The organism is Bartonella sp. 220B (genome assembly GCF_026930205.1).
In the GTDB taxonomy this organism is placed as follows: Bacteria; Pseudomonadota; Alphaproteobacteria; order Rhizobiales; family Rhizobiaceae; genus Bartonella.
The window spans coordinates 115,343-230,685 of sequence record NZ_JANHOI010000002.1; the positions used below are offsets into that span (position 1 = coordinate 115,343).

At 37.6% G+C, this 115,343-nt stretch carries 94 protein-coding genes, 1 tRNA gene and 2 pseudogenes (2 of these 97 running past the window's edge); 54 read left to right on the plus strand and 43 right to left on the minus strand.

All coding sequences use genetic code 11. The features are described from left to right. The 6 genes from NPX99_RS02160 to NPX99_RS02185 form a co-directional block, all read left to right on the plus strand. A protein-coding gene (locus tag NPX99_RS02160; RefSeq protein ID WP_269030123.1) for an outer membrane protein crosses the window boundary here: on the plus strand, positions 1-548 show its 3' portion. Its footprint begins 283 nt before the window's first position; only the last 548 of its 831 coding nucleotides appear in the window; its start codon lies off the left edge, out of view; the stop codon is at positions 546-548. A 347-nt stretch (positions 549-895) separates the two neighbouring features. Continuing rightward, the gene (locus tag NPX99_RS02165) at positions 896-1,747 is read left to right on the plus strand and encodes an outer membrane protein (RefSeq protein ID WP_269030124.1); all 852 of its coding nucleotides are present in this window, start codon (positions 896-898) and stop codon (positions 1,745-1,747) included. Between the two features lie 338 nt (positions 1,748-2,085). Further along, a complete protein-coding gene (locus NPX99_RS02170) occupies positions 2,086-2,922 on the plus strand; it encodes an outer membrane protein (protein ID WP_269030125.1) in 837 nt (278 codons plus the stop codon). A 157-nt stretch (positions 2,923-3,079) separates the two neighbouring features. Beyond that, complete coding sequence (locus tag NPX99_RS02175; protein WP_269030126.1) at positions 3,080-4,726, plus strand: outer membrane protein; 1,647 nt, start codon at positions 3,080-3,082, stop codon at positions 4,724-4,726. Between the two features lie 252 nt (positions 4,727-4,978). Continuing rightward, positions 4,979-7,894, plus strand: coding sequence for an isoleucine--tRNA ligase (gene ileS, locus NPX99_RS02180; protein ID WP_269030127.1), 2,916 nt, complete (start codon positions 4,979-4,981; stop codon positions 7,892-7,894). Between the two features lie 198 nt (positions 7,895-8,092). Further along, positions 8,093-8,626, plus strand: coding sequence for a hypothetical protein (locus NPX99_RS02185; protein WP_269030128.1), 534 nt, complete (start codon positions 8,093-8,095; stop codon positions 8,624-8,626). A 113-nt stretch (positions 8,627-8,739) separates the two neighbouring features. On the opposite strand, the gene NPX99_RS02190 is transcribed toward NPX99_RS02185, so the two are convergent. After that, complete coding sequence (locus NPX99_RS02190) at positions 8,740-9,186, minus strand: nucleoside deaminase (RefSeq protein WP_269030129.1); 447 nt, start codon at positions 9,184-9,186, stop codon at positions 8,740-8,742. Positions 9,187-9,448: 262 nt separating this feature from the next. On the opposite strand from NPX99_RS02190, the gene NPX99_RS02195 reads away from it, so the two are divergent. From NPX99_RS02195 to NPX99_RS02215, 5 genes are all read left to right on the plus strand, one after another. Next, positions 9,449-10,855 carry a pseudouridine synthase gene (locus tag NPX99_RS02195; protein ID WP_269030131.1) on the plus strand — a complete coding sequence of 469 codons (1,407 nt, stop codon included), beginning with the start codon at positions 9,449-9,451 and terminating at the stop codon, positions 10,853-10,855. Continuing rightward, positions 10,836-11,393, plus strand: coding sequence for a 16S rRNA (guanine(966)-N(2))-methyltransferase RsmD (rsmD, locus tag NPX99_RS02200; RefSeq protein ID WP_269030133.1), 558 nt, complete (start codon positions 10,836-10,838; stop codon positions 11,391-11,393). Before NPX99_RS02195 ends, rsmD begins: the two co-directional genes overlap by 20 nt. A 592-nt stretch (positions 11,394-11,985) precedes the next feature. Continuing rightward, positions 11,986-12,489, plus strand: coding sequence for a hypothetical protein (locus tag NPX99_RS02205; RefSeq protein ID WP_269030134.1), 504 nt, complete (start codon positions 11,986-11,988; stop codon positions 12,487-12,489). 43 nt (positions 12,490-12,532) lie between these two features. Then, positions 12,533-12,829: a hypothetical protein gene (locus NPX99_RS02210; RefSeq protein ID WP_269030272.1), complete on the plus strand. Its 297-nt coding sequence runs from the start codon at positions 12,533-12,535 to the stop codon at positions 12,827-12,829. Then, positions 12,826-13,791, plus strand: a complete 966-nt coding sequence (locus tag NPX99_RS02215; protein WP_269030135.1) for a transketolase family protein — start codon at positions 12,826-12,828, stop codon at positions 13,789-13,791. Before NPX99_RS02210 ends, NPX99_RS02215 begins: the two co-directional genes overlap by 4 nt. Positions 13,792-13,957: 166 nt before the next feature. Here the strand turns inward: NPX99_RS02215 and lldD are convergent, their stop codons facing one another. Further along, entirely contained in the window at positions 13,958-15,109 is a 1,152-nt protein-coding gene (gene lldD / locus NPX99_RS02220; RefSeq protein ID WP_269030136.1) for an FMN-dependent L-lactate dehydrogenase LldD, read from the minus strand. A 645-nt stretch (positions 15,110-15,754) separates the two neighbouring features. Further along, the gene (locus NPX99_RS02225; RefSeq protein WP_269030137.1) at positions 15,755-16,843 is read right to left on the minus strand and encodes a 2'-deoxycytidine 5'-triphosphate deaminase; all 1,089 of its coding nucleotides are present in this window, start codon (positions 16,841-16,843) and stop codon (positions 15,755-15,757) included. A 302-nt stretch (positions 16,844-17,145) separates the two neighbouring features. Between NPX99_RS02225 and mutL the strand changes: the two genes are divergently transcribed. Both mutL and NPX99_RS02235 read left to right on the plus strand, forming a co-directional pair. Then, on the plus strand, positions 17,146-18,987 hold the full coding sequence (mutL, locus tag NPX99_RS02230) for a DNA mismatch repair endonuclease MutL (protein ID WP_269030138.1): 1,842 nt from the start codon (positions 17,146-17,148) through the stop codon (positions 18,985-18,987). Positions 18,988-19,103: 116 nt separating this feature from the next. After that, positions 19,104-19,340 carry a DUF2093 domain-containing protein gene (locus tag NPX99_RS02235; RefSeq protein ID WP_269030139.1) on the plus strand — a complete coding sequence of 79 codons (237 nt, stop codon included), beginning with the start codon at positions 19,104-19,106 and terminating at the stop codon, positions 19,338-19,340. A 44-nt stretch (positions 19,341-19,384) separates the two neighbouring features. Here NPX99_RS02235 and lpxK read toward each other — a convergent pair whose 3' ends face one another. The 7 genes from lpxK to NPX99_RS02270 form a co-directional block, all read right to left on the minus strand. After that, entirely contained in the window at positions 19,385-20,404 is a 1,020-nt protein-coding gene (lpxK, locus tag NPX99_RS02240; protein WP_269030140.1) for a tetraacyldisaccharide 4'-kinase, read from the minus strand. Then, positions 20,394-21,716, minus strand: a complete 1,323-nt coding sequence (gene waaA / locus NPX99_RS02245; RefSeq protein WP_269030142.1) for a lipid IV(A) 3-deoxy-D-manno-octulosonic acid transferase — start codon at positions 21,714-21,716, stop codon at positions 20,394-20,396. The genes lpxK and waaA overlap by 11 nt, the downstream gene beginning before the upstream one ends. An 801-nt stretch (positions 21,717-22,517) precedes the next feature. Continuing rightward, positions 22,518-22,760: a DUF4170 domain-containing protein gene (locus NPX99_RS02250; protein WP_269030143.1), complete on the minus strand. Its 243-nt coding sequence runs from the start codon at positions 22,758-22,760 to the stop codon at positions 22,518-22,520. A gap of 45 nt (positions 22,761-22,805) precedes the next feature. Further along, on the minus strand, positions 22,806-23,609 hold the full coding sequence (locus NPX99_RS02255; RefSeq protein WP_269030144.1) for a 3'(2'),5'-bisphosphate nucleotidase CysQ: 804 nt from the start codon (positions 23,607-23,609) through the stop codon (positions 22,806-22,808). Further along, positions 23,596-24,927 carry a TldD/PmbA family protein gene (locus NPX99_RS02260; RefSeq protein ID WP_269030145.1) on the minus strand — a complete coding sequence of 444 codons (1,332 nt, stop codon included), beginning with the start codon at positions 24,925-24,927 and terminating at the stop codon, positions 23,596-23,598. Before NPX99_RS02260 ends, NPX99_RS02255 begins: the two co-directional genes overlap by 14 nt. Before the next feature lie 432 nt (positions 24,928-25,359). Then, a complete protein-coding gene (locus NPX99_RS02265) occupies positions 25,360-25,809 on the minus strand; it encodes a hypothetical protein (RefSeq protein WP_269030146.1) in 450 nt (149 codons plus the stop codon). A 240-nt stretch (positions 25,810-26,049) separates the two neighbouring features. Further along, complete coding sequence (locus tag NPX99_RS02270; RefSeq protein WP_269030147.1) at positions 26,050-26,499, minus strand: EVE domain-containing protein; 450 nt, start codon at positions 26,497-26,499, stop codon at positions 26,050-26,052. A 536-nt stretch (positions 26,500-27,035) separates the two neighbouring features. Here NPX99_RS02270 and NPX99_RS02275 point away from each other — a divergent pair. The 3 genes from NPX99_RS02275 (at position 27,036) to NPX99_RS02285 (ending at position 31,720) form a co-directional block, all read left to right on the plus strand. Further along, entirely contained in the window at positions 27,036-27,767 is a 732-nt protein-coding gene (locus NPX99_RS02275) for an alpha/beta fold hydrolase (RefSeq protein WP_269030148.1), read from the plus strand. After that, positions 27,764-29,938 (plus strand): isocitrate/isopropylmalate dehydrogenase family protein, encoded by a 2,175-nt coding sequence (locus NPX99_RS02280; protein ID WP_269030149.1) that lies wholly within the window; start codon positions 27,764-27,766, stop codon positions 29,936-29,938. The genes NPX99_RS02275 and NPX99_RS02280 overlap by 4 nt, the downstream gene beginning before the upstream one ends. A gap of 828 nt (positions 29,939-30,766) precedes the next feature. After that, positions 30,767-31,720: an N-acetylmuramoyl-L-alanine amidase gene (locus NPX99_RS02285; protein WP_269030273.1), complete on the plus strand. Its 954-nt coding sequence runs from the start codon at positions 30,767-30,769 to the stop codon at positions 31,718-31,720. Between the two features lie 942 nt (positions 31,721-32,662). Here the strand turns inward: NPX99_RS02285 and NPX99_RS02290 are convergent. Further along, complete coding sequence (locus tag NPX99_RS02290; protein WP_269030150.1) at positions 32,663-33,865, minus strand: porin; 1,203 nt, start codon at positions 33,863-33,865, stop codon at positions 32,663-32,665. 303 nt (positions 33,866-34,168) lie between these two features. Here NPX99_RS02290 and NPX99_RS02295 point away from each other — a divergent pair. Then, a tRNA-Ser gene (locus NPX99_RS02295) sits at positions 34,169-34,259 on the plus strand. A gap of 585 nt (positions 34,260-34,844) precedes the next feature. On the opposite strand, the gene NPX99_RS02300 is transcribed toward NPX99_RS02295, so the two are convergent. The 3 genes and pseudogenes from NPX99_RS02300 to NPX99_RS02310 form a co-directional block, all read right to left on the minus strand. Continuing rightward, positions 34,845-39,275, minus strand: a complete 4,431-nt coding sequence (locus NPX99_RS02300; RefSeq protein ID WP_329957925.1) for an autotransporter outer membrane beta-barrel domain-containing protein — start codon at positions 39,273-39,275, stop codon at positions 34,845-34,847. Between the two features lie 569 nt (positions 39,276-39,844). Continuing rightward, complete coding sequence (locus tag NPX99_RS02305) at positions 39,845-40,120, minus strand: DUF3987 domain-containing protein (protein WP_329957926.1); 276 nt, start codon at positions 40,118-40,120, stop codon at positions 39,845-39,847. Positions 40,121-40,614: 494 nt separating this feature from the next. Then, positions 40,615-40,890 (minus strand): annotated as a pseudogene (locus NPX99_RS02310) (Arm DNA-binding domain-containing protein); the annotation flags it as partial. 171 nt (positions 40,891-41,061) lie between these two features. On the opposite strand from NPX99_RS02310, the gene NPX99_RS02315 reads away from it, so the two are divergent. After that, positions 41,062-41,184: a hypothetical protein gene (locus NPX99_RS02315; protein WP_269030151.1), complete on the plus strand. Its 123-nt coding sequence runs from the start codon at positions 41,062-41,064 to the stop codon at positions 41,182-41,184. Between the two features lie 372 nt (positions 41,185-41,556). Here NPX99_RS02315 and NPX99_RS02320 read toward each other — a convergent pair whose 3' ends face one another. The 3 genes from NPX99_RS02320 to relB form a co-directional block, all read right to left on the minus strand. Beyond that, complete coding sequence (locus NPX99_RS02320) at positions 41,557-41,883, minus strand: helix-turn-helix domain-containing protein (protein WP_269030152.1); 327 nt, start codon at positions 41,881-41,883, stop codon at positions 41,557-41,559. 386 nt (positions 41,884-42,269) lie between these two features. Then, positions 42,270-42,464: a type II toxin-antitoxin system RelE/ParE family toxin gene (locus tag NPX99_RS02325; protein WP_269030275.1), complete on the minus strand. Its 195-nt coding sequence runs from the start codon at positions 42,462-42,464 to the stop codon at positions 42,270-42,272. Between the two features lie 56 nt (positions 42,465-42,520). Next, the gene (gene relB / locus NPX99_RS08755) at positions 42,521-42,745 is read right to left on the minus strand and encodes a type II toxin-antitoxin system RelB family antitoxin (protein WP_442864047.1); all 225 of its coding nucleotides are present in this window, start codon (positions 42,743-42,745) and stop codon (positions 42,521-42,523) included. Between the two features lie 139 nt (positions 42,746-42,884). On the opposite strand from relB, the gene NPX99_RS02330 reads away from it, so the two are divergent. Further along, positions 42,885-43,418 (plus strand): recombinase family protein, encoded by a 534-nt coding sequence (locus tag NPX99_RS02330; protein ID WP_269030153.1) that lies wholly within the window; start codon positions 42,885-42,887, stop codon positions 43,416-43,418. Between the two features lie 61 nt (positions 43,419-43,479). Further along, positions 43,480-43,783, plus strand: a pseudogene (locus NPX99_RS02335) (hypothetical protein). Positions 43,784-44,145: 362 nt separating this feature from the next. On the opposite strand, the gene NPX99_RS02340 reads toward NPX99_RS02335, so the two are convergent. From NPX99_RS02340 to NPX99_RS02350, 3 genes are read right to left on the minus strand one after another with little or no spacing between them, the layout of a single operon-like run. Further along, on the minus strand, positions 44,146-44,685 hold the full coding sequence (locus NPX99_RS02340; protein WP_269030154.1) for a DUF1254 domain-containing protein: 540 nt from the start codon (positions 44,683-44,685) through the stop codon (positions 44,146-44,148). Next, a complete protein-coding gene (locus NPX99_RS02345) occupies positions 44,678-45,274 on the minus strand; it encodes a DUF1214 domain-containing protein (RefSeq protein ID WP_269030155.1) in 597 nt (198 codons plus the stop codon). Before NPX99_RS02345 ends, NPX99_RS02340 begins: the two co-directional genes overlap by 8 nt. A 17-nt stretch (positions 45,275-45,291) precedes the next feature. Continuing rightward, positions 45,292-47,442 (minus strand): transglycosylase domain-containing protein, encoded by a 2,151-nt coding sequence (locus tag NPX99_RS02350; RefSeq protein ID WP_269030156.1) that lies wholly within the window; start codon positions 47,440-47,442, stop codon positions 45,292-45,294. A gap of 354 nt (positions 47,443-47,796) precedes the next feature. Here NPX99_RS02350 and NPX99_RS02355 point away from each other — a divergent pair, with 354 nt between their 5' ends. The 13 genes from NPX99_RS02355 (at position 47,797) to NPX99_RS02415 (ending at position 64,163) form a co-directional block, all read left to right on the plus strand. Continuing rightward, positions 47,797-48,033, plus strand: a complete 237-nt coding sequence (locus NPX99_RS02355) for a hypothetical protein (protein ID WP_269030157.1) — start codon at positions 47,797-47,799, stop codon at positions 48,031-48,033. 18 nt (positions 48,034-48,051) lie between these two features. Beyond that, positions 48,052-48,720: a response regulator transcription factor gene (locus tag NPX99_RS02360; protein WP_269030277.1), complete on the plus strand. Its 669-nt coding sequence runs from the start codon at positions 48,052-48,054 to the stop codon at positions 48,718-48,720. Continuing rightward, positions 48,717-50,150, plus strand: a complete 1,434-nt coding sequence (locus NPX99_RS02365; protein WP_269030158.1) for an ATP-binding protein — start codon at positions 48,717-48,719, stop codon at positions 50,148-50,150. The genes NPX99_RS02360 and NPX99_RS02365 overlap by 4 nt, the downstream gene beginning before the upstream one ends. 504 nt (positions 50,151-50,654) lie before the next feature. Next, positions 50,655-51,155: a tetratricopeptide repeat protein gene (locus tag NPX99_RS02370; protein WP_269030159.1), complete on the plus strand. Its 501-nt coding sequence runs from the start codon at positions 50,655-50,657 to the stop codon at positions 51,153-51,155. A 332-nt stretch (positions 51,156-51,487) separates the two neighbouring features. Next, positions 51,488-51,967 carry a cytochrome c maturation protein CcmE gene (gene ccmE / locus NPX99_RS02375; RefSeq protein WP_269030160.1) on the plus strand — a complete coding sequence of 160 codons (480 nt, stop codon included), beginning with the start codon at positions 51,488-51,490 and terminating at the stop codon, positions 51,965-51,967. A 7-nt stretch (positions 51,968-51,974) separates the two neighbouring features. Then, positions 51,975-53,954: a heme lyase CcmF/NrfE family subunit gene (locus NPX99_RS02380; protein WP_269030161.1), complete on the plus strand. Its 1,980-nt coding sequence runs from the start codon at positions 51,975-51,977 to the stop codon at positions 53,952-53,954. 1 nt (position 53,955) lies between these two features. Beyond that, entirely contained in the window at positions 53,956-54,366 is a 411-nt protein-coding gene (locus NPX99_RS02385; RefSeq protein ID WP_269030162.1) for a cytochrome c-type biogenesis protein, read from the plus strand. Positions 54,367-54,606: 240 nt separating this feature from the next. Next, positions 54,607-56,118, plus strand: a complete 1,512-nt coding sequence (locus NPX99_RS02390; RefSeq protein WP_269030163.1) for a Do family serine endopeptidase — start codon at positions 54,607-54,609, stop codon at positions 56,116-56,118. Positions 56,119-56,198: 80 nt separating this feature from the next. After that, complete coding sequence (locus NPX99_RS02395; protein WP_269030164.1) at positions 56,199-56,885, plus strand: response regulator transcription factor; 687 nt, start codon at positions 56,199-56,201, stop codon at positions 56,883-56,885. Continuing rightward, entirely contained in the window at positions 56,882-58,264 is a 1,383-nt protein-coding gene (locus tag NPX99_RS02400; protein WP_269030165.1) for a sensor histidine kinase, read from the plus strand. The genes NPX99_RS02395 and NPX99_RS02400 overlap by 4 nt, the downstream gene beginning before the upstream one ends. Before the next feature lie 97 nt (positions 58,265-58,361). After that, on the plus strand, positions 58,362-61,286 hold the full coding sequence (locus tag NPX99_RS02405; protein ID WP_269030166.1) for a bifunctional [glutamine synthetase] adenylyltransferase/[glutamine synthetase]-adenylyl-L-tyrosine phosphorylase: 2,925 nt from the start codon (positions 58,362-58,364) through the stop codon (positions 61,284-61,286). Between the two features lie 1,092 nt (positions 61,287-62,378). Further along, the gene (locus tag NPX99_RS02410) at positions 62,379-63,194 is read left to right on the plus strand and encodes an outer membrane protein (RefSeq protein WP_269030167.1); all 816 of its coding nucleotides are present in this window, start codon (positions 62,379-62,381) and stop codon (positions 63,192-63,194) included. 435 nt (positions 63,195-63,629) lie between these two features. Beyond that, positions 63,630-64,163, plus strand: a complete 534-nt coding sequence (locus NPX99_RS02415) for a methylated-DNA--[protein]-cysteine S-methyltransferase (protein WP_269030168.1) — start codon at positions 63,630-63,632, stop codon at positions 64,161-64,163. Here NPX99_RS02415 and NPX99_RS02420 read toward each other — a convergent pair. The 9 genes from NPX99_RS02420 to thiC all read right to left on the minus strand — a co-directional run bounded on the left by NPX99_RS02420 (position 64,150) and on the right by thiC (position 75,706). After that, entirely contained in the window at positions 64,150-66,471 is a 2,322-nt protein-coding gene (locus NPX99_RS02420) for a sensor histidine kinase (RefSeq protein ID WP_269030169.1), read from the minus strand. The genes NPX99_RS02415 and NPX99_RS02420 overlap by 14 nt on opposite strands. 285 nt (positions 66,472-66,756) lie before the next feature. Beyond that, positions 66,757-69,384, minus strand: coding sequence for an aminopeptidase N (gene pepN / locus NPX99_RS02425; protein ID WP_269030170.1), 2,628 nt, complete (start codon positions 69,382-69,384; stop codon positions 66,757-66,759). A gap of 78 nt (positions 69,385-69,462) precedes the next feature. Next, the gene (locus NPX99_RS02430) at positions 69,463-70,290 is read right to left on the minus strand and encodes a uracil-DNA glycosylase (RefSeq protein ID WP_269030171.1); all 828 of its coding nucleotides are present in this window, start codon (positions 70,288-70,290) and stop codon (positions 69,463-69,465) included. A gap of 303 nt (positions 70,291-70,593) precedes the next feature. Continuing rightward, entirely contained in the window at positions 70,594-71,352 is a 759-nt protein-coding gene (locus NPX99_RS02435) for a hydroxymethylpyrimidine/phosphomethylpyrimidine kinase (RefSeq protein ID WP_269030172.1), read from the minus strand. Next, positions 71,343-71,948 carry a thiamine phosphate synthase gene (locus NPX99_RS02440; RefSeq protein WP_269030173.1) on the minus strand — a complete coding sequence of 202 codons (606 nt, stop codon included), beginning with the start codon at positions 71,946-71,948 and terminating at the stop codon, positions 71,343-71,345. The genes NPX99_RS02435 and NPX99_RS02440 overlap by 10 nt, the downstream gene beginning before the upstream one ends. Beyond that, positions 71,945-72,718, minus strand: coding sequence for a thiazole synthase (locus NPX99_RS02445; RefSeq protein WP_269030174.1), 774 nt, complete (start codon positions 72,716-72,718; stop codon positions 71,945-71,947). Before NPX99_RS02445 ends, NPX99_RS02440 begins: the two co-directional genes overlap by 4 nt. A gap of 4 nt (positions 72,719-72,722) precedes the next feature. Beyond that, positions 72,723-72,920, minus strand: a complete 198-nt coding sequence (gene thiS, locus NPX99_RS02450) for a sulfur carrier protein ThiS (RefSeq protein WP_269030175.1) — start codon at positions 72,918-72,920, stop codon at positions 72,723-72,725. 3 nt (positions 72,921-72,923) lie between these two features. Next, entirely contained in the window at positions 72,924-73,874 is a 951-nt protein-coding gene (locus tag NPX99_RS02455) for an FAD-dependent oxidoreductase (RefSeq protein ID WP_269030176.1), read from the minus strand. Next, complete coding sequence (thiC, locus tag NPX99_RS02460) at positions 73,871-75,706, minus strand: phosphomethylpyrimidine synthase ThiC (RefSeq protein WP_269030177.1); 1,836 nt, start codon at positions 75,704-75,706, stop codon at positions 73,871-73,873. Before thiC ends, NPX99_RS02455 begins: the two co-directional genes overlap by 4 nt. Positions 75,707-77,418: 1,712 nt before the next feature. On the opposite strand from thiC, the gene NPX99_RS02465 reads away from it, so the two are divergent. After that, positions 77,419-78,399 carry a phage tail protein gene (locus NPX99_RS02465; protein ID WP_269030178.1) on the plus strand — a complete coding sequence of 327 codons (981 nt, stop codon included), beginning with the start codon at positions 77,419-77,421 and terminating at the stop codon, positions 78,397-78,399. A gap of 887 nt (positions 78,400-79,286) precedes the next feature. Here NPX99_RS02465 and NPX99_RS02470 read toward each other — a convergent pair. The 5 genes from NPX99_RS02470 to NPX99_RS02490 all read right to left on the minus strand — a co-directional run bounded on the left by NPX99_RS02470 (position 79,287) and on the right by NPX99_RS02490 (position 85,599). Next, positions 79,287-80,081 (minus strand): heme ABC transporter ATP-binding protein, encoded by a 795-nt coding sequence (locus NPX99_RS02470; RefSeq protein ID WP_269030179.1) that lies wholly within the window; start codon positions 80,079-80,081, stop codon positions 79,287-79,289. After that, the gene (locus NPX99_RS02475; RefSeq protein ID WP_269030180.1) at positions 80,078-81,175 is read right to left on the minus strand and encodes a FecCD family ABC transporter permease; all 1,098 of its coding nucleotides are present in this window, start codon (positions 81,173-81,175) and stop codon (positions 80,078-80,080) included. Before NPX99_RS02475 ends, NPX99_RS02470 begins: the two co-directional genes overlap by 4 nt. Positions 81,176-81,180: 5 nt before the next feature. Further along, the gene (locus NPX99_RS02480) at positions 81,181-82,083 is read right to left on the minus strand and encodes a heme/hemin ABC transporter substrate-binding protein (RefSeq protein ID WP_269030181.1); all 903 of its coding nucleotides are present in this window, start codon (positions 82,081-82,083) and stop codon (positions 81,181-81,183) included. 17 nt (positions 82,084-82,100) lie between these two features. Continuing rightward, positions 82,101-83,147: a hemin-degrading factor gene (locus tag NPX99_RS02485; protein WP_269030182.1), complete on the minus strand. Its 1,047-nt coding sequence runs from the start codon at positions 83,145-83,147 to the stop codon at positions 82,101-82,103. A gap of 271 nt (positions 83,148-83,418) precedes the next feature. Further along, positions 83,419-85,599 (minus strand): TonB-dependent hemoglobin/transferrin/lactoferrin family receptor, encoded by a 2,181-nt coding sequence (locus NPX99_RS02490; protein WP_269030183.1) that lies wholly within the window; start codon positions 85,597-85,599, stop codon positions 83,419-83,421. 237 nt (positions 85,600-85,836) lie between these two features. Between NPX99_RS02490 and NPX99_RS02495 the strand changes: the two genes are divergently transcribed. Next, positions 85,837-86,619, plus strand: a complete 783-nt coding sequence (locus NPX99_RS02495) for an energy transducer TonB family protein (protein WP_269030184.1) — start codon at positions 85,837-85,839, stop codon at positions 86,617-86,619. Positions 86,620-86,723: 104 nt separating this feature from the next. Here the strand turns inward: NPX99_RS02495 and NPX99_RS02500 are convergent, their stop codons facing one another. Next, entirely contained in the window at positions 86,724-88,838 is a 2,115-nt protein-coding gene (locus NPX99_RS02500) for a lytic transglycosylase domain-containing protein (protein WP_269030185.1), read from the minus strand. Positions 88,839-89,089: 251 nt separating this feature from the next. Between NPX99_RS02500 and dapA the strand changes: the two genes are divergently transcribed. Next, on the plus strand, positions 89,090-89,974 hold the full coding sequence (gene dapA, locus NPX99_RS02505) for a 4-hydroxy-tetrahydrodipicolinate synthase (RefSeq protein ID WP_269030186.1): 885 nt from the start codon (positions 89,090-89,092) through the stop codon (positions 89,972-89,974). A 15-nt stretch (positions 89,975-89,989) separates the two neighbouring features. Then, complete coding sequence (gene smpB, locus NPX99_RS02510) at positions 89,990-90,466, plus strand: SsrA-binding protein SmpB (RefSeq protein ID WP_269030187.1); 477 nt, start codon at positions 89,990-89,992, stop codon at positions 90,464-90,466. A gap of 41 nt (positions 90,467-90,507) precedes the next feature. Here smpB and NPX99_RS02515 read toward each other — a convergent pair whose 3' ends face one another. Continuing rightward, a complete protein-coding gene (locus NPX99_RS02515) occupies positions 90,508-91,176 on the minus strand; it encodes a uracil-DNA glycosylase (RefSeq protein ID WP_269030188.1) in 669 nt (222 codons plus the stop codon). Between the two features lie 567 nt (positions 91,177-91,743). On the opposite strand from NPX99_RS02515, the gene rpoZ reads away from it, so the two are divergent. The 11 genes from rpoZ to panB all read left to right on the plus strand — a co-directional run bounded on the left by rpoZ (position 91,744) and on the right by panB (position 101,112). Further along, the gene (gene rpoZ, locus NPX99_RS02520; protein WP_269030189.1) at positions 91,744-92,142 is read left to right on the plus strand and encodes a DNA-directed RNA polymerase subunit omega; all 399 of its coding nucleotides are present in this window, start codon (positions 91,744-91,746) and stop codon (positions 92,140-92,142) included. 129 nt (positions 92,143-92,271) lie between these two features. Further along, complete coding sequence (locus NPX99_RS02525) at positions 92,272-94,497, plus strand: RelA/SpoT family protein (protein ID WP_269030190.1); 2,226 nt, start codon at positions 92,272-92,274, stop codon at positions 94,495-94,497. A 16-nt stretch (positions 94,498-94,513) separates the two neighbouring features. Continuing rightward, positions 94,514-95,092 (plus strand): orotate phosphoribosyltransferase, encoded by a 579-nt coding sequence (pyrE, locus tag NPX99_RS02530; protein ID WP_269030279.1) that lies wholly within the window; start codon positions 94,514-94,516, stop codon positions 95,090-95,092. A 90-nt stretch (positions 95,093-95,182) separates the two neighbouring features. Next, positions 95,183-95,785 (plus strand): DUF2062 domain-containing protein, encoded by a 603-nt coding sequence (locus NPX99_RS02535; protein WP_269030191.1) that lies wholly within the window; start codon positions 95,183-95,185, stop codon positions 95,783-95,785. Continuing rightward, a complete protein-coding gene (gene acpS, locus NPX99_RS02540; RefSeq protein ID WP_269030192.1) occupies positions 95,782-96,183 on the plus strand; it encodes a holo-ACP synthase in 402 nt (133 codons plus the stop codon). The genes NPX99_RS02535 and acpS overlap by 4 nt, the downstream gene beginning before the upstream one ends. 83 nt (positions 96,184-96,266) lie before the next feature. After that, positions 96,267-97,079, plus strand: coding sequence for a signal peptidase I (lepB, locus tag NPX99_RS02545; RefSeq protein ID WP_269030193.1), 813 nt, complete (start codon positions 96,267-96,269; stop codon positions 97,077-97,079). Further along, a complete protein-coding gene (gene rnc / locus NPX99_RS02550) occupies positions 97,060-97,767 on the plus strand; it encodes a ribonuclease III (RefSeq protein WP_269030194.1) in 708 nt (235 codons plus the stop codon). The genes lepB and rnc overlap by 20 nt, the downstream gene beginning before the upstream one ends. Continuing rightward, the gene (gene era / locus NPX99_RS02555) at positions 97,760-98,665 is read left to right on the plus strand and encodes a GTPase Era (RefSeq protein ID WP_269030195.1); all 906 of its coding nucleotides are present in this window, start codon (positions 97,760-97,762) and stop codon (positions 98,663-98,665) included. The genes rnc and era overlap by 8 nt, the downstream gene beginning before the upstream one ends. Position 98,666: 1 nt before the next feature. After that, the gene (gene recO, locus NPX99_RS02560; RefSeq protein WP_269030196.1) at positions 98,667-99,413 is read left to right on the plus strand and encodes a DNA repair protein RecO; all 747 of its coding nucleotides are present in this window, start codon (positions 98,667-98,669) and stop codon (positions 99,411-99,413) included. 27 nt (positions 99,414-99,440) lie between these two features. Further along, on the plus strand, positions 99,441-100,286 hold the full coding sequence (gene panC, locus NPX99_RS02565; protein ID WP_269030197.1) for a pantoate--beta-alanine ligase: 846 nt from the start codon (positions 99,441-99,443) through the stop codon (positions 100,284-100,286). A gap of 10 nt (positions 100,287-100,296) precedes the next feature. After that, positions 100,297-101,112 carry a 3-methyl-2-oxobutanoate hydroxymethyltransferase gene (gene panB, locus NPX99_RS02570; RefSeq protein WP_269030198.1) on the plus strand — a complete coding sequence of 272 codons (816 nt, stop codon included), beginning with the start codon at positions 100,297-100,299 and terminating at the stop codon, positions 101,110-101,112. Positions 101,113-101,425: 313 nt separating this feature from the next. Here panB and NPX99_RS02575 read toward each other — a convergent pair whose 3' ends face one another. Both NPX99_RS02575 and ygfZ read right to left on the minus strand, forming a co-directional pair. Next, on the minus strand, positions 101,426-102,046 hold the full coding sequence (locus tag NPX99_RS02575; protein ID WP_269030199.1) for an HD family hydrolase: 621 nt from the start codon (positions 102,044-102,046) through the stop codon (positions 101,426-101,428). 3 nt (positions 102,047-102,049) lie between these two features. Continuing rightward, complete coding sequence (gene ygfZ, locus NPX99_RS02580; protein ID WP_269030200.1) at positions 102,050-102,913, minus strand: CAF17-like 4Fe-4S cluster assembly/insertion protein YgfZ; 864 nt, start codon at positions 102,911-102,913, stop codon at positions 102,050-102,052. 67 nt (positions 102,914-102,980) lie between these two features. Here ygfZ and NPX99_RS02585 point away from each other — a divergent pair, with 67 nt between their 5' ends. Next, positions 102,981-104,309 carry a dihydroorotase gene (locus NPX99_RS02585; RefSeq protein WP_269030201.1) on the plus strand — a complete coding sequence of 443 codons (1,329 nt, stop codon included), beginning with the start codon at positions 102,981-102,983 and terminating at the stop codon, positions 104,307-104,309. Between the two features lie 176 nt (positions 104,310-104,485). Here the strand turns inward: NPX99_RS02585 and NPX99_RS02590 are convergent, their stop codons facing one another. Further along, positions 104,486-104,884: a TIGR02301 family protein gene (locus tag NPX99_RS02590; RefSeq protein WP_269030202.1), complete on the minus strand. Its 399-nt coding sequence runs from the start codon at positions 104,882-104,884 to the stop codon at positions 104,486-104,488. Between the two features lie 517 nt (positions 104,885-105,401). Here NPX99_RS02590 and cysS point away from each other — a divergent pair. From cysS to pssA, 5 genes are all read left to right on the plus strand, one after another. Beyond that, a complete protein-coding gene (cysS, locus tag NPX99_RS02595) occupies positions 105,402-106,910 on the plus strand; it encodes a cysteine--tRNA ligase (protein ID WP_269030203.1) in 1,509 nt (502 codons plus the stop codon). 42 nt (positions 106,911-106,952) lie between these two features. Further along, the gene (locus NPX99_RS02600; RefSeq protein ID WP_269030204.1) at positions 106,953-107,624 is read left to right on the plus strand and encodes a DUF421 domain-containing protein; all 672 of its coding nucleotides are present in this window, start codon (positions 106,953-106,955) and stop codon (positions 107,622-107,624) included. A 116-nt stretch (positions 107,625-107,740) separates the two neighbouring features. Further along, positions 107,741-109,624: an ABCB family ABC transporter ATP-binding protein/permease gene (locus NPX99_RS02605; RefSeq protein WP_269030205.1), complete on the plus strand. Its 1,884-nt coding sequence runs from the start codon at positions 107,741-107,743 to the stop codon at positions 109,622-109,624. A 118-nt stretch (positions 109,625-109,742) separates the two neighbouring features. Further along, on the plus strand, positions 109,743-110,441 hold the full coding sequence (locus NPX99_RS02610; protein WP_269030206.1) for a phosphatidylserine decarboxylase: 699 nt from the start codon (positions 109,743-109,745) through the stop codon (positions 110,439-110,441). An 8-nt stretch (positions 110,442-110,449) separates the two neighbouring features. Then, positions 110,450-111,289, plus strand: a complete 840-nt coding sequence (gene pssA / locus NPX99_RS02615) for a CDP-diacylglycerol--serine O-phosphatidyltransferase (RefSeq protein WP_269030207.1) — start codon at positions 110,450-110,452, stop codon at positions 111,287-111,289. Between the two features lie 78 nt (positions 111,290-111,367). On the opposite strand, the gene NPX99_RS02620 is transcribed toward pssA, so the two are convergent. From NPX99_RS02620 to radA, 4 genes are all read right to left on the minus strand, one after another. Then, positions 111,368-112,117, minus strand: a complete 750-nt coding sequence (locus NPX99_RS02620) for an SDR family NAD(P)-dependent oxidoreductase (RefSeq protein WP_269030280.1) — start codon at positions 112,115-112,117, stop codon at positions 111,368-111,370. 2 nt (positions 112,118-112,119) lie between these two features. Further along, on the minus strand, positions 112,120-113,610 hold the full coding sequence (purF, locus tag NPX99_RS02625; RefSeq protein WP_269030281.1) for an amidophosphoribosyltransferase: 1,491 nt from the start codon (positions 113,608-113,610) through the stop codon (positions 112,120-112,122). Between the two features lie 104 nt (positions 113,611-113,714). Continuing rightward, complete coding sequence (locus NPX99_RS02630) at positions 113,715-114,269, minus strand: CvpA family protein (RefSeq protein WP_269030208.1); 555 nt, start codon at positions 114,267-114,269, stop codon at positions 113,715-113,717. Positions 114,270-114,408: 139 nt separating this feature from the next. Continuing rightward, on the minus strand, positions 114,409-115,343 hold the 3' portion of the coding sequence (gene radA / locus NPX99_RS02635; protein ID WP_269030209.1) for a DNA repair protein RadA. Its footprint extends 442 nt past the window's final position; 935 of the gene's 1,377 nt are visible here — the last part of the coding sequence; the start codon falls outside the window, past its right edge — the gene reads right to left on this strand; its stop codon occupies positions 114,409-114,411.

A 115,343-nucleotide genomic window follows, 5' to 3' on the forward strand; every position in this document is an offset into this window, starting at 1 on the left:
TTGATATCGGCAATGGCCTTATTTTAGGTGTTGATACAGATATCATGTGGTCTGACAAAAGTGATACCAAAACGGGGGGAATATACGATATTGCTCGAAATCATGTGAATTATGTTACTAAGATGGTGAGGGACGCTGGTATTAAGATTAATGAAGAAATCCAAGCTGGTGATAAACGCTCTAGCAGTTTCACTTTTAAGAAGAAGTGGACTGGTGCTACGCGGGTACGGATTGGTTTTGCTGCCGAACGCATTATGCCTTATATTGCTGGTGGTATTGCTTATACGCAGCTTCAAGATATTACATCGATATCAATAACCAGTAAGGATTCAGGCAAAGTCATAGCTTCTGGTAACTTGTTTGATGAAACAAAGACATTTGTTGGTTACACTCTTGGTGCAGGTGTTGATTTGGCAATGAGCAATAATGTCATTGTCCGCGCTGAATATCGTTACTCGGATTTTGGTAAAAAGAAATACTCAAACGATAAATATGAAACTTCTTACAAAACCAATGATTTTCGCGTTGGTGTAGCTTACAAATTTTAATATATTTGTAAATAAATCATTCAGAAGTTCTGTCTTTGGCGGAGCTTCTGTTGTTTTATGGCTATATTGTTACACGATTCAATATTATTACACATGATTATTACACATGTGCAATAATGTTGCTTATTGATTGTGGTAAAGAGAAATTTTCAAAGGGTAAAGATGAAAGCTCTTATAACATCAATAATTTCTGTATATGTGATTGAAAAATTTTAGTGCACACCTAGTTTATTAAGCAGCTCTCTCTTTGAATAGAGACTCCATTCTGTATGGCTGTACCATTTTTACCTACAGATATTTTAGCGTGATTGCGCAGCATTGCACTATATGAATTAGGAGCGAAATTTATGCATATAAAATATTTAATGATGACCCCTGTTATTGCTTTGATTTCAGCATCTGCGGCACAAGCTGCTGATATTGTAGTTCCACGTGAAGTTACATCTCATCGGGGAACATCTATTGTGTCTCCTTCTGCATTTTCTTGGACAGGGTTTTATCTGGGTGGTCAAGTTGGGCATTTTTCAAGTAAAGTTGAAATAACGGATTCTGGTAAGAAAAATGAGTTTTTTAGTAAAGATCAGACTCCTAAACCTTCAGGTTTCATGGGGGGCATTTATGCTGGTTCCAATATAGATCTTGGAAATAGCCTCATACTCGGGGTTGAAACAGATGCAGTTTGGGCTGATAAAGGAGATACAAAAACACTTTTTACAAAAGAGCTTGATGGTGATAGCATTGAGGATTTTAACATGGCGTTTACAGATGCTGGCATTAAGTTGGGTGACGCTGAAAAATTTGTAAAAGGCGATACAGGATCATATGACTTTACTTATAAGGAAAAATGGTCTGGTGCCACGCGGGCACGGATTGGCCTTGCAGCTGCGAATTGCATTATGCCTTATATAGCTGGTGGTATTGCTTATGCACAAATGCAAGGTATTTCTACGGTTACTGGAACAAAAAAAACGATAGATAATAATCCAAGTAAAACAGTTACCGGTACTATCGGTGATAAAACAAAAATGATGGTTGGCTTTACCCTTGGGGGAGGGGTTGATTTTGCAATGACCGAGAATGTTTTGTTGCGTGCTGAGTATCGTTATTCAGATTTTGGTAAAAAGAAATTCAAAGATGATGACGCTGAATTTAATTATAAGACCAACGATTTTCGCGTTGGTGTCGCTTATAAATTTTAGCTCATTTATAAGGCAAATTATTCAGAAGTTTTATTTTTTCTGAGTTTTAGTTATTTTCTGTGGCAATAGTGCCACAGAAAGCATATTATTGCATATTTGGAAAGTCGCTAACTGTTGATTTTTGTAAAAAGGAATGTGTAGACAATAAGTTTAAATTTATCAGTAATATCAATAAGTTACAATTTTTTATAACTTGAAAGCTTTTTTATAAACGAAATTGCTAGGAGGTCTTATTTTTGAATAGGGACTTTATTTCTATAACAGTGTCATTTTTACTACAGATTTTCTTTATCTAGTCCTATAAGATATGCTTCATAAATAAATTAGGAGCAAAATTTATGAATATAAAATCTTTAATAACGACTTCCGTTATCGCTTTGGTTTCAGCTTCTGCTGCACAGGCTGCTGATGTTGTCATTCCTCATGAAACTGCACCAGTTGTTACTGCCCCTGCATTTTCTTGGACAGGTTTCTATATTGGTGCCCAGATTGGTGGTTTTTCAAGTAAAGTTGAAATAACAAATCCGAAGACAGACAATAAAATTTTCGATAAAAAAGACACACCGAATCCTTCTGGTTTCATGGGAGGTATTTATGCCGGTTCTAACTTTGATCTTGGAAATAACGTCATTTTAGGTGTTGAAACCGATGCAGTTTGGGCTGACCGAGATGATACAAAACCAGTTTCTTCAGAAGTAATTGGAGAAGCTAACCTTGCTGATTTTAAGGCTACTCTTACAAAGGCTAATGCCAAAGTGGCTTCAGGAAAAGAGATTGCTAAGATCACAAAAGACGACAAGCGTACATATAGTCATGCTTTAAAGGAAAAGTGGTCTGGTGCTACGCGGGTACGGATTGGTTTTGCAGCTGCTGATCACATTATGCCTTATGTTGCCGGTGGTATTGCTTATGCGCAGTTGGAAGCTACCGATTCGGTTAAGGCAACGGAAGCGGCTGGTGGTGCAGAGATTGCTACTGCTAAATTGTTTGATAAAACAAAAACATTTGTTGGTTATACTATTGGTGGTGGCGTTGATTTCGCTATGACTGACAATGTTTTGTTACGTGCAGAATACCGTTATTCAGATTTCGGTAAAAAGTCCTTCGTGAAGGATAGTAACAAAATTAACTATAAAACCAATGATTTCCGTGTTGGTGTAGCTTACAAGTTTTAATTGAGCGCAAAGCTTAAGCTATTAATACAAAATTAATTACCTAAAGGCCCTGTCAAAGACAGGGCTTTTATTTTTTTGTGAATGTGACATTTTTGCTACAGATATTTCAAAATAGATACACTATATATACACCGTTTTGGATATTTGGAGATATTTTATGAATACGAAACGTTTAATAACGGCATCTATTTTTGCTTTGATTTCGGCTTCTGTAGCGCAAGCTGCTGATGTGATGGTTCCTCATCAGTCAACAAAAGCTTCTTCGTCAGCTTTTGTTGCTCCTACTTTTACATGGACTGGTTTTTACTTGGGTGGACAAGTTGATGGTTTTTCAAGTAAAGCGGATATGAGTATTGTTGGTAAGCACGAAACCACACCACTAAGTAAAGATTTATCCCCTAAGCTTTCAGGTTTTGAAGGCGGGATTTATGGGGGGGCTAATATTGATCTTGGTGACAACTTTGTTTTTGGTATCGATACGGATTTAATTTGGTCTGGACAAAAGCACACAAAGACTATCACTTTAGGTGCATCTGACAATGCTGAAGTAAATAATTTAGTAGCAAGATCTAGAAGAACCGCACGGTCTCTAACAGGAAACGGAGGGGGTGTAGCAGGAGTACCAGGAGGAGTACCAGGAGGAGTACCAGGAGGAGTACCAGGAGGAGTACCAGGAGCAGGAGTACCAGGAGGCACAGGAGTCTCAGGAGCAGCACAAAAAAGCACGTCGTCAGCATCAGGTAGTACAGCAGCGTTTTCTCAACTAGAGTTAACACAAGAACCGCAAGCGTTTGTTGGAGGGCGGCTAGTACCAACAAACGATACAGTACAACTTCAAGGTACAACACAATTACAAGTGCCAGCACCGCAGACAGAAGCTCTGCAGGCAGATTCAGCAAAAGTAACTCCAAAACAAACGGCAACTTCAGAGGGTTCAGTGGGTAGAACAGCAGCCTTATCAGCAGAAGCGACACCAGAAAAGCCGGCAACAGTGAAACCAGCAGATTCAGCTGCAACAATATCAGGGAGAGCAGAGGATTTAGTATCAGCAAAACCAGTGATATCAGAAGGACCAAAAGGAAGGCTATTATTGGCGAGGTCAGGATCAGAGGAAACAATACAGTCGTCCACATCGGTGTCAGCGAAACCAGCAGCTCTGCAGGCAGTTTCAGCATCGGATAATGGGGCAAGCAGAGTTGCTCATGGTCATTCTCATGGTGTACAGAATAGTGGTGGAGATCGTCCTCATGCACACAGTAGATCTCACGGTGCTGGTGCTAATCCACATGTTTCTCATCCGCATGGTGCAAACAACACGGCTGGACGTGATACACAAATTACACACGCTTCGGATAAAAAGGCTGACAGTGTATATGGTGTAGAGCAGATGAGAAAAGTGGTCTCTGAACTTGGTTTGGAAAGAGACAGGGAAGTTGAAACTTTAAGTCATACTTTAAAACAGAATTGGTCTGGTGCAACACGGGTACGTATCGGTTTTGCTGCTGATCGCTTTATGCCTTATGTCGCAGGTGGTATTGCTTATGCACAGCTTCAAGACACTGTATCAATATCATTTAAGAAAGAGGATGGAGGCGTCATTTCTTCTAAGAACTTAACCGATGAAACAAAGACGATGATTGGTTATACTCTTGGTGGTGGAATTGACTTTGCAATTCTGGACAATGTTATTGTGCGTGCAGAGTATCGTTACTCAGATTTTGGTAAAAAGAAATTTGCCAAGGAAAAGTTTGAAATAAATTACAAAACCAATGACTTTCGTGTGGGTGTCGCTTATAAATTCTAATTTGTTGTAAAAATAAATTTTCAAGAGGCCCCACTGATAGTGGGGCCCTTGTCTTTTTAAGAAGAGTATTTTGGGGTTTTCTTTCTTGATTGTTTCATGGTAAAGCCTGAGAGCGTAATGATATATCTTCTTGATCACTGCTTAATACGAAAGGTTAGCTCGGCTTTCCCTATAGATCAAAAAACCAGAGTTGCAGGGTTCAGGGAAGTTATGCAAAAATGAATTCGTAAAAGTGGACAGGGATATTTCACAATGACTGTGAAAAATGAAACAATAGATTATTCGAAAACTCTTTATTTACCGCAAACCAATTTTCCTATGCGTGCAGGGTTGCCGCAAAAAGAGCTTGAATTGATAGAGCGGTGGGAAAATATGGGGCTTTATACGCAATTGCGTCAACAAGCGAAAGACCGTTCACTTTACATTCTTCATGATGGTCCGCCTTATGCAAATGGACATATTCATATTGGTCATGCTTTAAACAAAGTTTTAAAGGATGTGATTGTTCGTTCGTTCCAAATGCGCGGTTTTAATGCAAATTATGTTCCTGGTTGGGATTGCCATGGGCTTCCCATTGAATGGAAGATTGAAGAGAAATATCGTGCACAAGGAAAAAATAAGGATGAAGTACCCCTTAATGAATTTCGTCAAGAATGCCGTGAATTTGCACAACATTGGATAACTGTTCAAGCTGAAGAGTTTAAACGCCTCGGCGTTATTGGAGATTTTAAGACGCCCTATACCACAATGGCTTTTCATGCAGAAGCATGCATTGCCAGAGAGTTGATGAAATTTGCTCTGTCAGATCAGATTTATCGTGGCTCAAAGCCTGTGTTGTGGTCTGTTGTAGAGCGTACGGCTTTAGCCGAGGCAGAGATTGAATATCACAATCATGAGTCAGAGGTTATTTGGGTTAAGTTTCCTGTTCTTAAAACAGATTCTCATGATTTATATGGGGCTTATGTCGTGATTTGGACGACGACTCCTTGGACCATTCCAGGTAACCGTGCGGTGAGTTATTCGTCGCAGATTTCTTATGGTGTTTATGAAGTTGAAAGTGCGGAAAATGATTTCGGTCCTCAATATGGAGAAAAACTCCTTTTTGCTGATGTGTTGGCTATGAGCTGTGCAGAAAAAGCAAAACTTATTTTGAAGCGTTTACGCAGTGTTTCAGCGGATGAACTTAAAACACTTGTTCTTTCTCATCCACTTAAAGGTTTAGCTGGAGGATATCATTATCAGATTCCACTGCTTGATGGTTCGCACGTAACAGAGAGCGCTGGTACAGGTTTTGTTCATACAGCGCCAAGCCATGGGCGTGAAGATTTTGAAATTTGGAATGCTTATAAGCCTTTATTGGAAAAGGCGGGTATTGATTCGTCTATACCATTTCCTGTTGATGATGCTGGTTTTTATACGAAGGATGTGCCTGGTTTGGGTCCGGATCGCGAAGGGGGACCCGCACGCGTTATTGATGATAATGGAAAAATGGGAGATGCCAATAGAGAGGTTATTAATGCTCTCATTAAAGCGGATCGGTTGTTTGCACGTGGTCGTTTAAAGCATTCTTACCCTCATAGTTGGCGTTCAAAAAAACCAGTTATTTTTCGTAATACGCCACAATGGTTTATTTCAATGGATAAAGATCTTGGAGATGGATCAACTTTACGTAGCCGTGCTCTAGAAGCTGTTTCGATGACGCGTTTTGTTCCTTCTTCTGGTCAAAACCGTTTAGCTTCTATGATAGCAGATCGTCCGGATTGGGTTCTTTCACGCCAGCGCTCTTGGGGTGTTCCTATTTGTATTTTTGCTAATGAAGAGGGTGTCATTCTGAAAGATGAGTGCGTAAATGAGCGTATTTTACAGGCTTTTGAAGCGGAAGGAGCAGATGCGTGGTTTTCTGAGGGGGCGCGTGAGCGTTTTTTAGGGGCTCGTGCCCATGAGCCTTGGGTTCAGGTTTATGATATTCTTGATGTTTGGTTTGATTCTGGAGCAAGTCATAGTTTTGTGCTAGAAGATCGGGCTGATTTGAAATGGCCTGCCGATGTTTATTTTGAAGGATCGGATCAACATCGTGGATGGTTTCAGTCTTCTCTTTTGGAAAGCTGTGGTACGCGTACCTGCTCTCCTTATAAGACGGTGATTACACACGGTTTTACTTTGGATGAGAATGGCAGGAAAATGTCTAAATCCTTAGGTAATACAGTTGTTCCACAAGAGATCATTAAAACATCTGGTGCGGATATTTTTCGTCTTTGGGTTATGACAACGGATTATTGGGAAGATCAACGTTTAGGAAAAACAATTCTGCAAACAAATGTGGATTCATATCGTAAATTACGCAATGCAATTCGTTGGATGCTTGGGACATTGGCGCATGATGAAGGAGAAGAAATACCTTATTGTCAACTACCGGATCTTGAAAAATTTATATTGCATCGACTTTTTGAACTCGATCAATTGATTAATCGCGCTTATGATGAATTTGATTTCAAAAAGATTATGCGTACATTGTTAGATTTTTCAATTACTGAATTATCAGCATTTTATTTTGATATCCGTAAAGATTCTCTTTATTGCGATGCTCCTTCATCACCAAAACGTAAAGCTTCTTTGCAGGTTGTGCGTGAAGTTTTTAAGCGCATAGTAACATGGCTTGCTCCTATGTTGCCTTTTACGATGGAAGAGGCTTGGTTGGAGTATTATCCACAAAGTCAATCGGTGCATTTGGAACAATTTTGCCCTGTGCGAGAGGAATGGCAGAACGGATCTTTGGCTGAACGTTGGAAAAAAGTTAAACAGGTTCGTAAGGTTGTGACGGGTGCTTTAGAGCTTGAACGTGCTAATAAGCGTATTGGATCATCTTTAGAAGCCGCTCCTATTGTTTTTATTTCTAATCCCGCTTTACTAGAGGCGTTAGAGAACTTGGATATGGCGGAAATTTGCATCACCAGTGCTTTAACAATTAGTCAGGATGTAGCGCCTGCGGATGCTTTTACTCTGAGTGATGTTGAAGGTATTGGTGTATATCCAGAGAAGGCATTGGGAAAAAAATGTGCTAGGTCTTGGCGTTATACACAAGATGTTGGCAGTGATCCAGATTATCCTGATGTATCTGCTCGTGATGCGGCGGCGCTGCGAGAATTAAAAGTGCTTGGCAAGATTTAATATTTTGAGACCAAGAGATAGGAATGCGAGGTTATAAAGAGCACTATTACGATTTAAATTCTGTCATTGATGCATATAGTCTTTTATGGTAAGGGTGAGACCCGTTATTTTTCGCGAGGGGGTGGTATGTGTAGATCAGATCTCCAGTAAATCGCGAGAAGATCGATGAATCATATACTTAGGGAAATGGGATAAGCAGTGAAAAAACGTGAAGTGGGAATATTGCCGATAAGCATTTTAGGCATGTGCTTTATTTTAACGGGGTGTGGTCTATCTGCTCCTACCTATGGTACAGATAAGCCGGTTTCATTACAGTTTTTTGAAGATGTTGCTAACCTTGCTTCACTAACACCGAAAAATGACAACAGTCAGCTTGTTATGAAGCCTCATCCAAAACTTGTCATACCTGAACCCGGTTCGCGCAGATTTTTACCATTGCCACAGCAGGATAGTTCTTCTAAGAGAACAGCAGCATTGAAGCAATCCCGTGGTGGAAGTAGGCGGACTATTTTTTCTCAAAAAACATCATCAGTTAATGAGCATACTAGCACTGCCAGTTCAGAAAGTGTTTCACAGTTGAATGCTAAACAACGGCAGGAATATTTACGTCGTCAAAGAGCACAAGTTGGAAGCCCGAAATATCGTCGGTATCTCACTGAGCCACCTTTAAGTTATCGTCAGCCGGCAAAGATTGCACCTGCTAGTCGATCAGAGGGAAAGACGAAGCATTAAAAAAGCGTAAGAAAAGAGGTGCTCAAAAAGCAGACTCGGATGAAAAGAACAGCTATGACCAGAGAGTTCTGATATTTTTAGAGATGCGCTGCTATTAAGATGATGCATTGTTTTTAACACCGTTTTTGTGCGAAGAAGTCTTTAAGCAGTTGAGAGGCTTCTTTTTCCTTGAAACCAGAATAGATCTCAGGTTTATGGTGACAGGTTGGTTGCTGATAAAAGCGTGGTCCGTGTTCAATCGCGCCTCCTTTGGGGTCGCTTGTTGCGTAATAGAGACGCCGTATCCGTGCAAATGAAATGGCTGCAGCACACATAGCACAAGGTTCGAGCGTTACATATAAGTCACAATCAGGAAGTCTTTCGCTTTGGAGTCTTTCACAAGCCATACGGATTACGCGCATTTCCGCGTGTCCTGTAGGATCATATGGAGCTTTTATGGAGTTACCAGCACGTGCAATGATCGTTTCCCCGCGTGTGATAATGGCACCTACAGGAACCTCATCCTTTTTTTTCGCTTCTTGCGCTTCTAAGAGAGCTATTTCCATCGGTGTCAAAGTCATCGTATTCTTTCGGCAGAAGTATAGGAAACCAAAAAGATTTTTCCATAAAGAAGACTGTTGTAAAATGAATGCACTATGATCCTTTGAAAGGGGACCTTATTTTTTTAAGGTTTAAAACAAACTTGCAAGTAAACAAGTGTATTATTATTGCTAAAGGATAGCAAATGATAAATGATTATGTTACTTCCCCTTTTGAGATAAGAGCTATAGTGCAGATAGGCGGTTTTTTGAACGTGCCGAAAGAGATTGGTGTAAAGAACAAATGAAGGAAAACGGTGAGAGTGAACGGATTGCCAAAAGATTAGCGCGTGCAGGGGTTGCTTCACGTCGTGACGCAGAAATGATGATTTTTGCAGGCCGTATTGTTGTGAATGGTAAAGTTGTGACAACGCCTGCTTTTAATGTGACTCGCTCTGATATTATTAAAGTTGATGGTAAACCTTTGTCTCCTATAGAAAGAACGCGATTATGGCTTTATCATAAACCAGCGGGTCTTGTTACCACGCACCGTGATCCTGAAGGTAGACCAACAGTCTTTAGTAATTTACCGAAAGGAATGCCTCGTGTTCTTTCTGTAGGGAGGCTTGATATTAATACGGAAGGGCTTTTGTTGTTAACCAATGACGGTGGTTTAGCACGTATATTAGAGCTTCCTGTAACAGGATGGGTGCGTAAATATCGGGTTCGCGCTTATGGAAAAGTAAAACAGAGTGCACTTGATAATCTGAAAAATGGTATTGCGATTGATGGTATTTTTTATGGTTCGATTGAGGCATCGATTGAACGTGAACAAGGAACAAATCTATGGATTTCTGTAGCTTTGCGTGAAGGAAAAAATCGTGAAATAAAAAATGTTCTTGGTGCATTAGGATTATCAGTTAATCGTTTAATTCGTATTTCTTATGGTCCATTTCAACTCTCTGATTTGGAAGAGGGAGCTGTTCGTGAAATAAAAGGACGGACGTTGCGTGAGCAATTGGGTGAGCGTTTAATTATGCAAGCTAATGCAGATTTTGACTCTCCTATTCTGAAGCCTTTTTCAAATTCTGCGGTTGTTGCAGAAAGACAAAGTGATAAAAATTTTGCTATCACCAAGGGGAGTTGGATTTTTTCGAGTGGAAGGGATGTGCAACACAGACAGCGAGGTGGTTCTGCTAAGCATAGTCAATCACGATTGGGTACAACAACTGATGAGAAATTGATTCATAAGGATAAGAATGAGGAAAGAAAAACAGGGCGTATTTTGCCTCGTTCGCGCCATTCTAATGTTTGGATGGCGCCTGGTGCACGTCCGCACAGTGTGCGTAAGAGAGCTTCCTATAGTGAGGATAGCTCTCATGATTATAAAAGTAATTTGGTTGGCAAAAAATCTTTTCATAAAGGTAAGGAAAAGTCATCAGAAGTTCAGTTTCGGGAAGAACGAGACACTCGTTTTGATCAAAGACAGAGTAAAAAATCTTTCGGTAAGACGCGTTTTAGTGACAAGAAGGAGCGTTTTTTAAAGAAAAAAGAAGAAAAGGTTATGAAGGGTAATAATGATGAGCCTTCTTTTAAGAGCAAACGAAGGACTAAATCATTTGAGAGTGCCATGAAAAAATCTAAGGCATATAGCAGTGATGCGAAGACACCAAAAAAATTTGGAGGACCATGTGCGGGTCGTCGGCGGTAGATTTGCTGGGCGTGTTTTATTTGCTCCTGTAGGACAGTCGATTCGTCCAACCAGTGATCGTACGCGCGAAAGCCTTTTCAATATTCTTGCTAATCGAGAAGAACAATTTTGGACTAATAAACGCATTCTTGACCTTTTTGCGGGGACAGGTGCTTTAGGCATAGAGGCTCTATCGCGTGGTGCAAAAGCTGCAGTTTTTGTTGAAAATTCAGTTGAAGGGCGTGGACTGCTGCAAAAGAATATTGAAGCTTTCGACTTACAGTCTATAGGGCGTATTTTGCGTCGTGATGCAACAAAATTGGGCAATATTGGGACAATGCTTCCATTTGATGTTATTTGTGCAGATCCTCCCTATGGTCGTTGTTTAGGTGAGCGTGCTTTTGTGGAAGCTCTGAGGGGAGGGTGGGCAAAAGCTGATACACTCTTTGTACTTGAAGAAAAGAAAGATGCAATTATTCATTTACCTGATACATTTTATCTGGATGATGAGCGTTTTTATGGGGAAACAGCAATACGGTTTTATAAACTACGCCCATAACTTCAGGTTTGAGAAAGTTCTTGTTCCTATCCGATAGATGAGAGAGAGTATTTTATAGACCTTTTTTCATAGTATTTTTTATAAAGAAGTTACTTCATTCATGAAGAGTCGGTTTAAAAATCAATCAAAGATAGAGAGATTGTATACATCTATTTTTCATCATCAACGTATAATTTTTTATTTTTAATATGATACATCTCAATATATGGTAATTTGAGAGCTCTTCTCATAGTTATTACAATGCGTTCATTTTAGCTAGGCAATATAAGCAGTATATAAAAAGTATCATTGTCCTTGCAATGTTGCTGTACACTTACAAAACTCTTGCAAACATTATAAAAATGCCTCGCGTAAAACTGATTTTTCAGTATCTTTTTATCATGTTTTGTAGAAAACTATTGACGGACTCTATACAAAATATTTTTTAAAATAAATTGGCCATTTTTATATCCTTGATATACTCTCTGTACAATTTTATCAGACACAGCATTTTTACTATGAAGATTATTTTATCCATTAAAAATAAAAGATAAGTAATGTATAAAATTACGATTTGAGAGTATTTCTTTAACAAATCTTCTAGGGGGGAAGTATGGCTTATGCGACCAACAAAGCAGATATCTGCGATGCAATTTACGCTCTGCGTTTGCGTCTTAAAACACTTGATCTCATTAGAAAAGCAAAGTCCGGACACACAGCTAGTAGTCTTTCATGCATTGATTTTATTTATATCTTATACAGATATATTCTGCAAATAAATTCAACCCGTATCCACGATCCCAATCGCGATCGATATATTCAAAGTAAGGGACATGCGGTTGAGGCGTTGTATATTATCTTATCAGAAATGGGGTATTTTGATCCTCAACTGCTCGAGACTTATCTAAAATTTGGTTCTCATTTTATTGGCTATGTAAGCAAAAAAATTCCAGGTATCGAACAAAGTACAGGTTCTCTTGGTCATGGTTTGTCTCTTGGGGCTGGTGTGGCTCTTTCTGGACTGCTTAATTCTCAATCCTACCGTGTTTTTGTGCTTCTTGGTGATGGCGAAATGACAGAGGGATCCGTAGGCTGTACTCTTTGCAGCACACTATAAACTCAGCAATCTTATCGCGGTTATTGATAGAAATAGGCTACAAATTACTGATATGACTGATGTTTTAATGAAAACGGAGCTCTTAGCAGATAAATTTATAAGTTTTGGGTGGCATGTTATGGAAATGGATGGTCACGATATAACACAATTGAAGAAATCGTTAGGATCACTTTCATCGCATAAGGAAAAACCAACAGCAATACTGATGAACACTATAAAGGGAAGTGGAATTTCCATTATGGAAAACGACATACTCTGGCACCATAAAGTTCCAACAGATGAGGAATATAATATTGCGGTTAATGAAATTCAGAGTAAAATTCAATTAATGGGAGAATGAACGTGGGTGTTCCTCATCAAAAAACGCAGACTGCTGTGAAATTTTCAAACCTCGAGATTGTGAATAAAACGCTTATAAATATAGCGCGATTTGATAAAGATATTATTGTTTTAACAGCTGATACACGCATGTCTGGAAAAATTGATCAATTCGCAAAGCTCTATCCAGAACGTATTGTAGAAGTTGGTATTGCTGAACAAAATTTGGTAGGCGTTGCTGCGGGACTTGCCTCATGTGGAAAGAAGCCATTTATTGTTTCACAAGCTTGTTTTTTGACAACGCGTGCACTTGAACAAATAAAGGTAGATGTTGCTTATTGCGAAAACCCTGTTCGATTGATTGGGATTAGTGCTGGGATTAGCTATGGACCACTCGGAGCAACACATCATGCCATTTCCGATTTTGCTTCGCTTCGCGCTATTCCTAACATACGCATTATTGCTCCTGCTGATAATAAAGAAACAGAAGCAGCTATACTCTCTACCCTAAATGACCCTCTGCCTGTTTATATACGTTTAGGCAAGCGTGCAGTGGAAAATATTCATGATGATGTTTCAAAAATCGATATTCGTAAAGTTTCTGTTATTAAAAAGGGCAAAGATATCCTCTTGCTTGCCACTGGAGAGACTGTTCAGATTTGTCTCGATGCTGCTGAAGAACTCCAAAAGTATGAAATTATACCAACAGTTGTCAGTATACCAACAATTCGGCCTTTAGATGATGTCTCTGTACGAGAACTATGCAAACTTCACAGATCTGTTCTCGTCTGTGAAGAGCATAGTATAAATGGAGGGTTTGGAGATGCAATTGCGAGATTACTTATAGAACAGGGCATTCCATGCAAATTTACATCGTTAGGAATACCGGATGAGCCGATCTGTAATGGAAGCCAATTGGATATTTTAGCACATTATGGGATCAGCCAAGGTAATATAATGAAAACGATATTAGCAATGCAATAATAGACAAAAATCCTAAATTATATCTCAATATACACGCTCGTTAAAAAAGAATGTCAATCATTCAGAATGAGAAAAGAAAACAGGATAAACAGGCGTAAGAAACCATACTTTTCCTGCTTTTAATGAAAAAATGCTCTTTTGCTAAAGAGAGGACAATACAGTTTTCTCAGTGTTCAAAAGCGTCTATATTTACTAAGCTTTCACCTGTAATGTCTTTAATCGTTTGTGCACCGGTCAATGTCATCGCTACGCGCATTTCATTTGCAAAAAGATCAAGCAGATGAGCAACACCTTTCTCACCTGCTGCTGCAAGTGCATAAACAAAAGCACGACCAATCATAACGGCATCCGCACCTTGCGCTATCATACGTACAACATCAAGGCCAGAACGAACACCAGAATCCACTAAAATAGTCAAATCACCTTTTACGGCTTTTGCAATTGTTGGTAATGCGCGTACAGTTGATAAGACACCATCAAGTTGGCGTCCTCCATGATTGGAAACAACAATACCATCAGCACCAAATTGTACGGCTTCTCGTGCATCTTCTGGATCAAGAATACCTTTCAAAATCATTTTTCCCTTCCAAAAATCCCGAATCCATTGCAGATCACGCCAACCAATTGATGGGTCAAAATTTGCACCAAGCCAACCAACATAATCGTCTAATGCAATCTTCTTTTTCAAATAGGTAGAAACATTTCCAAGATCATGGGGGCGCCCCATAACACCAACATTCCAAGCCCAATAAGGATGGGTAAAAGCTTGTAAAATACGGCGCAATCCAGCATAAGGTCCAGACATTCCCGAATGTGCATCGCGATAACGTGCACCAGGAACAGGCATATCGACAGTAAACACCAAGGTTTGCACACCAGATGTCCAAGCTCGCTCTAATACATCACGCATAAATCCACGGTCTTTAAGAACATAAAGTTGAAACCAAAATGCACTTCCAACGGCCCTCTGAACTTCTTCAATGGGGCAAACTGAAACTGAGGATAGGGTAAAGGGAATACCTTTTGTAACGGCTGCACGTGCTGCTTGTACCTCACCACGGCGTGCATACATGCCCGTTAATCCAACGGGTGCAAGTATAATCGGTAAATGAAGTGTTTGATCAAAAAGTTTAGTTGAAAGATCAACTTTACCAATCTGCTTTAGAATCCTTTGACGGAGTGCAAGTTCTTGAAGATCGGTACAGTTACGTCGTAGCGTTTCCTCAGCATAAGCGCCACCATCAATATAGTGAAAAAGAAAAGGAGGAAGTCGACGTTTTGCTGCTTTACGGTAATCAAATATTGAAGAAATAATCATAATAGTGCCATTGGTTTTTGAATGAAAAGTGAAAACACTCTAAAATGAATAAAGACTCATCTACACGCCTCTTATTTAAAGGTTTTCTCAAATCATTTTATTCAGTAGAGGCAGGCTATAAAGATTGCAACTCAAAAAATACATTTATAAAAATGATATTTCTTTTATCCGGATTTATAAAAACTTCTTAGTGTTTATCTTTGAGCAATTTTATACATTCATACCTTGTGAATAGAGCTCTTTAAAATTGAGATGCTCTCCAATGTTCCGTTAAAAAATCTTTTTCTATCAAGCAATTTTCTGGTCATAATTATAGAGAAAAGAAGTAACTTAAACAAAAGCATCAAGATATTGTCTAAATGAGAAATCAGATACTAAAGAAAGTGACTAACAATGCTAAATGAGAAAAATTTTCATTTTTTTAATAATATTATAGAATGATAGGTTTCTTCTATAATGACAGCAAAAAACAGTGAATATCTTCATTTAAATTTCCAAAAAGAGAGTGTGTGGTAGCAACTATTTTGCATAGTTATTGTGTAAAATATACAAACAAAGAGTGATCCCCATCTATGAAAGATCAAAATATTCTTTCGATGAGATAGATTTTCTGTATAGAGTATACCAAAGTCTGTATTTTTTAAATCATTTAAAATGTTTAGATAATTTTAATCCCTGTGCCTGGTAATGTGATCCAGTATCCTGCCCATAAAGTGCTAACGGTCGATGAAGCATATGTTCATACACTAAGCGACCAATAATTTGTCCATGCTCTAAGATAAATGGGACTTCATGGCTCCGCACTTCCAAAACCGCTTTTGCTCCTTTTCCACCTATTTCCATATGCCCAAATCCTGGGTCAAAAAAGCCTGCATAATGCACCCTAAATTCACCAACTAAAGGATCAAAGGGTGTCATTTCAGCAGCATAAAGTGGAGGAACATGGACAGTTTCTCGTGAAACCAAAATATAAAATTCATCAGGATCAAGAATCAGTTCTCTTTGACCACGATCAAAGAGAGGTTCCCAAAAATCTAGAATATCTGCAACAGCACGTTTATCGATATCAATAACACTTGTGTGGCGTTTACCGCGATAGCCCACAAGTCCATTTTTGTCCCCCTTCAAATTAATGGAAAGCCCAATACCACCAGCACTAATATTAGGTAAATCATCTGATATTAGCGTTTCATCTCTATGTAAAGCATGGAGTTCACTTTCATTTAAAGAGCTGTATCCTTTGCGAAACCGAAGTTGTGATAAACGTGATCCGGTTCGTACTAAAATGGGGAATGTACGGGGACTAATTTCAAGATAAAGTGGACCATGATAACCATCACGGATTTTATCGAATTCTTGTGCATTATCTGTAATCACACGGGTAAAAATGTCTAATCGTCCAGTAGAACTTTTAGGATTAGCAACGGCCGATAAAGTTTCTGGCAAAGCCAAGCTTTCTAAAAGAGGAACAATGTAAACACAACCTGTTTCTAACACTGCTCCGTCTTGCAAAGCAAATTCGTGCAACTTTAATTGTTTGAGTTTATCTAAAACTTTTACATTGGCTCCTGGCATAAAGGAAGCACGTATACGATAGGCTTTGTTGCCTAAACGAAGATCAAGACTTGCAGGTTGTATTTGGGTTTTATCAAATGGACACAGAGCTTTGAGAATTTCATTATCAATCAAAGCTTGTATATCATTGTCTGCCAAAATACCGCTTACACGCGTCATATATTATGCCTTCCATTCCTACATTATCTCTTTTTGGCTCAGATAATTGATTGGCACAAGCTATTTTAAGACGATAAAATTATTCCCCTCAGGTTTTGCCAATCAATTTGTTGCTACAATTCATACAAGAATACTACAAGCAATAAAACAATATTTGATACAATATTTTTTGAAAGTAAATTAAGAGTTGTTTTGTGCATAATATCTCTTACAAACTCTCATTCTTGAATGTTGTACAAATAATGCTATCATAACGCAGAGTTTCTATTATAGAATCCACGGGAATCCTGTTAGAATTTATTATGATCATACGTCATCTTAGCGAAAATATTATTAATCAAATTGCTGCCGGTGAGGTGATTGAACGGCCCGCAAATGTTGTCAAAGAACTTGTTGAAAATGCTATTGATGCAGGAGCTACGCGAATCGAAATTGTCACGGCAAATGGAGGAAAAAATTTTATAAAGGTGAGCGATAATGGCTGTGGTATTCCAGCAGATCAGTTAACGCTAGCGGTTTCCCGCCATTGTACTTCAAAAATTACGGATGATGTGCACAATATCTGTTTCCTTGGGTTTCGAGGAGAAGCTTTACCCTCAATTGGTTCTGTTGCGAAACTGAAATTAACCTCACGAACAAAAGATTCTGATAGTGCTTTTGAAATTATTGTTACAGCAGGGAAAATGAGTGGACCAAAACCCGCTTCTGGCAATCTTGGAACGATTGTTGAAGTTCGTGACCTTTTCTTTGTGACACCAGCACGGCTAAAATTTATGAAAACTGATCGTGCTGAAGCGAATGCCATTAGCGATATGATTAAACGAATTGCGATCGCATTTCCACATATTCGTTTTTCTCTTTCAGGTCCAGATAGAACGTCTATGGAACTCTCTGCTACGGAAAATAACACGCAAGGGCAGTTACAGCGTATTACGCAGATCATGGGTAAAGAATTTGCTCAAAACAGTATTGTACTTAATGCTGAACGCGAAACAGTGCGTTTAACAGGGTTTGCTTGTTTGCCATCCTTTAATCGCAGTAATAGCCTTCATCAATTTGCTTATGTTAATGGGCGTCCAGTACGAGACAAGTTTCTTTTTGGCGCAATTCGAGGAGCCTACGCTGATGTTATGACACGGGATCGTTATCCTGTATCTATTCTTTTTATTGATTTACCACCCGCTGATGTAGATGTTAACGTTCATCCAGCTAAAGCAGATGTGCGCTTCCGTGATTCAGGATTCATCCGCGGTTTAATCGTTGGAGCAATTCGTGAAGCGTTACATCAAGTTGGTGTTCGTCCGACTTCAACGCGTTCTGAAGCAATGTTAGCAGCCTTTCAGACACAACAGTTCTTGAAGCCTTTTAAAAGCACTCATCAACCTTTTTCTTCCAATCCACATCATCATTGTGCATCCGCATCAATGGTCCATAAACCGCTGGAAATTACGAGCTCTTTTGGTTTAAAAGAAAAAGAAGAGACGACTCCTCTTATGGAGGGTTTAGATACGCCAAGCGGTGATGCTTACATTTCTAACATAGCACTATCATCAGAAGAATTATCTTATCCCCTAGGAGCAGCGAGAGCTCAAATCCATAAAAACTATATTATCGCTCAAACCCAAGATAGTTTGGTCATTGTCGACCAACATGCAGCTCATGAGCGATTGATTTATGAAGCACTCAAAAATGCACTTTATTCTAAACCGCTTCCCTCACAAATATTGCTTATTCCTGAAATTGTAGAACTCTCTGAAGAAGATGCAACATGCCTTTTAACGCACAAAGAGACTTTGCAGAAGTTTGGTTTGGGAATAGAACCATTTGGGCCTGGTGCAATCGTTGTGCGCGAAACACCTTCTATGTTAGGAGAGATCAACATACAAGCGCTCATTAAAGATCTTGCAGATGAGGCTGCTGAATATGACACGACAGACAATTTAAAAGCAAAGCTTGATTATATTGCAGCAACGATGGCTTGTCATGGTTCAATACGGTCAGGGCGGATTTTACGCCCTGAAGAAATGAATGCATTGTTACGACAAATAGAAGCAACGCCTCATACAGGAACATGTAATCACGGACGTCCTACTTACATTGAACTCAAATTGGCAGATATAGAAAAGCTTTTTGGTAGAAAATAAGTTTTCATTGGCTCCTTGAGAAGGAAATATTTTTTTAAATCATTCTCGACTTTAGAAGGCATTTTATGGCACTGTATTTGTATAACTTCTCATGAAACAGGAAGGAATTATAAAGAATGTTTTCCAGTGATGTACGTGAAGCAAAGATCCATTATACCAATAATGGATATAAAATTGTAGAATATGGAACCTATACGCGTTGTGCTGTTAGCGGAGAAAAAATCCCAATAGATGATTTAAAATATTGGAATCATCACCGCCAAGAAGCATATGCGAGTTGTGAAATTTCCTATCATCGTGAACTTGAATGCAATTCATATCTCCGTCAATTGTTAGAAACACAGAAAAAGTAACCAGTTGAAAACTCTAAATTTATCTTTTTCTTCAAAAGGACAAATTAAAGACGATGTTTGCGTTTTCTAAAACGGGTTATAACCTCTTCAAGCAGCAGATGGCAAAAATCTTTTTGAGAAAAACTAACGTCAACATCAAAGATAATAAGGTTTTTTAAGTCTTTTTGCGCACTGTTTGTTTGTATACGGACATAATCCTTAGCCGTTGTCGCCAGCCATAAATTTTGCTTTCTAGCTTTTTGTGCAAGACTTTTTAAATCTGTGTTGGTAAAAAAATAGTGGTCAGGGTAAGAGCAAGCTTGCACGACATGTCCAGACAGTTCTTTAATGGATTGAAAAAATTTATCTGGATTGCCAATACCTGCAAATGCTAAAAAAGATTTTCCGGCAACCTTATCAGATGCTAGAGATTTAAGGGACGCATAATGCAAAGATTTTCCAGCACGTGTGACAAGAAAAGCAATCTTAACATGTTCATCTGAATGACCGATCAATAAAACACTGTCTGTTAAAGAAAGCTGTGTTTTCAATGGTACACGCAAAGGTCCTGCTGGAAAAACAGCACCATTCCCAAAACCACGCGTCGCATCGACAACGAGCAATGCATAATCCGTATAAAGACGGCGGCTTTGAAAGCCATCATCCATTAAAATAAGATTACATCCTTCTTGCTTGAGTCTTTGTGCTGCTGCATAACGATCGACTGATATAGCAACAAAAGCATGTTGAACAAGTAAAAGAGCTTCATCTCCAACATCGCGTGCATCATCATATTTTTCATTTACAAGATGTACTCCTTTAAATGCTCCACCATAACCACGCGATACAACACCAGGTATGAAACCAAGCTCTTTCGCGGCTTTTGCAAAAGCAATGACAACAGGTGTTTTACCAGTACCACCACATGTAAAATTGCCAATACATAAAACTGGAAGATCGATAATAGGAGGCAGTTTTTTTATACGGTGCTGTGAAAAATAGCCATATACCCAAGAAATTGGAGCGAATAAAAGACGTAAAAAACTTTTATCTTTCCACCAAAAATCAGGTGTCTTAATGTGCATGCTTCCCCTGATGTTGACTTAAACCTGTTTGTATCACAAGAGGTTGCAAAAACGGCTCAAGAAGTTTTAATGTGCGCTCGAGTGCACCTGCCATACTGGTTGCGACTTCATAGGCTTTATCAACCATTTCTTGTCGCAATACTTCATTTGTTAAAAGCTTATAGACCTGAATAGCAAGCTGTTTTGCATCTTGAATCATAAATGCTGCATCACGCGTTAAAAATTTGTCAAACATTTCTTGAAAATTTGAAACATGAGGGCCCGTTAAAATAGCTGATCTAAGCAAAGCTAACTCTAATGGATTGTGTCCACCATCTCCACATAAGGACTTCCCAATGAAAGAAACTTTCGATAAGCGAAGGAAAAGTCCCATTTCTCCAATTGTATCGCCCCATAAAATGTCTGTATTTGCATCTGGAACAGCATTGTTACTTCTACGGATAAAGCGCAAACTTCTTTTGTCGCATTTTCTCATAAGGTCTTCTAAACGTTCAGGATGGCGAGGCACAATGATCGTTAATAAATCCGGCAAATAATTTTTGAGAATTTTATGAACTTCAAAAGCAATTTCTTCTTCCCCTTCATGGGTTGAAATAGCAGCCCAAATTGGGCGATTGCCAATAGCATTACGATAATGCGCAAGCAAATCTTGATTTTCAAGTGGTAAAACATCAGCTTTAAGATTACCAGAAAATGCTACAGATTTTACCCCAAGAGCTTGATAATAAGTGACATCCCTTTCGTTTTGACCAATAGCCAAGTCGATATGCTTAAAAATATGTTTGGCAAGAACAGGTCGTTTTTGCCAAGCTTTAAAAGAACGTTCAGACATATGAGCATTAACTAAAATTTGTGGAATGTGCATTTTGGCAAGTTCTTTAATACGGAGAGGCCAAATCTCTGATTCACAAACCAATGCTAAATCAGGTTTCCAATGGCTAATGAAATGACGCACAGCCAAATCTAAATCCAACGGAGCATATTGATGAATAAGACGATTATTAAACTGCTTTTTTACAAGAGAAGAAGATGTTACCGTACCAGTTGTTAATAATATATTGATTTTCAATGATAAAATATAATTAATAAGTGGAAAAAGTGCGAGAGTTTCTCCAACACTAGCCGCATGTAACCAAATTAAAGGGCTTTGAGGACGTATTTTATGGCTTTTACCCAAACGCTCTTTTTGGCGACCCCACTCTTCTTTTCCACGTACAGCACGAAGAAACAAATAGAAAGGTACAACAGGGCGTAAACAAAAACCAATCATCCGATAGATTAAAAGAGCCGTACGTGCCTTTAGTTCGATCATTAAAACTACCTCATTTACTTGCTTTGAGACGTTTATAAGTTTTTTCCATCAAACGATTCATCACCTCTGTTTATCGCATCATTTTTAGCAAGTAGCTAAATATGAATATTCTTCACATTTTAGGTAACAAAAACGCTTTCTTTATGAAAATGATTTGAAAAGTAGAAGCGCAATTTTACCCTGTATTTTTTCAAGAATCTTCTTTCATGAAAATGTATGTACATAAAGTATGATAGAACAGGTAAATAATTTTGCTAATAAAATGATCTTTTTTCCAATTTTATGGGATTTATATCCACAATTATGGTATTTTTTATCAGATTTAAGAGCATTTTGATCATGAACGTTCTCATAATTCACTTATGAACATAAGGAATTTTATTTTTTTCTTAAACTATGAACAAATTTAAACTCTCGTTTTTTAATATGCCATTTTTTTCTAAATTAATAAAACAAAAAATAGGGTAACAATGTTTTCACTTGAGAGAATGCAAAAAAGAATTTATTTATCGTTTATGCAAAACAAAAAAGTCATAAGAAATAGATTATGATTGCTTTATACCTTAGCAACATTCTTTAAGCTTTTAAGGGAAGATTTTTTCAATAAACAAAACGCACACAATCCATTCATACACCTAAAAACAGTACAAAAAATAGTTGTATCAGTAAATACTGATTTCTAACAAAAAGCATTTTAGAAAATGCACTTAATGTTTATTTACCCTAACGTTATATCTAAAAAAATTTATTTTGTTAGTATTGGCATAATGAGAAAAGTAACAATCAAAAATCCAGGTTTTATTATGCATCATCCATTTCATCATCAAGAAGGCGATGCAAGTCTATGATGTAATAACGTTGTAATGCATTATCTACACTGCTTTGCGCCTTTGCTTGCCATGCTTCTTGAGCTGATTGATAATCTGGAAAAATACCAACCACATCTAAATCATCAGGATTCTTAAATTGATTACTCTTAAGACTTTTCAATTCCCCACCAAATACCAGATACAAATATTGTTTTTTTTCGTTGGTTTCGGTCATGATGCCTCCATATCATTAAGAAATTTTAGCGCATTTTTTATGTGATTAAACTAACTTTGCTTGACGAACAACATCTATCATATCTTGGCAGCAATTATTTTTACCTGCAATTAAAAGCCCATATTGATAAGGTTCAATTCCGTAAGATATAAAAGGTGCATCAAGCGATAGAAAACACCCTCCGCATTCCTGTAAAATAAGATCAGCCGCTGCGATATCCCATGCGTGACAGTTCGGGCGAACCAACACAATATCGATCTCATTTTGGGCAACAAGGACAATACGATATGCAAGAGAGGGAATATGGCGATAAAAACTAATTTGATTGAGAAAATCATCCGGCAATTTTTGAGCGAACGATTTATCAAGTGAAACTTTATATTTGCGTTTAATCTGAGATGCTAAAAGAGGAAGTTCTCTGCCATTTAATGTGGCTTTTCCACCAATAATAGCCGCATAAACATCCCCCTGAGCTGGACATTGCACAACACCCACGATAGGACGTCCATTTTCAATAATAGCTATCGAAACACACCAATAGGTGTTGCCAGAAAGAAAACCACGCGTTCCATCAATAGGATCAACCACAAAATAGCGTTCATAGCTTTGTTGTTTCCGGTGATCTTTCGTTTCTTCTGAAATCCATCCATAATTTGGACGCGCTCCAAGAAGCTTTTCTTTCAAAAAGTGATCAACTGCAAAGTCTGCTTCACTAACTGGTGAATTTCCATCTTTTATCCAAACGTCTAATGTGCATCCAAAATACTTCATTGCTAAATCTCCTGCTTTTCGAGCAACATCAAGCAAAAGGTTTAAGTCAGAAGAATGATGCGTGTTATTTTCCTGCAAGTGTCATTCCTTCAATTAATAATGTTGGCGCTGCTATACTATAACGCCGATCAATATCGTTGGCAGGTGTTAGATGTGCTAACATATGGAGCAGATCAGAACCTAGTGTTACTTCACTTACTGGATAGGCAATTTCGCCATTTTCAATCCAAAAACCAGAAGCACCACGACTGTACTGCCCGGTAACGAAATCAATGCCATGCCCGAATAATTCCGTAACATAGAATCCGGCACGCAAATTTTTTATCATATCATCAGGTGATATTAAACCTGGTTCAATAGCAAAATTGGTACTTGCTGGTTGAACCAATGAAGCTGAACGCACACCATGACCATTGGTTTCAAGTCCCAATTCACGTGCTGAAGATGATGAAAGAAGCCAGTTTTTTAAAATACCATTTTCAATAATATTCAATGTTTGCCCCTCCACACCTTCTCCATCGAAAGGACGAGAAGCATTTCCACGCAATCGCAAAGGTTGATCTGTCACATGAACATTTGATTTCATCACTGCTTTTCCCAAAAAATTTTGTAAAAGACTTGTTTTTCGAGCTACAGATGCTCCATTCACCATAGATGCGATATGTCCAGAAATTCCACGAGCTGTACGTGGATCAAAAATAATATCCACAACCTTTGTGGCAGTACGAACTGCTCCTAAACGTCGAACTGCTCTCGTTCCTGCATTTTTTCCTACAATTTCTGCTGCTTCCAAATCGGAAAAGTGCAGGGCGGTTGTATAATCATAATCACGCTCCATTGCTGTTCCTTCACCAGCGACAGCACCACAAGAACGTGAAAAATAACTGGAATGATAGGACCCACAAAAACCATCACTCGTTACAAGAACAAACCCACTACGGCCATAAGCTGTTGTGGCTCCACCAGAATTGCTCACTCCTTTAATATCAAGGGCTGCTGCCTCTGTTTTTAAAGCATCTTCTGTTAAAAAATGGCTATGTGGAACAAAATCATCAAAAAGATCAAGATCTTTAGGGTGTGTAACCAAATAGTCTTTATTTGCCAAGCCTTCAAATAAACTGTCAGGAGAAGCTTTCGCCATTGCAACAACGCGCTCTGCTAGTTTTTGCGGATAAGCCGTTAAATTAGCAGAAACACTTGCTACTTTTTTCCCAACAAAAACCCTTAATGTAAAATCATTGCTCTCTGAAGCTTCTGTCGATTCGACTTTTCCGCAACGAACTGATACGCTAGTAGAATGAGCACGGACAATAACAGCATCAGCAGCATCTGCTCCAGAACGTTTTGCTGCTTCAATCAACGAAGCAGCTTTATCAATCTGGTTTTTGTCAGTCATTATAGGCTCCCTTAAATATTTATTATTTATATGGATAAACAATTTAGCGAATTCATATAAAATGTAATTTTGTATGCTCATCAATATAAATACTCGCATACACACGTTCTTTTAATAAATCGAACATTTTTTCATCTTCTTTCAAAAAAAATACAAGTAAAATCTCTTTGGCTTCAAGCTTTCTAATTCGCTCACTGTTATCAGTGAGTTAAATCCATATTTGCATAAAACCAATGGAAAATTGTGTGATGACACTTCATTATTTTAAACTCCAAAACTCCAAAACTCCAAAACGGACTAGACTACATCTTCTATGGGCAATTGCTTAGTTAATACACTCACGGGGCAGAGACTCAAATTTTAATGTATGCTATAATTTCTGCGTCGTCTTTTTTTTTGACAGCTTCAATTTCCTTAAGTGAGTAAGCATAGTTATGGAAACGATTTATTCCCAGTAAGAGCACGACGGTTCATTTCAATCATAGCATCGCGAAGGTGCAATTTAATTTTTGATCCAATAATGACTCCAAATAAGGGAGCAAATAAACCCGACATAGTTACAGTATGACGAATTTTATTGTTTGAAGAACAAGATTTTGTTGAACGAATATACTCATGATCGAAAGTCATGTGTGTAAAAGGAAGTTTAGCATAATCAGAAAAGCAAACATTTTTTATAACTTTATCAAGTGTAAAAGTTACTTTCGGTCCTTTTTTAGGCTTCATTTTTCCTACAGCTCCTGCTTTAAAAGCACCAGAAAGTTCTATCCATTCAAGCTCATGATCCCAACAAGGCCATGTTGCCACATTTTCCCACATAGCCCAAATTTGCTCAGCACTCGCTTGTGTGTAAATCTCTTCACTATGTGTCCATTTAAACATGAGAATCCCTTTTTCCATAAAAAAATCTATTTAATGGATAGGTTATATAGGCTTCAGGCTAAAAGAAATTCTTAAATTTAAGATGCTCATTTCTATTGCAGACCATTTTCCAATAGCAGTGTCACAACAAATAATGCGTTGATACCAATCTCTTTGGCTACGCTTTCATTAAAAGAAACCATTCAGTCTCCAAGAGACATCTTCTTTACATACTTGAAATAATAGAAATAAATTTCATCATTAGCCATCATGAACTCCCATTGCTTTGCGAATTCGGGACGCGTCATGAGTTGTAATTTCGAAAAAGCCTCGCCTTGCTAACATCCCCCAACGAGGATTGGATAGAAATTCTAGACCTTGAACTTCTTTTAAAACAACAGGTTTTGCTTGTTTATTAAAAACAGCATCTTTTCGAAAAGGTATGAAATCAGGAGTTTGCTCTACTTGATAAATTTGGTTATCTTTGAACACACACTGAAACTCTATAGTTTGAAGAATTTTTCCAGTGCCCATTTCACTCCGTGGACAATAAATGAAGACTTCATCTCCCTTAGATGTTTTTTGAAGTGGATCAGCCTTACCGTGACAGACTTGAAGGAAACCAAATTTGGCTGCAAGGCAAGCATGATCTCGAGAAATTACAGCTATCCAATGTTTTATTTTATATTCATTCTTCCACAAAATAAGCAATATTTTCTACATGAAGTGAAATATCTCTTTTAAAGTCAAAACAGAGAAGGGTTTTCCACACCGTTTAAGGTATAGATGCAACCTGGGTACATTAAAACTGTAAATTGCTTATAAGCCGTTAATAATATTTTATAGATAAAAAAAATCATAAGGTCTGTTGTTGAATGCAATCTCACAATGAAGATCACATAAATAGTTATTGAATTAAAAGCAGATTTCAGTATTATTAAAATCTCACAAATGGATTGAGTAGGATAGCAAAAGGGGACATCACGCGTACATATTTTGGTATTGTTTTGCTTGAATGTAAATCTTAGTTCAGAATTAATTCTCATTAATCTGGCTGTATTGAAGGTGCTTAAAATCTGCCGTAGCTTAATTTAATTTTGGTATAATTGACTATTTTTGACAGTTTGATGGGGGGAAGTTTATGCAGGATAGAGATTCCACAATTTTTAGGTTTGTATAGTTATCTTCAGTGGAGATGTGGCTGCTACAATCTATATTTTGAAATAAAGAGGGGCGGGAAATAAATAATGAGCCTTCGTGTTGTCATTCTTTCTCCTGTGATGCCATTTTGGGATCACGGCGTTTTTTGTTCTTCATTTACAAAATTGTGTTTGGCAAAAGGATTCCAAATTACTTTACTTGATACACTATCCCTTTTTCCTCCTCACTCTAGTTTTTGTAATAAATCTGCCATAGGCATTTTACCTTTTATGGTAGAGAAACTTGAAATATACTTTAAAGAGCCTTCAATTCTTGTGGGTTTTTCTATGGCTGGAATGTTGGTACAGATATTGGCTGCGCGACTTTCCAATGTTCACGCTATGCTAGCCGTAAATGCACCAGGTTATCCAGATATGTTTTTGCAACAGCGTGTTGGATATATTCTCAATTTCTTGAAAAATAAAGATTTGTCAGGAGCTTTAGAAGCACTGAATACTTTTATGCATCCTCGTGGAGTTATGAAGAAAAGAGCCTTATTGGAGATTTCTAATACGCAAAAAAGCTTGGCTATTGAGCGTATGACAAAAGGATTTGAGTTCTTGTTGGGAATGGATGCTAGAAATGAGATTATCAAGTACACCGGAAAGTTTTTAGCTTTAGTAGGTGAAAAATCGCAACTTGCAACCGTAGATAATCAAACACGAAGTCATTGTGTGAATCATGAATATAAGATTGTTTCTGATGCGGGAACGCGTTTATGGGATGATAATCCTGTTATGACGAATAAAATTCTTTCTGAATGGATTGATGGATTATGAAAAAGAAAATTCTTGTATTACCTGGGGATGGGGTGGGGCCAGAAGTTTGTGATACAGCACTGATGGTTTTAGAGAAATTTCAGTTGCCGATTGAATTAGCTTATGGCGCTATTGGTTGGGAATGTTGGAAACAGGAAGGAGATCCTGTTCCTCAAGAAACTTGGCAAAAAATCAATGATTGTGATGCTGTTTTGCTTGGTGCTGTGACTAGTAAAGGGAAAGAAGCTGCTTTAAAGGAGCTTGCACCACATTTAAGGGAGAGGCAACTTCCCTATGTTTCGCCTGTTGTTCAGCTTCGCCAAAAGTTAGGCTTGTTTGCGAATATACGACCTGTAAGATATATTGTTGGTTCAAAAAGACCTTTTCATTTTTGTGTTATCAGGGAAAATAGTGAGGGTCTCTATGCGGGGCTTGATTTTCGCGGTGTCACTCCTGAAACAGCAACATGGTTAAAGCATCCCAATTTGACAAAATATGGTCTTGAAGAGGCCGCATGGACAGTGCGGTTGCAGACACGTTTTGGTTTAGAGCGGTTGTTTGAATATGCTTTTTCTTATGCACGGAGATATGGTTTTAAGCGGGTTACTTTTGCTGATAAGCCAAATGTCATGAGAGAAAGTGGTCAATTTGCTCAAGAAATTTTTGAGAAAGTGGCTCAAAATTATTCCGAAATTGAAGCAGATATACACAATGTTGATGCGGTTGCTTTGTGGATTGTCACAAAACCAGAGCAGTTTGGTGTGATTGTTGCTGAAAATATGTTTGGTGATATTCTCTCTGATCTTGGTGCTGGAGTAATGGGTGGATTGGGATTGGCACCGAGTGCAAATGTGGGAAGCAAGATTGCGTATTTTGAGCCTGTTCATGGCAGTGCACCACGTATTGCTGGGCAGAATAAAGCTAATCCTTCTGCCATGCTTTACACTACAGCCTTACTCTTGGAGCATTTAGGTTTTCAGGATGCAGCACAACAATTGTCTGAGAGTGTTGATCAGGTTATTCGCGCTGGGAAAACTGTAACTTATGATTTAGGAGGTTTAGCCACCACGCGTCAAATGGCTGAAGCTGTTCTTCATTCTCTTGTAAATCCTGTCTCTGTTTGTCGAGCGGCGATTATTACGGTTGGTGATGAGCTCCTTTCAGGACAATATCTGAATACGAATTTGCAGGATTTGAGTCAAAGCTTGAACAAGAGAAATATTCAAGTGACACGTCATTTTGTTTGCGCCGATCAATTACAGCAAATCAGTGAGACAGTGGTTGCGTGTCTTGGACAAGAAGATCTCATCATTATCAGTGGAGGATTAGGACCAACATCTGACGATAAAACGCGTGATGCGATTGCTCAAGCTGTGCAAAAGCCTTTGGTCCATCATGAAGCGGTTTGGCAAACGATAAAAGGTCAATTGCAACGGTTAGGGATTGCACCTGATAGCAATAATGCCCGTCAGGCATTGTTTCTTGAGACGGCACAAGTCCTTGATAACCCTACGGGGACAGCACCTGGTTTTTATCTCTCCTGTAGTGGAAGTTCTCTTGTTGTTTTGCCTGGTCCTCCCACCCAGGCTCTTTCACTTTTAGAACATTATTTAGAATACGGTGAAAAGAAGTATTCTGCTGTATCGCGTGCTCAATATGCGTGGACTTTGATTGGAATTGATGAAAGTACCATTGCGCATTGGGTTGATAGTCATTTTGCTAATGAACCGTTTGAGCGGCATTTTTTATGGAAAAGTCCTTATGTCCTTGTGCAACTGATTGGTCAGTCATCAACACCCTTGGCTCAACATTTAATCGAAGAATTTGAAGATCATTTTCGTTCATACTTGGTTGGTGCAGAAATTACCACTGCTTGCCAACAATTAGCAAAATATGCAGAAGTTCACTGGTCAGCAAGTAATCCGATGCTTTTAAAATATTTTCAACAAACGGAAAAAAATGAGAAAACTCTTCCACAGCTTGAGGTTAAGGTTAGCTTATCGCCTTCTTTAGAAGTATTAGAAAACCAAAAAGAAAGCCTTGGACATGCGACTATGACTGTACGAATTGACGGGTTTGGTGATGATCATATCACGTTTCCTTATACGCGACCGCTTTTAGGCGTAGTCTTACAGGAATATGCAGCTTGGTCGGTTTTAAAAAGATATTTGAAAGCTGAAGATCGTAGATGATATTCTGGAGGGTAGTAAAAACACTGACTCAATCATTGCTCTTCCTCAGGTTAGCAGTGTTGTTTTGATGCTTTAGATTGGTTGTATTTGCTAGCAGATTTCTTTGATATGAAACAATATTAAAGTGGTAATAAATAAATAGAAAATATTTTATTCTCAACAGTTTTTCAGGACAATACGAGTATTGTTATTCAAGTTTTGTTAGGGATATTCTTGAGAATAGAAATTCTGTATTATTTTTTTACAACAAATATTTATACATTTTAAGCTAAAAATCACGTGCCTATATGCGTATGGGAAGAATTATTATTGCATGATAAAATTGCAATGACTCATGGCGTTTATTTTTTTTAGCTCAGGGGAAGAACTTGGCATGTGTTGATTAAGAGATGAAGGATATTTTTTCAAGAGGATAGCCAAAGCATCGTTCATTTTTCTGACAATAAATTGCCATAAAATAGCAGTATTTTCCAGGACTGTTATGCTCTCACATAATGGTTAGGTATTATCTCTCATGTGTACTGATCTCTCAGGATTATTCAAGTGCGTAAAACAGAATTGTTTTGTATGCAAGATACAAAGGAATATTCTTTCAGCGGTTTTGCTATGTTCTTATTGGTTTCTTGATGGGCAATTTTCAGTCATGTTTGAAAATGCATCATTCGTTGTTGAGTAAGAGCTTTTTTGCTGAGTTAATTTTTAAAGCATCATTCTTAGTATTTGAGTGTTTGAATATAAAAAATTTTCAAAAATTGTTCCTCCCTCATTTCGTAGACTGTCTATTATAATGTGCGGTGGTACTTGTGAATGAAAAAAGGAAAGATTTCCATGTATCAGATTGACTACAACAGTTATCGTTCTATTAGGAGCTTTAATCGTCGTGTTCGTTTTCTTGTAATGCATTATACTTCACTGAATTTTAAAGAGTCAGTTATGGCTCTTACAGGAGAAAAGGTTAGTGCACACTATCTTGTTCCTGATCCAACAGAGCAGACATATCTTGAGGCCGGTTTTAAGGATATGCGTATCTTTAATCTTGTTGATGAAAGTGAGCGCGCATGGCATGCGGGTGTCAGTTCATGGGCTGGGCATAGTAATTTAAATGATACATCTATTGGAATTGAAATAGTTAATTTAGCAACGGGCTATTCTGTTTCGTCAGACAAGACGTATGTTGAAACATCTTTAAAGGATATGCGCGTTTTAAATCCAGTTCATAAAGATGCAAATGAATTACAGGTTGGCTCATGGATTGAAAAAAGGCATGTGAGCAGTACAGTTTTGCCCTTTGAGAATAATCATTTTTTTACCTGTAAAAATGAGGGATTGATATTTCCTCCTTATAATCCAACGCAAATTGATGCAGTTAAGGAGCTTGCGTTGAATATTCTTCAACGATATCCAGATATTACGCCAACCGATGTTGTTGGACACAGTGATATTGCCATTGGAAGAAAAATTGATCCAGGGGCTGCTTTCCCGTGGAAAGAACTTTATATGGCAGGGATAGGGGCATGGTATGATGATGAACGAAAGCATCATTATCAGGAGCAGTTTTGTAAGAGTTTTCCATCCAAAGAAGATGTTTTGGCTCAGTTGAAATGTTATGGGTATGACATTTCTATTGCATGTAGCGAAATTGGATATAAAAATTTGATTCGAGCTTTTCAGCTTCATTTTCGTCAAGAAAATTATGATGGGATTCTGGATGTTGAAACCGCAGCGATTCTCTATGCTTTGGTAGATAAGTATTTTCCATCAGATTTATCCAGTTTATCTTAATTTTAAAGAAAGGGAGTTGCAACAATATAGGTTTTCTTAACAGAGTTTTTTGGCTTTCTGCCAATGAAGTTTCTCTGAAAGAGAGAAATTGTGATTGTTTTGAAAACAAAAATGACCTTGCAAAAGAATGAGTGAAACAAGAAAAAAGTGATGCGTTTTTGAGGGGTAAGCTAAAGAATTCTGCTTTTTCGACTCTTTACGCGTCGCTTACCTTTCAAATTAGCTTTAAGAAATATAAAAATAAATGCTTCTACGGCAGTGTGAATGTATGCTCATAAAATAGACAAGGCGCATGTAAAATCAGAACATTGTGTATGGGGAAAAATATGATGTTTAAGAGTTTGTATAGAAAAAGTGACGCTTTAGAATGAATTTATGTATACAATATCTGATGCAAAAAACTATAGATTATGTGCATTGTTCTTGTATTATACAAGTAAAACTTAATAATAATTGAAATAAAAGAGTAAACAAAGCCTACATAGGGCTTTAAATATAAGTGTAATGGTTTTTGTTTTTTTATTGTATATTGTTTCTATTCTTGGAAGCATATTTTCTGTTTATCAAAAATTACTGAAATTCCCCAAAAAGCTTGTGATGCATTTGAGCTTAGCCATTTTGGTTGAGAGCATTGCTGCGATTCATTGTCTAACACGTTTAAGAGATATTCCGCTCGTTTTTCATTGCTTTTGAGGAGATCTAGACAATTTAACAAAAGATCACCTTGGATAAAAATCCGTGTTCTTTGAATTGCATGTGCAAGATTTATGAAGGCACTTATCAGTCTTTATCTGATTCATTTGCTTGGAATATTAAGCAGCTTTTTACAGGGATAGTAATTCATAAATAATAAGAGATGGTGTTATGATTATCACAAAGAGCTTCAAAAACAAAAAACTGGCAACGTGTGTTGCCAGTTTTTAAAAGTGTGATCTAAGAAGATTAGAATGAGCGCTGGAAGCGAATCATACCTTGTAAAGCACTTTTTCCTTTCAGAGCATGTGTATATGCGCCACCACTTGCATCCTTGAGAGTGCGATCATCATTCCAAGAAACATAAGTCAATTCAGGTGTAATTACAAAACCTGGAACCAAGGTGTAGGCAATATTTACAGAAGTTGCAAAAGTCTTGACAGCACTGTAAGAAATTTGAGCGTTCAAATCTGCTTTTGGAGTAAGCTTGTAAGTTGCACCAGCCCAGGTAGCCCATTTTCCTCCCCAGTTTGCATAAATCGTTGTGTTCTGCCGTGATAAGACGTTGTTTTCATCCTTTTTATAATAATCAACGTTGTTTTTATAGCCACCCATTACCCATAGGTTCAAACGATCGTTGACATTGAAATCCATGCGTACTTTTGCTGCCCATTTTTTGTAATAAGCATCGTAAGCTGCCACCGTTGAAAAACCACCCCATTTTTGCATAAACTTCATACCCAAAACGATATTGGGAGTGTATTTTTTTATTCCTTTACTTGGAAGACCATCTACAGGAACATCAACGATTATATCATCTTTATTTATGTAATAATATGTATTTTCGAGAGGGGTAGGGCCATCATCATTGCCTACTTCAGCTCCGATAATAGCAGAAAATCCGGTGTCACCACTAAAGGTGTAAGAAATAAAGTTTGTGCGCGTTGCACCTGCTGGTGCGATACTATCATCGTTTAGAACGTTTCCATAACCACCAGTCCAACTGTTAAAAATTGTATCATCAAGACCTATACGAAAACCACCAAGTTCAATGTAAGCGGCTGAGAGTTTTGCACCTGAACTGTCCTTACCATTGTCCCATTTTGAAGAGATACGTGCATAGGAACGAAGTGTTCCTAACTCTGTTTCAGAAGCAGTTTGAAAAACAAGAGTTAACTGTGACGATGCACCGTAGGTTTTTCTTTTCTCAGATAGTTGAGCATCAGTTATTGCATCTACGTTATCACCACCCACAAACTCAGCGCGAACATTTCCTGACAAACGCATGCATGTCTCTGTTCCAGGGATATAGAAGTATCCTTTACCATATGCATCGCAAACGCGAATATATTCTACAGGTTCTGGTTCTGCAATTGGTTTGGGAGCTGCTTGTGCTCCAGAAATCGCTAAAAAAGCTGCTGTAGAGCTCAAAAAGAGGGATTTAATATTCATACTGGATCTCCAATGAAAGGTGTTTATTCTTCGTTAGGAATATTATTTGCTCAACTTATTTAAAGGCAAAAATACGCGATACTTAATTCTAGCTATACTGATCTTTTTTAAATATACAAATATGAAATCATATTTTTGAAGGATATTCATGTACTATTCAGGAGAATGTGGTAAAAAAAACACAATTTTTGTTTTGTTAACTTTTTGTCCTCTTGGATCAATAAACGAGAAAAATCTTAGATATTTTTGAAAAAGATAGAAAATGTCTTGAACTTTCTGTTGATACCCTTTATGCACTCCCTTGGAGAGGTGGCCGAGTGGTCGAAGGCGCTCCCCTGCTAAGGGAGTAGGGCTCAAAAGGCTCTCGAGAGTTCGAATCTCTTCCTCTCCGCCATTCTCAATAAAATCAATAGATTATCCAAAAGTTTGGGGGGGGGGTTAGTTTCCTTGATTCTTTTAACTTATTTTTCGGTCTATGCCGAACCTTTTTGAAGCTTTTTATTGCGTTCTATTGCTAGCTGTAAGACGATTCATTAAAGGCGTTTTTACTCCTTTCTCAACATTTTTTTATCCACACATCAGTCCCGCTTATGATGTGCAAGCAAGTGATTTTAATTGATTCAAAATGAAATGATTTGAGATGAAAGAATCTTACAATATTCGGGGGTCTCATTTAATATGCAAAACAATAAAATACTATTATAAATCAATATTTGTAGTTATGATTTCCGATGAAAAGGAGAGTGAGTTTCTTAGAAAGGAGAGAGTCTTCAAGGAATAAAAACAATAGTTTTCAGAGATTAAAAAAGGCAGTACGTTGCACTGCCTTTTCTCTTTAACTATTTACAATGATCTCGGCTTTTCTGTTTATGGGCAAGCATAAACGAAGGATATAAGACGCCTGTTTTTACAGCCCCATATTAAATTTACAGCCTTGTTCCAAGATTTACAGTTTTATCTTAAGATTTATAGCCCCGTCTTAAAACTGATAGCGGATACCTCCTGAAAAACTTGCTCCCGATATACCGGTTTTTTGCAGCTTTTGTTGATAACTAACATCACCATGAAGGGACAAATTGTGCGAGAGTTGTGCATTGATGCCAACACCACCTTCAATCGCAGGCCCCATAGGATCAAGATCAAAGTCTCTACCAATTGTGATGGACCCCTTGTCACCAAATGTTTTGATAAAGTTTACCTTCCCATAGAAAGACATCGGGCGGTTATTTTCAGTGGAAAGGGTTTTTGTCAAACGTCCACCAACACGGATTAACCATTGAGAAGGGTTATTCATATCAATGGTCAGATCATTGGCGTCTTCAATGGGTTTAAACATCAAATGTTGATAGGCAAGTTGTGCCTGCGGTTCGAATGTTAAACCTTCTGTTCCGGTTGCAATTTTTTTACCAACGATGGTGGAGATACTCAGCATCTTGGCATTGTTTAATTTTGCTGTTTTACCCATGATGGCATTGCCGATATCACCCTTGAAAACGCCATAAGAGAACAGTGTATCAAGATAGAAACCATTGTCATGCTGTATGCTGCCATAGGCTGTCAGTGACCATTTATCTAATGTACTCTTGCTTACATCTGCCATGTCCTTTGGAGTGAAAGACAGTTGCCCGTAAGTTCCAACAACACCGAAATGTGTGGTGACGTTTTGTCCCTCGATTGCTGCCAATGTTGCACCAGCTTGGAGAGCGGCATAACGAATATCAGCGCCATAACCATATTTGAGAGGTCCACGTTCAGAGGATAAGGTCCCTGTGCTTCCATAAGTATAGAGGAAGAAACCGATATTTTTCTCGTCTTCTTTTCCTAGAACGGATATTCTGATATTGGCGAGCAGTGCGTTTTGCTTGGCCATATCGGTTAATCCACTATAGAAGAGAGCATTTGGCATGACCAAATAGTTTGCTGTTTGTGGTACAGGGGCGTTCACAGTTGGACCAGAACTGGTTTCAAGCAGTTTAGGTTGCAAACGGAAATCCCAGAAGTTTTTGTCTTTCTCATCAAACAGGTTTTGCCCAATATCGGCTTTACCTTGGCTTGACTCTGGTCCATAGGCACGCAGTGTATACATATCCGGTGAACCGTCTTTTGTGGTATAGCCGTTTACCAGTTTAAAAGAGTTTTCTTGTGCTTTTCCAGAAACTTGAATGAGAGAAAGACCACGGACATTGGCAGCAGCAGAGGTGTTTGCTTGCACATTGTTCTCTTTTAAACGCCCTGTGGCATAAACGGCTGTTGTTCCTGATACATCACCATGAATGAGCAATCTGTCGGTTTTTTGATCAGCTATTGCTGCACCATCGCTCCAAGCTGTGTTGAAGTAAATTTCTGCGTTTCCTGTGGCATTATAGACCGCGGTATTTTCTGGCTTACCAGAACCTATATGCAATGTGTGATAATGCGCTTCTGTTGGGCCTTGGAAAACAATCTTACTGTTGTTGAGATTAAGGACAGAAACATCAGAACGTGATCTTTGAGCAATATCAAGCAGATTACCATCCTTATCGGTTTCTTTTACACTGTTTTTTAATGTCCAGGTAGTATTGTTGTTCAAATCAAAGTGGACATTTCTGTCTTTAGCAATATCCGCTCTGCCTTCTAGGGTAGATTGATTTGCGGTTAATGTGAAGGTGCCATTGGAAATCGCCTTAACATCTTTCTCAGCGAACGAATTTATATCCCAAAAAATACCATCTCCTAATAAAACATCAGCATGGATTTTTGATTGATTAAGCTTGGCTGTACCGATTGATAAGTCTTGAGTGTCTTCAGCGTTATTTTTACTGAGAGCTCCAATGAGAATTCCTGTACCATTTTCGACGTGAAGATCAGCATTGGTCAAATTGATTTCACTGCTTTGATGTTTTAGTGGATCATCTGGTTCATCTTTATCAATATCAGAGAGAGCTAAGAACTGCAAACCGGTGTTTTCTGATGTTATAGAAACATCTTTGAGATCAATCTGCCCACCAAGTTCTGCGGCGAGTGCAAGCTTTTTTACTGCTATTTTATTTTTTAATTCACTCTGTGTTGCTTTAGTATCACCATTCATCATTTTAATTGTGCCATTATTTGCTGCACCAAGACCAACATCAAAATTTTGAATGGTCGTTTTACCATTTAATTCAATAACACTATCAGACTCATAACTACCTACACCAGTAGTGATTTCTTTACTTTCACTACCGGTTATTGTTAAATCTCCGCTAACGATTTTACTCCCGCCGTCTGCGTAAAAACCTTCACCAACATTTTCAATAGTTGTTTTGCCTGTTAACTTCACTTCACTACCAGCACCTGATGTCCATATACCAAAGTGTTCTTTGTTGAGTTTTTTATCAATTGCTTTACCACCGACAATTTTTAAATTTTCACTGGTAATTTTACCACCATCAACGGCTCCAAGACCATTTAAAGTATTTTTAATTATTGTATCACCATGCAATTTAATCGTGCTGTTCGCACTAGCAAATGCACCGGTTCCTTTGCTCTCTGTTATTAGAGAAACATTCGTGGCATCAATCTGCCCACCTTTTTGAGCAGTTAATGCTGGTCCTTCATTCTTTGTTGTTACTGTTCCTCCTGTCATGGTGATCTGAGATTCTGCTCCTTCCGCATAGACCCCATCGTCATCAGATGATGTAATTTGTGCATTATCGGTTAAAATAATAGTGCTATTATTGGTAGCACTTATTGTTGCATTTTTCGCCTCAAATGATCCTCCAAAGATTGTTATAGTAGAATGATCATTTGCAACTATAGCTTTTTCTGCTTTTGTGACCGTTACATCTTTTAAAGTAACGCTGCTTTCCTGATCAGCGTTTATTCCAATGGAGAGCGGTTTATCCTTGCTATTGCTTGTTATCTTTACACCTTCCAGTTTGTTTTGATCGTTTTTACTCTTTGTGAACGAAGCACCTGTTTGAGAAACAGCAATGGATCCACCGGTCATACTGATCGTGCCACCTTCTTGTGCATCTAGGCCGATTTTAGCCTCTTCAATTGTGGTATTTTGCAAATTAATTATGCTGTTTGAGCCGGTGGCTTTTGCACTGGTTCCTTTGCTTTCCGTTTTCAGAACAACATTTGTGATATCAATATGCCCATCATGTTCTGCCAATAATGCATTTATTTTTCCGGTGATTTCTCCTCCCGTCATCGTGATCTTGGTTTGTGAACCTCTTGCCCAGAGTCCAAAGTCATCGGATATTATTTTAACATTGTCCTTTAGAGTAAAAGTACTGCCGTTTTGAGACTTCACTTGTCCATTAAAAGATCCTCCCAATACAGTTATTACAGATGCATTATCTGCCCGTAAAGCTTGGATAGCTAAACCAACAGTTACATTTTTTATAGTGAGGAAGCTGTTTTTATCGGCATATATTCCGGCGAACAGTCGCCCGTCGCTTTCTTTAGAGGCTGATATTGTTACATTTTCTAGTATGTTTTCGTTACTTTTGCTGTTCTCAAAAAAAGCAGCCATTTCAGAAACTGTTATAGATCCTCCGGTCATTTTAACCGTAGCATCCTCTTTTGCCTCAAGACCGACTTTAGCTTCTTCAATCGTTGTATTCTGCAAATTAATTGTGCTGTTTGAGCCCGTGGCACTTGCACCAGTTCCTACACCCTCTGTTTTGAAAACAGCATCTGTGACAGTGATATGCCCACCTTTTTCTGCGTACAATACAGCTTTTTTTCCAGTGATATTTCCTCCTGACATTGTAATTTGAGATTGTTTACCATTTGCATAGAGCCCATAATCATCAGTTGTTACTGTAACGTTATTGCTTAAAGTGATGGTCCCATCGTCAGCCCTTATCATCCCACCGAACGATCCCTCAGATATGATTATGTGCGTGTTAGATTGGGCTTGTACAGCGTATTGTGCTTTAGTAACAGTGACATTTTTCAAATTAACAATGCCTTTTTGAACATTTACACCTTTCAGCGCTGGACTGTTCTTATTGCCAGATATTTTTACGTTTTCCAGTGTACTTTCGCCACTGTCATCGGTGTGGATAATAGCACCATTTTTAGCTGCAATAGAGCCTCCCGTCATTTTTATCGTGCTTCCGTTCCATACATCAATACCATAAGATATCTCCGTATCGTTATTACTTTTAATGGTTGTGTTTTTTACTTCGATTGAACTATTTACGTTAGCAAAGATAGCTATCAGTTCCTCCCCTTTTGGAAGACCTCCGGTGAGTGTTAAACTTTCACCAATGATTTTACCACCATTTACTGCTTTAAGGTATTCATAGGTTTTTTCTGATGTCGCTGTTTTTACTTCCCCTTTGTTGGCTTCGAGGCTTTCAGCATGTAAATTGTAATGGGTGCCAAACAGCAAGATTGTTGCGGCTGCTGTACACAATAAGAGGGATTTTTTAGACATAAAATTTTCCTGACTTAGAGGATGTAAAAGAGATGAAAATTGAAATATTTTTGTTTATTTATTTAAGTAAATAATATTTTTATGTAAATAAATATTTATCATTATTTTAAGAAAATTTATTTTTATCAAAACTTGTTTTTGAAAGACAATATTTCTATATTTTTATGGAAAATAAAATTATTATTATATTATGATATTTTGATAAAAATCTTTTTGTTAAAAGCTCATACCGCCTTCGTACAAGTTTTCTTTTATAAGATGAAGAGAACGAGTAGGGAAGGCAGAGTTGTAGGGAATGGATAATGCGACAAGAATGCAGAAATCACTCTTAGACAATGATTTTTCTTTGTATCTCAAATGTATTTTATACCTGAGTTAAGGAGTATGAATTGGTGCTTGATAAATTTTTAATTGTTTCCCATTTCTGAATATTCTGCATAAGTAGAAGTGTTCTGATGAATAAGAGTTAGAATATTGGGTTGTATTTGTTACGGCCGGAAAGAGGGTGGGATTTACAAAGAGGTGGTTGGGATATGAATTGTTTCACGCCCAATACGGTCATAGAAAAATCAACCATCCCTATAAAAAGCTTCTAAATAAAAAGCACGCTCTGTTTGATATTCCCTCCGTTCCATGTTTGTTAAAAACCCAGAGAGTTCATCGTGTATCATCAGTAATCCACGCGGGTTTTCATTGAGTAATTCTCCAAGTTTTTTTACCGTCGTATCATTGACAATAAAACGAGAAATGCAATCATCTTGTTCATTGTCTTGGGTCTCGGATAAAAGAGCACGAGCAGCTTCCAAAACTCCTTTTAAAAGAGTTTTGGAAGCTTGTTTTTTCATTCTTAATACCACTTCTTTTGCAGGTGAGCGATAGGTGTTAAAGCGGCTTGCATGACAGGTGTTTTCAGTGCAAATTGCACAGTCAATGAAGCAGAGCGTAGAGAAAAAACCAAGTAAATCTTGAATTTTTTTTCAGAAAGATCTGTTAATTCATGACCAGGGGCTGAATTTAAAAATGAATAATTTCAAAATAAGGGAAAATATAAATTTCGTTACGCTAACGCTTGTTTTTCTCAGTATATATTTGATTATTTTTTCTAATGTAAAACCTTTTTAGATACCGGTGACACATTTGTTGGTTTATTGGATCTAATAGAAAAGCAAGAAAATACTTGGTATTTTAAATTACATGAATATGCTTTTAGGCTTTTTTGGTTGTTAGTAACTCTTTAATTTCTTTAGACTTTTATTCCTCTCTTATTTAAACAATCTGATATTGCTGAATTTGAGGGGGAATTTGTCAAATTTATTCTCGTTATAGGTTTTTTTGCTGCTCTTTTAGAATATTCTCGTAATTGGTCTACAGCTATTGTTGAGAGTTTCTGTACAACAGACCGCCATTGGGTTGCCAATTCACGGGTTTGTTTTAAAGAGACCTTTCTTAAGGCATCCAAGCCCATCTCACGACGCAGCCCGTGGATGGTATAACGATAAAGCCATTGAGCACCACCATCTTTACGCTTATGAAGAAGCAAGCCGGCGCCATCATTATATTTGCCAGCCCCCAATGTTGCGACAGCCCTTGCATTAAGACGATTCATTAAAGGCATTTTTACTCCTTTCTTTAGAGTTTTTTATCCACACGCCAGCCCCACTTGTGACGTTCAAGAAAGTAATTTTGATTGATTCAAGATAAGCAGGTTTGAGATGAGAGAATCTTAGGATATTAGGGGGTCTAACTCAATATGCAAAACAGCAAATTATCATTATAAATCAACGTCTTGTCTAATCAACGTCCTTTTGTTAATGATATTATGGTTTCTCTTAAGGAGCCTAAAGAACAGATTATTGTTGATATTACACGCATTTATGATCTCAAAGCAGCAGAAATCAAAGTTTTTTAGTTCCGGCTTGAATACTCCAAAACAGATTTAATTTTTCCATAGCGGAAAACAACAAAATCAAACCAAATGATGAAAAAATGACTTTGTTTAAATCGGAGTTAAATGAAATTCTCAAAAATTTTGAAATGCCTAAAAATACTAACAAGTTTGTTTAGCAAAAATGAGAAATTTTTCGAAAAACGGATGAAAGAGATGAAAAATGCAATTTTTTGGTTTTAGAAATAAAGAAAGAGGTTGAATATAAATTCTCTGTGGAGAGTATCCATGCTAACAATCTCCTCTTTTTAAAAGGTCTATATGATAATTTATTATTTGGTAAGAAATTATTTTAAGATTTTTATTTTATTCAGAAATCAACCATAAAATTGCTTTTTATTTTTTCGTTTTGAACATCCTGAAACTTTTCAAAAGTAAATATTCCTCTTTGCTCGATATGCCTTCATCACTAGGGTACGAAATATTTTCTTTTGTTGATAAATCAGTATAAAAAAAGGTAATAGGAACATCTAGTATGTTGGCAATTTCTTGCAAGCGTCCTGCCTCTACACGATTCAAACCTTTTTCATATTTTTGGATTTGTTGAAAGGTTATTCCTAATTGGTTGCCTAATTGTTTTTGAGAAATTCCCATCATCTCTCCTCTTAGGCGAATTTTTCTACCTATAGAAATATCGTTAGAATGTGGATTTTTGTCTTGCACTTTAAATCCCCCCGACTGGGTGCGAGCACCCTCGCATTGGTATTCCGGGAGTTGAAAGAGCTGAAACTTGACTCAGCCTTTTGCTTTTAGTGCTTATCTCACCTGGACATAACAAAAGCTCCCGGAAATCCGGGATATCCGTGAAGCGGATAAATACACGTCTCAAGTTTTGGGTCTTTCATTCCCTGTTGATCGCTGCGTAGACGATCAAAACATTTATTCACTCATAAAGTAATTTCAGGAAATTGACAAGAATAATAATTTTTTACTTATAAAACTTGTTTTTTAATGAGAAGCTGTCCGCCTTTCAAATCTTTTTGTTGATATATCAGCTATCAATATAAAAAAGAGTTTTTAGCGTTTGAGAAGCGATAGCTTTTTTAAAGTCAGGTTGAGATGGGAAATTCACATCGAGCATGTGCTACAGAGGTGATTTCTATTTGTTTTTCAGTTACTTTGTACAATATAAGATAGTTTGGATGTGCTAAAATTTCTCGTAGTCCCGGTACTCTCTCACTTTGGCGGTATAAGTATGGATGCTCAGCTAATAGTAGTACGGAATCTTCTAAAAGTTTCTTCATTTGTCGTGCGGCAGATGGATTTTCATAAGTAATGTAAGTTAAAATTTTATTTAAAACTACGAGCACGAGCTAACCAGACAATGGGTAACATTAGAACTTATTTTTTCTGCTTCGATTTGGTCTATTATATTATCCATTTCAGCCATAACTTCGTCGTGCGGGATAGTAGGATGAGGATTTTCAAGGCTAACTCTTACCTTTTCACGCAACCAAACGTTATAACTTGTTTCCTGTTCCACGGTCTCAAATTCTGAAATTAGCGGAGAAAGAACAGTTTTTATGGTAGTTTTTCCTTTTTACTCTCTCTATTAAGTAATTACTCTTAGTTGTGTTGTCAATTTCAACTCACCAGCAAAAGTTAACCCTTCAGATTAACGCGCTTAAAGATGTTGGTGTACGTGAATATCGTATTTTACTGATATGATGACTGGTTCAACAGATGAACGTGAGGGATTACAGCGTTTATTAGGGCGTGCGGAAAGAGATGATATTATCATCTGTACAAAAATGGATAGGTTAGGACGAAATACTGCCGATATGATCGGCATTATTGATGATTGTTATAAAAAGGGTATTACCTTTTGTTTTCTAGAAAACAATTTCAGTACTGAAGGAGCAATGGGGAAAATGCTTATTCAGATCTTAGCCGCTGTGGCTGAAGCAGAGCGTGCGCGTATTTTAGAGCGTACGAGAGAAGGTAGATCTGCTGCAATGGAGGGGGGTATAAAATTTGGACGAAAACCTCATCATAAAACAGAGATAGCATTATCGTTGATTAAGAATGGTTTTCCTTTTAAAACTGTTCAAGAAAAAACAGGGATTTCTCGAGTGACTTATTTTAGATTAAAAAAACGCATAAATGGAATAAAACCAATTAAAGTAACCAGACAACCTGTTTTTCTAGAGAATAAATATCAAACAGATATTGAAGATTTTATCGGAAACTTATCCTGACAGTTTGGTTGTTCATTTTTTCTTTTTAGATTAATTTATCCAGTATAAGGAGGTGTTTATTATGGAAAAGAAATTACCCAAAAGTTATATGACTGATGCTGAACGTGAGGAATTGCGCAGGTGGTTTGGATCAAGACTGTATCTATCTTTCTGAATCTGAAGCAGCGGATCATGCTGGTGATGACAAAGCAGCGTGGAAATGGTTGGCAATGGCTGATTTACCAGCTCGCACACTCTTATTTCTGAGATCTTAAAATGGTGCACAATTTATACGTGATATGGGGTTTTTTACCAAGAGTGCCGATGAAGAATATGGTCCAGATTGGTTAGACAAAGGTGTTATGACAGGAGGCCATTATTTCTAAAGAATTAGAACGGATTTTGTCTCGTGAAGAAGGCTATGTAAAAAAATCAATGATACATTAGTAGCTAAAAATTATGTGATATACGAAACGATTTGTGTGATCATATTCGCAATATTGGAAAGAGTGGGGATTTATCATCACTTCTTGATATGGAACGTGACATAGTAAAAAGTGATTTGTTTAGGTATGCTAATAGAAAGGCTATGGCGAGTAGCCTTAAAACAGCATTAGCAGAAGGTTTTCTTTTTTCATATTTATCATTTTAATATTCGATTGATTGAGGCTTTAAATATCTATTTTGCTCTATTTGTTTATTATATTATACAAAGAAAACATTTCTATAATTAGAGATTACTGTGCTTTTATCCATTAAATGTGCGACAGGTGGCAGATGAAAAGAAATCTTTGCTTTCTTTCCTAGCAAGTAAAGAAGGAGCAAAAATGCGTAAGAGTGCAAAACCTTTATTCAAATTTTTAGCAACCAAAACGGAATTACGATTGTTTTTAGTTTGTGATTGTTTAAGCTCTATAATTTGTATTGGTTTTCCAATGATGAGGTCGAGTGTAGCATCAGGAGCAGTGCGATCATTAAGGCTATAGAAAATAATTCCATCATATGTGTAGGCTGCTAGTGACCAAAACTGTGTTGTTTTCAAAGCCTTTAAATGAACAGGACCATTTTCCAGATTAAATCGGCAGGCTTTAAGAAGAAAAAATGGATCAGTAGATTGTTGAATAGGATTTTGAGCGTTTAAGTCAACGAATTGATAAGGGGATCCGGATTTTTTCAGTTCTGTCCATATATTATTTTGCGCCCAATAGGGTATGAGAAAGAGAACGCAAATATGGATAATGACAGCGCTAATGATTGTAAGAAGTCCGATGTAAATGAATCTAATCACAGTTTATTTGTCCTGATGGAATTTGTTCCACTGATGGCATTGTAAGTTTTTTCAATGCCGTTGCGGAGATGATTGAGGTATCATATAAGGTCAGAATAAGAGCAAATTTTTTTTGGCTAATCGTTGCAAGCCAATTACCTGGGTACGGCTTTTGTGAAATATTGATGAGAAATGAACCATCGTTCTCATAGATAATGTTATTAGTATAGAGTTCGAAAGGTATTTCTTTAGATGAAGTATACGGTTTGAGTGATCTATCCGCTGTATAAAGGGTAAAAAAGCGTGCTTGAGGAATGTAACCTTTCATTAAGTAATGGCAATTTGGTTGGAGTGGGCGTCCGTGGTTATCTTTCCAAATTTGGAAAATGAGACCTTCTGTGTGCCCAATTGAAATATCACCTCGTTTGGCAGCGCGCGCGCGCGTATAGGGATCAGTGTTGGCTGTTCCTACCTGTGGATAAGCACTCCATTGTCCAATTGTGAGGCGTCCAAAATTATGAAAGGAATTGAGCGCATAATCGACACTCAGTATTCCGCATAAAATGGAAAAAGCAAAAATGAAAAAGGGAATCATAATCTTGAAAAACATTTTAAGAGATCTCAAATTCAAAATTTTAAAGTGCTGATATTTTCCCTTTTCAAAGAGGTTGTAGGCGGCTTTTTCAGGCCATTATTAATCAGACGTACAATATTCAATGTTTCATGTGAGAGCGTATGGGGTATTGGGACTGTAAGCTCGGAATCATTGTGAGAAGGGAATGTCGGTGGTTGATAAGGAAGAAGAGAGTCTTTAACACCATAGAGTTGCTTGAGCATAATATTTTGATGTGCAGAAAGCATAATGCTATGCCATATCATGGCAGGAACACCACCACCAAAGGCGCGATTCATTGATGAAAAGTTATCATTTCCCATCCATACGGCCCCAGTATAATTACCAGTAAAGCCAACAAACCAAGCATCACGATAGGATTGTGATGTTCCCGTTTTCCCAGCAACAAGGGTCATGGGGAGGGCCGCGCGTTTACCAGATCCTCGCGTTGTGACACCCACCATCATTTGGTTTATATAAGCCGTGGTTTGTTCACTGAGAACACGATGAAGTTTATTACCGTTATGTTCTAAGTCCCATACGATACGTCCATCTGTTGTACGGATTTGTGTAAATCCATGGAGATTTCCGGCTATGCCTCCATTCGCAAAGACATTAAAACCAATTGCTTGATCCATAGGTGTCATATTAGATGTGCCGAGAACCATAGTTTTGTGTGATAAGATATGTGCATGGATTCCCATATTTTTGATGAGATCTATGATGGGTTTGGTGTCGCGGTTGAGGTAGTGATAGGTAAGATAGACAGGCACGGTATTGATGGAAAAAGCCAAAGCTGTTGCGAGATCAATTTTACCAAGATAATGGCCAGAATTATTTTTTGGTGACCAGCCACCCCAACTTATGGGAGCATCTAAGACGATTGATGAAGGAGACAGACCATGTTCCATTGCGGTTGCGTAAACATAAGGTTTGAATGAAGAACCAGGCTGTCTGCCACCTTGTGTTGCTCTATTAAATTGACTTTTGCTATAATCCACTCCTCCAACAATTGCACAGACAGCTCCGTTATTGTCAAGAACAACTGTTGCGGCTTGTGTTACCCGGTATTGTTGACCGTATTGATGTAAATGATAGGCGATTGCTTCTTCTGCTGCTTTTTGAATATCAGGATCAAGAGTGGTTTGAATGATCAAATTATGGCTGGGGAGTTGATCATGCATTTTTTTGACTTCATCGAAGACCCAGTCAAGAAAATAATCAGGTTGCGTATTTTTGATTTTTGTAACAGGCTGAGCAGGATGGCGATGAGCGTTGATAATTTGGCTTTCAGTCATAAAACCACTATTAACAAGATTAGAAAGTACCACGTTAGCACGTGTTTGGGCAGCAAAGAGATGTCTATGAGGAGCATATTTGCTTGGGGCTTTGAACAATCCTGCTAACATAGCAGATTCACTAAGGGAAAGATTTCGTATGTTTTTGTCAAAATAAAACTTTGCAGCAGCGGCAATACCAAAATTGTTTCCGCCCATATATGCATGGTCAAGATAAAGTTGCAAAATCTGTTGTTTGCTGAAATTTGCTTCTAACCAGAGGGCAAGATAAGCTTCTTTGATTTTACGTGTTATGGTTCTTTCATTTGTTAAAAACAAATTTTTAGCCAGTTGTTGTGTAAGGGTTGAACCACCTTGAACGACACTCTTCGCTTGTATATTTTGTGTGATTGCTCGCGTGAGTCCTTGTAAATCAATACCCCAGTGATCAAAAAAATGTCTGTCCTCCGTTGCAAGAACAGCTTTAATAACATAATCGGGTATTTCTTCTACAGGAACGGAGGCAACTGGTAATGTACCACGGTGACCGATAGGGTTTCCATATCGGTCTAGAAAAAGAATGGAAAATTTTTCGAGAGAGTACCAATCTTTTTTGGTTAATTCAAAAACTGGAATGCCTACAATGGTAAAAAGTGTAAAACCAATCAATCCTAATGTTAGTGTTTCATCAAGAATTTCTATTATAAAGCGTTTTCCTCCTCGGATATGAAAACATTGTGAGATAATTTTTGCTTTGTTCCAAAAGAAACGGTTAGCAGAACGGATGCGATAAAGTGCTGTATCAAACAATGCATCTAATTCGATGAGTTTAGGACTATGGAATGGTTTGTTATGTTTTTCTTTCTTTTTTTTAAAAAAGTTAAACATATAAAGGAGAGCCTATAACAAAGTGATGAAACCAAATAAATCTATGATGATTATATGGAGTAAAAGGACTTTTTTGCTATAGTGGTAACAGAAAAAGATTTTTATTGAGGATCACGATCATTTATTTCTTACAAATTTTATATTCATATTATATAAATTATGCAGCTTTTTTCTTTTATAATGATTGTATAAATCATTCAGAGGATTTTATTTTTAAAATTATTAAATTTTAGAATTGTATTTATTTATTATGTTATTAAACAGAAATAAAGTGAGTTTTTATGTGTTGTTTTGGAATAATTCAAAAAAACATTATTCATTTTATGTTCAGGTAGAATAGAGTATAAAATATCTATGATGAGAAAATTTTTCTTTTTTGTAATGGTATTGTTTTTTCAAGGTGCGGATTTTGTTCTAGCTTCTGAATGTATTGAAATTGGTAGGGAGATTGCTGTCCAAAAAAATGGGGTTTTGGTGCGTTCGACATCTGTTGTTAAGGATGGAAGAGATACGTGTGTGGTGGTCGTCGTCGTACCTGCTCATGAAGGTGAAAAATTACGTCGTATTGAGGTCACCGTTCCCGCTGATTAGAGCTTGGCAGATGTTGTGATGCGTATTTTAATTGTTGAAGATGATCGGAATCTCAATCATCAATTAGCGGAAGCTATAAGAAGTGCGGGGTATGTTTCCGATAGTGCTTTTGATGGTGAAGAGGCCTATTTTTTAGGAAGTACAGAGTCTTATGATGCTGTAATTCTTGATATCGGTTTGCCATATAGAGATGGAATTCATGTTATTAAAAGATGGCGTCAAGAAGGGTATTTCATGCCTGTTTTAATACTTACAGCGCGAGATCGTTGGTCTGATAAGGTGTGTGGTATTGATGCAGGTGCTGATGATTATGTTGTTAAGCCATTTCATTTGGAAGAAGTGATGGCGCGGTTACGTGCATTAATTCGTCGAGCAACGGGGCATGCGACAAGCACATTATGCTGTGGTGGTGTTTTGTTGGATACCAAGACCTCTCGTGTTTTTGTTAATGATCAATTGATTAAATTGACATCCTATGAATTCAGACTTCTTTCCTATCTTATGCATCATTGTGACAGAGTGGTTTCAAGGACAGAGCTTACTGAACATCTTTATGCTCAAGATTTTGACAGAGATTCGAATACGGTAGAAGTTTTTGTGGGGCGGTTACGTAAAAAGCTTGGAGTAGATTTGATTGAGACTATTCGAGGAATGGGTTATCGCGTGAAAACGCTAGGTGATCAATGAATGTTTTAAAAAAGAATAACGGGTTTAGGAGGCTGTTTTTTTTCGTTAGTAAATCTCTCAGTTTACGCGTTATGATCTTATCAACGTTATGGGTGGTTATTTCACTTTCATCGATCTCTGCAGTCAGTATTTTATTTTATCAGCGCTTAAGTGAGCAAAATCTAGAGCGTATTCTTTCTACCCAACTTTATAGTCTTGTTGCAACAGTAACGGTTTCACCTGAGGGAAATTTGGAAGGAAATGTTGGGATTGATGATATTCGTTATTCCGATCCAACAACGGGATGGTATTGGGAAGTTATTGCTTTATCACATAATCTAAAAGGAAGATTAACATCTCCATCATTGGGAACAGGAAGAATATTGGCACCGAGCGATGTCGATATACCTTTTGATAGTAAATTCTTTCGTTCTTATCGAATAAAGGATAACAATGGTCAGAAGTTACAAGTCATTGAGAGTGATGTTGTTTTGGATAATCAAAATCATATTGCGCGTTTTCGTCTTATTGGAAATATTGATGAAGCACATGCACAGGTGCGGGGATTTAAACGGACTTTACAAATTCTTCTTTGGAGCTTTGGTATAGGGAGTGTTCTTATCAACATTGCTATTGTTTTATTTAGTTTTCAACCGTTGAAGCTTATCCAACGAGCATTGAATGATATTCGCGCAGGTAGAAGTCATTATGTGAATACGGATTTAATAAGTGAAGTGATGCCGCTAGTACAAGAAATGAATGCACTCATCAAGAATAATCAGCGTATTATTGAACGGTTTCGTACACAGGTTGGTAATCTTGCTCATTCGTTGAAGACACCTCTGTCAGTGACTATAAATGAGGTTGACAAGATGTGTGGAGAACATGCTTTTGTGTTGAGAGAGCAAATGCAAATAATGCAAGCTCAAATAAATCATTATCTTCAGCGTGCCAGAATTGCAGCACAGTGTGACAGTATTGTTTATCAGACATCTGTTCGCGAAGTGATTGATCGTTTGGTACGGGTTATGAAAAAACTTAATCCTGAAAAGCAGTTTCAATTTGTTATGGATGTCGATGATATTGTTTTTTCTGGTGAAAAGGAAGATCTAGAGGAAATTGTAGGGAATTTGATTGAGAATGCTGCTCAGTGGGCGCGCGCAAAAGTTATCATCTCCTGTCATTTAGAAAAAAATGTTAAAGAAGCAGAATCCTTTAGTATTCTCGTAGAGGATGATGGCTCTGGTTTAACAGAAGACAAGATTGATGAAGCTTTAAAAAGAGGGCGTCGGTTTGATGAAAGTAAGCCAGGGACAGGTTTAGGGTTAGCGATTGTTTCAGATATGGTCAATGAATATGGTGGAAGTCTTTTTTTATCGCGTTCTGACCTAGGAGGATTATACGCAAAAGTTCTATTACCCAAGGCTCTGCATAAAATATTTCCTTTTTAATTGAAATTATATATTGAATTTTGTAAGCATGCAGTAATATTTTATACAATATAAATGATGTAAGAGTTATTTCAGAACTTTAAGGCATAATTTTTATAATAAACATATAGGAATAAAGCTTTGTTTTTGTATTTTTGATACTCATGCAAAAATGAAAGCTAAGTTTTTACAATGCTTTCTATGAGAAATGGATTTCTCTTGTTTTACATCAGTGTTCTTGTAAAAAAGGGGAAACGGAAAGATTGGTCATACTAATGAATTTGCGTATTTCTACCCAAATAATATGCTATGATGATTTTTAGAAATACTTTTTCTCACTGTTTTGGCGAGTTTTTTTATTTTAACTATGAATAAAAAAGAGTGGGAAATTCAAACCGTTGATAGTTATAAAGCTATATCTATTCGTTTAACTCTAATAAGATCTGTATGCATTATAAGAAAAGATATATTTTAAATGCTCTTAGTATTTTATTTGTTCTTTGTATAACATGGAGCATTTACAGTTTGACAGGTAATCCAAAAGTTAAAAGCTATTTTTTTAGTGAATTAATGGATAAGGATCCAACGACACTTAGTAGGCATGAACAACTTGTTCGTTTGCAAGTGCTTTTTTTTCGCGCTCCTCATGATGGTAAGTTAGCAGATGCGTTAGCAGTAGGATATCTCGAGGAAGGTCATTTTCAGAATGCCATCAATATTTATTTAGATGCGCTTCGCTTAAATGGAGAATCTGCTCCAAGGCTTGTTGGGTATGGGTTGGCATTGGTTGGTTATGAGGGGGGAATCATGACACAACAAGCACAAGATGCTTTTCAAAAAGCAGCGGATTTAGCGCCAAAAGATTTTTATCCTCGTTTATTACTCGCTGAAGCGCTTCATCAGGAAGGCAAGTCTGCGCAGGCAGTGCGGTTTTTACAAAATTTTCTTGATACAATGCCTGAAGATTTTTTAGGACGATTGCGTGTTGAAGCCATGATAGCTCAGTTACGTAATTTACCAAATTAAATATTAAAAAAGTAATGATTATAGCAAGTTTGGACTATTAATCAGAAGAAGTATAAAAATCCAGAAGAATAAATGAAGTGGTGGTTACACTAGGTAGTTTAAGATACGTGACGAGGAAATGAAAGAACTAAAACCAAGGAATGATGCGACAAAATAAATTAAGGCATGATGAGGGAGAGTTTTTAGCAAAAGGAACTATTTTATAAGTGGGGAAAAAGGCATTGAGAAGCTCTTTAGGAAGGGAAAGATATTGGACTAAAAAGTTGCATGCATAGAGAAGATATGCAAAGCTCTTATAACGTGTTTATAAAGAGAATTCTTGTAGAGTGTCTATGAACAGTCAATTGTTCCATAATTCTCCTTCATTGAGAGCCATTTTAAAGCAACGAAAAAAAAAGCGATTGCTGATGATTTTATTATGTTGTTTTGTGATAATGCTTGCAGCAAGCCTTCTTATTTATGCAATGCGTAATACGGTAAGTTTTTTTCGAACGCCATCTGAAATTACAAAAGAGGATATGCTAACGGGGCGCTCTTTACGTTTGGGCGGTTTTGTTGAAAAGGGGACTGTTCAATATGTTGGAGAGAGGGGCATTATTTTTTTCGTAACGGATAACATAAAACACGAAAAAGTGATTTTTGATGGAGTTTTACCGGATCTTTTTCGTGAAGGTCAGGGGGTTGTTGTAGAAGGATATTTTGATAAACAGGGCTTTTTTATAGGGACGCGTGTTTTAGCAAAGCATGATGAAACTTATATGTCTAAAGAAACAGCGCGTTACTTGAACAAACGTCACAGTGTGGAGAGATAATTCGATTGTGCTTGTCGAACTTGGCCATATTTTTTTATCAGCAGCCTTTGCAGTGAGTTTATTGCAAGCACTCTTCCCAGTTTTTGGTATTTTATGGGGGGAGCGTTCATTGATGCAAATGGGTATTCCCCTCACATATATTCTTTTCACATTATTGCTTTTATCTTTTTTGATTATTGTTCATGCACATTTGGTATCTGATTTTTCTGTTTTGAATGTTGTTGAGAATAGTCATTCGGAAAAACCAATATTGTATAAAATCACTGGTGTTTGGGGAAACCATGAAGGGTCGATGTTGTTATGGGTTTTAAGCCTCGCTTTTTTTAGTACATTGATGGCGTTATTTAGCCAACATTTGCCAGAACAGTTTAAGGCACTTATTCTAATTTGCCAAAGTTGGATTACAAGCGCTTTTCTTTTATTTATTCTTTTTTTATCTAACCCATTTTTACGTGTTAATCCACCGGCTTTGCAGGGGAATGATCTTAATCCTCTTTTACAGGATATATCCCTAGCGATTCATCCACCGCTTCTTTATTTAGGCTATGTTGGTTTTTCAATTTGTTTTTCTTTTGCAATAGCGGCTTTAGTCACAGGACATGTCGATAGAATTTGGGCACACTGGGTTCGCCCTTGGGTTCTCCTTTCTTGGATTTTTTTGACACTTGGTATCATGGTTGGATCCTATTGGGCTTATTATGAGTTAGGATGGGGTGGTTATTGGTTTTGGGATCCAGTCGAAAATGTTTCATTTATGCCCTGGCTTTCAGGAACAGCTCTTTTGCATTCTACAATAGTTCTTGAAAAGCGGGATACATTGAAAAGCTGGACTTTATTTTTAGCTCTTCTGACTTTTTCTCTTTCTTTGATGGGGACTTTTCTTGTTCGTTCTGGCCTTTTAATATCGGTTCATAGTTTTGCTGTTGATCCAGCACGGGGATGGGCAATCCTTTTACTTTTATCCTTCTTCATGGGAGGAGCTTTTTTGCTTTTTGCTTTGCGTGCACCTGTTTTGCAAGCAGGACGATTATTTCAGCCAATTTCACGTGAAGGTTTTATTATTTTAAATAATTTATTGCTTACAACAATAACAGCAACAATATTGGTTGGTACGATTTACCCTTATTTTATTGAGGCATTCACGGGACAGAAAATTTCTGTAGGTGCTCCTTTTTTTAACCTCACCTGTGGACCTTTAATGATGTTATTGTTGTTTTTGGTTCCATTTGGATCAATGATGGCATGGAAACGCGGTGATTTTTTTGCAGTTTTTGAACGGTTGTGGTTTGTTTTTGCGTTAGTTTGTATAGCCTGTTTTATAACATTTTATGCTGCATCTTTTCGTAATATTTTTGCTGCTTTGGGAATTGGACTTTCAGTTTTTGTTTTTTTAGGAAGTTTAGCTGATCTTTGGGAAAAAAGTGGACATCGCAAGATAACTGTGTTGGTGCGGATTAAAAGATTTATGAGATTATCATGGTCCGTTTTTGGTGCAGCAATAGCACATATGGGATTAGGTGTTACATTATTTGGTATTGTCTGTGTTGCGACTTTTGGGCAAGAACGTATTCTCACCATGGACATAGGAGATAGTGTCACAATAGCAGATAAAATCCTTCATTTGGATGAAGTGCGTGACGGGGTTGGACCCAATTATTCTACAATGGATTTTCATTTTACAGTATATGAAAATAAAAGCGCTGTGCGTAGGGTAACAGCATCAAAACGATTTTATTCAAGTCAAAATAAGTCAACAACGGAAGTTGGTATTCAAAATCATGGCTTATCTCAATTATATATTGTGCCAGGACGTGTAGATAATCAGGGACTTGTTTTACATATATGGTGGAAGCCTTACGTAATATGTGTTTGGTTAGGAGCATTCATGATGGCTTTGGGTGGATGTCTTTCTCTTTTGGGTTATTGGTTCCGCATGAGAGCACACGACAGAAGGCTTCTTGCTTTAAATTTTCTGGAAAAACATTAACATGAAAAATTTATTTCTTTGGACTTTGTTTTTTTTAATTATGATTTTTCCTTTGCCGTTGGTGATAGCAGTAGAGCCAGATGAAATTTTAAAGGATACAGTTCTTGAATCACGTGCGCGAGATATTTCATCGCGTTTGCGTTGTCCTGTTTGCCAAAATCAGTCAATTGATGATTCAGAGAGTGTTTTGGCACGTGATCTACGATTTTTAATTCGGGAAAGATTGCAAATGGGACATAGCAATCAGCAAGTGATTGATTTTCTTGTTGAACGGTATGGTGAATTTATTCTCTTAAAACCGCCATTTAATAAAACAACTTGGTTTTTATGGATGTCGCCTTTGGTCATTCTCATTATTGGTGCAAGCACCATATTTTTTAGAATAAGATACTGCAAAAATACAAAAAAATAATAATTTTGAGTGGAGATACAGAAAAAACAGTCAAAAATATCGTTGTGTTAAAAGAGGTGTTGTATAAAGAAAAACTTAAGTGATTTAAATTAGTAATTCAACTTTGTGGGTAAGTGATGTGTTATTGTATTCTTAAACCTTACAAAACTTTAATATTTTAGACAGAAAACGGTAAGGTCTGCTGTTTTATAAGTGATCACAATCTAGATAAAAATATGATTGAATAGGAGCATATACCAAATGGTTAAAAAAACTTTCTTTAAAACATTAATCGCAGTCAGTTTTTCCGCTGCGTTGGAAAGTGCACTGTTTTTTAGTGGATGTGGATCAAGCTTGTGGACGACAGCGGCTCATGCCAATTCTGTATTTACTTCATTCATGCAGCAGCCAGGATTTGCAGATATTGTTTCTCAAGTAAAACCTGCGGTTGTTTCAGTGCAAGTGAAGAGCAATAAAAAGAAAGACGAGTGGTCCTTTAGCAATTTTTTTAGCGGACCAGGTATCGACCAGTTACCAGATCAACATCCTTTGAAAAGATTTTTTAAAGAGTTTTATGATTTGGATAAGCCTAAAAATAAGTTTCCATCACATTCACACAGACTTCGTCCTATAGCTTTTGGATCAGGATTTTTTATTTCGTCTGATGGTTATATTGTAACCAATAATCATGTGATTTCTGATGGTACTAGTTATTCTGTTGTTCTTGATGATGGTACAGAATTGACTGCTAAGCTCATTGGATCAGATCCACGAACTGATCTTGCAGTTTTGAAAGTGAACGACAAAAGAAAATTTTCCTATGTTGATTTTGGTGATGATACAAAGCTTCGCGTTGGTGATTGGGTTGTTGCTATTGGTAATCCATTTGGTCTTGGTGGCACTGTAACAGCTGGTATTGTTTCGGCACGTGGACGTGATATTGGCACAGGTTCCTATGATGATTTTATTCAGATTGATGCTGCTGTGAATAGAGGAAATTCTGGTGGACCAACTTTTGATCTCAATGGAAAGGTTGTTGGCGTTAATACAGCAATTTTTTCTCCTTCTGGAGGGAATGTTGGGATTGCTTTTGCTATTCCAGCAGCGACAGTGAAACAGGTTGTGCAACAACTTATCGAAAAAGGTTCTGTTCAGCGTGGTTGGCTGGGGGTTCAGATTCAACCCGTAACGAAGGAGATTTCAGACTCAATAGGTTTGAAAGAGGACAAAGGTGCTTTAATCACTGATCCATTAAAAGGACCAGCAGAAAAGGCTGGTATAAAAGCAGGGGATGTTATTATTTCAGTGAATGGTGAGAAAATTAATGATGCTCGTGATTTAGCGAAGCGTATAGCAAATATTAGACCAGGTGAAACAGTGACGTTGGGTATTTGGAGGTCCGGTAAGGAGGAAAATATAAAAGTTAAGCTTGCTTCAATGCCTGAAGATGAAGGAAAGAAAGAGGGGTCAAAATATTCAAATAAGCGCAATGATGCAGATGAAACATTAGAAGATTATGGTTTGATTGTTGCTCCTTCTGATGATGATATAGGATTGGTTGTAACGGATGTAGATTCAGATTCAGATGCTGCAGATAAAGGGATACGCCCCGGTGATGTGATTATAACAGTGAATAATAAGTCTGTTAAAAAGGTTTCTGATATTACCGATACAATCAAGTATGCTCAAAAACTAGGGCGAAAAGCGATACTCCTACAAGTGCGAACAAATGGTCAAAATCGTTTTGTTGCTCTTCCAATTTTCAAAAAATGACATTTCGTTTATGGTAGGGCAGAGGTTTTGTAGATCTCTGTCCTACAACACGATTTGATAAAATAACGGAGATACGTTTTATGAAGATACTCGTTATTGAAGATGATCGTGAGACGGGTCGTTATCTCGAGAAAGCTTTTTCGGAAGTAGGGCATTCAGTTGATGTTGCCTATGATGGGGATACTGGATATGCTTTAGCTGATACGGAAAATTACGACGTTATGGTTGTTGACCGGATGCTTTTGCATCGTGATGGTCTTTCTATTATTTCTGAATTACGTTCTAAAGGCAATGAAACACCTGTTCTCATCCTATCAGCTTTAGGGCAAGTAAATGATCGTGTAACGGGTTTACGTGCAGGGGGGGATGACTATTTGACAAAACCTTATGCTTTTTCTGAGCTTCTTGCGCGCGTTGAAGTATTGCAGCGGCGGAAAAATCCTAAAGAGGCAGAAACTGTTTATTGCGTAGGCAATCTTGAACTTGATCGGTTAGCACATACAGTGAAACGAGGTGATAGAAATATTATATTGCAACCCAGAGAATTTCGTTTGCTTGAATATTTGATGCGCTATGCTGGTCAGGTTGTTACACGTACTATGCTTTTGGAAAATGTTTGGGATTACCATTTTGATCCGCAAACAAATGTCATTGATGTCCATATATCCCGTTTAAGAGCAAAAATTGAAAAAGACTTTGATCTCCCACTTCTCCATACTGTGCGTGGAGCTGGATATATGCTGAAAGCACCAGATAACAAAACATGAATCGTCTGATCAATATAATACGTACGACTGCATTTAGGCTCTCAGCACTTTATATTTTATTATTTGGCTTAGTTGCAACAGGGCTTTCGATTTATATGACAGCGTTTTCTGCTTCGTTGCTAACGAAGCAAACAGAGCAAGCTCTCCATGAGGAATTAAAGTATATCGAAAATGCTTATAATTATGGTGGGCTTCCTTTATTAATGCGCACTATTGATTATCGTTCACGACAACCAGGGGCTTTTCTTTATCTTGTTGCTGATCCTATGGGGCGGATTTTAGCAGGTAATGTTGCGCGCATTGAATTAGGGCTTTTGAATCATAATGGCTTGATTGCAAATTCTTTTTTGTATTCACGTTTTGGAGAACATGGCAAAACAAGTGAACATCGTGCTTTGGCAATTGTTGTTGATTTGCCCAATGCCATGAAGGTTCTGATAGGGCGGGATTTGGATGAACCAGAACGTTTCGCAGTGGTTATTCGTAAAGCAGTTATGATTGCTCTTGCAGCAATGCTTGGAGGGGCTTTACTCATATGGTTTTTTGTTGGTAGGCGTGCCTTGCAAAGGATTGATCATGTTACAGCTGCATCTCAACGTTTGATGGATGGTGATTTCAGTGAGCGTTTGCCTGTTTCTGGGGTAGGGGATGAGTTTGATCGATTGTCGGCTAATCTTAATGTTATGTTAGAGCGCATTGAAGAACTAAATATTGGTTTGCGTCAAGTATCTGATAATATTGCACATGATTTGAAAACACCGCTGACACGCCTTAGAAATCGTGCTGAAGAAGCACTTTCTGGGCAAAAGACAAAGTTTGAATATCGTCAAGTACTTGATGGAGTCATTGTTGAATCCGATCAGCTTATTCGTACTTTTAATGCCATTTTAATGATTTCACGCATTGAAGCGAGCAGTGCAATTGAGCATCTTGAGGTTATGAATATGAAGCTTATCCTTGAAGATGCCGTTGAACTTTATGAGCCTTTTGCTGAAGAATCAGGTGTTTTACTTCAGTTGGGGGATACATTTGATAAAGAGCTTAAGTTGAATCGTGAGCTTATTGCGCAATCAATTTTTAATCTTATCGATAATGCAATTAAATATGCCTCTAAAGATGAAAGAGAGGCGAAGGTTTGCTTATCGATGGAATATCGTGATGAACATTTATTGGTTGTTGTGAGCGATAATGGTCCAGGCATTGCAGGGGATAAACGCGAAAAAGTAACAGAACGATTTTTCCGTCTTGAAGAAAGTCGCACACAACCCGGTTTTGGTATTGGTTTAAGTATAGCAAAAGCTGTTATGAAACTGCATGGTGGTGAACTTTTACTTGAAAGTGCAAATCCAGGGCTTAGGGCTGTTTTATTGTTTCCTTAAAGATATTTCTGCTTCATTATGGTTTAATATCTATAACTATTTTTCCTTACAATATAATGCATTAGAAAAAGGTAAGATACCTTTTAAGGAAGTATAGATGAAAGATGCTTTTTTAAAAACACAATTGCTCTCTTTATGCCCCCTTGATGAGAGCGGTACTCAATGGTTGAAAGACCTTGAAGAACAAGCAAGGAAAGAAAAGTTAGAATCGCTTGTTTCTTTTTTTTCAAAGAGGGGAAAACAAATTGAATTTATCAGTGCGATTATGACCTTATCTCCTTTTTTGCGTGAGGTTTTAATCGCCAATCCATCGTATCTTAGCCCCTTATTGGATGTTGACATAGAAACAAGACTGAGCGAAATTATAGATGATATTGCAGTTATTGATAAGAATGAAGCTATACAGGAAACTTCATTAATGGCTGCTTTAAGACACAAAAAGCGAGAAGCACATATTCTCATTGCTTTAGCTGATTTAAGTGGTGTTTTTACTTACGAAATTTCATGCACGTGGTTAACGCGTTTGGGAGAAGCCGCATTAGGTGTAGCCCTCCGTTTTCTTTTAAGAGAGGCACACGATCATGGTAAGATAAGTTTGTCAAATCGTGATGATCCTGAAAAAGACTGCGGTTTAATTATTTTAGGAATGGGAAAGTTGGGGGCAGGAGAACTTAATTATTCTTCTGATATTGATCTTATTGTTTTCATTGATGAAATGTCACCTCATATTGGTAATCTTTCTGAGAGTGTTGATATATTCTCTAAAATAGTACGCCGCTTGATCCGTATCATTCAAGAACGCACTGCGGATGGATATGTCTTTCGTCTTGATTTTCGTCTTCGACCTGATCCAAGTTCAACCCCTTTAGCTTTACCAGTAAGGACTGCATTGCGTTATTACGAGGGGCGCGGGCAAAATTGGGAGCGAGCAGCTATGATTAAAGCACGCCCAGTAGCTGGCGATAAAAAGGCAGGCTTTCATTTTCTCAAAGAGCTTTTTCCTTATGTATGGCGAAAATATTTAGATTATGCTGCTATTGCGGATATTCATTCGATCAAACGTCAAATTCATGCCTATAAAAATTATGGTCAAATTGCTGCTTATGGCCATAATATAAAATTAGGGCGAGGGGGAATTCGGGAGATTGAATTTTTTGTTCAAACACAACAGCTCATTGCTGGTGGTCGTTTCCCTCAATTACGTGGACGTCAAACAGTCGCAATGTTGGCAGAACTTCACACGCTTGGTTGGATTAATGAAAAAACGAAAGAGAATCTTGTAAAAAGTTATGCTTTTTTACGAAATGTAGAACATCGTATTCAGATGCTTGCAGATGAACAAACACACCTTCTTCCAAATGATATTTCTCAGTTTACGAGTGTAGCTCATTTGATGGGCTATCAAGAGAGCAGCAGCTTTATTCGTGATTTATTAAAAACACTTCGGGTTGTTGAAAAACATTATGCTGCGCTGTTTGAGAATGAGCAAGAACTTGGTTTAGAAATTGGCAATTTAGTTTTTACGGGTGAACAAGATGATCCAGAGACATTAGTAACATTAAATCGTTTAGGTTTTGAAAGAGCAAGTGATATTTGTCGTATTATGCGCACACTTCATTGTGGACGTTATAAAGCAACGCAATCTGCGGAAGCACGTGAGAGATTAACAGAATTAACACCAGCACTTTTGAAAGCTTTTGGTGCGACAAAGCGCGCAGATGAAGCGATGTTGTGTTTTGATAGTTTTTTACAGGGTTTACCTTCAGGAATTCAGCTGTTTAGTTTATTGCAATCTAATCCCTCTCTTTTGGATATGTTGGTACTTATTATGGGAGCCGCTCCGCGTCTTGCAGAAATTATTACACGTAAACCCCATGTTTTTGATGGAATGTTAGATCCAACCATTTTTTCAGAATTACCAACAAAAACTTACCTAGAAAAACGACTTGAATGTTTTCTTGAAGGCGTAACTTCTTATGAAGAAATTCTCGACAATTTAAGAATTTTTGCTGATGAACAGCGCTTTTTGATTGGTATTCGAATTTTAAATGGTGCAATTACGGGAGAAAGAGCAGGTTTTGCATTTACGGCACTTGCTGACCTTATGATTGCAAAAACTTTTTCTGCGGTTCAAAAGGAATTTTTTCGTCTTCATGGCAATATTAAAGGGGGACGTGTTGGTATACTGGGTATGGGGAAGCTTGGAAGTCGTGAATTAACAGCTGGTTCGGATGTTGACCTTATTTTGCTTTATGAACACGATGAAGATGCAGAAATATCTGATGGAGAAAAGCCTCTCTATATCTCTCAATATTATACGCGTTTGACACAGCGTTTGGTTGCAGCTTTATCTACTCTTACAAGCCAAGGGGTTCTTTATGCCGTTGATTTAAGATTGCGGCCATTAGGCAATAAGGGGCCTGTTGCTGTTTCTTTTCAATTTTTTAAAAAATATTATCGCAAAGAGGCATGGATATGGGAACATCTTGCTTTAACACGAGCACGGGGTATTGCAGGAGATTCTGATTTTTTACAAAAGTTAGAAAATGAAGTTCGTGCAATTATTTCTTTTTTTCGTCATAAGAAAGACGTAGCAAAAGCTGTATGTGAAATGCGTACTTTGATTGCAAAAGAAAAACCGCCAAAGAATCAATGGGATTTAAAAACGATGCCTGGTGGTATTATGGACTTGGAGTTTATTGCCCAATTTGCTCTTATTACGCATGTAATTGCATTTCAAATTGGAGCAACGACAGCGAATATTTTAGTACAATTACCGAACAGTTTTCTTAACCAGTCGTTTGTTTCTGATTTGCATCATGCTTATAGCCTCTATACAAATTTGAGCCAAGTTATACGGCTTTGCTTAAATACTTCTCTCGATACTCATGATATGCCCCCTAGGTTAAGCGACCTTTTGTTAAGAAGCGTTGGCGAACCTGACTTGCTCCGCGTTGAAACATTAATTGAGGAAAATAGGCAATCTGTATGTTCAATTTTTACAAAACTGATGAAACATTAAAGTATTTTATAAATAATTATGGAATTGTTTTTTATAATATTATCTAAAATATAAATATGTAATTTGAAAATAGTGATCAATGAAAAATAAAAATTTTACTAAAAATTTATTTATAAATATTTTTAATTTAATATTATTTATTTTATATTTTAAGTGATTGTTTTTATTGGTAATAGGTATGATTGAATTATTATTACTCTTTGTTTATACATTGCTTTTTTATATTTTATTTAAGTATGGGTTTTAGTGAACAGAGAAGCAAAACTGTTTGTGATGGATTTTTTGGCTAAATAAGTTCATTCTAACTGTTATTGTTCATGCAGAAAATTCAAGTAAGCTTTTTTGTACCTTTTAATGGATGCTTCTTTTTATTCATTTTTCTTAATGTATATCTGTAATATCGCTTCTATATTTGCCAGCCCCCAATGTTGCGAAAGCCCTTGCATTAAGACGATTCATAAGAGGCATTTTTGTTCCTTTCTTCTAGAGTTTTTACCCACACGCTAGCCCCACTTGTGATGTGTAAGCAAGTGATTTTGATTGATTCAAGATAAGCAGGTTTGAGATGAGAGAATGTTACAATATTTGGGGGTCTAATTCAATATGCAAAACAGTAAACTATCTTTATAAATCAATATATTATCTATATTGATCTGTATATCAAACAGATATTTTTATGAACGCGAAGATGAAGATTTTTCAGAACAAATGGTCTCTTTAGCGTTAGCGCAAAATTTTAGCAAAATTTCACAAATTTTGTAGCTTGTTTTTTAGCAGATACATAACAGAAATATATTGAATAAAGTGGAATGAAACGCTTTCTTCACTAGATTAGTGCGCCTTATTTACTCTTTAGCGGTCTTCTGTTTGTATTTGGAAAATAATAAAAATATGCAGAAAATAAAAGATTACAACAATGATAATGATAGAAGAATATTTTTAAAAATTATGATATAGTTCTTTAAATTTGTTTTAGTTTTTATAATATATATTTAATTTTTTCATCACTGTATCATTTTTGCTACAGATTTTTTGAAAAAAATATGAATAATTGATTAATTATTGTGTCAATTAGCTTTTAGGGGAGCATATATGACTATTAAATACTTAATCACAACTTCTATTATTTCTTTAACTTTATTTTCTGCAGCGCAGGCAGCGGATATTATAGTCCCTGAACAATCAACATCTGTTATTGCAGTCCCAGCATTTTCATGGACAGGGTTTTACATTGGAGGTCAACTTGGTACTTTTTCCAGTAAGACTACTTTGAGTTATGTAGAGGATGACGATACAGAAAAATGGATTCCAGTGAAAAAGGAGCGTTTGCCTAAACTTTCTGGTTTTGTAGGGGGTATCTATGCGGGTTCCAATGTTGATATCGACAATGGCTTTATCATAGGTGTTGATACAGATGTGATTTGGTCTGATAAAAAAAGTACTGAAGATATCAGTTCAAAAGATGTTGAGCCGTCGCAAAAAAGTCGAAGTGGGGTAGCAGGAACAAGTCGGTCTACAGAGCATACAGATGCTGATTCTATGACAGTGCAATATACTTTAAAACAAAAATGGGCTGGTGCTACAAGGGCACGAGTGGGTTTTGTTATTGATCGTATGATGCCTTATGTTGCGGGAGGAGTTGTTTATACGCAGCTTCGGAATGTTTTGGCAGTGCCACTGAATACAACGGATAGGGCAGTCAGTCTTGCTGCTTTGCTGCATGATGAAAAAAAGACGATGATTGGTTATACCCTTGGAGGTGGTGTTGATTTTGCAATGACCGATAATGTTATTGTGCGTGCGGAATATCGTTACTCAGATTATGGTAAGAAAAAATTCGCACAAGACAAAATTGAAATGAGCTACAAAACGAATGATTTTCGTGTTGGTGTAGCGTATAAATTTTAATTTATTGCAAGATTGAATTTTAAAAGAGAGCCCTATTCAAAAATGGGGCTCTTGTTTTTTCAGAGATATAGAACATCCTCTTTTTAAGAGAGCGACTATCTTATTTAGAGTATCTTTAGAAAAGTCGCGCTTTTCTATTCCTTAAATATTATTATTTTTTTGCTTTTTAGCTAAATGAGCTTAGTCTACTATGTTGAAATTGTGCATCTTAGAATGCATTATCATTTGTTTTTGTTAGAGCTATGAGAATTTAAGAGTAAAAAATCATTCAGATTCTTGCCATTCTCTTTATGTTTTTATAAAGTAATTTAAGTGTGATTTTGAATAATCGTTAAGAAAGAGAGATTTAAGATTTTTCCTTACTTTATGAGAGTATAATGAAAAAATTTCTTTCTTTATAGTGTTCAAAATTTTTAAAATATAAAGAGAGTCAAAATGCTGAGTATTTCCCAAAAGAGAATATTTTGCCTAAAAAATATTTCAATAGGGGGGCTTTTAGTAGCAAAGTCTCAAAAAGGGATTTGTAATATAGCATTGGGAGATACTACAGAACAATTATTACAGGAATTCATCAGTCGTTTTGGTAATGTAAAATACGTGGATAATGACAATAGGTTTAAGAGAGAAGTTGCACATATTGTCGCCATGATAGAAACGCCTAAATTAGCAAGGAAATATGATTTTCCTTTAGATATAAATGGCACAGTTTTTCAACAGAAAGTATGGACGATATTATGCGAAGTACCATGTGGTAAAACAATTTCATATGAAATATTAGCACAACGTATTGGTATGCCCCATGCTTTTCGTGCAGTCGCGAATGTATGTGCACGGAATGAATTAGCAATAATTATTCCTTGCCATCGTGTGGTGCGCAAGAATGGTTTTATTTCTGGATATCGTTGGGGTGTTTGGCGAAAACAGATTTTGCTACAACGAGAACAAAAGGGGGAGGTTAACTTTGTTTGATTGGCATTGTAATGCTTACAGTTGTACCTTTCATTTCTTTAGAAATAATTTCAAGTTTTCCTTTGTGTAATTCTAGCAAGGAGCGTGAAATAGCTAAGCCAAGGCCAGAGCCCGTATGAGTTTTAGTGAGTTGATTTTCCACTTGTTCAAAAGGTTGTCCAAGTTTTTTAATTGCAGATTGGGGAATGCCAACACCTGTGTCTTTAATTTTACAAATAAGGTTATTTTTTTTCTTAAAAGCGCAGATGTCAATACTTCCTCCAGAAGGTGTGAATTTAACAGCATTAGAGATGAGATTAAGAAAGATCTGTTTCATGGCACGGACATCAACTTCTGCATGCAGTTCTGGAGCAATATTTGTTGTAACAGAAATATTTTTTTCTTGAGCCAGTGGCGTAAGTGTTCGTGCTGCTTCACTGATGATAGGCTCAAGATCGATATTTTTACAATCAAGAGTTAATCTTCCAGCTTCGATTTTTGACATATCAAGGATATCATTAATAAGGGTTAGGAGATGGGTTCCTGAATTGTAAATATCACGCATATATTCTTTATAGCGTTGTGAGCCAAGAGGACCAAAGGTGGATTGCAACATAATATCTGAAAAGCCGAGAATAGCATTAAGAGGAGTGCGCAATTCATGAGACATATTGGCTAAAAATTCTGATTTAGCTTTGTTAGCACTTTCAGCGCGCTCTTTTTCAGCTTTCAGACTTTTATTAAGTTTTTCAACTTCTGTTGCACGTTGTTGAGCATTTCCTCGCGCACGTTTGAGTTCTTGAATGAAAGAAAAAAGGCGCCTTTCACTATCTTCAAATTTTTCTTGTTGTTGTTTAAGTTCAGAAATATCTGTACCAATGCAAACAAGCCCTCCATCTTGAGTGCGTCGTTCATTAATTTTAAGCCAATAACCGTCCGCAGTTTGGCGAATACTGGTTAAGTTACCACTTCCATCGTCTTTGAGGGGATACTCACTCATTGCAGGGCGAGCCATGGCTTCGACAGTTGCACGTTGGATTCCTGATTGTAAAACCTGTTTAGGGATAGCGGCATATTCGCAAAACTTGCTGTTGGACATGACTAAACGTCCTTCTGAATCCCATAAGACGAAAGATTCCGAAATATTTTCAATTGCGTCGCGAATCCGAAGGTCAGCTTGTGCTGTTTCTTCTGCGAGTTGGCGCTGTTCACTAATATCGAAGGCAATACCAACCAAATGGGGTTCTTCTTCATCGGTAACTTCAGCACGAATACGCATCCATATATAATGACCATCAGCATGACGCATGGGGACATTAATATCAATATGTTTTTTTTTACCACTCATTAATTCTTGAGCAAGATCGAAAAAATTAGCATCATTTGGATTGATAATGGCGGTAATTTGCGAAATTGAAAGCAATGCTTCTTGAGGCACATAACCGAGCATTTCATAAATTGCCCGTGACCAGTAAACTCGTCCGCTAGCCATATTCCAATCCCATAGGCCACAACGTCCACGCATCATGGCCATATCAATACGGTTTTGAATTTTTTCTGAAATCAAATCTGTATTGCGTGCCCTTATAATTTGATTATAATAGGCGTAGAGTAAAGCTAAAATGACAGCGCTTGTTCCTATGAACAGGGTCATATTTAACGAGAAAATTTTTCGCCATTCCATAGAGATATATTGTGTTGTTTCGCTGATAAAAACACCATATTGTCCATTTTCTGTTTGCTGAAAAGAAGCAAGAGCAGGGACATCTTTACCTACTGTAATTTTCATAACTCCAGCATGTTTTCCTAGAGATTGTAAAGCAATGCTTTCAGGGGTAAAATTCTGTAAGGGTTTTCCTAAAATAATATCAGAACTTGATGAAGCTAAGACATTGCCTTTTTGATCAACGATGGCAATAACAATATTGGGATTGATAAGTTGTTGATTACTAAAACTGGTGAGGATATTTTGCAAATGATTATGAGAAAGAGTAGAAATTTTACCTTTTTGCGTAGCGGCAAATAAATCCCGATCAATTATATTGGTGATATGAGAGGCTAAAAGAGTGAGGGTAGAACGTGTGTTTTTGTCAATCTCATGGCGCCAATCGTAGAGTGATATGAAACGAATTGCTGCCAGCACAACAAGAAATGCAAGAATTACAAATGGCAGTGAACGTCGCAGCCAAGGTTCAATAAAAAGAAGTCTTTGATAGGCTGAACCAGAAAAAAGATTGAGACGCTCTTTTTGCGCTTTATGATTTTGTGCGCTCGATTTTGAATCAGCATATGTCTCCGTTGGCGCATTGTATGCGTCCAATTCAGCCATTTTTCGTTCCTTTAATGATGGAATAATACATTTTAAAAACTGCTTCGATATTCATAATAACTCCATAAAGTGCAGTGAATCAAAACAGGAGTCTTCTGTCCAGTCTTTTTTTGAGAAAAGAGACTTTTACTTGGATAAGTGTGAAATATGAAAACGAAAAGGAATCTTAACAGCACCTATAAACAGGTTTAAAAAGCCTGCTTATAGGTTTCTTATTATCGCGTAGAGCGTTGAATTTATTTGATAAGAAATATTATAAACTATTGCTTATAAATGTTTTTCATTTTAATCGAGAAGACGATTGATAATCTCAGCTACATCGCTTGACAATTGCGGAGCTTCTGCAATTGTTTTTAATGCAGTTTCAAATTTTTGTTGCCGAATGGGTTCTAATTGTCGCCAAGAGCGCATCATTGTTAATAACCGTGAGGCAAGCTGTGGATTTTTTTTGTCAATCTCCAAAATAATTTGGCAGAGAAAATGATAGGATGCTCCGTCAATTCTATGAAAACCTGTTAGGTTGTGAGAAGCAAAGACACCAATCAAGGCTCGTACACGATTGGGATTATCTTGTGAAAAAAGCGGATGTCGCATGAGTTTTTGAACGTGATCAAGTGTTGAGGCTCCCGCAACCATTGCTTGAATGGAAAACCATTTATCCATGACTAAAGGGTCATGCCGATAGCGGTTTTCAAAATCATTTAAGGCATTTTGCGCTTGTTCACTTTTGGTAAAGCGTCGCACTAAGATGGTTATACTAGCCATGCGATCAGTCATATTATCCGCTGTTACATATTGTGTGGCAGCACGATTTGGTTTGGCTTCGGCGATGGAGAGATAGTTTAGCATAATATTGCGTAATGCTCGTTTCCCAGTTTGTACAGTATTTGGTGAATAGGGTTCATTGATTTGCATTTGCGCATAAACTTTTGTGAAGAGTTCCTGATGCCTATGTGCGAGTGAAATTAAAAACTGATTGCGCACATGGTGGATACGTTCTGGATCAACATTTTTACCGATTATATGGGCAAGTTCAATTTCACTGGGTAAAGTTAAACAAAATGCGCGAAATTCTGGTTCGAGACTTTCATCGTTAAGAATATTTTCAATCAATTTGAGCAAAGTAGAGGGCATCTCCTCTTTTGCTTGTCTTTTATCTTGAATAGCGGCAATCAGAGCATGGGTCATTAAATGGTTAAATGACTGCCAACGATTAATTTGATTGCTATCATTTTGGGCAAGAAAAAGGAGTTCGTTTTCATTGAAGGGAGTTTGTAGAGTAATAGGTGCGGAAAAATCTCTAAGCAGTGATAAAACAGGTTGTTCGCTCAGTCCCTTTAATATGAAGGTTTGGTTTTCCTCAGACAAAAGCATAACATCTGATTGAATATCCGCATCAGTCTCATAAGTAAGAAATTCCCCATTACGTCCTAAGAGTCCAAAAGCAATAGGGATAAGCATAGGCTTTTTTATGTTTTGGTGCGGTGTTTCAGGAATATGTTGCTTTGCATGAATTGTTAAAACACCATCGTTATAATGGTGGTTGATTTCTACATTGGGTGTACCTGCTTGTTCATACCACAGCATGAATTGTGAAAAATCTTGATGGGAAACTTCGGCAAAACAGGCGATAAAATCTTCAATTGTACAAGCTTGCCCATCATGGCGTTGAAAATAGAGATCCATCCCTTTACGAAAGAGGGAAGAGCCTAAAAGAGTATGTACCATGCGAACGATTTCAGCACCTTTTTCATAGACGGTTGCGGTATAAAAATTGTTGATTTGGCTATATTGACGAGGACGTACAGGATGAGCAAGGGGACCAGAATCTTCTGTAAATTGGGCAGCTTTCAATGTTTTTATATTTTCAATTCTCTGTAAGCTGCGTACATTTTGATCTGAGGAAAATTCTTGATCACGGTAAACCGTTAAGCCTTCTTTTAAACAGAGTTGAAACCAATCACGGCAAGTAATACGATTACCCGTCCAATTATGAAAATATTCATGCGCAATGATACGTTCGATATTTCTATAATCCTGATCTGTTGCTGTTTCAGGATCTGCAAGAACATATTTATCATTAAAGATATTCAGTCCTTTGTTTTCCATTGCTCCCATATTAAAGTCAGAAACAGCAACAATATTGAAAACATCAAGGTCATATTCACGACCAAAACATTTCTCATCCCAGCGCATAGAGCGTTTGAGTGCATCCATTGCATAGGTTGCACGTTTGGCTTTTCCTTTTTCGACATAGATGCCAAGTTCGATACGCCGGCCAGATATGGTGGTAAAATGATTTTCTAACTTATCAAGATCACCACCAACTAAAGCGAACAGATAAGATGGTTTAGGATAAGGATCTTCCCAAAGAGCAAAATGGCGGTTACCCTCAAGGGTTCCTGTTTCTACGAGGTTACCATTGGAAAGCAAGATGGGGATTTTATGAGAATCTGCTTCAATTTTTACTGTATAGGTAGAAAGAACATCTGGGCGATCATAAAAATAAGTGATACGACGAAATCCTTCCGCTTCGCATTGTGTACAATAGATACCATTGGAAAGATAAAGCCCCATGAGTTGGCGGTTTTTTTCAGGATTCAGTTCTGTGACCAATTGTAATGTAAAAGGAGTTGCTGGTGGGGTTGTAATTTCTAAACATGAAGGAGCCACTTTATAAGCATCTTCAGACAATTTTGTACCATTAATAGCAACAGAAATTAATGTCAGATCATCTCCAGAAAGCACAAGAGGCGTTCCTTTTTTTGTATTTTGGCGCGCCTCAATGAATAATGTTGCTGTCACAAAAGTTTTTTGAGGTTCTAAACAAAAGTAAAGCTGTGTTTTGGGGATAGCATAGGGTGTTGGTTGGTAATCTTCCAAACGATAAATGGGCATTTTGGATTTTTCCATAATTTTTTCCTGTCTGTATTTAAGAGTGTGAATGAGTGAAAGGGCATTTATAGTTTGGTGTAAAGGAGTCTTAAGAAATTACGAGAGATTATCTAAGCGATTCTTGACTTCCAAAAAGTCCATCCATGTAAGCTTTTTTTGACTTGGCGTTCGAAGGAGGTAAGCAGGATGAAAAGTCGGCATAACAGGTATTTTGATATTATTTTCACTTTCATAGGTGAACCATTTACCTCGAGTCCGAATAATTCCATTTTGAGCTCCGGTAAGAAATTGCGTAGCAATCCCTCCCAGCGCTATAAGAACACGTGGATTAGCTAAATAAATTTGTCGTTCAATGAAAGGACGGCACAATGCAACTTCTCTTGGCGTTGGTGTGCGGTTTCCTGGTGGGCGCCAAGGAATGGTGTTGGCTATGTAAACATCCTTTCTTGCTAAGCCAATTGATGCGAGGATTTTATTAAGTAACATCCCTGCTTTTCCTACAAAAGGAATGCCTTGTATATCCTCTTCTCGTCCTGGCGCTTCTCCTATGAGCATGAGCGGACTTCCTGCTATTCCATCTGAAAAACAAGTATTTTTTGCTGTCAGTTTTAAAGAGCAGCCATTAAAAGCGAGGAGGGCAGACTTTAATTCATCAAGTGTGTGAGCATTCTTTGCTATTTCTATCGTGGAAGGTTCACGCTGCACTCTATCATGGTGAGGGAGCGGATGATTATGTGACTTGACGGTTGGTAATATCGGTTGATCATGAGAGGTGTTTACGGTTTGTGTTGATTTTTTCTCTAAGGTAACAGATTGACTAAAACGATCAATAGGCAAATCTGTTAGAACAGCATCTGCACCACTTTCTTTATAAAAGTTTAAGAGTTCTTCATATGAGATTGCGTACGATATTTGATTTAACATTTTATTTTTCTAATGATCTATGGACTATGAATAAATCAGACTGCATTATCCTTCAAGCTTTTTGATATGTTCATTCGTGATTTTTATCTGAAACAATGATAGCTTCTTTTTTTGGAAAAAAAACTATAAAATAGACTCGTTTATAGTTTTCAATGTATTATTTTTATCCATTATGGACTATTGAACCACTCTATAATAAAAAATTATGCAATGAATGCAATATGTATACATTATAATAATTTTATATGTTTATAAATTAGAGTAAAATATAAGTTTATAAGATTACATTTTATTTATCATTTGTTAATAAAGTAAATAATTATTTTTTAACAGCAATGTATGGATATATGTTTTTGCTTTTTTGACGGCTTCAATGAGAGATTCATTTAATGCTAAATGTGCAGCAATAGCGCTTGAAAGAATGCAGCCGGTTCCTCGCATCGTTTCCTTTAAACGTGGAGTAGAAATATTTATTATCTCAGTTTTGTTAATGAAGCTATCGGTTGCAAGATGTCCCTCTGCATGTCCACCTTTTATTAAGATAGAGCGTGGGCCAAAAGAGAGAAGTTTTTTTGCTTGTTGTATTGCTTGTTCATCATCAGATGCCAATGGGCTTTGGCTAAGAAGAGCGAGTTCTCCTCTATTTGGTGTGAGAAGATCAACATGAGGAAGAAGTTTATTTATCATACTTTCGATGATTGTTTCGGTTGTTAGTTTTCCTCCTGATGAGGCGACAAGTACAGGATCTAGAATAACGGGAACACGGGGATAGTCTTCTAATACATCACAAATTGCTGCTATAATTGTTTGTGTCCCTGTCATACCGATTTTTATTGCGCTTATGGGATTGGCTTCTAAGGCACAGCGCATTTGCGCGGCGATAAGTTTTCCGTTCATCGGAACAATTTCAGTAACGTGGTTATCATCTTGTACATTAACGCATGTAATAGCGAGATTTGCTTTTATTTGAAAATGTGCGGCCGTTTCTATATCGCGAACAATACCAGCACCTCCGGTTGGATCTGTTCCTGCAACAATAAGAATAGAAGGAATTAACGCCATTTTTGTGTTGCCTTTATCCACTGTTGGGCACGTTGTTCAGGTTTTTTATGAAGGATAATATCGGTTACAACAGCAGCACTGTTAGCACCTGCTTTTAAAACATCAACTGCGCGTTCTGGTGTTAAACCACCAATACCCACTAAAGGGAGAGCCCCAATCCGTTTTTTCCATTGTTTGATTTTTTCTAATCCTTGAGGTTTCCATTTCATCTCTTTTAAGATTGTTGGATAAATAGGACCAAGGGCGATATATTCAGGATTAACAGATATTGCAATATCAAGCTCATGTTCATCATGTGTACTCAAACCAAGTCTTATATCATTTTTACGAATTGCAGGAAGATCAGCATTGTTTAAGTCTTCTTGTCCAAGATGAATAAAATTGCACTTTTCATCAATTGCTATAGCCCAATGATCATTAATAATTAATTGCGCTCCCAATTTATCGCATACATTTTTTGCACGTTTAATATGTTGGCTAATCGTTTTTGGGTTTTCATTTTTCATGCGCAATTGTATCAACTTTATTCCAAGAGGAACTAAGCGTTCAACCCAATCAGCACTGTCAACGATAAGATAAAAGGGATCTAGTTTCATGAAAATACTGCTTTTCCAATGATTGGTGTTGAAGGCACTGCTATATTACGCGCTTCGAGAATTCCTGCTTTATATCCCATACGTCCTGCTTGAACAGCTTGAGAAAATGCTTCAGCCATTAAGACCGGATCACCTGCTTTGGCAACAGCTGTGTTAAGAAGGACTGCATCATAACCAAGTTCCATAGCAATGGCAGCATGTGATGGACGCCCAATGCCGGCATCAATAACAAGAGTAACATCAGGAAGATAAGCACGGATAGAACGCAACCCATCAGTATGATGAGGACCTTTGGCAGAGCCAATAGGAGCACACCAAGGCATAATGACATGACATCCAACGTCCAAGAGTTTTTCAGCAACAATGAGATCATCTGTTGTATAGGCAAAAATTTTAAAACCTTCTCTATTTAAGATTTGCGCTGCTTCGATTAAGGAAAAAACATTTGGTTGTAAGGTGTCTGGATTACCGATAATTTCGAGTTTAATCCAAGATGTTTGAAAGAGATCTCGAGCTAAGTGGGCAGTGGTCACAGCTTCTTTAACAGTGTAGCAACCAGCGGTATTGGGAAGCAGTGTGACACCAAGTTCTTTAAGAAATTGCCAAAATTGTCCACCTTGTTTTCCACCAGCGGTTTCTCGACGTAATGAAACGGTTACAATTTCTGTATTTGCTTTATGAATAGCTTCACGAAGGATTGCAGGTGAAGGGTATTGCGCTGTACCTAACATAAGACGAGAAGAAAATTGACGTCCATAAAGATTCAGCATAGTTTTAGCCTCCTTGCATTGGGCTTAAAATTTCAATTTTATCTCCTTCATGCAAGATAAATTCGCTTCGTTCCTCTATGGGGATAACTTCAGAATTAACCGCGGTTGCAAGCCAATTGCCTTCATAATCCAATTCTTCAAGCAATAGACTGAGGGTGATAACTTCTGTTTGGATTATTTCACCATTGACAAATATTTGCATATTTTACTCCAATGCCAATTTCATTGCGCGTTTTGCCATTTCTGGAGATAAAAGGAAACCATGTCTATAAAATCCATTAATAAAAATATGATTACCATGTTTATATACAGAAGGAAAGTTATCAGGATAGCATGGTCGTATACCAACACCAGATTCAATAATTTCCGCTTCAGCAAAAGCTGGATGCAAGGTATAAGCAGAATTGAGCAATTCCATCATTGATCTTACTGAGATGCCACCATCAAAGTCACTCTCAATCATTGTTGCCCCAATCATAAAAATATTATCTTTCCGAGGAACAATGTAGAGAGGAATGCGTGGATGAAGGAGACGAATTGGTCGAGAAATTTTAATATCTGTACTGCGTACAAGAAGCATTTCGCCACGTACACCACGTATATTTTTGTCTTTTCCTAAACGTGCTATTCCCGTTGTATCAATAACAATATCAAAATTTTTTTCAGATATTTCTATATCAACAAAACACGCTCCATTATTGATAAGATTTTCTTTTAACGCCATAAGTGCTTGGCGAGGATCAATGTGTGCTTCATCTTCGTAAAAAAGTGCATCGTTAAAACGTTCTGCAAGATCTGGTTCAAGCTGAGCGATTTCTACAGCATTTATTGTTTTGTGATTATGTGTGCGCATTGAAAACTGTTGAAGCTCTACTCTATCGCGTGTAGGTGCAACAACGAGAGTTCCCTTTTTTATGACAAGATTGGGGAGCATTTTGTCCCACCACTTTATGGCCTGTATACCAAGGTCTTCAACAATTTGTTTGGCACTTTCTCTTTCACAGTAAGGCGCAAGCATTCCTCCCGCATACCAACTAGCAGACCCTATAGGGGAAAGAGGGGGGGCCGATAGAGTAACAGTAACACCTTTTTGCTGTAACATACAGGCAACCGTTAATCCCCCTACACCAGCACCTTTAATAAGAATATTCTTCAACTGTTGACACTCTTTTTTTGAGCAGGAATAACATCTACATAAAGATCACCATTCTTTTGATATTTCTCAGACATAACAATCATACCTTCCTCTTTTGTTTTTTGCATTGCTGCTGCGTCACGAATATCGTGAGAAATACGCATGGAACAAAATTTTGGTCCACACATGGAACAAAAATGTACCAATTTATGCGCTTCTTTAGGCATTGTTTCATCATGGAAAATACGGGCTGTTTCTGGATCAAGAGAAATATTGAATTGATCATGCCATCTAAAATCAAATCGCGCACGTGAAAGAGCATTATCGCGTAATTGTGCTCTAGGCAAACCTTTAGCAAGATCAGCAGCATGCGCAGCAATTTTATAAGTGATCACACCCGTTTTAACATCATTTTTATCGGGAAGTCCTAAGTGTTCTTTAGGCGTTACATAACACAACATGGCTGTTCCAAACCATCCAATCATAGCCGCACCAATTGCGGATGTAATATGATCATAACCAGGAGCAATATCAGTGGTAAGTGGACCCAAAGTATAAAAAGGTGCTTCATGACAGAGCTCTAACTGTTGCTCCATATTTTCTTTAATTTTGTGCATTGGGACATGTCCAGGACCTTCAATCATAACTTGTACATCTTTTTCCCAAGCAATTTTTGTTAATTCTCCCAAAGTCTTAAGTTCAGCAAATTGTGCTTCATCATTGGCATCAGCAATAGAGCCAGGGCGCAGTCCATCTCCTAAGGAAAGAGAGATATCATAGGTGCGTGCAATATCACAAATTTCATCAAAATGTTCATAGAGAAAACTTTCTTTATGATGATGAAGACACCATTTTGCCATAATAGAACCACCACGTGAAACAATACCTGTTACCCGATCAACGGTCAGAGGAATAAAAGGTAATCGTAATCCTGCGTGAATGGTAAAATAATCAACGCCTTGTTCTGCTTGTTCAATGAGTGTATCACGAAAAATATTCCATGTTAAATTTTCCGCAATACCTTGAACTTTTTCGAGTGCTTGATAAAGAGGAACTGTTCCAATTGGTACTGGAGAATTTCTAATAATCCATTCACGAATATTGTGAATATTCCGCCCTGTTGAGAGATCCATAACTGTATCTGCTCCCCAACGAATAGCCCAAACCATTTTATCGACTTCTTCTGCCATAGATGAAGTAACGGCTGAATTACCAATATTGGCATTAATTTTAACACGAAAATTGCGTCCAATAATCATTGGTTCACATTCTGGGTGATTGATGTTTTGAGGAATAATGGCGCGTCCACAGGCAATTTCATTGCGAACAAATTCGGCCGTATAAACTTCTGGTATTGAAGCATTAGAATTTTCATTTGATTGCGCTTTTTGCTTATCTTGTATCACAAGTCCTTCATTTTCTCGTATAGCGACATATTCCATTTCTTCAGTAATAATACCTGCGCGCGCATAAGCCATTTGTGTAATTGCTTTGCCCTTTTTTGCTCGCAAAATAGGACGCTTTTGCTCAAAGGTTGGTATAGAGGAACTATCATAGGTTAACCCATTATCTTCAGGTTTAACAGGGCGTGCAGGATAAGATTCAGTATCAGCGCGTTTAGAAAGCCAAGGTAAGCCAATCGCGGGCAAACCTTGTGTAATATCAATTATCATATCTTTATCGGTATATGGGCCGGAAGTATCGTAGATGTTTAAAGGTTCTTCACTGTTGCCATCAGTCAATAAAATCTCACGCAATGGGACATGTACATCAGAAAAGATAGAACTTTGTTGGTAAATTTTGCGAGAGGCGGGAAAAGGACTGCAACTGATTGATGGAATATTTTTCTGCATAAATTTTTTCCTTATAAACATAGAGTTCAAAAACAGATTATGAGGTTAAGAGGAGATATATTCAAATTATCAATCACATGTGTTTGAATGAAGCGGTGTATAGAATATCGCTTTTATACCAAGACACCTCAGAGAAAAGCCAAGAAATTTTATTGAAAAATGATTGCAATATCTTTTACAATATTTGTATTCCCCCCATTTAAAAATCTTTTACTTAAAAGCACATGGTTGGCTTAAATACTTGTCTTGTCAATCGTAAAGATATTTTTTTAACGCTTTTTATGTATTCTGAGGAATGAACACAGGTACTATGAAGAAAAACTTTAAGTGCTAAAGTTTTTTACAAAGAACGGTAAGAGCAAAAATTTATTGCCAAAATGATAGGACTTATACTATTGTTTATTATATATTTTTTAAAGCTGTATGCTCATTTTTATTGTCCTAGTCGTAAGCTTAGGAACACTTTTTTGAGTGGTAAGGGGTTGCTTTGATCTCACATAATCGTTCTATTCAGGATAATGAGGATGTTGCTTTTATGAGGTGAGACCGGTTAACAGAATAGTTTGGCAAATGCAGACTTTAATATTCCTTAGAATTTATTGTTCTTGCAAAAAAAAACGATATATAATAAAATAAAGAAAAAGGCGCTTGTATTAGGTGTTAATGGGGAGCAATAGCTACAGCGAGTGGTTTGTCGGAGAACGTTGCCGAGTTTGTACAGGGGAGTCAAATTCATAATTCTTAATTCACTTAAAAAAATTGTACATATTCTTTATATGTAATGGCAATATGTGATGCGCTTTTTCGTGTTTTAGAGGGTATCCATAGGTTGTTAGGTTGAAGCGTGGTATGATTGTCTGTATTGAATCTATCTTCTTTTGTACGTTAGACTGGAAAGTAGAAGCATTCAATAAGAGCGTTGGTCTTTATCTAGTAAAAACAGTTTTCAGGGTAAATTTACAAATAATTTATGTCTAAAAAGGTTTTTGCATGCAAATAAAAATGCAGTAGAGAAGGCAAAGAACGAAAATAAAATTTTTTAGCTTGTATAATAAAAAAACAATAGAAATTATAGTCTGAAATTATAGTCTGTTGGAAATAATGAATGTAAAATAAGCTATGTAAGTTTTGCAAATACAGATTAAGAGAGTGCATTTATAAAATTTCTCATAATCATATAAAAAATAATGACTATAAAATATTGTAGACTCAATCATTGGAAATTATCGAAAACGCTTCAAAATGCAGCACAATTTATTAAAGTATGCAAGTGTATATTCGTTTTTTATTGGATAGATAGTTCATCACATTCAACTTTAGCCATGTTAAATCAAAGGCAAGGTATTTTATAAATGATATTGATAAAATTTATAAGAAAACAGAAGATTCCAAAGTAGAATTGCATAATGAACAAGCGAGATAATAATAGGAAAATATTATCAAATGAAGTGATTGCATTGCAAACCAAAGGCAAAAATGCTGTTTTTATGAAAAAATGTAGTTATTTAATTGGGGGGATCAAGAGAAAAACAAATCACACAGAGCGTTGGGTACAACAGAAATAACGTATCAACGAATGATAGCGTTTTTCTATATTTTTGCATGTATCTACAATTTTATCATTGTTAGTTGATGAATCTGTTATGAAGAAGAGCTTTTTCATAGGATCAACAAAAAGAAAAAAATTCGAGAAGAATTATTGAGGGGGAATAATGTCTAATATTTATGATTGGTCATTAAAGGCTGATGAAAACGCTAATTCAGATAATCTTATTAATTGGGCTGAAGGGCAGCCGCCTAGTTCTGTCAATGATAGTGCACGAGCGATGATGCAGCGTATGCGTGAATATCTTGCAGATAGTGGAGGTTCTATTAACTCAAGTTTTATGGTGAATGTGGAAGATAAAACAACATTTATCACATTGAAGACAGCTTCACCTATAGAGAAATACAAAAATGATATCATCATACGTTTTAAGTCTCGTGGTGTAAATATTGGTACGACAATAATAACCGTTAATAGCATAGGAGAGAAACCAATCTATAAGGCAACCAATGCGGGTATTATGCCATTAGAAGGTGGAGAGTTACAAACAGATGGCATTTATGAGATAGTCTATCATAGCGATATTTCAATAGAAGATCGTGATGGTTGGTATCTCTTAAATCCTACACCTCTTCCGCCACCAAAAGTAGAAATTTTTCCTTCAGGGTTTATTGCGACATTTGCTATGCAAGAAATGCCGAACGGTTGGCTTTTATGTGACGGTACTGCTTATAAACGCAAAGATTATCCGCAGTTATTCAAGGCAATAGGCGATCAATGGGGAAAAGACAGTGAGACAACCTTTAAAGTTCCTGATTTTAGAGGGATGTTTTTACGTGGCTTTGATAATGGCCGTGGTTTGGACGAAGGTCGAAAATTTGCAGATGAACAGCAAGATAGCTTTCAAACGCATACACATGATTGCACTATTGAAGAGGCTGGTGAGCATACGCACGATTTTCAATATGATGGAGTTGGGTGGAGTGCTAATGATATTGGTAGAAGGAACCCAAGTTATCACTATAGCGTTATGGCAGGAACGACAAAACCTGCTGGTGTGCATACACACAAAGTAACACTTACTGCAACAGGTGAGAGAGAAACAAGACCTGTGAATACAACAGTTGTTTATGCTATAAAATCATGAGGATTATTGAGTGATCAATAATCTGTTTGCTTTTAGTAAAGTTGTTAACGCGGAACAATTCCGCGTTGCTTATTTATTAAAATAATAAGAGATTTAGGTACTATGAATAAGTTCCTTAAAAGTGTTAAAATGCTCTTTGAGTGATCAGAAAGTACGTTTAGATAGCTGTAGAGCTAAGAAGATAATTCACTAACGAGAAAAAATATTAATTACTCTTCCTTTGTAAATCTCTAATTATATAGAGAAAATACATAAAAGTCATTTAAAATTTAATCGTTAAGCTGTCTGAAAATATCTATTTTCGTAACGTGTTTTGTAAAATGTATAAAATGACTCAATGCGCGGTAAAAAGAATACTCTATTGTAATATCTCTTATTTCTTGAAGAAGAGCAAATCTTTGCACTGCAAGCCAGCACAGTCATTATATTTTCAGCTTGCAATATCGCAACTGTTCTCGCATTACGGTGGTCTACAAGAGGCATTCTTGGTCAATTTTCAAAGAGAGTTTATCCATGGGGCAATTTTTCTACATACCAATAAACAATTTTTTGCATCAAGAAAGAGAAAGAAAAATAAGAAAATATCATGATAGCCATGGATCTTATTTAGTAGAGACAGAGTGCATGATCATTACAGAAACATTGCGTGTATTCTTTACTTTATTTTCATAAATACTAGTAGGCAGAAATAGAAGGAAAATTCCTCATTTAGGTTATGAAAAGAAGATATGACAGTATATCAAAGTTTTAAATATTTTTATCCAGTAAAGTTTGAAGACTTTTTAACACGCATATTGTTTGTGGAGGAAGATCTTATCAAAAAATGATATATTACGATACAGAAAAGAGTTATTAAAAACCAAGACAACTTTCACATGCATCTTATTTCATAGGCAAGATGCTGTTTGAGGGAGTATAAATGGAACATCTGCTTTAGGTAACTCAGAAACGATTAAAGGACAGTGATAAACATCACGTAGATTTTGCGTTGTCAAAACAGTCAAGGCATTTCCTTCACAATAAACCCTTCCTTGCTTTAGCAATATCATTTTATCCGCATAATGGGAGGCAAGATTGAGATCATGAAGAACAGCAAGAACACCCCCACCACGCCGGGCAAAATTTTTAGCAATATCCATTACAATGAGTTGATGCTGAATATCAAGGCTAGCAATAGGCTCATCTAAGATCATCCAACGAGAAACCCCATTATCAATAGGTTCCCAAACTTGACAAAGCACACGAGCAAGTTGCACCCTAGCTTGTTCTCCTCCTGATAATTTATGATAATATTGCTTGCTATAGTCAGCGAGTCCGACACGTTCTAAAGCTTTTTGGATAAGATTTTGTAATTTAATTTTCGCAATGGTCAATTTGTTTACAAAAAGGCCAAGTTCTACAACTTCATGAACTAAGAATGGAAATGCCAATATTGTTGATTGTGGAAGAACTGCACGCATTTTTGCCATTTCACAAGTTTTTGTCTGGCGAACATCATAACCATTTAAAGTGATTTTTCCACTGTAGGGAAGTTCTCCACTCAGCGCTTTGATGAAAGTGCTTTTTCCAGATCCATTGGGACCAATAATAATGGTAAAGTCCCCACAGTTCGCATGAAGGCTTATATGGTTAAGAATTTGTTTTTTTCCGCGTTGAACGCAAATATTCGTTGCCTCAATCATGAAAAGTTTGTTCCTCTTTTGTGTATAAGAATCCACAGGAAAAAAGGTGCACCAAAAAGTGCTGTAACGATTCCAATTGGTAATTCTGCAGGGGCAACAACTAAACGTGCAAAGGTGTCAGCAAAAATAAGTAATGCCGCTCCCAAGAGAGCAGAGCAAGGAATGAGATAACGGTGATCTGGACCAATAAGCTGACGCAAAATATGAGGAACAACAATACCAATAAAACCAATTCCTCCACTAATAGCAACTGCACTACCACACATAAGGGCAACAAGGAGAATAGCAATATTTTTAACCCGTTGGATACGGAAACCAATATGGCCAGCAACGGCTTCTCCAAGAGCAAGAGCATTAAGTGCTCGTGATAAAAGGGGCGAAAAAAGAAGACCAACACAGATAAAAGGAAAAACAAGCCAAACTTTTAACCATGTGGCACCTGCAAGAGAGCCAAGATTCCAAAAAGTGATATCACGCAGTTGTTGGTCATTTGCAATAAAAATGAGTGTTCCAACAACAGCACTGCTTAAAGCACCAAGTGCAATACCTGCAAGAAGCATTGTAGCAATAGAGGTAAAACTATGATGCGTTGCTATTGTATAAAGGACAATTGTTGAGAGAAGTCCGCCAAAAAAGGCACCTATAATCACTTTATAAGGTTCTAGAAAAGGTTCCAAGGAAGCAGGAAAGGCGATGCCAAGAACAATTGCTAAAACAGCACCAAGACCTGCACCTGCTGAGACGCCTATAATTCCAGGATCTGCAAGAGGATTACGGAAAAGCCCTTGCATGAGAACACCAGAGACAGCGAGAGCAGACCCAATCAATAACCCCAAAATGACACGGGGCAGCCTAATATCGATAAACACAAGATAATCGCGCGTCTTACGACTTACTGAAAAGTCTTGTGTAAGCATTCCATGAAGAAAATCAAACAATGAAACGTTTGAAGCTCCATTCAAAATTCCAGCAAAAATGCTGAAGATGAGAAATATGATGAGACCTAAGAGTACAATCTTTCTCCAATTCGTACGGTCTACTTCTTTATTCTCATTTGTTTCAGGTGTATACATTATGGATGTGCTATTTACCATTTCGATCAGCTCTTACCCTTTTGGTTTTCACCATAAAGCATATAAATAAGTTCTCTTGAGGCATCCGCAGTGCGCGGACCAAATCCTAAAAGATACATAATATCCATCTGTTTAATAGCATGATTTTTGGCTGCATTTGTTGCTTGGATTGCTGGAATAGCTAAAATCTTTTCAAGGTTAGTGGATTTTTCACCGTGCTTCACAAGCAAAATAACATCAGGATTTGATTTTAATAACGCTTCACCATTCAGGAGCTTATACCCTTTGTAGTCGGTGATGGCATTGATACCACCTGAAAGTTTTATCATACCATCTGCAGCTGTACCTGTTCCAGATGCCATAACACGCCCATTTTGTACAGAGAAAATAAAAAGAACACGCTTTGGTTTTGTTACTTTTGCCAAAAGAGCATCATTGTCCACAAAGTCACGACTTATTTTTTTAATGAGTGCAGCCGCTTCTGCTTCACGATGAAGGGCTTTACCAACAAGGCGAATCTTTTCTATAACATTTTCGCGGGAGTAGTCTTCTGGCACGATCACTATAGGGATCGATGTTTTTTTTAGGATTTCAATTGTTGAAGGAGGTCCACTTCCTTCGACGAGCAATATACCTTCTGGAGCAAGTGATAAAACACCCTCAGGTGAAAGAGCCCGCATATATCCGAGTACAGGAAGTTTGAGTGCTTCTTGCGGATAAACGCTTGTACTATCACGCGCGACAAGTTGATCTTGCGCTCCCAATGCATAAACGATTTCTGTAAGAGAACCACCAATGGAAACAATACGTGCATTTTCAGAAAAGTGTGTTGTGGGTTCAGCGTATACTGGCTGAGAAAAGAAGGGAAGAGAGAGCAATATGAAAATAAGAAAAAAATTTAGTACTCTACGCAAAAAAAATGTAAGCATGCTCAACTTTACCTTATCTAAGCAATTGCTGTTTCTTTATATGAAGGTAAACTCTTCAATAAAGAGCGCCAATCTTCACGTTCTTTTTGGCCTTCCTTTCGCATACCAAAGAATTGCACAATCATCTCATTATTTTTATCAAAAACTTCAAGTGAGCTGACATAACCATCATTTGTAGGTTTGCGAACATGCCATATTCTATCGATTCCAGAAAGTAACAAATGCATGTCGAATTTATGGTCGAGAATATTAATCCAAGGACCCATTGTCTTAATGTTTTTTATTTTCCCACTGAAAATTTGGATACACCCTTTATTGCCAATAAAACACATAATTGGAATTTCCTGTTGTGCAGCTTGGTTTAGCATTATTTCAATAGAGTCCTCACTTAACGCGTCAGAAAATTCACTACCAGCATATTTCACAGCGTCATGCCGATTCATTTTTAGTTCAGAAATAATTTCATGAAGTTGATGTACATCAGTCATGTTCCGCCAACGATCTCGGAAATGTTCAACATCTAGTTTCTCTATATCACATTGAACTGGGGCTGGAGCAGGAAGAATATCAAGAACAGGGGATTGATCCTCATGAAGCAACTTATCAACAAGTTTATTCCACTCTTCCATATTTGTCGTATCGGTAGGATAGAGCTTAAAAATAGAAACGCCGCTTTGATCAAAAAATTGTAGACTTTTCGTAGGTTTTCCAAGAACAATCATGTCATATTCGAAACCAAATTTCCATTGTTTTGGAAAAATACGTAAGTCAATTTCACCGAGCGTGATTGGGATATGTTGGCTTTGAACAATCTCTCCAAAACACCCTGTTATTTCATGAACAGCATACTCGTTACGTGTCAATGCCATCACTGTTCCAAGTTGAGGAGCACTTTCTAGAAAAGTTGCAACATCAGCATGTAATCTTTTTGCTTTTCCAATTGTACAATAGGCCGCAACAAATTCCGCCTCAGATATACCAATAGAGACTGCAAAATCACGATTCCGCATTTCTTTTTTTTCTTCACGCAAACGAATAATCATTTCGGCTGTATAGGATGACATAGACTTTCCTTATGTTAATTTTAGAGAGTTAACTTTCAAAATTTCATCATTACAAAGGCAATAAGTTGAACCATTCTTAATGAACGGCTCAACCTTTCACCAAATAAACCCCTAATAATCAACAGAAGAACAACCAAAAATTGATAAATGAGGAAGAATTAAAGTTCTTCTTTCAAGTCTTTGTGATTTAAAGAACAATGAGAGCAGAAACACAATAACTTATCCTTTTATTGGTATAATTTTCTATTGATCTAAGAGTTAACAGAAGTGACTAAAATTTTTGCACGAACGAGACCTTAAAGTTACGACCAGGTTGGCTATAATAATCATCTGGTGTTGCACTTTTACTTGAAGGAAGATCAGAGACATTCCAATATTTTGTATTAAACAGATTATAAACACCAGCTCTTACAACAAGCCCTTTTTCACCAAAGGGTTTCCACCATCCTGATATATCAACAATGTTATACCCAGGAACTTTTGGGTAGCTAGATTCTTGAGTAGCTTTATCACGTTTTAGAGATGAAGTAAGTATGACGTCTGCTCCCCAAAATTCTTTTGCGTATCCTAGTCCAACAACCGTTTTTAAAGGTGGAATTGAGCTGAGATATTCATTTTTATCAAGATCGTTTCCTTGCGAATAGACAAGGGCAAAATTGCTACGGAACCCACTATGAAGAGCCAAATGTATTTTTGCTTCAACACCAGAAATACGGACATTCGAACGATTCATATAATGCCGACGCGCAAATTGGAATTCTTCTGATGGTCCTTTATCTACAGTATCTATGAAATTTTTATACTGATTGACAAAGGCACTAAGCAAACCACCGAAGCTCTTATCTCCATATCTTATGCCAAGATCATATCCATTGCTTATTTCTGCTTTAAGATCAGGATTTCCTTTCACATAATAAGCGGAAGGCTTAATATAAGAGACATAAAGTTCTGAACTGCTTGGTGCGCGAAAAGCTTGCGCCCATTGAGCATAGAACGTCACTTGATTACGAACATCCCACTCCATCCGTAACTTAGGAGAGAAATGTGAGCCATTTCTTTCAGGAGGGAATTTATCAGAAATCAGTGCTTTTTCATAAGCAGATGTTTTTTGAGGGGTATGCTTATACCAATCGTAACGAACTCCAGGTGTTATGCGGAAACGGTTATGAGAAAAGCCAATTTCATTTTCAAAAGCAAAACCAAAATTGTAGCTCTTCGTATCCGGTGAATCTGATCGATTAGCAGGCACAAAGAGACATCCCCGTGCATATTCCTTCACATGACAATTATCTCTTCCTAACAAATAATGATGAAATTGAGAGGAGGAAGCATTAGTGGCAAGCTTTAACGTATGGCTTACAGTACCAATATTCACTTTTTTGAGAGCATGAGCATTTAAACCATAATTGGAGTTGCGCACAAGATTATCTCTCAAATAATCTCCTTTTGGTGCCCTAACACGAAATCCACTCATAATATCATTATTGGATTGCTTTAGCCAATAAAGTTGTCCGTGAAATGCATCAAAAACCGTATCTCCGCTACCACTGTAATCATAGGAAAGAGAAAGACGTTCACGACGTTTATTATCTTGATCGTAAACAGAGCCTGGAGAGTATCTTTCACTCATATTTAATAAATGCGTGTTCTTACTATAATCAAAGCGTTCTGCTGTAAAACCAAGACGGTGGTTATCATTGAAATATTGATGAACTTTAAAAAGCAAATTATTTTGGTCAAAATGAGCGGGATTTTCACGTGTACGTTCTCCATGATACCCCTCTATGGTGCCCATATTTTTGCGCTCATGCCCTTGTGTATGAGATCCTTGGAAAAGCAAAAATGTTTGTCGGACGCGCACCGCAAAAGCCTGATCTACACGCCAACTATTATTAACAGAATGATAACCACCTTTTATAAGACTCCCCCAATTCTTCTCTTCAGTGATAAGGTCTTCAGGATTAAGGGTACGCAAAGCGACGACTCCCCCTAATGCACCGGACCCATAAAGACTAGAATCTGATCCTTGAATAATATCGAATGTGGAAAGAGCGCTAAAGTCAAATGTCGTATTTCCACTGTTTCCACGCAATATATCATTAAGCCATGGAAGAACAATACCATCCATCGTTGTGAGAACACGATCTGCGTTTAAACCACGAACTACAAAACTATTTTTCTCTGAGTTATAAGCTATGGATGGATCAAGACGACTAACTTCATGGGCATCACTTATTTGCTGTTCATCAATATCCTTAGCGGTTTTACGATCAGTTAGAATGGTTACTGAACCTGAAGCCCCCTCTATTTTTTTCCCTTTAATAACAATCGGTTTAAGCTCAGTTATAGCACCGCTCTCCTTGTTTTGCGCAAAAACAAATGAAGGGATACAGACTGATAACGCACTTAAAATTAGGCAGCTTTTATGGATATTTTTTCGTCTTATTCGCATAACACATCATAACCTTTTCTTAAATATCCCCTCTCTAGCTCGAAACTATAAAAAACGCTTAACTTAACCATTACAAATGAACCAGCTAAGCAAAAGTGATTTGATTTTAGCAAAAAAACCACGAGAAAACCATATTAAACATGACAAAACCAGTCAAGAAAAAAGTTGCATTTTCAAAAGAGCTTGTTTTAATGCACTTAAAGAGCGATTAAGCTTAGAATAGCGGCGGAAAAAACTATGATTTTTACAAATACGAGGCGGTTATTAACTCTTTGGGTTGGTGCGTTTATTTGCGCTTTTTCTTTGCATATAGTATTGGGAGCACAGTTTTATTTTCAGAATACTGGTGTAAGTAAAGCTATGCTCTCACCTATTGTTATGCTGACTGTTGTGCAAGAAGCTGCATATCCGGATGTCGACACAGATTTTTCGGATCTTGAGAAAGATCTATCGAATATGAATACAGAGCCAGAAGAGTTACAGTCTGATCTTTCAAAACAGGAGTCGGAGAACTTGGACACCATGGATGAGGTTCAACCTGATGAGCTTCAGCATACTGAAGAAAAAGGTGATTTTGCAATTCTTAAATCCTTGGAGAAACCTTTTCCTCAAGAAGTAGAGCGTAAAGTGATCGATAAAAAACCTATACCGATACCAAAGACTATAGTAAAGCAATCCACTGTAAAGAGGACACGTTCGTCCACCATCCATCAGGATGGAGATTCAGCAGCACGTGAGGATGCGTTGTTAGTAGAATGGTTAGCAAAGGTACAGACGCAATTAGAAATGCAAAAAAAATATGTTGTAGGACAGCGTAACAGTCCTGCAAAAGGAACAGTGAAGTTAGAATTTAGGGTGCATGAGCAAGGGAGTATTTTTTCTAGCCGCGTTGTAGTCTCTGCGGGTGATCCAGAACTTGATCGATTAGCTATGGCGGCGCTTTCCCGTGTTGGCTCTTTTCCTCCACCACCACCATCAAAAGTGAACAAAATTATTAGAGTATCATTGATATTTAGCTGATTTCCATGGGATTTATGATTCATTTTAACATATGTTATGTTTGTTGCTATGATGTTATCGTTTGTAGATTAAGAAATGAGAATGAACGATGGTAGATCGTTATGTTACTTCCATCGACCGTAAAGAAGATCAGCTTTCATATCTGTTTTTCCAGTAAGTCTTGCTTTATAAACGCCATAATTCTCCATAACACGCATCACGTAATTACGTGTTTCTGTATAGGGAATGCGTTCAATCCAATCGATGACTTTATCAAGAGATTGCCCTCGAGGATCGCCATAACGTTTTATCCATTCATTAACACGACGAGAGCCTGCATTATAACCAATAAGAGTCAAGATATAGGATCCATTAAAACGTTCCAATTGTTCACTGAGAAAATAGGCACCTAATGTAGCGTTATAGCTGGCATCACTGCTTAGTTTTTGGGGAGACCATGTGATTGAATATTTCTTTGCAAGCGTTTTGGCTGTCGTAGGCAAGAGTTGGAGGATGCCTCGTGCGCCTGCTTTTGATATAGCTGTTGGGTTAAATTCACTTTCTTGGCGCGCTATAGCATAAACAAGTGCTTGTCCTGCAGCTGATACGTTGGTAGATGTTGGTATAGCACCTATAGGATGAGAAAGTGCACCAACATTTTTGCCTTGAAAAACAGCATTTTTCCCGATTTTGAGACTGGTATAATAGTCTCCATTCTTTTCTGCCATCACTGCCAGAAGAGCTAATTCACCAGGGCTTTCTATTTTTTTGCCGAGTTCTCTATAAAAAATTTTAGCTAACTGAGCATAACCTGCTGCTTCAAGGCGTTGAATTGCTTTAATGGCGTTGCGTGCGCTAAAACGTTGTCGTTCAAGGGCTGTTGGTTTAGGAAAAAAAAAGTCGAGTTTTTTTTTGTTAAGCCGTGCAGCTGCTAATTGGCCATAATAAGTTGCACCAAAATGAGCAGCACGATGAAAATAATTTTGGGCACTTTTATGTTCACCTAGAGTTTCTGTTGCTCGTCCCATCCAATAATATCCACGAGATGCAGAAAGAGGCGCAGAAGATAATTGGGGAATACGTGAAAAATGGTGCATTGCTAATTTAGGGTCATGAAGAAACCGTAGCGCGTACCATCCTGCATGAAATTCCGCATCGACTGCCAATAAAGATGGCATACTAGTGTGTCTGGAAACGAGTTGATAAGCAATTTTAGGTTTGTTTAAATCAAGCATTTCGCGAGAAAGGGCACGTTGCTCTTTCCACAATGCAGGAGGGTTTATAAGTCTTAAAACATCTCTTGGTGTGCTCATCAGAAGTGTTGCGGCTTCATTATATTGTCCAGTTCGCCGAAGATAGCGAATGCGAGAAAATTGTAAGAGAGGATCTTTTTGCCATGAGCGCTCCACGGCCCGTAATTTTTTTGCGGCTCTAGGATCATTTTTTTCAACGGCAACAAAAGCATTAAAAAGAGATTGAGCATGAGCTAATTTTGCAACGCGCTCTGCTGAATCAAAGCGATGTGTATAAAGCATGAATTGCATGCGTTTTAGATGATCGATAGGTTTTAATGCAGCACGTGCATTTTTAAGAATAAGTTCTTCTTCTTTCGCATTGAGCTTTGTTTTATGCCACCATGGTGCAATCATTTGGTGAGCACGGGTGGTTTGTCCTGTTGCGATCAGTGCTTTAGCAAAGAGAGCCATACCTTGTGCTGTTAAAGGGGGATGATGAGCAAATTTTTGGATAATCACATGTGTGGAATTTGTTTCATTGATAAAAGCACGCTCCGCATTACATTGCATAATATCTATGCCGGGCCATCCTTTTAGTTCGTTGATTGCATTGAATATTTCAGAACTTGGAACATTGGCTTGGCTTGATATGCCGATCGCCCATGTCAAAATATGATAATCAAGGCTATTTTTTTCCATTGAATTACGAAAGCTTATTGTTTTTGCAATATCGTTGTTTAAAAGTGCCTCTAAACCAGCTTTAAGGTATTTAAGAGGAGCATTATTATTAAGCAGTGTAGGAGAGCCGTGGGGGGCTTTATAAACTTGTTCAAGAGATTCCTGAGATTCTTTTTTTGTGACAAAGGGAAGAGGGCGCGCTAGAGGAATTGGTGCATTTCTAGGCAAAAGGTGTGTTTGTGCACATGCACTTGAAAATAAGATTGTTGTTGCCAGTATAAGTACAGTAAAGCTTTGCACAAAAAAAGGGACAGAAAGTGGGCGCATAGAGAAAAAACCTTGAGACCTTTCTTTTTGAAAACACTCAAGAATTTCTAGAACAAAAGCGTGAAAAACGGGTTAATGTAGGCTGATACTTTAAAGAAATATGCAAAATTGAAGGAGATCATGCTAAATCTTAATCTTATGAGAACTATTGTGAAATTCATCTTGCTTCAATAATAGAGCAGGACTATGCTCTATTATTGCTAATCTATAAAGGCCATAAAAAATAAAGAGAACATTACAGGGAGTTTATCATGTTCAAGGGAGCTGTGACCGCGCTTATCACACCGTTTGATGATGAAGGCGCTATTGATGAAAAAGCATTTTGCAATTTTGTTGAGTGGCAGATTGCACAAGGTATTAACGGTGTAAGCCCTGTTGGAACAACAGGTGAATCACCAACTTTAAGCCATGAAGAGCATAAGAAGGTTATAGAATTATGTGTGGAGCAGGTCGCTAAGCGTATTCCTGTTGTTGCTGGAGCAGGATCCAATAGTACGAGTGAGGCTGTAGAGCTTGCACAACATGCGCAAAAGGCAGGTGCAGATGCAGTCTTGGTAGTCACTCCCTATTATAATAGACCTAATCAATCTGGTTTATACACGCATTTTTCTTCCATTGCGAAAGCTATTTCTATCCCTATTATAATCTATAATATTCCTGGTCGTTCTGTGATCGATATGGCTGTGGAAACTATGAGAGATCTTTGTCGGGATTTTAAAAATATCATCGGTGTTAAAGATGCAACGAGCAGAATTGAGCGTGTGAGTGAACAACGTGAAAAGTGTGGCGAGGATTTTGTGCAGTTTTCTGGTGATGATTGTACAGCATTAGGTTTTAATGCACATGGAGGTGTAGGGTGTATTTCGGTTTCCTCCAATGTTGCCCCCAAACTCTGTGCACAGCTTCAGGAGGCTTGTTTGCGTGGTGATTATAAAACGGCCCTCAAATTAAATGATCTCCTGATGCCTCTCAATCGTGCAGTATTTATTGAACCCAGTCCTGCAGGTATTAAATATGCTGCCGCAAAATTAGGGTTTTGTAACGATATTGTCCGTTCTCCAATTGTTCCACTAAAAGATACCACAAAAAAGATCATTGATGCGGCTCTGTGCCATGCCGGTCTGCTTAAAGAATAAAATGATAGAGTAGCCATGAACAAAAAGAAAAACGTGCCAGTACGAAAAATAATTGCTGACAATCGTAAAGCCCGTTTTAATTATGAAATTCTCGATAATCTTGAGGCGGGTTTGGTACTTCATGGTGCGGAAGTGAAGTCGTTGCGTTCCAATCAGGCCAATATTGCTGAAAGTTATGCTAGCTTTGAAAATGGGGAATTATGGCTTGTAAATAGTTATATTCCTGAATATACGCAAGCTAATCGTTTTAATCATGAGCCACGTCGTTTACGTAAATTATTAATTTCAAAACGTGAAATGGCACGATTTTTTAATGCAACTTCTCGGGAGGGAATGACACTTGTTCCCCTTAAACTGTATTTTAATGAAAGAGGATGTGCTAAGTTGGAAATTGCTCTAGCACGTGGGAAAAAGCTTCATGATAAACGCGAAGCGGAAAAGAAACGAGATTGGGGACGCGAAAAAGCACGGCTTTTAAAAAAATATGGATGACAAAATTGCTTTGTATATCTTTGTCATAGTTCTGAGAGATTTCAGCATTGATCAAGATATGTTTTGGCGGCTTCAAAAATTTCATGGAACATAACATCCGTTAAGCGTCCAGTGTTGGTATTATAGCGTGAACAGTGATAGCTTGAAAAGATACGTAATCTTCCGATATCATTTATTTTTCCATGTCCGAAAGGATGGGCTAAAATTTTTGCATTGAGGGCGCGTAGAGTTGAATGATGTGCAATAGTGCCGAGGGTGATGACAGCTTTAAGTTTAGGAAGATTTGTTAAAAGAGGGGAAAAGAAATATCGGCAAGTATTGATTTCTGCACCGGTGGGTTTGTTTTCTGGTGGAACACAACGAACTGAGTTGACAATTGCGACATCAATCAACTCAAGAGTGTCGTCTGCTCTTTCTTCGAAGGTCCCTTGGGCAAACCCAAATTTTTTTAGAGTGGAATAAAGTAAGTGTCCAGCATAATCACCAGTGAATGGGCGTCCAGTTCGATTTGCTCCGCGTAACCCAGGAGCAAGACCAACAATGAGAAGCCGTGTTGTCGTTGCACCTTTATAGGGAAAGAATGGACGCACCGGAGCATTATACCAACTTGGTTCTTTTATACGCCAGTCAGAAATGAACTTGTGTAAACGTGGGCATAAATTGCAGTTTTGCGGTGGTTCTGGGCAAAGCGATGTTAATTGGCTATTCATAGGCATTAATGATTTTTTATAAAGATTCTTTTGAGTTGTTTATGAGGTGTATGATGAATTATGTTTTTGTAAACAACCATGATAAATAAAAATGGGCTATTTGATAACAGAGTTTAACATAAAATGATTGCCAATTCTTTTTCATGAAGGTGCAAATCTTTTAGTAATTTATGAGATAAATAAAAGAGGAATGAAGAGAGACGTTATGGAATAGAATTCCTTACCATACATACTGTGCATGAGATTGTCATTGATTGCAAAAAAAATTAATAAATTGGAATGATTGCTATAATTTCAAAGGATGAAGTTGCTAGAGTAGAGAGCCAATTTATTAAGTAAGTATAATTTGTGTTGGAAACCGACACTTTTAAAGTTTTTCTTTTAGAAGAGCGTTGGAAACAAATTTGAAGAGGTTATGCGCTTTTATGAAGATTCTAAGATTCTTTCAATAAGCTTTTTGAGCAAAAAAAACAAAGCTTGTGTTGTTTTTCTTGTGTTTTATTTTGATTATTGTATATACTCTAACACCTATTATAAAATTTTTTAAGCTTTAAGAAAGAGATATAAATGGCCCGCGTAACGGTAGAAGATTGTATTGATAAAGTCGATAACCGCTTTGAGTTGGTGCTTTTAGCGGGGCATCGAGCGCGTCAAATTTCACAGGGTGCGCAGATCACGGTTGATCGTGATAATGATAAAAATCCAGTTGTTGCTTTGCGTGAAATAGCTGAGGAAACATTATCGCCTGCCGATTTAAAAGAAGATCTTATTCATTCATTGCAAAAGCATGTGGAAGTAGACGAACCAGAAATGGCAAGTGAATTTATTTCTCATTCAGGTGAATCTGAAAATGTTTTTGGAGCATCCTCAGAAGAAGAGGGTAGTTCATTTGATTATATGTCAGAAGAGGAGCTTTTAGCTGGTATTGAAGGTTTAGTCGTTCCGGAGAAAAGTGACGATTATTAATTGCAGCGATTTATATTTCTGGAGAAAATATACGTTGTCACGCGGTAGCGGTTGTTTTTTTGTCTTTTATTGATGAATTGTTCATGTTCAATAAGGGTTAAGTTGTGAAAAGATAAAGGATATGCTCGTATGATGCGTCAGTGTGAGCTTGTTGAGCGTGTTCAACGTTACAAGTCTGACGTGGATGAGGCTCTGTTAAATAGAGCCTATAGTTATGCAATGCAAAAGCATGGTCATCAAAAGCGTGCTTCTGGAGATCTTTATTTTTCTCATCCTTTAGAAGTTGCTGCTATTTTAACAGATATGCGGTTGGATGAAGCGACAATTGCTGTTGCTCTTTTGCATGATACAATTGAAGATACAAGCGCTACACGAGCGGAGATTGACCAGCTTTTCGGGTCTGAAATTGGTAAGTTGGTTGAAGGACTCACAAAACTTAATAAACTTGATCTTGTATCGAAGAAAGCAGTACAGGCAGAGAATCTTCGTAAACTTCTTATTGCTATTTCTGATGATGTTCGTGTTCTTTTAGTCAAGCTTGCTGACCGTCTTCATAATATGCGTACTCTTGGTGTTATGCGTGATGATAAGCGTCGGCGAATTGCTGAAGAAACAATGGATATTTATGCGCCACTTGCAGGTCGTATGGGTATGCAAGATATGCGCGAAGAATTAGAAGATCTCTCTTTCTTTTATTTAAATCCAGAAGGTTATCGTACGATAACCAATCGACTTTCTGAATTATCAAAGCGCAATCGTGATGTGCTTTCTAGGATTGAAAATGAACTAGCAAAACTTTTTTTTGAACATGGCATTAAAGCAGATGTTAAAAGCCGTCAGAAAAAATCTTATTCAGTTTTTCGCAAAATGGAAAGTAAGGCATTATCGTTTGAACAATTGTCTGATATTTTTGGATTTCGCGTTATTGTTGAAACAGTGAATGATTGTTATCGTGCTCTTGGTATCATTCATACGACTTGGCCAATGGTTCCTGGTCGTTTTAAAGATTATATTTCTATACCAAAGCAAAATGATTATCGTTCCATTCATACGACGATTGTAGGTCCTTCGAGGCAACGTGTAGAACTGCAGATTAGAACGGCTGCTATGGATGAAATTGCTGAATATGGTGTTGCGGCACATTCTATTTATAAAGATCATGGCTCCAATTATTCAACTTTGAAGTTGTCAAACGAAACAAATGCCTATGCATGGTTGCGTCAAACGATTCAATCTTTGTCAGATGGGGATAATCCAGAAGAGTTTTTAGAACATACAAAGCTTGAGCTTTTTCAAGATCAAGTTTTTTGTTTTACTCCAAAAGGTCGATTGATTGCTTTTCCCAAAGGCGCGACCCCTATCGATTTTGCTTATGCCGTTCATACGGACATTGGTAATTCTTGTGTAGGGGTAAAAATCAATGGTCGTATTATGCCTTTAATGACCAAATTAAAAAATGGTGACGAAGTTGATATTATACGTTCACAAGCTCAAATTCCGCCAGCAGCTTGGGAATTCCTTGTTGTGACGGGTAAAGCGCGCTCAGCTATTCGTCGCGCAACCCGTGCGGCGGTACGTAAGCAATATTCTGGTTTGGGATATCGTATTCTCGAGCGTTCGTTTGAATATATGGGAAAGCAATTTTCAAAAGATGCTCTTAAGCAAGTTTTGCCACGTTTGGCACGTAAAGATGTTGAAGATGTATTGGCTGCTGTTGGACGTGGTGAACTTCTTTCCGCTGATGTGGTTAAAGCGATTTATCCTGATTATCAAGATCATCGTGTTGTACAAAAATCATCTTTTAAGCCTGGGGAAGAAGGTTGGTTTAACATTGAAAATGCTCAAGGGATGATTTTTAAAGTTCCAGAAAATGAAAAGGATACAACGGCGCAGAAGCATCAATCCAAAGCATTACCTATCCGAGGAACCGGTGGAGATATTCCTGTACGATTTTCTCCTGAAGGAGCAGTACCAGGAGATCGGATTGTTGGCATTATGCAACCAGGAGCAGGAATCGTTATTTATCCGATACAGTCTTCGGCTTTGATGGCCTATGATGATCAACCAGAACGATGGATTGATGTCCGCTGGGATATCGATGCCCAAATGAGCGAACGTTTTCCTGCTCGAATTAATATTTTAGCTGTTAATAGTCCAGGTTCTTTGGCTGAAATTACCCAAGTGATTTCTGCTAATGATGCCAACATCCAAAATTTATCATTTATTCGTACAGCACCAGATTTTACAGAAATTATGATTGATCTAGAAGTTTGGGATTTAAAACATTTGAATCGTATTTTTTCTCAATTAAAAGAGGCCGGTTCAGTGAGTGCAGTACGACGCGTTCATGGGTAAAAAGAGAGATTTAATGATGAATACACAAGATGTGATTGATATTTTTAAACAAGCAGATGCTATTTTGGAAGGACATTTTATTTTAACATCAGGCCGCCATAGCGCTACTTATATGCAGAAGGCAAAAGTATTTATGCATGCAGACTTGACGGAGAAGTTATGTCGTGGGTTAGCTGAAAAAATCAAAAAATCTGTTAAGGGAAAAATTGATTATGTGGTTGGTCCTGCGATTGGTGGGCTTATTCCTTCTTACGAAACGTCACGTCACCTTGGTATTCCCTCTCTTTGGGTAGAGCGCGTAAATGGTGTCTTTGAATTGCGTCGTTTTGAAATCAAGAAGGGTGCACGTGTTGTGATTGTTGAAGATATTGTTACAACAGGTCTTTCCATTCGTGAAACGGTTGAGGCTCTGGTAGCAGCAGGAGCAGATGTATTGGCGAGTGCATGTATCCTTGATCGTTCTGCTGGTAAGGTTGATGTTGGAGTTCCATTGATTGCACTTGCTGAATATGAGATAGCATCTTATGCGAGTGATGCACTCCCTGCGGAACTTGCCGTGCTACCAGCCATTAAGCCGGGAAGTCGAAATATTTAATTGTCTTTCTATTTTTTTACAAAATCTTGGAGAAATTAATTTGAGCCATATGGATTATTTCATTGTCATAAGATGTCTATAGAGAGTCAAATGCTTTTTCGTCATAGAGAACCAGTAGATTTTGTAAAGCGTATTCGACTTTGGTTATGGCCACGTCGTTCATTCTCTCGCTCATTTTGCTATATACGTAAACGTATTTTGCGTATCTCAGCAACGCCACATAAAGTTGCGTTGGGGTTTTCTATTGGCATTTTTTTAGCTTGTTCGCCTCTTTTGGGGATGCATGTTATTTTAGCAATATTTTTTTCTTGGGTTTTACGCGGAAATTTTGCTGCAGCGATTATCGGGACGGTTTTTTCTAACCCACTTACATTTTTGCTGATTGTTATGGCTGATTATAAGGTAGGCTATTTCTGTTTATCGCTTTTTAGCAATGTAGATGAGATTTCTCTTTCTCAAATTCGTATTTTGTTTGAGGAGTTGACACTGTCAAATATATCTTTGCTTTTTAAGGGAACATGGGACTCAATCATGAGACCGATGATTTTAGGTGGTACCCTTTTAGGTTTTATTTTTGGCAGCTTATCTTATATAGGTGTTTACAGAGCAATTGCCCGCTTTCAACAAAAACGATATCAAAAGATCATAAAAAAAAAGCGCTTATGGCAAGAAAAATCGGGTAATATCTTATGATCATTGGTCTTGGAAATGATCTCATTGATATAAGACGTATCGAGAGAATGTTGATTCGTTATGGGGATCGTTTTATTCAACGTGTTTTTACTGATATTGAGCAGAGAAGATCTGAAACTCTCTCCAAAAGATCTTCTTCTTATGCCAAAAGATTTGCTGCTAAAGAGGCGTGTGCTAAAGCTTTAGGGACTGGAATTGCTTGTGGTGTGAATTGGAAAGACATGGGAGTGGTAAACTTACCGTCTGGAAAACCAACTATGAAACTCACAAATCGTGCACAAATGCAGTTACAAAAGTTATTGCCTCCACATTATGAAGCTGTCATTCATCTGAGCATAACAGATGATTTTCCTTGGGCGCAGGCATTTGTTATTATCGAAGCATTTCCGCGTGGATAGAATAGGTATGAGAGATTGTGCTTTTGTTATTTGGGCATTATGATAAAAAATGAATTATATCTGTCATGGGAAGGTAGTCTGTAATGATTCAGAAAGAGAAAATGCATAAAAAGAAAGAAAAAGGCGGAATTGTTGAATTTATTTTGGTTTTGATACAAGCCCTTTTTTTAGCAGCACTTATTCGTACACTTTTCTTCCAGCCTTTTAGTATTCCTTCTGGGTCAATGCGTCCTACTTTACTTGTAGGAGATTATTTATTTGTTTCCAAATATGCTTATGGATATTCTCGTTTTTCTATACCCTTTTCTCCTCCTCTTTTTTCGGGGCGTATTTGGGCATCTCAACCAAAGCGTGGAGACGTTGTTGTTTTTCGTTTACCGAGCAATCCCGATATTGACTATATAAAACGTGTTGTTGGGCTACCAGGGGATCGTATACAAGTTCGTCAAAGTGTTCTTTATATTAATGATCAGGCTGTTTCACGTCATTTTATGGGGAAGATTGATAATTCTGATATAACAGAGGTTAATTACCCTGTTGATGTGTATCGCGAAATAATGCCTAATGGTGTTCGCTACGATACACTTGATTTAGCTTTTATTCCGCAAGTTGATGATACAAAAGTCTTTGAAGTTCCACAGGGGCATTATTTTATGATGGGCGATAACCGCGATAATTCAGACGATAGTCGTCTGGATGTAGGCTATGTTCCGGAAGAGAATCTTATTGGACGCGCAAGTGTGATTTTTTTCTCTATTAGCAATGGCTCGAGTGCTTGGCAAATTTGGCGCTGGCCATTTGATGTACGTTGGAGTCGTTTGTTTTCTTTTATCAATATTGTTCATGATTTGCCGCTTGTTAAGCAAGGAATCAATAATGAATCATCCAGTAATTGACCAGCTTGAAAAACTGACGGGGCATCGTTTTAGAAATGAAGAGAAATTAAAAAGAGCATTAACACATTCGAGTGTACAAGATTCGGAACAAGGGAATTACGAAAGGCTGGAATTTTTAGGTGATCGGGTTCTTGGACTTCTGATTGCAGAGATGCTGTATCAATTTTTTCCGCAGGCAAGTGAAGGGGAGTTATCGGTACGTTTAAATGGTCTGGTCAATGCGCAGACATGTGCCGATATTGCGCAAGAAATGGGTTTGCCTGATATGATTCATGTTGGTTTTGAGATGAAAAACTTCGAGGGGCGTCGACTCATCAATATGCATGCTGATGTGATAGAAGCTTTGATTGCTGTGATGTATCTAGAGGGAGGATTAGAGAGTGTTCGGCCTTTTATTCAAAGATATTGGAAAGATCGGGCAAAGCAAATGGATGCTGGTCAACGTGATGCCAAGACAGCGTTGCAGGAATGGGCTCATATACAGAGCAATGCCCAACCATATTATCGGGTTATAAAACGTTCTGGTCCAGATCATGATCCTGTTTTTATGGTAGAAGTAAGCATTTCTGGTTTTGCTCCAGAGATCGGGCAGGGCAGTTCTAAAAGATATGCTGAGAGAATGGCAGCTGAGAAAATTTTACGACGAGAGGGTATATGGAAAGCAATAGGAAAAAGTGATCATGGATGACGTTATGAAAACGCGTTCTGGTTTTGTTGTGCTTATTGGGATGCCTAATGCTGGCAAGTCAACATTAGTTAATCAGTTGGTGGGAACAAAGGTTTCAATTGTAACGCATAAAGTACAAACAACACGCACTTTAATCCGTGGTATTGTCATTCATGATAAGACGCAAATTGTATTGATTGACACACCAGGTGTTTTTCATCCTCATAAGCGATTAGAACGCGCAATGGTATCTGCTGCCTGGGGAAGTGCGAAGAGTGCTGATATTCTTTTAGTTTTGATTGATGTTCAAAGTGGTCTTTCGGATGATGTTTATAGGATGTTAGATATTGTCAAAAATATTAAACAGGATAAAATTCTCGTTCTTAATAAGGTTGATACAGTTGTTAAGTCTTCTCTTTTAGCGTTAACCACTAAAATTAATGAGCATGTGCAGTTTGTGCAGACATTTATGATTTCGGCTCTAACCGGGTCTGGTTGCAAGGATTTGCTCTATGCTTTGAGTAATATGATGCAGGAGGGGCCATGGTATTATCCAGAAGATCAAATTTCAGATATGCCTATGCGTCATCTTGCTGCTGAAATTACCCGTGAAAAACTTTTCCTTCGCCTTCATGATGAGTTACCTTATTCTTCAACAGTTGAAACAGAAAAATGGGAAGAGCGTCCAGATGGTTCAGTTAAAATTAACCAAGTGATTTATGTAGAGCGTGATAGCCAAAAAAAGATTATTTTAGGAGCAAAAGGCGACACAATTAAAGCAATTGGTCAGGCAGCACGTAAGGAATTAATGGAAATTATGGATCAGAAGGTTCATCTTTTTCTCTTTGTAAAAGTGCGTAATAATTGGGATACTGATCCAGAACGTTATCGTGAAATGGGGTTGGATTTTTTACAATAACATGAAATGGAAAGAACAAGCTATTATCCTTGCTACACGCCAATATGGTGAAACAAGTGTTATTCTTGAAATTATGACACGTCAGCATGGCCGTTATATGGGAGTGGTAAAAGGGGGACGTTCGCGTCGCATGGCAGCTCTTCTTCAACCAGGGAATTTAGTTGAAGCTGAATGGTGGGCGCGTTTAGAGGAACATTTAGGACTTTTTAGGCTTGAAGCACTTGATTTATATGCGGCACGATTAATACTCTTACCAGAGGCACTTTATGCTTTGCAGTTGATGGCGTTTCATTTGCGTCTTCTTCCTGAGCGTGATCCACATCCCATATTATATGACCTGTTACATCTTTTTATGCGCAATTTTGAGGAACCTTCTATAATTGCAGAGTTGCTGGTGCGTTTTGAAATGCGACTTCTTGAGGAGTTGGGGTTTGGTCTTGATTTATCTTGTTGCGCAGCAACAGGGAGTTCAGAAAGGCTTTGTTATGTATCTCCAAAATCGGGACGGGCTGTATGTGAGGAAGCGGGATATCCTTGGAGAGAGAAGCTTTTACGTTTACCTCAATTTCTGCTACAAAGAACTGTCCGCCCTGTTGATTTTAAAGATATAATAAATGGTTTTGTTCTAACAGGTTTCTTTTTAACACGTCATGTTTGGGAGCCACGGGATATAAAGCATCCATCAGTCCGTACTAATTTGATAGAATTATTTGCACGGCGATTTCATATGCAAGAATTAATTTGTTGATTTTGATGAGAATGGATAGTTGTAAATATGCGAATCTTGAAAACAATTGCCGAGGTACGCCACTTTCTCGCAGAAGAGAGAAATTTAGGACGCTCTATTGGTTTTGTACCAACCATGGGGGCATTGCATGAAGGGCACCTTGCATTAGTACAGCAAGCAAGGGCTATGTGTGATCGAGTAGTGGTGTCTATTTTTGTCAATCCAAAACAATTTGGTCTCCATGAAGATTTTGATCAATATCCAAGAGATTTGATAGGCGATTGTGCTTTGTTAAAGAAAGCAGATGTTGAGTATGTTTTCGCACCTTCTGTAGAAGAAATATGGCCCCAGGGCAATGATACAATTGTAAAGGTAAAAAAATTGTCACGTATTTTGATGGGGAAATTACGTCCAGGACATTTTTGCGGAGTGACCAGCGTTGTTGCTAAGCTTTTTAATATTGTTCAACCAGAGAAGGCTTTTTTTGGGGAAAAAGATTTTCAACAAATTTTGATCATTCGCCGTATGGTTGAAGATTTGGCTTTTCCTATTGAAATTATTGGAGTGCCTATTTTACGCGAAGCAGATGGTGTGGCCAGATCTTCACGTAATCAGCTTTTAACCTTAGAAGATCGTCAAGCTGCAAAAATTATTCCTGCAAGCGGGAAAGCTGCGGAAAGGCTTTATCAGCAAGGTGAACGATCGGTTAATAAATTATGTAAAACTGTTCGCAATATTTTACAGCAGGAATCGCGTGCGATTATTGAATCAGTAGATTTACGGGATATGGAAACTTTATCGGTAGTGAAGAGGAAGTTAGAAAAACCTGCGGTTTTATTACTCACTGTCCGTTTTGGTGAGGTTAGGCTTATTGATCAATATATTTTGCAATGAAGGGCTTAAAATGAGTGTACAGAAAACAATAAAGCGAATGACCGCTTCTGAAATAAGGTTAAGAAAAGGACAAGAACCGATTGTGTCTTTAACAGCTTATCAAGCTTATAGTGCGCGAATTGCTGATTCATATTGCGATTTTCTTTTGGTTGGTGATAGCGTTGGTATGGTTGTGCATGGGTTTGAGACAACGCTCCCTGTGAGTGTGGATATGATGATTTTGCATGGACAGGCAGTGATGCGTGGGTCTAAGAGGGCATTAGTGGTTGTTGATATGCCTTTTGGTTCTTATGAAGAAAGTCCGCAACAAGCTTTTTCTAATGCATCACATATTCTTGCAGAAACGGGGTGTGGTGCAATTAAGCTTGAAGGTGGCGTTTATATGGCAGAAACGATTGATTTTTTGTGTAAACGCGGTATTCCGGTTATGAGTCATATTGGGCTTACACCGCAGGCAGTAAATCGTTTTGGTGGTTTTAAGACGCAGGGACGTGATGAAAAGAATTGGCGACAGATTGAAGAAGATGCAGCAGCGGTTGAAAAAGCAGGTGCCTTTGCTGTGGTTGTGGAAGGAGTTGTAGAACCATTAGCAGTAAAGCTTACAGAGATGCTTTCTATTCCTACCATTGGCATTGGAGCATCTCGTCAATGTGATGGGCAAATATTGGTGATGGAAGATATGTTGGGCTATGGCACTTTTGTCCCTAAATTTGTACGCCGTTATGGTACTCTTGAACAAGCAATGGAGACTGCAATCAAGAGTTATGCAGAAGATGTCAAATCACGTATTTTCCCAGCTGATAAAGAAGTTTATAAACTTAAATAAATCCAATTTTATAAAAAGGTTTTTACAAGAGAGTCTTTGTTGTTAACACTTTAGAAAATAGAAAGTGTATTCTTTCGTATGTTCTTTCTCTGTATTCAATTTGAATGGTAATTTTTTGTATGCTATTGCAATGATATTATTGGAAGCCAATGAACACATAAAATTATTATGAAATATTTATAAGGTGATGAATAGGAGAGAGAGATATCCTTTTTATAATGGTATTCAAATAGGTATTAAGGGAAAAAGACGACAATTTCATATAAGTATTTTTAGATAAAACGATTAAAGAAGAAATGATGTAAGGAAAGTGTTAGGGGGATTCTTGAGTATCAAGATTATGAAAACGGATTAAAAAGGTGTTTTCGATTTGTTGTGTAGAAGTAGGTTGCAGATTGAGACCATCGGGTAAAATGTTATTTGGAGCGCCAAAATAACGAAGAGCTTCTTCTCTATGAAATCCAGCAAGTGTAATAGCTTCGTAAAATGCAGCAATACGGTCAGCTTGCTTGATTTTTTTTAAGAGCTTTTGAGAAGGGGAAACAGGGAGAGAAAAGCGTATATGGATAGCATCTTGTATACGTTTTTCGATAATCTCATATTGTTTTCCGATGACAGCTTTAAAAGGTGAAATCATATCACCGATAACATATTCTGGTGCATCATGAAGAAGAGCACATAGGCATTCGTTGCTACGCGATTGCGGAAAAAGCTTCTGAAATATTTGTTCTACCAAAAGGGAATGCTGTGCAACAGAATAGGCATGCTCTCCTCGTGTTTGACCGTTCCAGCGTGCAACACGGGCGAGCCCATGGGCAATATCTTCGATTTCAACATCAAAAGGAGAAGGATTTAGCAGATCAAGTCGTCGACCAGAAAGCATTCTTTGCCAAGCACGCGCTTCTCCATTTTGTGACAATTCAGCTTTGGCCATGCGTTAAGTTTCCATAGTGTTTTCAGGAAAGGTAAAGTTCATATTTTCAGCAATGCTTATGGTGATGGGAGCATTTTTTACTGTCAACGCAATACCTCTGTCCATGGCATCTTTGACATGGTCAATACGCATTAAGGCCAAAGCTTCATTTGCAACACATGTTCCCAAGCAACCAAGTATTTTTGTTTCTGCTTCAACGTTGGAATCTGAGGTTAATTCATGTTGACTTCTGACAATTAAAATGCGGCGACGCACTGCGCGACGGTGATGCATTCGTGAAACAACTTCTTGCCCTATATAGCAACCTTTATTAAAGGCTAATCCACCAATTTGATCATAATTAATATCATGAGGAAAGACTTTTCCTATTTCATAGTCTTGACCACTTTCGGCGATTGCATAACGGATACGCAGTCGATTCCAGTTATGGTGATTTTCTGAAGCAAAAAAGGGTGTATTTCCATAGATTCGCATTATTTCTTCTTTCTGTGGAAAGCGCTTATCAATAAAACTTGAATCATACTCTGAGGAGTTTTTTTCAATATTCAACAAAACCGTAACAACCTCTTTTAATGGTTGTGTAACTTCGACTTTTCTCCGCAATTTGTAAAGGAGAAGGCGCTTTTGGAGGATATCAGCGATAGAGTCCACAATATCGATGAGATAGCCGTCTTCTATTTTCCCGATAAGAAAATCAGCAATAACTTTTCCTTGTGGGGATAAGAGCGCTCCAGGAAAAATTTCTTGTAAGCCGATTTTTTTTACGTCTGTAGTGATGAGAGATTGCAGAAAATCTGTTGCTTCTTCGCCTGTAACTTTAATAATGCTGCGGTTTTTAAAGCGAATGGTATTTTGTTTTTCAATCATGGTTCTTGCTTTTCTGCTCAAAGTTACATAATCGATCAAAGAGAGGATATGTAAGAGGAGTACGGCTATGTTTAAAACATTTGATACAATTTTTAAAGGTGCAACACTTGTAAATCATGATGGCAGTAGTAAGCGTGATATTGGTGTTACAAATGGCCGTATTGCTGAAATTGGCGATCTTACATGTGCATCTGCTGGTGAAGTCATTGATTGTACAGGGCTCCATATTTTGCCAGGAATTATCGATAGTCAAGTTCATTTTCGCGAGCCGGGCAATGAACATAAAGAGGATTTAGAAAGCGGTTCCTATTCTGCGGTGTTGGGTGGGGTGACAGCAATATTTGAAATGCCTAATACCAATCCATTAACCACATCGGAAGAAGCTTTGAATGATAAGGTAAAACGCGGATTTCACCGGATGCATTGTGATTTTGCATTTTGGGTTGGAGGAACGCGTGAGAATGCACATGAATTGGCTGAGTTAGAAAAACTTCCTGGTGCTGCTGGAATAAAAGTTTTCATGGGGTCTTCTACTGGTGATCTTTTGGTGGATGATGATGAAAGTGTGCGTCTTATTTTGCAGAATACACGCCGTCGTGCAGCTTTTCATTCTGAAGATGAGACAAGGCTTAGAGAACGTAAAATGTTGCGTATTGAAGGGGATGCATCATCACATCCAGTTTGGCGTGATGAGATTGCAGCATTGAAATGTACACAACGTTTAGTAAAAATTGCGCATGAAACAAAGTCGCGCATTCATGTGTTACATCTTTCTACAGCAGAAGAAATTGAGTTTTTAAAAAAACATAAGGATGTTGCAACAATTGAAGTTACGCAACATCATTTGACTTTAACCTCTGATGATTATCAGCGATTTGGTACATTGATTCAAATGAACCCACCAATTCGCGAAAGTCGACACTGTGAATCTCTCTGGTATGGTGTTCAGCAGGGTATTGTTGATGTGTTAGGTTCTGATCATGCTCCTCATACGCTTGAAGAAAAGCGCAAATCTTATCCTGCTTCACCTTCAGGGATGACAGGAGTGCAAACCACAGCGGCAATTATGCTCACACATGTCAATGTGGGAAAGATATCCCTTGAACGTTTTGTTGATCTCACGTCACATGGCCCTAGTCGTGTTTTTGGTATAAGCTGTAAAGGGCGCCTTGCTGTTGGATATGATGCTGACTTGACCATTGTTGATCTTAAGCGAGAAGAAATTCTTACCGATGCTTTGATTGGTTCACGCGCAGGTTGGACACCTTATGATGGTAAAAAAGTTAAGGGTTGGCCTGTTGGGACTATTATTCGAGGGATGCGTGTTATGTGGGAAGGCGAAATCGTGACCCCTTCGCAAGGTGAACCTGTTAAATTTCTAGAAGCTCTGGTGTAACCAGATAAAACAGATGGGGTTTATGGAATGACTTACTCTGTGAAAAGATGCTTGTTGTGGTTTTGTCATAGGGAAATAAAAATATATTGAGGATTTATTCTCCAAAAGTTTTCATATTTATATCAGAGACGGTTTATAAATCTATTCATTGTTGAGAGTATTGTTATTGATATAGTTTATTGAGGGGTTAGGAATTTTTGTACAGGTTCATTATTATAATGCATGAGGAGGCTTTCAGATAAGGCTCTTCCTTCTTTAATATATCTATGATTTGCTTCAATTGCTGATTGCGTACAATGATGATAATTTTCTGAAAAAGCACGGTATGCTTCATTAAATGCTTCATAAAAGTAAGCACGCCTTTGTGGCATAGGGTGTTCTGCTTCAATCAGTGCATTCATGTAGTTATGCCATTGGTTTGTTGGGGTGCTGCAAAGATTTTGTAAGTAATGGAGGGATCCCAAAATTTCTGCCAGTCGTAGTAATTTTGTCTCATAAGGTGGTGATTGTTGTGCAAAAGTTGATGTTAAAGCTAAAAAAAATATAAAAAAAACAATTTTTATCAGATTACGCATTGTTTATTGCCCCTTTTTAATAAAGCTTCGTAGATTACAATCGCGGATAAAATGGCTTCGTCATAGAATATAGGTTACAAGGTGAAGACAAAAATGGTTTGCACATCATTACCAAGAGCGGGCATGTTATAAAATTTAGGGCATGAAAGGGAATAAGGAAAGCATCATGAAGATATTTAAAATTTTGACGAAGCTTTGTGTCGTTAAAATTTTCAGATTTTTGTATGCAATCTGTTTTTCGTATGATTTTACGCTGTATAGCGCGTTCTAGATTTGCTTCTAGAGCAGTTTTCTCATCAAGAAAAATAGAATTTTTATCTAGGGTGCTTTAATCCAATCCAATAAAGTGAATTGTTTTTTGACAAATGATGGAGACAGCCTCGATGCAATAGGATCACTGTGAGAATTTTAGATAAGATATACGAAAGTTTTAACTTAAAACCGCATAATGCAATGATTTTTTGAATAAAATTCACTTTGAAAAGCGGCGAGTCATATCGTTTAACGGAGTATAATAATGAAAGAGTTGCGATTTTATAACACGCTTACACGTAGAAAAGAAATTTTTACACCGATAGATGCAACGAGAGTACGCCTTTATGTTTGTGGTCCAACAATTTACGATTATGCTCATATAGGCAATGCGCGCCCAGTTATTGTTTTTGACATGTTGTTTCGTTTGTTACGTCATATCTATGGTAAAGAGCACGTTATATACGCACGTAATATTACAGATGTAGATGATAAAATTAATGCACGAGCAGCTTGTGAATATCCAGAGTTAGTACTTAATGAGGCTATTCGTCGATTAACGGAGCAAACCTATTCTCAATTTCAACAAGACACGATAGCACTTGGTTGTTTGTTGCCGACCAGTCAACCCCGTGCAACAGATCATTTGGAAGAGATGCGCTGTTTGATTGAAAGGTTGCTTGAAAAAGGACATGCTTATATTGCGGAAAATCATATATTGTTTTCTGTAAGCAGCATAAAAAATCATCCCCATTATGGAGAATTTGCAAAGCGCTCCTTAGAAGAAATGAGGGCAGGGGCGCGTGTCGATGTTGCTGCTTATAAAAGGGAGGAGATGGATTTTGTTTTATGGAAACCCTCTCTAGAGGGAGAACCAGGTTGGGCATCCCCGGCAGGAATTCCTGTTTTAGGTCGTCCAGGGTGGCATATTGAATGTTCAGCAATGTCAATGGCAAAACTGTTAAAACCCTATGGTGGTGGTTTAACTTGTGATGATCCAACAGCAAATATTTTTGATATCCATGGTGGTGGAATTGATTTGATTTTTCCTCATCATGAAAATGAGATTGCCCAAAGTTGTTCAGCTTTTGGAACTGAGCGAATGGCTAATTTTTGGATGCATAATGGTTTTTTACAGGTTGAAGGACAAAAGATGTCTAAAAGCCTTGGCAATTTTATCACTATACGTTCTGTTTTAGAGAATGATATTTTTGAATTTAATGATGTTTTAACAAAAGAAATGAAACAAAGTTGGGCTGGTTTGTCCGCACGCTTTTCAATGTTACAAACACATTATCGAGAACCATTAAATTGGACAACGCAGCGTTTAGTACATTCTAGTAGAGAACTGTATCGTTGGTATGAATTGCTACGTCGTGAAAGAAGATGTGTGGAGAAGAATGAATTTCTTGATGATTCTTTGATAAACACATTAAGTGATGATCTTAATACCCCGAATGCATTTGCTCTTTTACGACAATTTTATAAAACAGGTAATGCTGTCGCTCTCGCAAATGCGATGCGTTTATTTGGGCTCTTGTGTCAAGAGTGGGTTAGAGACGCAGAATGCCCATTATTTATGAAAAAAACTTCCCTTGACAAAAAATTTATCGATCAACGCATTGCCGAAAGGCTACAGCTTATCCATAATAAAGAATGGGCAGCTGCGGATAGAGTTCGTGATGCACTTGCAGCCGAGGGGGTTATCTTAAAAGACAGTAAAGACCCACAGACTGGCGAGCGTGTAACCGTGTGGGAGATAAAGCGCTTATAATTCCGATATTCTCGCAGCTTCCGTAACAAGGGAGACAGTTTGATGGAATTTTTATATCATTACGGATATGTCACATTTAAATTGGTTGTAGGTCTTATCGCTTTCCTTTTCATTTTAAGAACAACGGGGCGTGGAAGTCTTAGCCAAATGACACCTGTTGATTTAGTAAGCAATTTTGTGATGGGGAGTATCATTGGAGGCATTATTTATAGTCCGGAAGTTAGCAGTGTTCAATTATTGCTGGTTTTATTCATTTGGCAAACCTTGATCGCATCTCTTAATTTTTTAACACGCTATTCTGTCTTTTTTCGTCGTCTCATTGCTGGGCAAAATATCCCATTGGTTTTAGATGGTGTTTTTCAAATGGATGAAATTAAAAATTTAGGCATAAGCGTGAATGAACTGATTACGATGTTGCGTATTAAAGGTTGTAGTTTACATGAAGCCGCTTTTGTTCGTTTGGAAAACAATGGTGATTGTTCTGTTATTAAAAAGGAAGAAGGAAAAAAGTCCATTATTGTAGTACAAAATGGTGAAATTCTTAAGAAAGGGCTTAAAGAAATTGGTAAATCAAAGAAATGGCTTCAAGCAGAATTGGACAAAAAGCATGTGAAGGCTGAGAATTTATTTGCGGCGGAATGGTATGAGAATACAGATCAAAATAATAAATCTTATGGTGGATTATTTCTTGTCCCTTTTTCAAAAACAGTCTAACTTTAAGTGCTAATATGTATATTTACAAGAAGCATATGGCAAGGGGATAAAAACTGTAGTGGCTACAGGGCATATTATCGTGCTTTTGGAGTGGATGAAAAAGAAATAAGTGCTTTATGAAACAGAATGAAATGATAAAAACTGTATCGTCAGATACAGGACAGACTTTGCGTACGCTCTACAATTTATGGCCTTATATGTGGCCAACAGATCGACGAGATCTGAAAATACGTGTTCTATGGGCAATATTTTATCTTGTTTTAGCTAAACTATTTCTCATATCTGTACCGTATTTCTTTAAATATGCTACGGATACTCTTGATGTAAGCTCTAAATTCTCTATGTGGACGTCATCCAGTTGTTTTATTCCTCTTATGTTCGTCTTGGCATATAACATTGCACGTATTGTTCAAGCTGCATTAAATCAATTACGTGATTCTCTATTTGCAACGGTTGGTCAACATGCTATCCGCCAATTAGCTTATAAGACCTTCATGCATGTTCATGAATTATCTTTGCGATTTCATTTGCAAAGACGAACTGGCGGTCTTTCTCGCGTGATTGAGCGTGGGACAAAGGGCATTGAAGCGATTGTTCGATTTTCAATTCTGAACACAGTACCAACGGTTTTAGAATTTATTTTGACAGCATTTGTATTTTATATCAACTATGGATGGCGTTATTTGTTCATAGTTGTCATCATGGTGGGATTGTATACTTGGTTTACAATTAAGGCAAGTGATTGGCGTATTCGTATTCGGGAGAACATGAATATGGCAGATACCGAAGCCAATACGCGTGCTGTTGATTCTCTTTTAAATTTTGAAACAGTCAAATATTTTTGTAATGAAACTCTAGAAGCACGTCGCTTTGATTCTTCTATGGAAAATTATGAAAAAGCAGCAACAAAAATTTGGACATCCTTAAGCTGGCTTAATTTTGGTCAGGCTCTTATTTTTGGTATTGGAATGTCTATTCTGATGTTAATGTCAACTTACGAAGTTTTTCATAATACACAAACTTTAGGGGATTTTATTTTTATTAATGCGCTTTTAATACAGCTTTCTATTCCTCTAAATTTTATTGGTTCAATTTATCGTGATGTGCGACAAGGATTAACTGATATTGAAGCCATGTTTGATCTTTTAGACGTTCAGCAGGAGATTGTTGATAAATCAGATGCTAAACCATTGATGGTGCATGATGGTACCATTCGGTTTCATCAGGTAAAATTTTCTTATGATCCAGCTCGCCAAATTCTTAAAGATATTAATTTCGAGGTTCCTGGAGGCAAAACGGTTGCAATTGTTGGTCCATCAGGTGCTGGTAAATCCACTATTTCTCGATTACTTTTCCGTTTTTACGATGTTGATGCAGGTTCTATCACAATTGATGGACAAGATATCCGTGACGTAACGCAAAAAAGTTTACGTGAAGCTATCGGTATGGTACCACAGGATACGGTGTTATTTAACGATACAATTGCATATAACATTTACTATGGGCGTCCAACTGCTACAGAGGAGGAGATGCGCAAAGCGGCTGAAATGGCACAGATATCAAAATTTATCGAGATGCTTCCGGAAGGTTTTCAGTCTATGGTAGGTGAGCGTGGACTTAAATTATCAGGTGGTGAAAAACAACGTGTAGCTATTGCACGGACGTTGTTAAAAGCTCCTCCCCTTCTTATTCTGGATGAAGCAACGGCAGCTCTTGATACGGCAACAGAACAGGAAATTCAACAAGCACTGGATATCGTAAGCCGTGGGCGTACGACCTTAATCATTGCGCATCGCTTGTCTACTGTTATCAATGCTGATGAAATTTTGGTTCTTAAAAATGGTCGTATTATTGAAAATGGAACGCATGTACAGCTTTTAAGGAAAAAAGGTCTTTATGCTTCAATGTGGAATAAGCAGCTCGAAGCATCGCAAGCTGAAGAGAAATTACGTAAAATGCGTGAAGAAGATGAGATAGGTGTTGTTAATCGCAAAAAATAAGCTGTGCAAATGTTATCTATAACTTTATATGAAGGAATTGATTAAGTACACAAAAAACATACAAAAGAACAAAAAGATTGATACCTTGTCAAGGGTTATACTATGAATAGGAAATTATATGAGTATTCTAGAATCTATCCATAATAGCTTTGTGCCGATTCATAAAGAGGGCTACCCTTTTATTGTGGCATTTTTTATTATTTCGCTCATTCTTGGTTGGATGTGGAGTCCTTTGTTTTGGTGTGGTCTTATTCTTACTGTATGGTGTATATATTTTTTCCGTGATCCAGATCGTGTGGTTCCTTTAAATTCAAATTTTGTTATATCTCCTGCTGATGGACGTATCTCATTTGTTGGACCGTGTGTTCCACCTGAAGAATTGGGATTAGGTCAAGAGGAAATGATTCGTGTTTCCATATTTATGGATATTTTTTCGTGCCACATCAACCGTATCCCCATAAGTGGAACAGTAGAATCTATGGTTTATCGTCCAGGACGATTTACCAATGCTGAGCTTGATAAGGCGAGTCAATTTAACGAACGTAATGGGATGGTGATTGATAGTAAGCATGGTAAAATTGGTATGGTGCAGATAGCTGGGATGGTTGCTCGCCGGATTGTTTGTTGGTCAAAAGAAAATGATTCTGTAACTGCTGGAGAACGATTTGGATTAATTCGTTTTGGTTCTCGCCTTGATATTTATATACCAACTGAAGTGCGATTGCATGTTGCAGTTGGCCAAACAGCAATTGCAGGAGAAACAGTTTTAGGTTCTTTTGATGATCAGAGTGAGACAACTTATTTTAGATTCGACTAGGATGAACAATGAAAATTTTTTCGCTCTTTTCTTCATTTAATCCTGATGGGCAACAGGATGACGGTGCGAATCGGTGGCGTTCACCTACACCGATGCGATATGTCATTCCCAATATTATCACTATTTTGGCAATTTGCGCAGGGATGAGCAGTATTCGTTTAGCTTTTGAGCATCGTTATGAGGCTGCTATTTTAATGGTGCTTTTGGCAGCAGTCTTGGATGGGGCTGATGGACGTATCGCTCGTTTAATGGATGGCAGTTCATCTTTTGGGGCACAGATGGATTCTCTTGCTGATGTGGTTAATTTTGGTGTTGCACCTGCGCTTATTGTATATTCCTTTGTTTTAGAACAAGCGCACCAAGTTGGTTGGGTGGCAGCACTTGTCTATTGTGTTGCTTGTTGTTTGCGATTAGCACGTTTTAATGTGATGTTGGATAATAAGGATATACCAAAATGGCAGAGCAATTATTTTGTTGGTGTTCCTGCACCAGCAGGGGCGTTACTGCTTTTATTACCTATGTATTTAGGAGCTCTTGGTTTGGTCCCAAGTTGGAGTTGGGCATTATTTTTTAGCCTTTATACTGTGGTCATTGCTTTTCTTTTGGTCAGTCGCTTACCAGTATGGAATGCAAAAACAATTGATCAAAATTTGAGGCGTGATATCGTTGTACCGTGCATGTTGGGTATTGTTATTTATGTCGGTTTTCTTGCAACTTATACATGGTATACATTATTGGTTACAGCTGTTTGCTATATGATTTTTCTCCCCTGTAGTTTTATTGCTTATCATAAACGCGCTGTTTTGGAAGAAAAAAAGACCAATGCTGAAAAGTATAAAGAATTATAGAACTTTATATTTTGGGAAAGAAGAATAGAAGCAAAGAGAAATTTCTATTCAGGTTGACTATCTCTGTTTTTTCTATAGTTAATCAGGGACATGATAATCTATAAACCTATTTTTACGAACGCTAAAAAGTTTTCCTGTTTCTTTTAAATGAGGTGAAGCTAAATGTATTATCTTTGTTGCAACTTCTTGTGGTGAAGGGAGCGTTTGAGGATCTTCACCAGGCATGGCTTGTGCACGCATATCCGTGCGTGTTGCACCGGGATCGACACAGTTAATTTTGATAGGGGTTTGTTTGAGTTCTTCTGCCCAGCATCGCGCGATAATTTCTAAAGCAGCTTTAGAGGCAGCATAAGGTCCCCAGAAAGCACGTGCAACATGAGCAACGCTTGAGGATAACAAAATTGCTCGGCCAGCATCAGACTTACGCAATAAAGGTTCTACAGCTTTCATTAAGCGCCATTGGCTGATGAGGTTTATCTGTAAAACATCTTCAAAGACCGTATTTTCTACATGAGCTATTGGTGAGAGCGTACCAAGAATTCCTGCACTTGTAACCATAATGTCGAGCTTTTTCCAGCGTTTAGCAATTGAAACACTCAGAGTATCAATGTTTTCCATATGATGTAAATCAAGTGGGACGAGTGTTGCAAATGCGCCTTTTTCTCGGATTTTGTTGTCAAGCTCAGTAAGACCACGCACTGTTCGTGCAAGGGCGATAATGTGAGCACCACGTTTCGCAAGCTCTAATGTTAAATGATAACCAATACCCCTTGAAGCACCGGTGACAAGCGCAACACGACCAAAAAGACTAAAATCAAGTTTTGTCATCATTAATCTCTTGTTTTAAGAACAGAGGATTGATGAATTTTAGGAATACTTTCTTGATCAACCAGATGTGTAGGGTAATGTCCGGTAAAATAATGGTCAGTAAATTGTGGATCAATATTATTTCGTTTCTCTCCTGCTACAGCAAGATAGAGGCCATCGGTTGAGAGGAACTCTAATGAATCAGCACCAACAAAATCGCACATGGATTTTAAGTCTGGATATTGATTAGCCAACAAGTTTTCAACTTTAGGTGTATCAATACCATAGAAATCGGGATAGAAAATCATAGGGCTAGAAATGCGCATATGCACTTCTTTTGCTCCTGCATCGCGGAGCATTCGTACAATTTTGAGGGATGTTGTTCCCCGTACAATAGAATCATCAACCAAAATAACACGTTTTCCTTGGATGACAGAACGATTTGCAGAATGTTTTAATTTCACTCCAAAAGCACGAATTTGTTGTGTTGGTTCGATAAAAGTGCGACCAACATAGTGATTACGAATAATCCCAAGCTCAAAGGGAATTCCAATTTCTTGTGCATAGCCGATTGCAGCGGGTGTTCCACCATCAGGAACAGGAACCACAACATCACCTTCACAGGGGGCTTCCTGCGCCAAATGGATTCCCATATTTTTACGTACTGTATAAACATTGCGTCCTCCAACAATTGAATCAGGACGCGCAAAATAGACATATTCAAAAAGGCAAAGCTTTTCTGGTTTTTGATTCTCTGAATTTATGATTTTTTTCGTAATTTCCCCATTTTTTTGTATTTCACATATGATAATTTCGCCATTTTTAACATCGCGAACATATTTTGCTCCGATGATATCAAGAGCACAGGTTTCGGAACAAAAGATTGGTTTACCGTCAAGTTCTCCCATTACAAGAGGTCGAATCCCTATTGGATCGCGTGCAGCAATAAGCTTTGTACGAGTAAGCGCTAACATGGCATATCCACCTTCCACTTTCCGAATAGCATCAACAAAACGATCAGATGATGATTCATAACGTGAACGGGCAATAAGATGGAGAAAAACCTCTGAATCTGATGTTGATTGACAGATGGCACCTGAAGCAATGAGTTCGCGACGTAGTGTAAGACCATTGGTAAGATTTCCATTATGGGCAATAGCAATCCCCCCAGCTTTTAATTCGGCAAAAAGAGGCTGAACGTTTCGTAATGCTATTTCTCCAGTTGTGGAGTAACGTGTATGTCCAATGGCACGATTACCCGGTAAACGGGCAAGTGTTGCAGGATTTGTATAGTGATCACCCACAAGACCTAGATGCTTTTCTTGATGAAACATTTTATTATGGTAAGAAACAATGCCAGCTGCTTCTTGCCCACGATGTTGAAGTGCATGAAGCCCGAGAGCTGTTAATGTTGCTGCGTCCTCATGACCAAGAATACCAAAAACTCCACATTCTTCGTGAAGGGTATCGTCATCCAATAAAAAATCCTGACTGGAAATATCGCCTTTTGTCATCATATTCTTTCAGTTGTAATATGAAGAATGATTACTTATCCTTCAGATGTTATTTTGAACTTTTTCCCATAACAAATTATTTCCCATTTTGCCGAATTGCTTTTTTATTGAGAGTGGTTATTCTGTGTATGAGTATCGTCTTTTTTAAACATTTTTTCTGCTTTTTCGAGGACAGTATCGAGATTTTCAGGAAGTATTTGTAAAACCTTTTGCCCCCATGAATCTAAGATGGGTTTTGTTGTTGCATTTTTTAACCAGTTAGCTTGATTTTCGGGTTTAACAAGCGCATTAATAAGAAGCATGCCTATAACCATGATAAATAATCCTCGGAATACTCCAAAAACAAAACCGATAGTGCGGTCAAGGGCACCAATTCGACTATCAATAATAAAATCAGAGATTTTCATGGTAATGATTGAAGTAATAATAAGAACAACAATAAAAATCGTGACCAATGTTGTGATCAATGCGATCATTTTATTAGAAAGATATTGCTCAAAGAAGGGCAAGAAAGGTTTGAATAAAAATAGTGTAGCAAAAGCTGCTACTGCCCAAGAAACTAACGATAGCACCTCGCGTGAAAACCCTCGGAGCATAGCGAGAAAAGCGGACAACAGGATGACTGCTACGACAATTCCATCAAGGACTGTTATGATCATTTGTTTGTTCCTTATACATAAAGTTGTGTTTTTTTTAATGAGTATACATACATTTCTAGTTATGCCATTTTTATTCTTATAGCAGGGATATTTTATATTTTGTAGAATTTTTTCTATATTATTATATATGTAGTGCGGATCATTTTTTACCTGTAGTAATAGCGGCAACTAGCATAGGAAGATTAGAGAATGTTTTTTGTTGAAAATTGAATGTTTTCGTTGTTTCAGTTGTTGTAGTAGGTTGAACAGCCCCTTGAAAGCCAAGTTTTTTCGCTTCATTGATACGTTGTGCTGAATGCGCTACAGCGCGAATGGCTCCTGAAAGGCTGATTTCACCAAAATAGACATGATCAGTTGGAAGAGGAATGTTTGCGAGTGAAGAGACCAAAGCTGCTGCAACAGCTAAATCAGCTGCTGGTTCGGATATGCGATATCCTCCTGCTACATTAAGATAGACATCATGTTGTCCAAAGCGAATACCACAATAAGCCTCTAAAACAGCAAGAATCATTGAAAGACGATTTCCATCCCATCCTACAACAGCGCGCCGTGGTGTTCCAAGTGAAGAGGGAGCCACAAGCGCTTGGATTTCTACGAGTATAGGACGCGTTCCCTCCATTCCTGCAAAAACAGCTGCACCTGGTGCTTTTTCATTTCGTTCACCTAAAAAAAGTTCGGATGGATTTATGACTTCTCGTAATCCTTTATCAGACATTTCAAAAACACCAATTTCATCCGTTGGTCCAAAGCGATTTTTTACAGTTCTAAGGATTCGATAATGATGTCCCCCTTCACCTTCAAAATAGAGAACAGCATCAACCATATGTTCTACAACACGGGGACCCGCAATTTGCCCATCTTTTGTAACATGACCAACAAGAACAACAGCTGCTCCTGTTTTTTTTGCAAAACGGATCATTGCTTGAGCACCAATACGCACTTGTGTGACCGTACCCGGCGCTGAATCTGCAGCATCTGACCATAAAGTTTGAATGGAATCGATAATAACCATATCGAGATTTTTATGTTCCCTTAAGGTTGCAAGAATATCTTCAACATTTGTTTCAGCAGCAA

What these genes read in the sequence shown, in the direction of transcription:
- NPX99_RS02165 (WP_269030124.1), top strand. Translation starts at nt 896, where the DNA reads ATGCATATAAAATATTTAATGATGACCCCTGTTATTGCTTTGATTTCA.
- NPX99_RS02170 (WP_269030125.1), top strand. Translation starts at nt 2,086, where the DNA reads ATGAATATAAAATCTTTAATAACGACTTCCGTTATCGCTTTGGTTTCA.
- NPX99_RS02175 (WP_269030126.1), top strand. Translation starts at nt 3,080, where the DNA reads ATGAATACGAAACGTTTAATAACGGCATCTATTTTTGCTTTGATTTCG.
- ileS (WP_269030127.1), top strand. Translation starts at nt 4,979, where the DNA reads ATGACTGTGAAAAATGAAACAATAGATTATTCGAAAACTCTTTATTTA.
- NPX99_RS02190 (WP_269030129.1), bottom strand. Translation starts at nt 9,186, where the DNA reads ATGACTTTGACACCGATGGAAATAGCTCTCTTAGAAGCGCAAGAAGCG.
- NPX99_RS02195 (WP_269030131.1), top strand. Translation starts at nt 9,449, where the DNA reads ATGAAGGAAAACGGTGAGAGTGAACGGATTGCCAAAAGATTAGCGCGT.
- NPX99_RS02205 (WP_269030134.1), top strand. Translation starts at nt 11,986, where the DNA reads ATGGCTTATGCGACCAACAAAGCAGATATCTGCGATGCAATTTACGCT.
- NPX99_RS02215 (WP_269030135.1), top strand. Translation starts at nt 12,826, where the DNA reads ATGAACGTGGGTGTTCCTCATCAAAAAACGCAGACTGCTGTGAAATTT.
- lldD (WP_269030136.1), bottom strand. Translation starts at nt 15,109, where the DNA reads ATGATTATTTCTTCAATATTTGATTACCGTAAAGCAGCAAAACGTCGA.
- NPX99_RS02225 (WP_269030137.1), bottom strand. Translation starts at nt 16,843, where the DNA reads ATGACGCGTGTAAGCGGTATTTTGGCAGACAATGATATACAAGCTTTG.
- mutL (WP_269030138.1), top strand. Translation starts at nt 17,146, where the DNA reads ATGATCATACGTCATCTTAGCGAAAATATTATTAATCAAATTGCTGCC.
- NPX99_RS02235 (WP_269030139.1), top strand. Translation starts at nt 19,104, where the DNA reads ATGTTTTCCAGTGATGTACGTGAAGCAAAGATCCATTATACCAATAAT.
- lpxK (WP_269030140.1), bottom strand. Translation starts at nt 20,404, where the DNA reads ATGCACATTAAGACACCTGATTTTTGGTGGAAAGATAAAAGTTTTTTA.
- waaA (WP_269030142.1), bottom strand. Translation starts at nt 21,716, where the DNA reads ATGATCGAACTAAAGGCACGTACGGCTCTTTTAATCTATCGGATGATT.
- NPX99_RS02250 (WP_269030143.1), bottom strand. Translation starts at nt 22,760, where the DNA reads ATGACCGAAACCAACGAAAAAAAACAATATTTGTATCTGGTATTTGGT.
- NPX99_RS02260 (WP_269030145.1), bottom strand. Translation starts at nt 24,927, where the DNA reads ATGACTGACAAAAACCAGATTGATAAAGCTGCTTCGTTGATTGAAGCA.
- NPX99_RS02265 (WP_269030146.1), bottom strand. Translation starts at nt 25,809, where the DNA reads ATGTTTAAATGGACACATAGTGAAGAGATTTACACACAAGCGAGTGCT.
- NPX99_RS02275 (WP_269030148.1), top strand. Translation starts at nt 27,036, where the DNA reads ATGAGCCTTCGTGTTGTCATTCTTTCTCCTGTGATGCCATTTTGGGAT.
- NPX99_RS02280 (WP_269030149.1), top strand. Translation starts at nt 27,764, where the DNA reads ATGAAAAAGAAAATTCTTGTATTACCTGGGGATGGGGTGGGGCCAGAA.
- NPX99_RS02285 (WP_269030273.1), top strand. Translation starts at nt 30,767, where the DNA reads ATGTATCAGATTGACTACAACAGTTATCGTTCTATTAGGAGCTTTAAT.
- NPX99_RS02290 (WP_269030150.1), bottom strand. Translation starts at nt 33,865, where the DNA reads ATGAATATTAAATCCCTCTTTTTGAGCTCTACAGCAGCTTTTTTAGCG.
- NPX99_RS02300 (WP_329957925.1), bottom strand. Translation starts at nt 39,275, where the DNA reads ATGTCTAAAAAATCCCTCTTATTGTGTACAGCAGCCGCAACAATCTTG.
- NPX99_RS02305 (WP_329957926.1), bottom strand. Translation starts at nt 40,120, where the DNA reads ATGAAAAAACAAGCTTCCAAAACTCTTTTAAAAGGAGTTTTGGAAGCT.
- NPX99_RS02325 (WP_269030275.1), bottom strand. Translation starts at nt 42,464, where the DNA reads ATGAAGAAACTTTTAGAAGATTCCGTACTACTATTAGCTGAGCATCCA.
- NPX99_RS02330 (WP_269030153.1), top strand. Translation starts at nt 42,885, where the DNA reads ATGATGACTGGTTCAACAGATGAACGTGAGGGATTACAGCGTTTATTA.
- NPX99_RS02345 (WP_269030155.1), bottom strand. Translation starts at nt 45,274, where the DNA reads ATGTTTTTCAAGATTATGATTCCCTTTTTCATTTTTGCTTTTTCCATT.
- NPX99_RS02350 (WP_269030156.1), bottom strand. Translation starts at nt 47,442, where the DNA reads ATGTTTAACTTTTTTAAAAAAAAGAAAGAAAAACATAACAAACCATTC.
- NPX99_RS02355 (WP_269030157.1), top strand. Translation starts at nt 47,797, where the DNA reads ATGATGAGAAAATTTTTCTTTTTTGTAATGGTATTGTTTTTTCAAGGT.
- NPX99_RS02360 (WP_269030277.1), top strand. Translation starts at nt 48,052, where the DNA reads ATGCGTATTTTAATTGTTGAAGATGATCGGAATCTCAATCATCAATTA.
- NPX99_RS02365 (WP_269030158.1), top strand. Translation starts at nt 48,717, where the DNA reads ATGAATGTTTTAAAAAAGAATAACGGGTTTAGGAGGCTGTTTTTTTTC.
- ccmE (WP_269030160.1), top strand. Translation starts at nt 51,488, where the DNA reads ATGAACAGTCAATTGTTCCATAATTCTCCTTCATTGAGAGCCATTTTA.
- NPX99_RS02385 (WP_269030162.1), top strand. Translation starts at nt 53,956, where the DNA reads ATGAAAAATTTATTTCTTTGGACTTTGTTTTTTTTAATTATGATTTTT.
- NPX99_RS02390 (WP_269030163.1), top strand. Translation starts at nt 54,607, where the DNA reads ATGGTTAAAAAAACTTTCTTTAAAACATTAATCGCAGTCAGTTTTTCC.
- NPX99_RS02395 (WP_269030164.1), top strand. Translation starts at nt 56,199, where the DNA reads ATGAAGATACTCGTTATTGAAGATGATCGTGAGACGGGTCGTTATCTC.
- NPX99_RS02400 (WP_269030165.1), top strand. Translation starts at nt 56,882, where the DNA reads ATGAATCGTCTGATCAATATAATACGTACGACTGCATTTAGGCTCTCA.
- NPX99_RS02405 (WP_269030166.1), top strand. Translation starts at nt 58,362, where the DNA reads ATGAAAGATGCTTTTTTAAAAACACAATTGCTCTCTTTATGCCCCCTT.
- NPX99_RS02410 (WP_269030167.1), top strand. Translation starts at nt 62,379, where the DNA reads ATGACTATTAAATACTTAATCACAACTTCTATTATTTCTTTAACTTTA.
- NPX99_RS02415 (WP_269030168.1), top strand. Translation starts at nt 63,630, where the DNA reads ATGCTGAGTATTTCCCAAAAGAGAATATTTTGCCTAAAAAATATTTCA.
- NPX99_RS02420 (WP_269030169.1), bottom strand. Translation starts at nt 66,471, where the DNA reads ATGGCTGAATTGGACGCATACAATGCGCCAACGGAGACATATGCTGAT.
- pepN (WP_269030170.1), bottom strand. Translation starts at nt 69,384, where the DNA reads ATGGAAAAATCCAAAATGCCCATTTATCGTTTGGAAGATTACCAACCA.
- NPX99_RS02430 (WP_269030171.1), bottom strand. Translation starts at nt 70,290, where the DNA reads ATGTTAAATCAAATATCGTACGCAATCTCATATGAAGAACTCTTAAAC.
- NPX99_RS02435 (WP_269030172.1), bottom strand. Translation starts at nt 71,352, where the DNA reads ATGGCGTTAATTCCTTCTATTCTTATTGTTGCAGGAACAGATCCAACC.
- NPX99_RS02440 (WP_269030173.1), bottom strand. Translation starts at nt 71,948, where the DNA reads ATGAAACTAGATCCCTTTTATCTTATCGTTGACAGTGCTGATTGGGTT.
- NPX99_RS02445 (WP_269030174.1), bottom strand. Translation starts at nt 72,718, where the DNA reads ATGCTGAATCTTTATGGACGTCAATTTTCTTCTCGTCTTATGTTAGGT.
- thiS (WP_269030175.1), bottom strand. Translation starts at nt 72,920, where the DNA reads ATGCAAATATTTGTCAATGGTGAAATAATCCAAACAGAAGTTATCACC.
- thiC (WP_269030177.1), bottom strand. Translation starts at nt 75,706, where the DNA reads ATGCAGAAAAATATTCCATCAATCAGTTGCAGTCCTTTTCCCGCCTCT.
- NPX99_RS02465 (WP_269030178.1), top strand. Translation starts at nt 77,419, where the DNA reads ATGTCTAATATTTATGATTGGTCATTAAAGGCTGATGAAAACGCTAAT.
- NPX99_RS02470 (WP_269030179.1), bottom strand. Translation starts at nt 80,081, where the DNA reads ATGATTGAGGCAACGAATATTTGCGTTCAACGCGGAAAAAAACAAATT.
- NPX99_RS02475 (WP_269030180.1), bottom strand. Translation starts at nt 81,175, where the DNA reads ATGGTAAATAGCACATCCATAATGTATACACCTGAAACAAATGAGAAT.
- NPX99_RS02480 (WP_269030181.1), bottom strand. Translation starts at nt 82,083, where the DNA reads ATGCTTACATTTTTTTTGCGTAGAGTACTAAATTTTTTTCTTATTTTC.
- NPX99_RS02485 (WP_269030182.1), bottom strand. Translation starts at nt 83,147, where the DNA reads ATGTCATCCTATACAGCCGAAATGATTATTCGTTTGCGTGAAGAAAAA.
- NPX99_RS02490 (WP_269030183.1), bottom strand. Translation starts at nt 85,599, where the DNA reads ATGCGAATAAGACGAAAAAATATCCATAAAAGCTGCCTAATTTTAAGT.
- NPX99_RS02495 (WP_269030184.1), top strand. Translation starts at nt 85,837, where the DNA reads ATGATTTTTACAAATACGAGGCGGTTATTAACTCTTTGGGTTGGTGCG.
- NPX99_RS02500 (WP_269030185.1), bottom strand. Translation starts at nt 88,838, where the DNA reads ATGCGCCCACTTTCTGTCCCTTTTTTTGTGCAAAGCTTTACTGTACTT.
- dapA (WP_269030186.1), top strand. Translation starts at nt 89,090, where the DNA reads ATGTTCAAGGGAGCTGTGACCGCGCTTATCACACCGTTTGATGATGAA.
- smpB (WP_269030187.1), top strand. Translation starts at nt 89,990, where the DNA reads ATGAACAAAAAGAAAAACGTGCCAGTACGAAAAATAATTGCTGACAAT.
- NPX99_RS02515 (WP_269030188.1), bottom strand. Translation starts at nt 91,176, where the DNA reads ATGAATAGCCAATTAACATCGCTTTGCCCAGAACCACCGCAAAACTGC.
- rpoZ (WP_269030189.1), top strand. Translation starts at nt 91,744, where the DNA reads ATGGCCCGCGTAACGGTAGAAGATTGTATTGATAAAGTCGATAACCGC.
- NPX99_RS02525 (WP_269030190.1), top strand. Translation starts at nt 92,272, where the DNA reads ATGATGCGTCAGTGTGAGCTTGTTGAGCGTGTTCAACGTTACAAGTCT.
- pyrE (WP_269030279.1), top strand. Translation starts at nt 94,514, where the DNA reads ATGAATACACAAGATGTGATTGATATTTTTAAACAAGCAGATGCTATT.
- NPX99_RS02535 (WP_269030191.1), top strand. Translation starts at nt 95,183, where the DNA reads ATGCTTTTTCGTCATAGAGAACCAGTAGATTTTGTAAAGCGTATTCGA.
- acpS (WP_269030192.1), top strand. Translation starts at nt 95,782, where the DNA reads ATGATCATTGGTCTTGGAAATGATCTCATTGATATAAGACGTATCGAG.
- lepB (WP_269030193.1), top strand. Translation starts at nt 96,267, where the DNA reads ATGATTCAGAAAGAGAAAATGCATAAAAAGAAAGAAAAAGGCGGAATT.
- rnc (WP_269030194.1), top strand. Translation starts at nt 97,060, where the DNA reads ATGAATCATCCAGTAATTGACCAGCTTGAAAAACTGACGGGGCATCGT.
- era (WP_269030195.1), top strand. Translation starts at nt 97,760, where the DNA reads ATGGATGACGTTATGAAAACGCGTTCTGGTTTTGTTGTGCTTATTGGG.
- recO (WP_269030196.1), top strand. Translation starts at nt 98,667, where the DNA reads ATGAAATGGAAAGAACAAGCTATTATCCTTGCTACACGCCAATATGGT.
- panC (WP_269030197.1), top strand. Translation starts at nt 99,441, where the DNA reads ATGCGAATCTTGAAAACAATTGCCGAGGTACGCCACTTTCTCGCAGAA.
- panB (WP_269030198.1), top strand. Translation starts at nt 100,297, where the DNA reads ATGAGTGTACAGAAAACAATAAAGCGAATGACCGCTTCTGAAATAAGG.
- NPX99_RS02575 (WP_269030199.1), bottom strand. Translation starts at nt 102,046, where the DNA reads ATGGCCAAAGCTGAATTGTCACAAAATGGAGAAGCGCGTGCTTGGCAA.
- ygfZ (WP_269030200.1), bottom strand. Translation starts at nt 102,913, where the DNA reads ATGATTGAAAAACAAAATACCATTCGCTTTAAAAACCGCAGCATTATT.
- NPX99_RS02585 (WP_269030201.1), top strand. Translation starts at nt 102,981, where the DNA reads ATGTTTAAAACATTTGATACAATTTTTAAAGGTGCAACACTTGTAAAT.
- NPX99_RS02590 (WP_269030202.1), bottom strand. Translation starts at nt 104,884, where the DNA reads ATGCGTAATCTGATAAAAATTGTTTTTTTTATATTTTTTTTAGCTTTA.
- cysS (WP_269030203.1), top strand. Translation starts at nt 105,402, where the DNA reads ATGAAAGAGTTGCGATTTTATAACACGCTTACACGTAGAAAAGAAATT.
- NPX99_RS02600 (WP_269030204.1), top strand. Translation starts at nt 106,953, where the DNA reads ATGGAATTTTTATATCATTACGGATATGTCACATTTAAATTGGTTGTA.
- NPX99_RS02605 (WP_269030205.1), top strand. Translation starts at nt 107,741, where the DNA reads ATGAAACAGAATGAAATGATAAAAACTGTATCGTCAGATACAGGACAG.
- NPX99_RS02610 (WP_269030206.1), top strand. Translation starts at nt 109,743, where the DNA reads ATGAGTATTCTAGAATCTATCCATAATAGCTTTGTGCCGATTCATAAA.
- pssA (WP_269030207.1), top strand. Translation starts at nt 110,450, where the DNA reads ATGAAAATTTTTTCGCTCTTTTCTTCATTTAATCCTGATGGGCAACAG.
- NPX99_RS02620 (WP_269030280.1), bottom strand. Translation starts at nt 112,117, where the DNA reads ATGACAAAACTTGATTTTAGTCTTTTTGGTCGTGTTGCGCTTGTCACC.
- purF (WP_269030281.1), bottom strand. Translation starts at nt 113,610, where the DNA reads ATGACAAAAGGCGATATTTCCAGTCAGGATTTTTTATTGGATGACGAT.
- NPX99_RS02630 (WP_269030208.1), bottom strand. Translation starts at nt 114,269, where the DNA reads ATGATCATAACAGTCCTTGATGGAATTGTCGTAGCAGTCATCCTGTTG.